Origin of the sequence: Klebsiella sp. B345, from assembly GCF_051131735.1 — a bacterium.
Classification (GTDB): Bacteria; Pseudomonadota; Gammaproteobacteria; order Enterobacterales; family Enterobacteriaceae; genus Klebsiella.
In genome coordinates this window covers 3,554,055-3,665,777 of sequence record NZ_CP180443.1, presented here as the reverse complement: position 1 = coordinate 3,665,777, position 111,723 = coordinate 3,554,055, and the positions used below count along the sequence as shown (strand labels likewise).

The 111,723-nt window shown below is 55.9% G+C and carries 108 protein-coding genes, 2 tRNA genes, 3 rRNA genes and 4 pseudogenes (1 of these 117 cut by a window edge); 63 read left to right on the top strand and 54 right to left on the bottom strand.

The window, feature by feature from the left end; genetic code table 11:
- The first annotated feature begins 90 nt into the window (after positions 1-90).
- Positions 91-2,382 (top strand): phosphatidylglycerol--membrane-oligosaccharide glycerophosphotransferase, encoded by a 2,292-nt coding sequence (gene opgB / locus ACMYSO_RS17235; protein ID WP_434666262.1) that lies wholly within the window; start codon positions 91-93, stop codon positions 2,380-2,382.
- 39 nt (positions 2,383-2,421) lie between these two features.
- Here the strand turns inward: opgB and ACMYSO_RS17230 are convergent, their stop codons facing one another.
- Positions 2,422-3,240, bottom strand: coding sequence for a GNAT family N-acetyltransferase (locus ACMYSO_RS17230; protein ID WP_434666260.1), 819 nt, complete (start codon positions 3,238-3,240; stop codon positions 2,422-2,424).
- 220 nt (positions 3,241-3,460) lie between these two features.
- On the opposite strand from ACMYSO_RS17230, the gene ACMYSO_RS17225 reads away from it, so the two are divergent.
- Complete coding sequence (locus ACMYSO_RS17225; RefSeq protein ID WP_123757630.1) at positions 3,461-4,324, top strand: MurR/RpiR family transcriptional regulator; 864 nt, start codon at positions 3,461-3,463, stop codon at positions 4,322-4,324.
- On the opposite strand, the gene ACMYSO_RS17220 is transcribed toward ACMYSO_RS17225, so the two are convergent.
- The 5 genes from ACMYSO_RS17220 to ACMYSO_RS17200 form a co-directional block, all read right to left on the bottom strand.
- The gene (locus ACMYSO_RS17220) at positions 4,321-4,920 is read right to left on the bottom strand and encodes a 2-dehydro-3-deoxy-6-phosphogalactonate aldolase (RefSeq protein WP_434666259.1); all 600 of its coding nucleotides are present in this window, start codon (positions 4,918-4,920) and stop codon (positions 4,321-4,323) included. The genes ACMYSO_RS17225 and ACMYSO_RS17220 overlap by 4 nt on opposite strands.
- On the bottom strand, positions 4,907-5,779 hold the full coding sequence (locus tag ACMYSO_RS17215; RefSeq protein WP_434666256.1) for a 2-dehydro-3-deoxygalactonokinase: 873 nt from the start codon (positions 5,777-5,779) through the stop codon (positions 4,907-4,909). Before ACMYSO_RS17215 ends, ACMYSO_RS17220 begins: the two co-directional genes overlap by 14 nt.
- Positions 5,780-5,789: 10 nt before the next feature.
- The gene (locus ACMYSO_RS17210; RefSeq protein ID WP_434666254.1) at positions 5,790-7,277 is read right to left on the bottom strand and encodes a sodium:solute symporter family protein; all 1,488 of its coding nucleotides are present in this window, start codon (positions 7,275-7,277) and stop codon (positions 5,790-5,792) included.
- Positions 7,278-7,451: 174 nt separating this feature from the next.
- Entirely contained in the window at positions 7,452-7,844 is a 393-nt protein-coding gene (locus tag ACMYSO_RS17205) for a RidA family protein (RefSeq protein WP_434586462.1), read from the bottom strand.
- The gene (locus ACMYSO_RS17200; RefSeq protein ID WP_434666251.1) at positions 7,834-9,294 is read right to left on the bottom strand and encodes an N-acyl-D-amino-acid deacylase family protein; all 1,461 of its coding nucleotides are present in this window, start codon (positions 9,292-9,294) and stop codon (positions 7,834-7,836) included. Before ACMYSO_RS17200 ends, ACMYSO_RS17205 begins: the two co-directional genes overlap by 11 nt.
- Between ACMYSO_RS17200 and ACMYSO_RS17195 the strand changes: the two are divergent.
- Positions 9,272-9,416, top strand: a pseudogene (locus tag ACMYSO_RS17195) (hypothetical protein). The gene ACMYSO_RS17200 and the pseudogene ACMYSO_RS17195 overlap by 23 nt on opposite strands.
- 79 nt (positions 9,417-9,495) lie before the next feature.
- Positions 9,496-10,716, top strand: coding sequence for an amino acid deaminase (locus ACMYSO_RS17190; RefSeq protein WP_434666248.1), 1,221 nt, complete (start codon positions 9,496-9,498; stop codon positions 10,714-10,716).
- 48 nt (positions 10,717-10,764) lie between these two features.
- Here ACMYSO_RS17190 and ACMYSO_RS17185 read toward each other — a convergent pair whose 3' ends face one another.
- The 5 genes from ACMYSO_RS17185 to ACMYSO_RS17165 form a co-directional block, all read right to left on the bottom strand.
- A complete protein-coding gene (locus ACMYSO_RS17185; protein WP_434666246.1) occupies positions 10,765-11,775 on the bottom strand; it encodes an Ldh family oxidoreductase in 1,011 nt (336 codons plus the stop codon).
- A gap of 11 nt (positions 11,776-11,786) precedes the next feature.
- Positions 11,787-13,388, bottom strand: a complete 1,602-nt coding sequence (locus ACMYSO_RS17180; RefSeq protein ID WP_434666244.1) for an APC family permease — start codon at positions 13,386-13,388, stop codon at positions 11,787-11,789.
- Positions 13,389-13,403: 15 nt separating this feature from the next.
- On the bottom strand, positions 13,404-15,008 hold the full coding sequence (locus tag ACMYSO_RS17175; RefSeq protein WP_434670828.1) for an aldehyde dehydrogenase (NADP(+)): 1,605 nt from the start codon (positions 15,006-15,008) through the stop codon (positions 13,404-13,406).
- Positions 15,009-15,022: 14 nt separating this feature from the next.
- Positions 15,023-15,943 carry a dihydrodipicolinate synthase family protein gene (locus tag ACMYSO_RS17170; RefSeq protein ID WP_434586467.1) on the bottom strand — a complete coding sequence of 307 codons (921 nt, stop codon included), beginning with the start codon at positions 15,941-15,943 and terminating at the stop codon, positions 15,023-15,025.
- Positions 15,944-16,094: 151 nt separating this feature from the next.
- Positions 16,095-16,922: a helix-turn-helix domain-containing protein gene (locus ACMYSO_RS17165; protein ID WP_434666242.1), complete on the bottom strand. Its 828-nt coding sequence runs from the start codon at positions 16,920-16,922 to the stop codon at positions 16,095-16,097.
- Between the two features lie 310 nt (positions 16,923-17,232).
- Here ACMYSO_RS17165 and ACMYSO_RS17160 point away from each other — a divergent pair, with 310 nt between their 5' ends.
- From ACMYSO_RS17160 to ACMYSO_RS17145, 4 genes are read left to right on the top strand one after another with little or no spacing between them, the layout of a single operon-like run.
- Positions 17,233-18,180 carry a 4-hydroxyproline epimerase gene (locus ACMYSO_RS17160; RefSeq protein ID WP_434666239.1) on the top strand — a complete coding sequence of 316 codons (948 nt, stop codon included), beginning with the start codon at positions 17,233-17,235 and terminating at the stop codon, positions 18,178-18,180.
- The gene (locus ACMYSO_RS17155; protein WP_434666236.1) at positions 18,177-19,286 is read left to right on the top strand and encodes an NAD(P)/FAD-dependent oxidoreductase; all 1,110 of its coding nucleotides are present in this window, start codon (positions 18,177-18,179) and stop codon (positions 19,284-19,286) included. Before ACMYSO_RS17160 ends, ACMYSO_RS17155 begins: the two co-directional genes overlap by 4 nt.
- Entirely contained in the window at positions 19,283-19,546 is a 264-nt protein-coding gene (locus ACMYSO_RS17150) for a 2Fe-2S iron-sulfur cluster-binding protein (RefSeq protein ID WP_434666233.1), read from the top strand. The genes ACMYSO_RS17155 and ACMYSO_RS17150 overlap by 4 nt, the downstream gene beginning before the upstream one ends.
- A complete protein-coding gene (locus ACMYSO_RS17145) occupies positions 19,527-20,789 on the top strand; it encodes an FAD-dependent oxidoreductase (RefSeq protein WP_434666231.1) in 1,263 nt (420 codons plus the stop codon). Before ACMYSO_RS17150 ends, ACMYSO_RS17145 begins: the two co-directional genes overlap by 20 nt.
- A 1-nt stretch (position 20,790) precedes the next feature.
- On the opposite strand, the gene hpaR is transcribed toward ACMYSO_RS17145, so the two are convergent.
- Positions 20,791-21,237 (bottom strand): homoprotocatechuate degradation operon regulator HpaR, encoded by a 447-nt coding sequence (gene hpaR, locus ACMYSO_RS17140; protein WP_123757646.1) that lies wholly within the window; start codon positions 21,235-21,237, stop codon positions 20,791-20,793.
- A gap of 289 nt (positions 21,238-21,526) precedes the next feature.
- Here hpaR and ACMYSO_RS17135 point away from each other — a divergent pair, with 289 nt between their 5' ends.
- From ACMYSO_RS17135 to yjiA, 14 genes are all read left to right on the top strand, one after another.
- A complete protein-coding gene (locus tag ACMYSO_RS17135) occupies positions 21,527-22,159 on the top strand; it encodes a fumarylacetoacetate hydrolase family protein (protein WP_434666229.1) in 633 nt (210 codons plus the stop codon).
- Positions 22,156-22,920 (top strand): fumarylacetoacetate hydrolase family protein, encoded by a 765-nt coding sequence (locus ACMYSO_RS17130; RefSeq protein WP_434666226.1) that lies wholly within the window; start codon positions 22,156-22,158, stop codon positions 22,918-22,920. Before ACMYSO_RS17135 ends, ACMYSO_RS17130 begins: the two co-directional genes overlap by 4 nt.
- The gene (hpaE, locus tag ACMYSO_RS17125) at positions 22,917-24,383 is read left to right on the top strand and encodes a 5-carboxymethyl-2-hydroxymuconate semialdehyde dehydrogenase (protein WP_434586478.1); all 1,467 of its coding nucleotides are present in this window, start codon (positions 22,917-22,919) and stop codon (positions 24,381-24,383) included. The genes ACMYSO_RS17130 and hpaE overlap by 4 nt, the downstream gene beginning before the upstream one ends.
- A 71-nt stretch (positions 24,384-24,454) precedes the next feature.
- Positions 24,455-25,312, top strand: coding sequence for a 3,4-dihydroxyphenylacetate 2,3-dioxygenase (gene hpaD, locus ACMYSO_RS17120; protein WP_123757650.1), 858 nt, complete (start codon positions 24,455-24,457; stop codon positions 25,310-25,312).
- A gap of 9 nt (positions 25,313-25,321) precedes the next feature.
- Positions 25,322-25,702, top strand: a complete 381-nt coding sequence (locus tag ACMYSO_RS17115; protein ID WP_123757651.1) for a 5-carboxymethyl-2-hydroxymuconate Delta-isomerase — start codon at positions 25,322-25,324, stop codon at positions 25,700-25,702.
- Positions 25,703-25,785: 83 nt separating this feature from the next.
- The gene (gene hpaH / locus ACMYSO_RS17110; protein WP_434666223.1) at positions 25,786-26,589 is read left to right on the top strand and encodes a 2-oxo-hept-4-ene-1,7-dioate hydratase; all 804 of its coding nucleotides are present in this window, start codon (positions 25,786-25,788) and stop codon (positions 26,587-26,589) included.
- A gap of 10 nt (positions 26,590-26,599) precedes the next feature.
- Complete coding sequence (hpaI, locus tag ACMYSO_RS17105) at positions 26,600-27,397, top strand: 4-hydroxy-2-oxoheptanedioate aldolase (protein WP_434666220.1); 798 nt, start codon at positions 26,600-26,602, stop codon at positions 27,395-27,397.
- 21 nt (positions 27,398-27,418) lie between these two features.
- A complete protein-coding gene (gene hpaX, locus ACMYSO_RS17100) occupies positions 27,419-28,768 on the top strand; it encodes a 4-hydroxyphenylacetate permease (protein ID WP_434666217.1) in 1,350 nt (449 codons plus the stop codon).
- Positions 28,769-28,777: 9 nt separating this feature from the next.
- Complete coding sequence (gene hpaA / locus ACMYSO_RS17095; RefSeq protein WP_434586482.1) at positions 28,778-29,668, top strand: 4-hydroxyphenylacetate catabolism regulatory protein HpaA; 891 nt, start codon at positions 28,778-28,780, stop codon at positions 29,666-29,668.
- A 324-nt stretch (positions 29,669-29,992) separates the two neighbouring features.
- Positions 29,993-31,555: a 4-hydroxyphenylacetate 3-monooxygenase, oxygenase component gene (hpaB, locus tag ACMYSO_RS17090; RefSeq protein ID WP_174509066.1), complete on the top strand. Its 1,563-nt coding sequence runs from the start codon at positions 29,993-29,995 to the stop codon at positions 31,553-31,555.
- Between the two features lie 19 nt (positions 31,556-31,574).
- Complete coding sequence (locus ACMYSO_RS17085; protein ID WP_434666214.1) at positions 31,575-32,087, top strand: 4-hydroxyphenylacetate 3-monooxygenase reductase subunit; 513 nt, start codon at positions 31,575-31,577, stop codon at positions 32,085-32,087.
- 297 nt (positions 32,088-32,384) lie between these two features.
- Positions 32,385-34,535 carry a carbon starvation CstA family protein gene (locus ACMYSO_RS17080; protein ID WP_434586486.1) on the top strand — a complete coding sequence of 717 codons (2,151 nt, stop codon included), beginning with the start codon at positions 32,385-32,387 and terminating at the stop codon, positions 34,533-34,535.
- A gap of 123 nt (positions 34,536-34,658) precedes the next feature.
- Positions 34,659-34,862, top strand: coding sequence for a YbdD/YjiX family protein (locus ACMYSO_RS17075; protein WP_434586487.1), 204 nt, complete (start codon positions 34,659-34,661; stop codon positions 34,860-34,862).
- Between the two features lie 11 nt (positions 34,863-34,873).
- Positions 34,874-35,827, top strand: a complete 954-nt coding sequence (gene yjiA, locus ACMYSO_RS17070; protein WP_434666211.1) for a GTPase — start codon at positions 34,874-34,876, stop codon at positions 35,825-35,827.
- 54 nt (positions 35,828-35,881) lie between these two features.
- Here yjiA and ACMYSO_RS17065 read toward each other — a convergent pair.
- Positions 35,882-36,334, bottom strand: a pseudogene (locus ACMYSO_RS17065) (Rpn family recombination-promoting nuclease/putative transposase); the annotation flags it as partial.
- 135 nt (positions 36,335-36,469) lie between these two features.
- On the opposite strand from ACMYSO_RS17065, the pseudogene ACMYSO_RS17060 reads away from it, so the two are divergent.
- From ACMYSO_RS17060 to ACMYSO_RS17050, 3 genes and pseudogenes are all read left to right on the top strand, one after another.
- Positions 36,470-37,298, top strand: a pseudogene (locus ACMYSO_RS17060) (AraC family transcriptional regulator).
- 34 nt (positions 37,299-37,332) lie between these two features.
- Positions 37,333-37,995, top strand: a complete 663-nt coding sequence (locus ACMYSO_RS17055; RefSeq protein ID WP_434666209.1) for a LysE family translocator — start codon at positions 37,333-37,335, stop codon at positions 37,993-37,995.
- A gap of 5 nt (positions 37,996-38,000) precedes the next feature.
- Positions 38,001-39,272 carry a DUF445 domain-containing protein gene (locus ACMYSO_RS17050; RefSeq protein WP_434666206.1) on the top strand — a complete coding sequence of 424 codons (1,272 nt, stop codon included), beginning with the start codon at positions 38,001-38,003 and terminating at the stop codon, positions 39,270-39,272.
- Between the two features lie 43 nt (positions 39,273-39,315).
- On the opposite strand, the gene metC is transcribed toward ACMYSO_RS17050, so the two are convergent.
- On the bottom strand, positions 39,316-40,506 hold the full coding sequence (gene metC, locus ACMYSO_RS17045; RefSeq protein ID WP_434666203.1) for a cystathionine beta-lyase: 1,191 nt from the start codon (positions 40,504-40,506) through the stop codon (positions 39,316-39,318).
- 37 nt (positions 40,507-40,543) lie between these two features.
- On the bottom strand, positions 40,544-41,776 hold the full coding sequence (locus tag ACMYSO_RS17040; protein WP_434666200.1) for a dicarboxylate/amino acid:cation symporter: 1,233 nt from the start codon (positions 41,774-41,776) through the stop codon (positions 40,544-40,546).
- Between the two features lie 222 nt (positions 41,777-41,998).
- Here ACMYSO_RS17040 and ACMYSO_RS17035 point away from each other — a divergent pair, with 222 nt between their 5' ends.
- Together ACMYSO_RS17035 and ACMYSO_RS17030 are read left to right on the top strand one after the other, a co-directional pair.
- Entirely contained in the window at positions 41,999-42,925 is a 927-nt protein-coding gene (locus ACMYSO_RS17035) for a LysR family transcriptional regulator (protein ID WP_434586494.1), read from the top strand.
- A 61-nt stretch (positions 42,926-42,986) separates the two neighbouring features.
- Positions 42,987-43,226, top strand: coding sequence for a DUF2164 domain-containing protein (locus tag ACMYSO_RS17030; RefSeq protein WP_434586495.1), 240 nt, complete (start codon positions 42,987-42,989; stop codon positions 43,224-43,226).
- A gap of 62 nt (positions 43,227-43,288) precedes the next feature.
- Here the strand turns inward: ACMYSO_RS17030 and ACMYSO_RS17025 are convergent, their stop codons facing one another.
- From ACMYSO_RS17025 to ACMYSO_RS17010, 4 genes are all read right to left on the bottom strand, one after another.
- The gene (locus ACMYSO_RS17025; protein WP_434586496.1) at positions 43,289-44,353 is read right to left on the bottom strand and encodes a DUF2955 domain-containing protein; all 1,065 of its coding nucleotides are present in this window, start codon (positions 44,351-44,353) and stop codon (positions 43,289-43,291) included.
- Positions 44,343-45,410: an HlyD family secretion protein gene (locus ACMYSO_RS17020; protein ID WP_434666197.1), complete on the bottom strand. Its 1,068-nt coding sequence runs from the start codon at positions 45,408-45,410 to the stop codon at positions 44,343-44,345. The genes ACMYSO_RS17025 and ACMYSO_RS17020 overlap by 11 nt, the downstream gene beginning before the upstream one ends.
- A 6-nt stretch (positions 45,411-45,416) precedes the next feature.
- Positions 45,417-45,881, bottom strand: a complete 465-nt coding sequence (locus tag ACMYSO_RS17015) for a MarR family winged helix-turn-helix transcriptional regulator (RefSeq protein ID WP_434666194.1) — start codon at positions 45,879-45,881, stop codon at positions 45,417-45,419.
- Positions 45,882-46,104: 223 nt separating this feature from the next.
- Complete coding sequence (locus ACMYSO_RS17010; RefSeq protein ID WP_123757674.1) at positions 46,105-46,269, bottom strand: DUF1127 domain-containing protein; 165 nt, start codon at positions 46,267-46,269, stop codon at positions 46,105-46,107.
- Between the two features lie 177 nt (positions 46,270-46,446).
- Between ACMYSO_RS17010 and ACMYSO_RS17005 the strand changes: the two genes are divergently transcribed.
- Positions 46,447-47,871, top strand: coding sequence for a PLP-dependent aminotransferase family protein (locus ACMYSO_RS17005; RefSeq protein WP_434666191.1), 1,425 nt, complete (start codon positions 46,447-46,449; stop codon positions 47,869-47,871).
- Positions 47,872-48,008: 137 nt separating this feature from the next.
- Here ACMYSO_RS17005 and ACMYSO_RS17000 read toward each other — a convergent pair whose 3' ends face one another.
- Complete coding sequence (locus ACMYSO_RS17000; RefSeq protein WP_434666188.1) at positions 48,009-48,428, bottom strand: FosA family fosfomycin resistance glutathione transferase; 420 nt, start codon at positions 48,426-48,428, stop codon at positions 48,009-48,011.
- 244 nt (positions 48,429-48,672) lie between these two features.
- On the opposite strand from ACMYSO_RS17000, the gene ACMYSO_RS16995 reads away from it, so the two are divergent.
- From ACMYSO_RS16995 to trpS, 16 genes are all read left to right on the top strand, one after another.
- Positions 48,673-49,257, top strand: coding sequence for a TetR/AcrR family transcriptional regulator (locus ACMYSO_RS16995; RefSeq protein ID WP_434666185.1), 585 nt, complete (start codon positions 48,673-48,675; stop codon positions 49,255-49,257).
- A gap of 63 nt (positions 49,258-49,320) precedes the next feature.
- Entirely contained in the window at positions 49,321-50,157 is an 837-nt protein-coding gene (locus tag ACMYSO_RS16990) for a winged helix-turn-helix domain-containing protein (protein ID WP_434666182.1), read from the top strand.
- Entirely contained in the window at positions 50,154-50,672 is a 519-nt protein-coding gene (locus ACMYSO_RS16985; RefSeq protein WP_434666179.1) for a FidL-like protein, read from the top strand. Before ACMYSO_RS16990 ends, ACMYSO_RS16985 begins: the two co-directional genes overlap by 4 nt.
- Positions 50,673-51,077: 405 nt before the next feature.
- Entirely contained in the window at positions 51,078-51,356 is a 279-nt protein-coding gene (locus ACMYSO_RS16980) for a BMC domain-containing protein (RefSeq protein WP_010634659.1), read from the top strand.
- Between the two features lie 16 nt (positions 51,357-51,372).
- On the top strand, positions 51,373-51,651 hold the full coding sequence (locus ACMYSO_RS16975) for a BMC domain-containing protein (RefSeq protein ID WP_316934615.1): 279 nt from the start codon (positions 51,373-51,375) through the stop codon (positions 51,649-51,651).
- Between the two features lie 53 nt (positions 51,652-51,704).
- Complete coding sequence (locus tag ACMYSO_RS16970) at positions 51,705-53,300, top strand: acetaldehyde dehydrogenase (acetylating) (RefSeq protein WP_434666175.1); 1,596 nt, start codon at positions 51,705-51,707, stop codon at positions 53,298-53,300.
- Positions 53,301-53,326: 26 nt separating this feature from the next.
- The gene (locus tag ACMYSO_RS16965; RefSeq protein ID WP_123757683.1) at positions 53,327-53,584 is read left to right on the top strand and encodes a EutN/CcmL family microcompartment protein; all 258 of its coding nucleotides are present in this window, start codon (positions 53,327-53,329) and stop codon (positions 53,582-53,584) included.
- Positions 53,585-53,599: 15 nt separating this feature from the next.
- Positions 53,600-54,766, top strand: coding sequence for a 1-propanol dehydrogenase PduQ (locus ACMYSO_RS16960; protein WP_434666172.1), 1,167 nt, complete (start codon positions 53,600-53,602; stop codon positions 54,764-54,766).
- Between the two features lie 25 nt (positions 54,767-54,791).
- Complete coding sequence (cutC, locus tag ACMYSO_RS16955; RefSeq protein ID WP_434666169.1) at positions 54,792-58,184, top strand: choline trimethylamine-lyase; 3,393 nt, start codon at positions 54,792-54,794, stop codon at positions 58,182-58,184.
- Between the two features lie 27 nt (positions 58,185-58,211).
- Positions 58,212-59,183, top strand: a complete 972-nt coding sequence (gene cutD / locus ACMYSO_RS16950) for a choline TMA-lyase-activating enzyme (protein WP_434666166.1) — start codon at positions 58,212-58,214, stop codon at positions 59,181-59,183.
- Positions 59,184-59,195: 12 nt separating this feature from the next.
- A complete protein-coding gene (locus tag ACMYSO_RS16945; protein ID WP_434666163.1) occupies positions 59,196-59,633 on the top strand; it encodes a BMC domain-containing protein in 438 nt (145 codons plus the stop codon).
- Positions 59,630-60,250, top strand: a complete 621-nt coding sequence (locus tag ACMYSO_RS16940; RefSeq protein ID WP_434666161.1) for a phosphate propanoyltransferase — start codon at positions 59,630-59,632, stop codon at positions 60,248-60,250. Before ACMYSO_RS16945 ends, ACMYSO_RS16940 begins: the two co-directional genes overlap by 4 nt.
- A 12-nt stretch (positions 60,251-60,262) precedes the next feature.
- Positions 60,263-60,955: a hypothetical protein gene (locus ACMYSO_RS16935; RefSeq protein WP_434666158.1), complete on the top strand. Its 693-nt coding sequence runs from the start codon at positions 60,263-60,265 to the stop codon at positions 60,953-60,955.
- A 14-nt stretch (positions 60,956-60,969) separates the two neighbouring features.
- A complete protein-coding gene (locus ACMYSO_RS16930; protein WP_123757690.1) occupies positions 60,970-61,380 on the top strand; it encodes a DMT family transporter in 411 nt (136 codons plus the stop codon).
- Between the two features lie 17 nt (positions 61,381-61,397).
- On the top strand, positions 61,398-61,727 hold the full coding sequence (locus tag ACMYSO_RS16925) for a DMT family transporter (RefSeq protein ID WP_041143869.1): 330 nt from the start codon (positions 61,398-61,400) through the stop codon (positions 61,725-61,727).
- Between the two features lie 217 nt (positions 61,728-61,944).
- Entirely contained in the window at positions 61,945-62,952 is a 1,008-nt protein-coding gene (trpS, locus tag ACMYSO_RS16920; protein WP_434666153.1) for a tryptophan--tRNA ligase, read from the top strand.
- Positions 62,953-62,971: 19 nt separating this feature from the next.
- On the opposite strand, the gene ACMYSO_RS16915 is transcribed toward trpS, so the two are convergent.
- The 7 genes from ACMYSO_RS16915 to ACMYSO_RS16885 form a co-directional block, all read right to left on the bottom strand.
- Entirely contained in the window at positions 62,972-64,381 is a 1,410-nt protein-coding gene (locus ACMYSO_RS16915; protein WP_434666150.1) for a GGDEF domain-containing protein, read from the bottom strand.
- Between the two features lie 114 nt (positions 64,382-64,495).
- The gene (locus ACMYSO_RS16910; protein WP_434666147.1) at positions 64,496-64,813 is read right to left on the bottom strand and encodes a hypothetical protein; all 318 of its coding nucleotides are present in this window, start codon (positions 64,811-64,813) and stop codon (positions 64,496-64,498) included.
- Between the two features lie 454 nt (positions 64,814-65,267).
- Positions 65,268-65,383 (bottom strand): 5S ribosomal RNA (rrf, locus tag ACMYSO_RS16905).
- A gap of 94 nt (positions 65,384-65,477) precedes the next feature.
- Positions 65,478-68,382, bottom strand: a 23S ribosomal RNA gene (locus ACMYSO_RS16900).
- 206 nt (positions 68,383-68,588) lie between these two features.
- A tRNA-Ala gene (locus ACMYSO_RS16895) sits at positions 68,589-68,664 on the bottom strand.
- 109 nt (positions 68,665-68,773) lie between these two features.
- Positions 68,774-68,850: transfer RNA gene (locus tag ACMYSO_RS16890), tRNA-Ile, on the bottom strand.
- A 71-nt stretch (positions 68,851-68,921) separates the two neighbouring features.
- Positions 68,922-70,463, bottom strand: a 16S ribosomal RNA gene (locus tag ACMYSO_RS16885).
- Together the 16S, 23S and 5S rRNA genes with 2 tRNA genes alongside form the textbook arrangement of a ribosomal RNA operon.
- A gap of 636 nt (positions 70,464-71,099) precedes the next feature.
- Between ACMYSO_RS16885 and ACMYSO_RS16880 the strand changes: the two genes are divergently transcribed.
- A complete protein-coding gene (locus tag ACMYSO_RS16880; protein ID WP_434666144.1) occupies positions 71,100-72,221 on the top strand; it encodes a JmjC domain-containing protein in 1,122 nt (373 codons plus the stop codon).
- Between the two features lie 55 nt (positions 72,222-72,276).
- On the opposite strand, the gene ACMYSO_RS16875 is transcribed toward ACMYSO_RS16880, so the two are convergent.
- Both ACMYSO_RS16875 and ACMYSO_RS16870 read right to left on the bottom strand, forming a co-directional pair.
- Positions 72,277-73,728 (bottom strand): Cu(+)/Ag(+) sensor histidine kinase, encoded by a 1,452-nt coding sequence (locus tag ACMYSO_RS16875; protein ID WP_434666141.1) that lies wholly within the window; start codon positions 73,726-73,728, stop codon positions 72,277-72,279.
- Positions 73,718-74,401 (bottom strand): copper/silver response regulator transcription factor, encoded by a 684-nt coding sequence (locus ACMYSO_RS16870; RefSeq protein ID WP_123757962.1) that lies wholly within the window; start codon positions 74,399-74,401, stop codon positions 73,718-73,720. Before ACMYSO_RS16870 ends, ACMYSO_RS16875 begins: the two co-directional genes overlap by 11 nt.
- A 173-nt stretch (positions 74,402-74,574) precedes the next feature.
- Between ACMYSO_RS16870 and ACMYSO_RS16865 the strand changes: the two genes are divergently transcribed.
- From ACMYSO_RS16865 to ACMYSO_RS16845, 5 genes are all read left to right on the top strand, one after another.
- The gene (locus ACMYSO_RS16865) at positions 74,575-75,960 is read left to right on the top strand and encodes an efflux transporter outer membrane subunit (RefSeq protein ID WP_434666138.1); all 1,386 of its coding nucleotides are present in this window, start codon (positions 74,575-74,577) and stop codon (positions 75,958-75,960) included.
- Between the two features lie 29 nt (positions 75,961-75,989).
- Entirely contained in the window at positions 75,990-76,337 is a 348-nt protein-coding gene (cusF, locus tag ACMYSO_RS16860) for a cation efflux system protein CusF (protein WP_434586532.1), read from the top strand.
- Positions 76,338-76,382: 45 nt separating this feature from the next.
- A complete protein-coding gene (locus ACMYSO_RS16855; protein ID WP_434666135.1) occupies positions 76,383-77,669 on the top strand; it encodes an efflux RND transporter periplasmic adaptor subunit in 1,287 nt (428 codons plus the stop codon).
- An 11-nt stretch (positions 77,670-77,680) separates the two neighbouring features.
- On the top strand, positions 77,681-80,836 hold the full coding sequence (locus tag ACMYSO_RS16850; RefSeq protein WP_434666133.1) for a CusA/CzcA family heavy metal efflux RND transporter: 3,156 nt from the start codon (positions 77,681-77,683) through the stop codon (positions 80,834-80,836).
- Positions 80,837-80,967: 131 nt separating this feature from the next.
- Positions 80,968-81,483, top strand: coding sequence for a DUF2867 domain-containing protein (locus ACMYSO_RS16845; RefSeq protein WP_434666130.1), 516 nt, complete (start codon positions 80,968-80,970; stop codon positions 81,481-81,483).
- Between the two features lie 36 nt (positions 81,484-81,519).
- Here the strand turns inward: ACMYSO_RS16845 and ACMYSO_RS16840 are convergent, their stop codons facing one another.
- Together ACMYSO_RS16840 and ACMYSO_RS16835 are read right to left on the bottom strand one after the other, a co-directional pair.
- Entirely contained in the window at positions 81,520-82,494 is a 975-nt protein-coding gene (locus ACMYSO_RS16840) for a DMT family transporter (protein WP_434666128.1), read from the bottom strand.
- A gap of 147 nt (positions 82,495-82,641) precedes the next feature.
- On the bottom strand, positions 82,642-82,824 hold the full coding sequence (locus tag ACMYSO_RS16835; protein WP_434586537.1) for a 4-oxalocrotonate tautomerase: 183 nt from the start codon (positions 82,822-82,824) through the stop codon (positions 82,642-82,644).
- Positions 82,825-82,941: 117 nt separating this feature from the next.
- On the opposite strand from ACMYSO_RS16835, the gene ACMYSO_RS16830 reads away from it, so the two are divergent.
- Positions 82,942-83,835, top strand: coding sequence for a LysR family transcriptional regulator (locus ACMYSO_RS16830; RefSeq protein ID WP_434586538.1), 894 nt, complete (start codon positions 82,942-82,944; stop codon positions 83,833-83,835).
- A gap of 52 nt (positions 83,836-83,887) precedes the next feature.
- On the opposite strand, the gene uxuA is transcribed toward ACMYSO_RS16830, so the two are convergent.
- Complete coding sequence (gene uxuA / locus ACMYSO_RS16825) at positions 83,888-84,958, bottom strand: mannonate dehydratase (RefSeq protein WP_434666125.1); 1,071 nt, start codon at positions 84,956-84,958, stop codon at positions 83,888-83,890.
- A gap of 459 nt (positions 84,959-85,417) precedes the next feature.
- Between uxuA and uxaC the strand changes: the two genes are divergently transcribed.
- Positions 85,418-86,824 (top strand): glucuronate isomerase, encoded by a 1,407-nt coding sequence (gene uxaC / locus ACMYSO_RS16820; protein ID WP_434666122.1) that lies wholly within the window; start codon positions 85,418-85,420, stop codon positions 86,822-86,824.
- A gap of 22 nt (positions 86,825-86,846) precedes the next feature.
- Positions 86,847-88,391, top strand: a complete 1,545-nt coding sequence (locus ACMYSO_RS16815) for an MFS transporter (protein WP_434666119.1) — start codon at positions 86,847-86,849, stop codon at positions 88,389-88,391.
- Positions 88,392-88,530: 139 nt separating this feature from the next.
- Here ACMYSO_RS16815 and pspE read toward each other — a convergent pair whose 3' ends face one another.
- Positions 88,531-88,869, bottom strand: a complete 339-nt coding sequence (pspE, locus tag ACMYSO_RS16810; protein ID WP_123757954.1) for a thiosulfate sulfurtransferase PspE — start codon at positions 88,867-88,869, stop codon at positions 88,531-88,533.
- A gap of 279 nt (positions 88,870-89,148) precedes the next feature.
- Here pspE and ACMYSO_RS16805 point away from each other — a divergent pair, with 279 nt between their 5' ends.
- On the top strand, positions 89,149-89,307 hold the full coding sequence (locus ACMYSO_RS16805) for a YqaE/Pmp3 family membrane protein (RefSeq protein WP_015585265.1): 159 nt from the start codon (positions 89,149-89,151) through the stop codon (positions 89,305-89,307).
- A gap of 286 nt (positions 89,308-89,593) precedes the next feature.
- The gene (symE, locus tag ACMYSO_RS16800; RefSeq protein WP_434666116.1) at positions 89,594-89,926 is read left to right on the top strand and encodes an endoribonuclease SymE; all 333 of its coding nucleotides are present in this window, start codon (positions 89,594-89,596) and stop codon (positions 89,924-89,926) included.
- Between the two features lie 20 nt (positions 89,927-89,946).
- Here symE and ACMYSO_RS16795 read toward each other — a convergent pair whose 3' ends face one another.
- Positions 89,947-90,597, bottom strand: a complete 651-nt coding sequence (locus ACMYSO_RS16795; RefSeq protein ID WP_434666113.1) for an HNH endonuclease — start codon at positions 90,595-90,597, stop codon at positions 89,947-89,949.
- A 179-nt stretch (positions 90,598-90,776) separates the two neighbouring features.
- Here ACMYSO_RS16795 and ACMYSO_RS16790 point away from each other — a divergent pair, with 179 nt between their 5' ends.
- Positions 90,777-91,646 carry a phosphorothioated DNA-binding restriction endonuclease gene (locus tag ACMYSO_RS16790; RefSeq protein WP_434666110.1) on the top strand — a complete coding sequence of 290 codons (870 nt, stop codon included), beginning with the start codon at positions 90,777-90,779 and terminating at the stop codon, positions 91,644-91,646.
- Positions 91,647-91,879: 233 nt separating this feature from the next.
- Here the strand turns inward: ACMYSO_RS16790 and ACMYSO_RS16785 are convergent, their stop codons facing one another.
- From ACMYSO_RS16785 to ACMYSO_RS16745, 9 genes and pseudogenes are all read right to left on the bottom strand, one after another.
- Entirely contained in the window at positions 91,880-92,575 is a 696-nt protein-coding gene (locus tag ACMYSO_RS16785) for a hypothetical protein (RefSeq protein WP_004177607.1), read from the bottom strand.
- Positions 92,576-92,964: 389 nt separating this feature from the next.
- On the bottom strand, positions 92,965-95,298 hold the full coding sequence (locus ACMYSO_RS16780; RefSeq protein WP_434666107.1) for a primase-helicase zinc-binding domain-containing protein: 2,334 nt from the start codon (positions 95,296-95,298) through the stop codon (positions 92,965-92,967).
- Positions 95,299-95,312: 14 nt separating this feature from the next.
- Positions 95,313-95,633: a DUF5375 domain-containing protein gene (locus tag ACMYSO_RS16775; protein ID WP_002889897.1), complete on the bottom strand. Its 321-nt coding sequence runs from the start codon at positions 95,631-95,633 to the stop codon at positions 95,313-95,315.
- Complete coding sequence (locus ACMYSO_RS16770) at positions 95,630-95,890, bottom strand: hypothetical protein (protein WP_434666099.1); 261 nt, start codon at positions 95,888-95,890, stop codon at positions 95,630-95,632. Before ACMYSO_RS16770 ends, ACMYSO_RS16775 begins: the two co-directional genes overlap by 4 nt.
- A gap of 71 nt (positions 95,891-95,961) precedes the next feature.
- The gene (locus ACMYSO_RS16765; protein WP_136087885.1) at positions 95,962-96,411 is read right to left on the bottom strand and encodes a hypothetical protein; all 450 of its coding nucleotides are present in this window, start codon (positions 96,409-96,411) and stop codon (positions 95,962-95,964) included.
- Positions 96,404-96,703 carry a Derepression protein gene (locus tag ACMYSO_RS16760; RefSeq protein ID WP_163613550.1) on the bottom strand — a complete coding sequence of 100 codons (300 nt, stop codon included), beginning with the start codon at positions 96,701-96,703 and terminating at the stop codon, positions 96,404-96,406. Before ACMYSO_RS16760 ends, ACMYSO_RS16765 begins: the two co-directional genes overlap by 8 nt.
- The gene (locus ACMYSO_RS16755) at positions 96,693-96,893 is read right to left on the bottom strand and encodes a host cell division inhibitor Icd-like protein (RefSeq protein ID WP_434670827.1); all 201 of its coding nucleotides are present in this window, start codon (positions 96,891-96,893) and stop codon (positions 96,693-96,695) included. Before ACMYSO_RS16755 ends, ACMYSO_RS16760 begins: the two co-directional genes overlap by 11 nt.
- A gap of 24 nt (positions 96,894-96,917) precedes the next feature.
- A pseudogene (locus tag ACMYSO_RS16750) lies at positions 96,918-97,250 on the bottom strand (ash family protein); the annotation flags it as partial.
- Positions 97,251-97,252: 2 nt separating this feature from the next.
- The gene (locus ACMYSO_RS16745) at positions 97,253-97,519 is read right to left on the bottom strand and encodes a helix-turn-helix transcriptional regulator (protein ID WP_023339334.1); all 267 of its coding nucleotides are present in this window, start codon (positions 97,517-97,519) and stop codon (positions 97,253-97,255) included.
- Positions 97,520-98,089: 570 nt separating this feature from the next.
- Here ACMYSO_RS16745 and ACMYSO_RS16740 point away from each other — a divergent pair.
- From ACMYSO_RS16740 to ACMYSO_RS16720, 5 genes are all read left to right on the top strand, one after another.
- Positions 98,090-98,827 (top strand): glycoprotein 3, encoded by a 738-nt coding sequence (locus ACMYSO_RS16740; RefSeq protein WP_434666094.1) that lies wholly within the window; start codon positions 98,090-98,092, stop codon positions 98,825-98,827.
- Complete coding sequence (locus ACMYSO_RS16735; protein ID WP_004185270.1) at positions 98,824-99,069, top strand: ogr/Delta-like zinc finger family protein; 246 nt, start codon at positions 98,824-98,826, stop codon at positions 99,067-99,069. The genes ACMYSO_RS16740 and ACMYSO_RS16735 overlap by 4 nt, the downstream gene beginning before the upstream one ends.
- Positions 99,070-99,086: 17 nt before the next feature.
- Positions 99,087-99,653 carry a phage polarity suppression protein gene (locus ACMYSO_RS16730; RefSeq protein ID WP_325902909.1) on the top strand — a complete coding sequence of 189 codons (567 nt, stop codon included), beginning with the start codon at positions 99,087-99,089 and terminating at the stop codon, positions 99,651-99,653.
- A gap of 701 nt (positions 99,654-100,354) precedes the next feature.
- Entirely contained in the window at positions 100,355-100,756 is a 402-nt protein-coding gene (locus ACMYSO_RS16725; protein ID WP_434666090.1) for a protein gop, read from the top strand.
- Positions 100,757-100,758: 2 nt separating this feature from the next.
- The gene (locus ACMYSO_RS16720) at positions 100,759-101,829 is read left to right on the top strand and encodes a beta family protein (RefSeq protein WP_434666087.1); all 1,071 of its coding nucleotides are present in this window, start codon (positions 100,759-100,761) and stop codon (positions 101,827-101,829) included.
- A 26-nt stretch (positions 101,830-101,855) separates the two neighbouring features.
- On the opposite strand, the gene ACMYSO_RS16715 is transcribed toward ACMYSO_RS16720, so the two are convergent.
- Both ACMYSO_RS16715 and ACMYSO_RS16710 read right to left on the bottom strand, forming a co-directional pair.
- Entirely contained in the window at positions 101,856-102,650 is a 795-nt protein-coding gene (locus tag ACMYSO_RS16715; RefSeq protein WP_434666084.1) for a sce7726 family protein, read from the bottom strand.
- Positions 102,651-102,739: 89 nt separating this feature from the next.
- Positions 102,740-104,008 carry a tyrosine-type recombinase/integrase gene (locus ACMYSO_RS16710; RefSeq protein ID WP_434666081.1) on the bottom strand — a complete coding sequence of 423 codons (1,269 nt, stop codon included), beginning with the start codon at positions 104,006-104,008 and terminating at the stop codon, positions 102,740-102,742.
- Positions 104,009-104,338: 330 nt separating this feature from the next.
- On the opposite strand from ACMYSO_RS16710, the gene ACMYSO_RS16705 reads away from it, so the two are divergent.
- Together ACMYSO_RS16705 and ACMYSO_RS16700 are read left to right on the top strand one after the other, a co-directional pair.
- Entirely contained in the window at positions 104,339-105,589 is a 1,251-nt protein-coding gene (locus ACMYSO_RS16705; protein WP_434666078.1) for a tyrosine-type recombinase/integrase, read from the top strand.
- 283 nt (positions 105,590-105,872) lie between these two features.
- Positions 105,873-106,124 (top strand): hypothetical protein, encoded by a 252-nt coding sequence (locus ACMYSO_RS16700; protein ID WP_071603011.1) that lies wholly within the window; start codon positions 105,873-105,875, stop codon positions 106,122-106,124.
- Positions 106,125-106,152: 28 nt separating this feature from the next.
- Here ACMYSO_RS16700 and ACMYSO_RS16695 read toward each other — a convergent pair whose 3' ends face one another.
- The 9 genes from ACMYSO_RS16695 to ACMYSO_RS16655 form a co-directional block, all read right to left on the bottom strand.
- A complete protein-coding gene (locus ACMYSO_RS16695) occupies positions 106,153-108,012 on the bottom strand; it encodes a hypothetical protein (RefSeq protein ID WP_434666075.1) in 1,860 nt (619 codons plus the stop codon).
- Positions 108,005-108,208, bottom strand: coding sequence for a hypothetical protein (locus tag ACMYSO_RS16690; RefSeq protein WP_434666073.1), 204 nt, complete (start codon positions 108,206-108,208; stop codon positions 108,005-108,007). Before ACMYSO_RS16690 ends, ACMYSO_RS16695 begins: the two co-directional genes overlap by 8 nt.
- Positions 108,209-108,284: 76 nt before the next feature.
- Entirely contained in the window at positions 108,285-109,325 is a 1,041-nt protein-coding gene (locus tag ACMYSO_RS16685) for a major capsid protein (protein ID WP_434666070.1), read from the bottom strand.
- 21 nt (positions 109,326-109,346) lie between these two features.
- On the bottom strand, positions 109,347-109,724 hold the full coding sequence (locus ACMYSO_RS16680) for a hypothetical protein (protein WP_434666067.1): 378 nt from the start codon (positions 109,722-109,724) through the stop codon (positions 109,347-109,349).
- A complete protein-coding gene (locus ACMYSO_RS16675; RefSeq protein WP_434666065.1) occupies positions 109,721-109,954 on the bottom strand; it encodes a hypothetical protein in 234 nt (77 codons plus the stop codon). Before ACMYSO_RS16675 ends, ACMYSO_RS16680 begins: the two co-directional genes overlap by 4 nt.
- 708 nt (positions 109,955-110,662) lie before the next feature.
- Positions 110,663-110,956 (bottom strand): hypothetical protein, encoded by a 294-nt coding sequence (locus ACMYSO_RS16670; RefSeq protein ID WP_434666063.1) that lies wholly within the window; start codon positions 110,954-110,956, stop codon positions 110,663-110,665.
- Entirely contained in the window at positions 110,946-111,155 is a 210-nt protein-coding gene (locus tag ACMYSO_RS16665) for a hypothetical protein (RefSeq protein WP_434666061.1), read from the bottom strand. The genes ACMYSO_RS16670 and ACMYSO_RS16665 overlap by 11 nt, the downstream gene beginning before the upstream one ends.
- A complete protein-coding gene (locus ACMYSO_RS16660; RefSeq protein WP_434666058.1) occupies positions 111,148-111,546 on the bottom strand; it encodes a hypothetical protein in 399 nt (132 codons plus the stop codon). The genes ACMYSO_RS16665 and ACMYSO_RS16660 overlap by 8 nt, the downstream gene beginning before the upstream one ends.
- A gap of 11 nt (positions 111,547-111,557) precedes the next feature.
- Positions 111,558-111,723 carry the 3' portion of a hypothetical protein gene (locus ACMYSO_RS16655; RefSeq protein ID WP_174561990.1) on the bottom strand. Its footprint extends 116 nt past the window's final position, so 166 of the gene's 282 nt are visible here — the last part of the coding sequence; its start codon lies off the right edge, out of view — the gene reads right to left on this strand; it ends in the stop codon at positions 111,558-111,560.

The window sequence follows — 111,723 nt, the reverse complement described above, 5'->3', positions numbered from 1 at the left end:
CAGCGATATGGCACTGCAATTACAGTGTACCGTGGAAAGTGATCTCTCCTGCCGGTTTTCAACAGGTACCATTTAGAGGGTGTACGTACTGTGTCAGAGTTGTTATCCATCGCCTTGTTTCTCACTTCGGTGGTGATCTATGCCTTAAAAGCGGGTCGCAATACCTGGTGGTTTGCCGCCACGTTGACGGTATTGGGTCTGTTTGTGGTGCTCAACATCACCCTCTACGCCAGCGACTATTTCACCGGCGATGGGATCAATGACGCGGTCCTCTATACCCTGACCAACAGCCTGACCGGCGCGGGCGTCAGCAAATATATTCTTCCCGGCGTCGGGCTTGTCGCGGCGCTGGTCGCCGTCTTTAGCACCTTAGGCTGGGTGCTGCGCCGTCGTCGTCATCACCCACACCACTTTGGCTACAGCCTGCTGGCACTGGTTCTGGCGCTGGCCTCCGTTGATGCCAGCCCGGCATTCCGCCAGATCAGCGAACTGGTTAAATCTCAATCCCGCGATGGCGATCCCGACTTTGCCGCCTATTACAAAGAGCCGGCGAAAAGCATTGCCGATCCGAAGCTGAACCTGGTCTACATCTACGGGGAAAGCCTCGAACGCACCTATTTCGATAACGACGCCTTCCCTGACCTGACGCCGGAGCTGGGCAAACTCAAAAACGAAGGCCTCGACTTCAGCAACACCACTCAGCTTCCGGGTACCGATTACACCATCGCCGGCATGGTGGCGTCGCAGTGCGGCATTCCACTGTTTGCGCCGTTTGAAGGCAACGCGTCGGCTTCGGTCTCCAGCTTCTTCCCGCAGAATATCTGCCTCGGCGATATTCTGAAAAACTCCGGCTATGAAAACTATTTCGTGCAGGGCGCTAACCTGCGCTTTGCCGGGAAAGACGTGTTTCTGAAATCGCACGGTTTTGACCATCTCTACGGCGCCGAAGAGCTGAAAACCACGGTGGCGGATCCGACTTACCGCAATGACTGGGGCTTCTACGATGACACCGTTCTCGATGAAACCTGGAAAAAATTCGAACAGCTTTCCCAGTCCGGCAAACGCTTCTCGCTCTTTGCGCTGACAGTCGATACGCATCACCCGGACGGCTTTATCTCCCGCACCTGCCAGCGTAAAAGCTATGAGATGGGCGGGAAAAAGAACCTCTCCTTTAGCGCCGTTACCTGCAGCCAGGAGCATATCGCCGCGCTGATCGACAAGATCAAAGCCTCACCCTATTTTAAAAACACGGTGATCGTGGTCTCTTCCGACCACCTGGCAATGAAAAACTCCGCCTGGGACTATCTCAACAAACAGGACCGCAGCAACCTGTTCTTTATTCTGCGTGGCGACCAGCCGCAGCAGGATACGCTGGCCGTTAAGCGCAACACCATGGACAACGGCGCCACGGTGCTGGACATCCTCGGCGGCGATAACTTTATCGGCCTGGGCCGCAGCAGCCTGTCCGGGCAGTCGCTGTCCGGCATCTTCATGAATATGAAAGAGAAAGTGCTAGCGTGGAAGCCGGATGTCATCCGTCTGTGGAATTTCCCGAAAGAGATGAAAAACTTTACCGTCGATGCCCAGAAGAACATGATCTCGTTCTCCGGTAGCCACTTCCGCCTGCCGTTGCTGCTGCGGGTGTCTGATAAACGTGTCGAGCCGCTGCCAGAGAGCGAATATTCCGCCCCGCTGCGCTTCCAGCTGGCAGATTTCGCTCCGCGCGATAATTTCGTCTGGGTCGACCGCTGCTACAAAATGGGCCAGCTGTGGTCGCCAGAGCTGGCGCTCTCAACCGACTGGTGCGTCTCACAGGGCCAGCTAGGCGGCGAGCAAACCGTGCAGCATGTCGATAAACCTCAGTGGCAGGGCAAAACGGCCTTCAAAGATACGGTAATCGATATGCAGCGCTATCAGGGCAACGTCGATACGCTGAAGATTGTCGATAACGATATTCGCTACAAAGCGGACAGCTTTGTCTTTAACGTTGCCGGCGCCCCGGAAGAGGTCAAACAGTTCAGCGGCATCTCTCGCCCGGAATCGTGGGGCCGCTGGTCCAACGCCCAGCTGGGCAGCGAAGTGAAAATTGAATTTAAGCAGCCGTTACCGGAAAAATTCGATCTGGTGATCACCGCCAAGGCCTACGGGCCGAACGCCAATAAACCGATCCCGGTGCGCGTCGGCAACAGCGAACAAACGCTGACCCTGGCCAACGATGTCTCCACCACCACGCTGCATTTCGACAACCCGTCGCGCAGCGATACGCTGATTATCGTGCCGCCGGACCCGCAATCCACTAACGAGGGCAATATCCTCGGCCATTCGCCGCGTCAGTTGGGAATTGGGATGGTGGATATCAAAGTGGTGAAAAGCGACGGTTAAGCTCAGCGCCGATAACCGCGCTCACGACGCTGCTGACGATCATGCTCGCAGCGTCACGCTCATTTCATATTGCTTCAGCGTCAAAGTCGCATATCCTGCGGCGTTGAACAGTGGCGTAAAAGATTCCGGGATGGTCACCGTGGTACTTATTCCAGGATATTGTCGCGCCAGCGTGGTGAGCATTTCCCGCCCAAGCCCGCGGCCTCGAGCAGCGGGCTCGACCCACAAGAACTGCAGCTGCGGTTTATGATTCAGGGTCGCCAGCACAACAAAGGCCTGTTGATGTAACGCCAGCGTCCGACACGGCAGCGTGGCGAAGGTCAGCGGATCCATCAGCCACGGTAGCCGACCGTTGACCTCGGCGCCGGCTTTACGGATCAGCGTCAGGCCATCACACACCGTCAGCCCCGCCGCACTCTCATTCTGCGGCTGGGTGCTGACAAAGCCGCATAGCCCGTGGCGCACCGTAAACCCCAGCGCCTGGTACAGCGCCACCGCCGCCAGGTTGTCGCGGATCACTTCCAGCCACATCCGCCGCACGTCCTGCTCCCGCAGCGAAGCCATCAGCGGCGTCATCAACTGGCGGCCCACTCCTTTTCCACGATACGCAGGCCGCACCGCAAATGCCGCTAATCTGGCCTCATCACCACGCCGGGAAATCACCGCCATTGCCGCCGGCACATCGCCGTCCAGCCAGACACAGGAATCCAGCAGGCTCATGCCTTCGGCGCTAAAACGCTGAACAAATATCTCCACCGACAGGGTGACGGGGACCAGATAATCCTCAAAACAATCGCTGAGAATGGCTGCCAGCCGGTCGATACTGAACCGGGTGGCAGGAACGGCGATGAGCTCCATACATTGCTCCTGAACGCGGTGATGTTGAACAGATGAAAGCCAATACTATAATCGCCACAACGACATTTCGCCTCGCTCAGGAGAGCGATATTGTGCGGCTGCCAGCCATTGAGCGTTCCGCTCCATGTGGCTCATCCTGCACGCCTTCCCCGCCAGTACTGCGTTTATTGGCTGAATATGGTACAAAGTATCATCCTGAATTTTCCGCCTGGTACCTGCGATGGCCTACTCGATAGATATCATCTCCTGCATCACCGATCGCTTTCTCGAGCTGACCGTCAGCGAAAAGCGTATTGCCCAGTTTATCCTCGATGATGTCGCCGCGGCGGCAGAATTGCCGATCGCCGAAATCGCCCGTTTAACCGGGACCAGCCAGGCATCCGTAACCCGCTTTGCCCGTGCGTTAGGGTGTAAGGATGTCCGCGAGCTTAAGATGAAGCTGGCGCAGTCCCTGGCGGTCGGCCAGCGTTTTATTCTCGATGTACCGGATCTGGAAGGCGTGCAGGGCATTTACGAGTCGATCATCGGCGTACTGGAAACCAACCGCCGGGCGCTGGATATTGAGGCGTTAAAGCGAGCCGTCTCCTGGCTCAGCGACGCGCGGCAAATTCTGGCTATCGGCATGGGAGGCGGTTCAACTATCTGCGCCCAGGAGATCCAGTATCGCCTGTTCCGCCTGGGTCTGCCGGTTGTCAGCCAGAACGACGGCCTGCTGGTACGGATGATGAGCTCTGCCGTGACGCCCAAAGATGTGGTGATTGTGCTGTCGCTCGGCGGGTATACCAAAGAGATGATTGAGAGCGCGGCTATCGCCCGGCAGTATGGCGCGAAGGTTATCGCGATTACCCCGGCAGAAACCCCGCTGGCGGAACAGGCCGACCTGGTACTGCCGCTGCTGGTGCGCGAAAACGACTATATTTTCAAACCCAGCACCTCGCGCTATGCCATGCTGGCGATGGTGGATGTGCTGGCCACCGAACTGGCGATGGCCAACAAACCGCAGGCGAAAGATCGGCTGCGCCGCATCAAGCTGGCGCTGGACAGCCACCGCGGTGGCGTCGACCGCCAGCCCTTAGGCGATTAACCGAGGCTGGCGGCGATAAAGCGTCCGGCCTGCTCGCGGGTACGATCCAGCGATTGCCCGGCGCGATACAGATCGCTGCCCAGCCCTGCTCCGGCGCACCCTGCCTGTACCCAGCAGTCCAGGTTCTCCGGCGTCACGCCACCGACCGCCAGCACCGGCACTTCCGGCGGCAACACCGCCTTCAGCGCGCGAATGTAATCCGGCCCGAAGCTGGATGAAGGGAAAATCTTCAGCCACTGCGCCCCGGCATCCAGGGCAGTAAACGCCTCTGTCGCGGTGGCGCATCCGGCGCAAACCAACATGCCCTGCGCCACCGCCCGACGGATCACCGCCGGCTGCGTATTCGGCGTTACAACCAGTTTCGCGCCGGCCTCAGCCAGCACATCCACCTGCCCGACATTCAGTACCGTGCCTGCGCCAATCATCGCCTGCGCTCCAAACTGCTGCACCATCTGTGGAATACTCTGCTGCCAGTCCGGTGAATTAAGCGGGATTTCAATATACCGAAAGCCAGCGTTAATCAGCGTATCCACATGTTCCGCGGCTTCTATGGGACGGATACCGCGCAAGATCGCGACCAGTTTAAGCCTGTTCATTCATTATCCTCGCTATACCGTGTAAAAATGCCTCATCGCCCAGACAGCCGTTAACCTTTACTCCCCGGGCTGCCAGTGCCTGTCGGTAGCGTCCGCTCAGCGCCGGTTCCCCCACCAGGGTGACCTGCGTCGCACGATAGCGCTCGCTGAACGTCGCCACCTCAGAGCCAATCAACAGCCCTGAAAGATAGTCACTGACCGATGTCGGCGGCAGAACGCCCAACACCCGCGCCGCACGGGCGCCGAACAGGTTAGCCACCAGAGACGGCATCGCCATGCCTTTTTCCAGCCCCAGCGTAAACGCCGACTCATCGGGCTGCTGGTCGGGTAGCTGTTTGCCAATCAGCGACTGGCTGAGCAGCAGATGGTGCAGCTCCCCGGTCATCGCGGTAGAAAAATGACGTACCACCCCACCTTCAACCTGCACCCATTTACAGTGCGTGCCGGGCATGACGTAGCACGCCGCCGGAGCCATCTGCGATGCGCCAAGCAGCTGTGTCTCTTCGCCGCGCATCACGTTGCAATCACCGGCCTGCTCAACCTTCAGACCGGGAACAATCCACACTCTGTCAGCCACGGCCGTCAGTTGGCGCCCCGGCGCATCAAGCGCCGCCGGGCAGGCCAGATAAGGCACCGACTGCCAGCCGGCATCGCTGCCCACCATGCCGGCCATCACGACCGGCAGCGCCGTGTCGCCACGCCACGGCGCCAGATACTGGTGAAACACCGCCTCCGGCGTTTGCCCGTTCAGACGCGCAATCCCGAGCGGGTGCTGCAGGGTCTCCACACATTTCCCATCACGAATCAACCAGCCGCGGAGCTGTGTCGAACCCCAGTCGACGGCAATATAACTGTGCATGATGCTCCCCTTAGCTCTGCGACGGATGACGTTTGCCAATCGGCATCGCCGGGGCCGCCGGGCGGCTTTCACGTTCGCGGGTGATCATCTCCAGCGCCTCTTCACGGCTCATGCTGCTGGCCGGTGTCACCAGGGTTACCACTACGGAGGCCACCAGGCTGGTCAGCACCGACGGGATACACGGATTGCCCCAGAAGGCCAGCCAGTTGCTGTCCATCAGCACCGCCACCGAGGCACCGGCACCACCGGCCAGGGCCGCAACCGCCCCCTGCCAGTTGAAGCGCGTCCAGAAGCGACCGAGGATGGTGCAGATAAACATCCCGGACATGATCATCGAGATCATTTTGGTGATGTAGCTGATGATGTCGTTAGAGGTCAGCGCGAAAAGCAGCGCCAGGGCGATAACCAGCACCAGGAACATCCGCGACAGGCGAATCGCTTTTTCCGGCGCGGGCATATGGCCCGTCACCAGGGTGTAGAGGTCGCGCAGCATAATCGACACTGCGGCAATGGCATCGGAGCTACCGGAAGACATATTGGCCGACATCCCGGCAATCAGGATCGCCATACCCAGCACCGGCGGCAGCACCTGGGTGGCAAACAGGAAAGCAAAACCGTTGTTTTCGAGGTTCGCATTCATGGTCCACACCGCCATGCCGATAATGGCCGGCAGGAAGGAGAAACCAAGGTACAGCAGGCCGGTGATGGTAAAGGACTGGCGAACAGAAGAGACGGTTTTCGCCGAGTAGATACGCTGACGATAGGATGGCGTTGCCAGTACACCGACGCCGATAACCACCGCCAGCGACAGCGCAGGAAGTACGCCGAGTTTATCGACGGCAAACAGGCTTTGCGCCGCCGGGTCGACCGCCTGCTGAATATGGCTCCAGCCTCCCACGTGCTGGACGGCAAAAATCGCCATCAAAATAAAACCGACGAACAGAATGATCGACTGAACGGTATCGATCCAGACCACCGCGGAGTAACCACCAATACCGACATACACCACAAACGCCAGCGCAATAATAACTTTAGCGACATTAATATCAATACCGCTGGCCCATGCCAGATATAAGCCGCCCCCTAATATATGGGCGCCAAGCCAGCCAATTGAGGCAATAAAAATCAGGATCGCTACCAGGTTTTTAATAATTTTACTGCCGCCGGTATAATAGGACATCTCTTCGCTCATGGTCATAAAGCGAAATTTACGCACCGGGGCAAATAACCACGCCACCAGCAGAATCCCCACCGCGCCGCCGAGGCCGTACAGCATCCCCGCCCAGCCGTTACTGTAGCCAAACCCCACGGCCCCGACGCTCGAACCGGTACCGACCATCGTACCCACCGTCGACCCGAGAGTCAGAAACATCGGCAGGGAGCGGCCACCCAGTAAGAAATCATCACCGTTCTTCTGTTTACGTGACACATACCAGCCGAGGGTAATCATCGCGCAGGCATAAACGGAAAACCAAATCAGGAATGACATATTATTCATTGCTCACATCCAGGCGTAATAAATAATATTCGTACCGCTGAATATTATGAGTTAATCGTAACGATGCCAGAAAAAAGGCAAAGTAACCCTGCTCGCGCCGATTGAGGTATTCAATCTGGCACAACTATCACATTTTTATGGTTGACGCCCCATCCGATGGTGGGGCGTTATTATTTATCCGCGCGCGGCGTTATAGCAGGTCACATCCACTTCGACTTTACAATCCACCACCAGATCGGCGACGCAGCAAATACGCGCGGGCGGATTCTCGCCAAAGAACTCGCGGAACACTTTATTGAATGACTGGAAATAGCGTGAATCCGTCAAAATCACTTTCACATGCACCACATCCGCCAGGGTGTAGCCGGCTTCTGTCATGATATCGACGCAATTCTGAATCGCCAGGCGCGACTGCTCAACAATGCCGCCCTCAACCACTTCGCCATTTTTCATCGGCGTCTGGCCGGAGACGTACAACCAGCCCCCGGCTTCTACCGCCCGTGCGAAAGGCAGATGCTGGCCGCCGGTTCCGGTTCCGCCTTCGACGCCATAACGTTTAATGCTCATACTTCACTCCTTCGTCCATCTGGCGACGCAGGAAACGCCCTGCGCGCCCGGTAATTTTTTTATCGCTGCCGTAGCTCATCACACCATTCACCATCACCGCCTCAATCCCTTCTGCGGGCTGTTTCGGGTCGGAGAAGCTGGCCACATCCCGCACCGTCAGCGGATCGAACAGCACCAGGTCGGCAAAATAGTCCACTTTAACCAGCCCACGCTGCGGCAGGCGGAAACGCGCTGCCGACAGCCCGGTCATTTTGTGAATCGCCGTGGTCAGCGGAAACAGTTGTTCATCACGGCTGTAATGGCCCAGTACGCGAGGGAAAGCGCCCCACAAACGCGGATGCGGCATCGGATCGTTGGGTAACCCATCGGAGCCGATCATCGTGACCGGATAGCGCATCACCCGACGAACATCCTGTTCGTCCATGTTGTAGTAGATAGCGCCGGCCGGCATCAGCTGTGCCGCCGCATCAAGCAGGCTCATCTGCCAGTCGCTGGCAATCTGCTTGAGCGTTTTACCCGCCTGTTCCGGTCGGGATTCCGACCAGGTAATCACGATATCGAACTCATCGGTCACCTGTTTCATGTCCAGCGTTGAGGAGCTGGCGGAATAAGGGTAGCAATCGCAGGCTATCTCCTGGTGCTGGCGCATCTCATCGAAAAAGGCCAGCGTCTCGCGGGTGCGTCCCCAGTTTTTTGCCCCAGCGCACTTATGATGCGACACCACCACCGGAACGTTGCCGTGGCGACCGATGCGAAACGCTTCGTCAAGGGCGTCCAGAATCGGCTCGAATTCAGAACGCAGATGGGTGGTATAGATGCCCTTCTCCGCCGCCAGCTCTTCCGCCAGCGCCATCACTTCTTCAGTGGTGGACTGAAACGCGCTGGCATAGGCCAGGCCGGTACTCAGACCCAGCGCCCCCTGGCGTAACGCATCACGTAGCTGGACGCGCATTCCGGCAATTTCGCGATCCGTGGCAGGACGGAACAGATCGTCCATATGGTTATTGCGCAGCGCAGTATGGCCAATCAACGTGCCGACGTTAAGCGACGGCCGGGCGGCTTCTACCGCATGGGCGTAAGCCTCAACGGTAGGGTAGATAAACTGATCCTGTTCACCCAGCAGGTTCATCGGGTCGGGAACAGCACCGCGCATGGTCGCCATGGCGGCGCTGATCCCGCAGTTCCCGACGATCACCGTGGTCACGCCCTGGCTCAGTTTTGGCAGATACTCCGGCATGCGAATGACGTTGATATCGTCATGGGTATGCACATCAATAAACCCCGGCGCCAGCACGCGGCCCTCGCCGTCAATCTCGTGCCCGGCGTCCACCTTCAGCACCGGCGCAATCGCCACAATGCGATCGCCCTTCACCGCCACATCACCGCGATACTGCGGCCCACCGCTCCCGTCAATCACCGTGACATTCTTGAACAGCCAGTCAACCTTCATAGCAATTACTCCCTTTCGACTCTGCCGACAAGTTAACCATTTACAAGGTGAAAAAACAGTGGAAAACTACGCAAAATCCAGATCGTTTTGTGATACTTTTATTCATAACGAATAACATTTAAGTATTAAATCAATAATAATCAACAAGATATAAATGATACCCTGATAAACATCGAGTATAAAACCTGAAAGGATAGTGTTATGAAATACCATTCCGCTACGCTTGTCCCGCACAAATCTGCCGTGATGGCCTCCCCGGCGAACCTGTTGGCAGAAGACGTCTGCCTGCCCGCCGCACTGGTGAAAAAAACGGCGCTGGAAAATAACATTAGTTGGATGCAGCGCTATGCCGATGCCCGCGGTGTCTCGCTGGCGCCGCATGGTAAAACGACGATGACGCCGTGGATTTTTCAGGCGCAGCAGCAGGCCGGGGCATGGGCTATCGGAGTGGGCAGCGCCTGGCAGGCCAGCGCGGCGATGGCCAGCGGTATTCAGCGCGTCCTGATGGTTAATCAACTGGTCGGCAAAGCCAACATGCAGGTGGTCTCGCAGCTGAAAGCGCATTACCGGGCGGTGGATTTTATCTGCTGTGTGGATAGTGCAGCCAACGCCCGCGCCCTGTCGGCGTTCTTCAGCGCCCGTCAGCAGACGCTGGACGTTCTGATCGAACTGGGCGTTCCCGGTGGGCGCTGCGGCTGTCGTAGCGTGGAAGATGCCCTGGCGCTGGCCCAGTTGGTGGCCGATCTGCCGGGCCTGACACTACGCGGGCTGGAGCTGTACGAAGGGGTACTGCACGGCGACGATCCGCAGCCACAAGTAGAGGCGCTGTTACAGCAGGCCGCCACCCTTGCCTGCCGGATGGCGTCGCTGGTTGACGGGGAATTTATTCTGACCGGCGCCGGAACCGTCTGGTATGACGTGGCCTGCAACGTGTGGCTGGCCGCGCAAAAACCACCGCGCTGCCGGATAGTGATCCGCCCGGGCTGCTACATCACCCATGACATGGGGATCTACGACATAGCCCAACGGGAACTGATCGCCCGCGATCCGATCGCCTGCGATCTGGCGGGGGATCTGACCTCCGCGCTGGAGCTGATGGCGATGGTGCAGTCGGTTCCTGAAGCGGATCGCGCGGTGGTCAATTTTGGCAAACGCGATTGCGCCTTCGATGCCGGGCTACCACAGCCTGTCGCCCACTATCGCAACGGCCACGCGCTACCGCTGCCTGCCAACGAGATCGTCAGCGTCGGGATTATGGATCAGCACTGCATGCTGCGCCTGGCTCCAGGTTGCGATGTGCAGGTCGGTGACATTATCGTCTTTGGTACATCGCACCCGTGCCTGACCTTCGACAAATGGAAAACCCTGCTGCTGGTCGATGACGAGTACACCGTGCTGGAAGAGCTGGACACCCTGTTCTGATCGGGTTCCACGGTGGCGGTGTGACACCGGGGAATCTGTGCCGCGCGACTACGCGCTCAATGCGGCAATCTCATCGAACAACGAACGGCTAATGGTCACCCCGGATCGTTCGCTCTCCTCACGACAGAGATAGCGGCGTTCGCCGGGTAACCTGGCGCCTTGTGCCTGCATGTTGGTAAACAGCGTCTGCGCACGGGCCAGGTGTACATCGGCCTCCGCACCAAGAAAACGCTGCGGATCCAGCGCCAGAATCAGCTCCCCACCGTAGGGCAGCCCGCCCGCACCGTTATCCCAGGCCAGCGATTCCGCGCTGGTCATATCGCCAATCAGCGGCCCGGCCAACAGTTCCACCATCGCCGCCAGCGCCGAGCCTTTATAGCCACCGAAGGTCAGCATCGCCCCGGACAGGACTTCCCCGGCATCGGTGGTTGGCTGGCCCTGGCTGTCGATTCCCCACCCTTCCGGCAGCGATTTTCCGGCACGCTGATGCAGTTGGATCTCACCGCGTGCCGCCACGCTGGTCGCCATATCAAAAATAAACGGCGGCGCCTCGCCCCGCGGCCAGCCAAAGGCGATGGGATTGGTGCCAAACAGCGGCAAAGTCCCGCCGGCTGGCGCCACCCAGGCATGGCCCGGCGTACAGGCCAGCCCGACCAGACCAGCCTCGGTTAAGGGTTCGATATCGGCAAACAGCGCCGAAAAATGCACGCAGCGGTTGATCGCCAGCGCGGCGATGCCGCTATGACGCGCCTTCTCCACCAGCAGCGGCAGCGCCCGCTCAAACGCCAGCAGCGAAAAGGCACCGCCGGCGTCGACCCGGACAATTCCCGGCGCCCGGTCGTCGATCTGCGGTTCGGCATCGGGAGACACCTTGCCTTTACGCAAGGTGGCAATAATCCCCAGCAGCCGCCACAGGCCGTGGGAAGCGCAGCCATCACGCTCCCCGCCGGTCACGTTGCGCGCCACTGCCGCCGCGTGTTCCTCACTGAATCCATTGCTGCTCAGCGCCCGCATCGCCAGCGCGTAAGCTTCGGGTAACGAAAGGGTTACCGTATCCATGACCTTCTCCTCTACTCTTCTTCGTCTCCGCTAAAGTTAGCCTGGGGAAGACAACTGCGCGCGCCCCAGTAATAAATGCCCAGCGACATCACTGCCACTATCACCGTATCCCAGGGATGGGGCAACGCATTAATCCCACCAAAACTGCCGGCCCAGGAAAAGAGCATAATCAGCGCGTAGAAGACAATCAGCCACAGCGAGGACTTCACCTGCTGCGCCAGGCTGACGGTATGTACCGGCACTTTGCTTTTGCACAGGATGTAGACCACAAACATGACGATCTGCAGCCCCAGCAGCCAGGAGAGCGTATTCCAGCCGGACCAGTAGACAATCAGCGCCGAGATCATAAACGACACCGGGCCAATAACAGCGAACGCCCGCACGCGGAACGGACGCGGCAGATCCGGCGCATTGCGGCGCAGCCCGGCGGCGGTGACCGGCGCAATCGCATAGCTCAGCACCAGCGCGGCCGACACCACGCTAATCAACTGCTCCCAGGAAGGGAACGGCAGCGTCCAGAAAATCGACAGGCCAAAGGTCAGCCACAGCGCCGGGCGCGGGATCCCGGACTCCTTATCAATGTAGGTAAAGGCTTTAAAAAAGGTCCCGGCTTTCGCCCAGCCGTAGATAACGCGCGGCGTGGCGTTCATATAGATATTGCCCGTGCCGCTCGGCGAGATAATCGCATCGCTGATGACCATAAAGGCCAGCCAACCCATCCCCAACGTAATCGCGATATCACGATACGGCAGCGAGAACTGTTTGCTCACCTCCGCCCAGCCACCGCTTAACATCTCGGTCGGAATACTGCCGAGAAACGCCAGCTGCAGCAGCACATAGATAATGGTCGACAGCACCACCGACAGAATCAGCGCCACCGGGATAGTACGCTGCGGGTTCTGCACCTCACTGGCGACGGAAATAATCGGCGTCAGCCCCAGATAGGCAAAAATGATCCCCCCGGCGCTGATCGCCGCTTCTACACCGGACATGCCGAACGGGGCAATCCCCTGAGCATGCAGGTTTTCCGGTTTAAAGAAGGTGAAGAGCGTGATGACCACCAGCAGCGGAACGAGGAACTTCAGCACGCTGATAAAGTTATTCGAACGGGCGAAGGTTTTGACGCTGTAGTAGTTCAGACTAAAGAAGAAGCACAGCAGCAGAAACTGTACCAGCCAGCCCAGCAGGGTTGGCGAGCTGGAACCCGGTTGCGTCAGCGCCGGGAACCAGGCTGCAGCATACTGACGGGCGGCGACGATCTCGATCGAAATCAGGCTTGAAAAGGCGATCAGCGTAATGAAACCCAGAAGATAGCCCATCAGCTCGCCGTGAGAAAAGACCGGATAACGGATAATCCCCCCGGCACGCGGCAGCGCCGCCCCCAGTTCGCAGTAGACAATCCCCAGCAGCAGCACCGCCACGCCGCCAATCACCCAGGAGGCGATCCCGGCCGGTCCGGCGATCGACGCCACGTGGCTGGCGGCAAATAACCATCCGGAACCAAAAATCGCCCCCAGGCCAATAAACGTCAGATCGGTTAACGTCAGCTGCTTTTTAAACTTACCCGACTCAGCCACGCGGGTTTGACTGTTATGCGTAGAGTGAATAGTCATCGTGATGCCCTTGCGTCAACATGAAGGGGAAATGGCTTCCCGGGTCCACTGGCCGTTCACCAGGCGCAGCAGGTTCAAAGGGTTCGCATCCTGCAAGGCCGGTGGCAGCAACCCAGCGGGGGCGTTCTGCAAGCAAACCGGTCGCAGAAAACGCTCTATCGCCCGGGTCCCTACCGAGGTGCCACGCGCATCGGTGGTCGCCGGCCAGGGGCCGCCGTGAACCATCGCGTCACACACTTCCACACCGGTGGGATAGCCGTTAAACAGCACCCGTCCGGCTTTTTCACTGAGCAACGGCAACAGGCGCCCCGCCAGCAGGCGATCGTCCGCCTCCGCATGCAGCGTGGCAGTCAGTTGCCCCTGCAGCGCGTTAACCACGGCCATCAGTTGGGCCTCGTCCGCCACTTCCACCAGCACGGAGAGCGGGCCAAACACTTCGCGATGCAGCAGACTATCCGGCGCCAGCAGCTGTTCCGCCGTCGCCAGATACAGCAGCGCCTGCGCCTGTTGAGCACCGGGCGCTATCCCACTAGCCAGCCGCTGTACGCCCGGACAAGCATCGAGGGCATCCACTCCCGCGTGATAGTGCTGTAGCGTAGGCGCGTTAAGTAACACCTGAGCGGGAGCCGCCTGTACCTGCTCGCACAGCGCCGCTTTCAGCGCCGTCAGCCCCTCTCCTTTGAGCGCCAGAATCAGCCCGGGCCGGGTACAAAACTGCCCGCCGCCGAGGGTAAACGAGCCCACCAGCGCTTGTGCCAGCGATGTCGCCCGTGCGGCCAACGCCTGCGGCAAAATAATCAGCGGGTTAATCGCCGACATTTCGGCAAACAATGGGATCGGCTGAGGACGCTGCTGCGCCAGCTGGTACAGCGCTTTGCCCCCCGCCAGCGAGCCGGTGAACCCCACCGCCTGGATCGCAGGATGACGCACCAGATCGGCGCCAATATCGTGACCAAAAATCATATTGAAGACGCCGCCGGGGAGGCCGCATTTCGCCACCGCCCGGACGATAGCCTGCGCCGTCTGTTCTGCGGTAGCCATATGTCCCGGATGGGCTTTCACCACCACCGGGCAGCCGGCCGCCAGCGCCGAAGCGGTATCGCCACCGGCGGTGGAAAACGCCAACGGGAAGTTGCTGGCGCCGAACACAGCCACCGGGCCTAATGCGCTCTGGAATTGCCGCAGATCCGGGCGCGGCAGGGGCTGACGTTCTGGCAATGCAGTATCAATGCGTACCCCGAGAAAATCGCCGCGCCGCAGCACGTCGGCAAACAGCCGCAGCTGGCCGCTGGTTCGCGCCCGCTCACCCTGCAGGCGCGCCAATGGCAGCGCCGTTTCGGCGTGGGCCAGGGCAAAAAACGCCTCCCCCAGCCCGTCCAGCTCATCGGCTATGGTGTCGAGAAAATGCGCCCGCTGATCTGGGGAAGTCGCGGAATAGACGCTAAACGCCTGCGCCGCCGCTTCAGCCGCCAGTGCGGCCTCCTCCCGGGAGGCCGGATAAAAACGCTGGCCAGTGGTCTCACCATCCGCCGCCCGTAGGCTCAGTAGCGTGGCTTCACCGCTGGCTATACGACGGCCGGCAATAAACTGCCGCCCCGCCGTCATCGCTGTGTCGCTCATCATTGCCCCCTGACTCACAGGCCCACGTCCGGCAGCACAGGACGCGTTGCCAGCGCCTGTTCCACAATCTTCACGACCTGCTGACGGGTCTCCCCTTCCAGCGCCAGACGTGGCGGACGGGTCACCTCGCTACCGCGGCCCAGCAACGCTTCGCACAGCTTGATGCACTGCACCAGGTCCGGGCGCGCATCGAGGTGCAGCAGCGGCATAAACCAGCGATACAGCGCCATCGCTTCGTCATAGCGTTTCTGCACGGCAAGACGGAACAGCGTCTCGCCTTCGCGTGGGAAGGCATTCGACATGCCGGAAATCCACCCTTCAGCCCCCACGGCAATGCTCTCCACCACCACGTCGTCGAGACCGGCAAACAGCACGAAGCGGTCGCCCACGGTATTGCGCAGGTCGATGAAACGGCGGGTATCGCCGGAGGAGTCTTTGAAGCAGACGATGTTGTCGCAGTCGGCCAGGGTGGCGAGGATGTCCGGCGTCACGTCGTTTTTGTAAATCGGCGGGTTGTTATAAACCATAATCGGCAGGTCGGTGGCGGAGGCCACGCTACGGAAATGGGCGGCGGTTTCATGCGGTTTTGATGAGTAGACCAGCGCCGGCATCACCATAATCCCGTCGACGCCCACCCGCTCAGCCTCTTTCGCCATCTTCTGGGCAAAGGCGGTGGTGAACTCCGCAACGCCGGCGATCACCGGGATTTTGCCGCCCGCGGCATCCTTCGCCACTTCGATAATCTGCAATTTTTCTGCGGTGGTCAGCGAGGTGTTTTCGCCGACGCTGCCGCACACCACCAGCCCGGACACGCCGTCTCTGACCAGGTTTTTCATCACCGCATGGGTGGCGTCTAAATCGAGGGAATAATCTTGACGAAACTGCGTGCTGACTGCCGGAAATACGCCGCTCCAGTGAATCGCTTTATTGCTCATGCTCGGTTCCTTGTCGTCATTTTGTTAAGTCGAAGTGAATGAATGGTGAATTTTCACTGACAGATTGACGTTTCATGGACCCGGCGGCTTGTCGGTTTTCTTCCAATACGATGACGAAATTAGCACAATCACCAAAAGTGTGAGCCGGCGATTACCCCGCCAGCGTCAGGCGGAAATCCCGCGGCGTGGAGCCGGTCATCGCCTTAAACTGACGGCTGAACGCGCTGTGATCGGTATAGCCACACTGCAGCGCAATGTCGGTAATCGGCGTCTCTCCCGCCAGCAGTTCGGTGGCTTTTTCGAGACGAACTTTGTGGATCATCTGCCGGGGCGTGAGGTGAAAGATCCGTTTGCAGTAGCGTTCGATCTGCGCCACCGACATGCCGCTTAATACCGTCAGCTCCTCCATTGAGATCGGCCGATGATAGTGGCGGCGAATATGATCGTCGACGATCGCCAGCCGCTGCCACGCCGGATGCCGGGCATGCGCTTCCTGCAGATCGTGGGAGATCCCCGCCATGCCGATCACCTGGCCGTGAATATCACGCAGCGCCAGTTTTTGCGTCAGGCACCAGCCGCGTTCGCGCCCGTTATAGAGGTGCATTTCCAGCTGGTCGCGCAGGGTCACGCCCTCTCTGAGCACCCGCAGATCCTGTTCGGTATAGCCCTGCCCCAGCGCCGATGGAAAGACGTCGGCCGAGGTTTTCCCCAGCAGCGAGGTGACGCTTTTAAAGCCGCAGCGGCGGGCCAGCGTCAGGTTTGCCAGCAGATAGCGCGCCTGGGCATCTTTGATAAAAAAAACCACGTTGGGGATCGCATTCAACAACGGCGCGATTAACGCCAGCGCATTGAGCAATGCCGGCATATTTTCCGGACGTTGACGCGCCAGCCCTTCACAAATCTGACTCAGCTCATCGACGGCCAGATCCGTCGTATCAGCCGGAGCAAGCTCCGGAGCAGCAGCAGTAACGCAGAACATAAGGCTTCCTCATGGCGGGTAACGGGAGGATATTTATTCACATACCAGTAACACATCAAGCAGCAACACCGCGTTTTGCGATCCTGACTGCGGTTTCTGCTTTCCCCTTAATACGTCGCTGGCGTTCTGACGACTTTCGGTTTACCACAGCATTAAACGAATGATTAATAATAAATAATTATGGTTTCTTCGAGTAAGAGAACACGGCGATTGTGCTAATTTCGTCATTTTCTTTGATGAAAGCGCTCAAGCAGGAGACGGAATGTTGCGCCAGCATGATGAAACATACTGTTAACTTTCGGAGCGCATCATGACTGTGCCACGCCACGCTATTGAACTCAGGGCCATCGATTCTCATACCGGCGGCGAGCCGACCCGGCTGATTATCGACGGCTTTCCGGACCTCGGCGACGGCAGCATGGCCCAGCGCCGTGAACGCTTTGCCCGCGACTTCGACCACTGGCGTCAGGCCGTTATCCTTGAGCCGCGCGGCAACGATGTGCTGGTTGGCGCGCTGCTGTGTAAACCCGTTTCGCCCGAGGCGACGGCGGGGGTTATTTTCTTCAATAACGCCGGTTTCCTGAACATGTGTGGGCATGGCACCATCGGGCTTATCGCCTCTCTCGCGTGGCTTGGGCGGATCCAGCCCGGCACGCATCTGATTGAAACGCCGGTGGGCAACGTCAGCGCCACGCTGCATGAAGACGGCAGCGTATCGGTGGAAAACGTCCCGGCCCGGCGCTGGAAAAAACGGATCAGCGTCAGCACCGCGGTGGGAACCGTCACCGGCGATATCGCCTGGGGCGGCAACTGGTTTTTCCTCATCAACGATCACCCTTATACCCTCGAACCAGAGCAGATCCCGGCCCTCACCGACTATGCGTGGGCGGTACGTGAAGGGCTGGAAGCCGCCGGGATCCGCGGCGATGACGGCGGCGAGATCGACCATATCGAACTGTTTGCCGACGACGCCGAGGCCGATAGCCGCAGCTTTGTGCTCTGTCCGGGGAAAGCCTGGGATCGCTCGCCCTGCGGCACCGGGACCAGCGCCAAGCTGGCCTGTCTGGCGGAAGACGGCAAGCTTCAGCCCGGCGAACGCTGGCACCAGGCCAGTATTATCGGCAGCCAGTTTAGCGCCCACTATGCTCTTCGCGACGGCGACATTATTCCCACGATCCGCGGTGCAGCCTGGGTGTGTGGCGATACGCGTTTGATCCTCAACCCGGACGATCCCTTCTGCTGGGGGATCGTGCCGTGAACCACTGCGATGTCATCGTGATCGGCGCCGGGATCGTCGGTGCCGCCTGCGCCTGGCAGCTGGCAAAACGCGGTCAGAGCGTGATCCTGCTCGACGATCGCCAGCCGGGAGCCACCGCGGCCGGCATGGGACATCTGGTGTGCATGGACGACGATCCCGCCGAACTGGCGCTCTCCGCCTGGTCACTGGCGCGCTGGCGCGCCCTCACTCCCCGGATGCCCGAGCGCTGCGCCTGGCGCGGCTGCGGTACCTTATGGCTGGCGGAAACGGCGCAGGAGCTGGAGATTGCCCGGGAAAAACAGCGGCGCATGGCGGAATACCAAGCCGCCAGCGAGATGCAGACACCCGCACAGCTGATGCAGCGCGAACCGCAGCTGCGAGCAGGGCTGCACGGCGGGCTGTGGGTTCCCGGCGACGGCATCGTGTATGCCCCCGAAGTCGCGCGCTGGTTTATTGCTGATGCCGGAGACAATATGACCTGTCTGACAGAAGGTGCCACCGACCTCGACGAACCCACGGTGGTACTGAGCAGCGGAAAACGGCTGCGTGCCGCGGCGATCGTGGTCGCCTGCGGGCTTTCCGCCAACACGCTGCTGGCGGAAAACTGGCTACGGCCCAAGAAAGGCCAGCTGGCGATCACCGACCGCTATGGCCCGTTGCTCCATCATCAGTTGGTCGAGCTGGGCTACGGCGCCAGCGCCCACGGCGGCGGCACCTCGGTAGCGTTCAACGTTCAGCCGCGGCCCACCGGCCAGTTGCTGATCGGCTCGTCGCGACAGTTTGATACCACAGAACGCCAGCTCGATTTACCGCTGCTGGCGCAGATGCTTGACCGCGCCCGGTACTTCCTGCCGGCGCTGGGCGAGCTGAATATTATCCGCTGCTGGAGCGGCTTTCGCGCCGCCTCGCAGGATGGCAATCCCCTGATAGGCCCGCACCCGACGCGCCAGGGAGTGTGGCTGGCGCTAGGCCATGAAGGGCTTGGCGTGACCACCGCGCCTGCCAGCGCAGAGCTTCTCGCCGCCCAGCTGTTGGGCGAACGCTGCCCGCTCGCCCCGGACGCCTGGCTGCCGGAGCGCCTGCTGAAGAAAGAGGCTATCGCATGAGTGAAACTATCCCGGTGGTGATTGAAGGCGAGCGCTGCGAAGTGCCGCCAGGCATCAGCGTCGCGGCGGCGCTGGCATTAACCGCGGACCCCACCACCCGGGTGGCCGTCGGCGGTCAGTCCCGCGCCCCTTTTTGCGGCATGGGCATTTGTCAGGAGTGCCGGGTGACCGTCAACGGACGGCGGATGCTGGCCTGCCAGACGCTGTGCCAGCCGGAAATGACCATTGAAAGGAGCCGCCATGCACAGTCTGCGCTGTGACGTATTCATTCTCGGAGCCGGCCCCGCGGGCCTGGCCGCCGCGCTGGCAGCCGCCTCCTGCGATAAACAGGTGGTGATCCTCGACGATAACCCGCTCCCCGGCGGGCAAATCTGGCGCGATGGCCCGCAGGTCGCCCTTCCCGCCCTGGCGCGCCGCTACCGTGCGGCCGTTGCCGCCGCGCCCAACATCACCGTGTTAAACGGTGCCCGGCTCATCGCCCGCCCGTCAGCCTGCAGCGTGCTGTTTGAAACCGCAGAGACCAGCGGGATTGTTGAGTGGCAAAAACTGATCCTCTGCTGCGGGGCGCGGGAGCTCTCGCTGCCGTTCCCCGGCTGGACCTTACCGGGCGTCACCGGCGCCGGCGGACTGCAGGCGCAAATCAAACATGGCCTGACCTTACAGGGCCAGAAGGTGGTGATCGCCGGCAGCGGCCCGCTGCTGCTAGCGGTGGCCAACACGGTGACCAAAAGCGGCGGCGAGGTACAGCAGATCGTCGAGCAGGCTGAGCTCAGCGCGTTGGTGCGTTTTGGCGCGGGCCTGTGGCGCTGGCCGGCAAAACTGCGTCAGCTGGCGACGCTCGCCCCGCGGCGCTATCTCAGCGGAGGCCAGGTGATCCGCGCTCACGGAGAGACGCAGCTGGAAGCGGTGACGCTGCGCCACCGGGGAATTGAGCGGACGATCCCCTGCCAACGGCTGGCGATCGGCTATGGCCTGGTGCCTAATATTGAAACCGCACTGCTCTTCGGCTGCGCGATTGCCGACGAAGCTATTGAGGTCAATCGCTGGCAGCAGACCAGCATCGCGGATATTTACGCCGCCGGCGAATGCACCGGCTTTGGCGGCAGCGAGCTGGCGTTGATCGAAGGTGAAATTGCCGGCTATGCCTGCGCCGATGCCGGTGAGCTGGCCCAGGCAGGCTTTGCCCGCCGCGCACGCTGGCAACGCTTTGCCGACGCGGTAAACCGCACTTTTGCCCTGCCGGACAGCCTGAAAAGCGCCGCCACCGCGGATAGCCTGCTGTGCCGTTGCGAAGATGTGCGCTGCGGCGAAGTGGCCGATGCCGAAAGCTGGCAGCAGGCCAAGCTGAGCCGCCGCTGCGGCATGGGCGCCTGTCAGGGCAGAACCTGCGCGGCCTCCGCCCGCTGGCTGTACGGCTGGCCGTTACCGCAGCCGCGAGAGCCGCTCTCTCCCGCCCGAGCCGACACGCTGATTGCGCTAGCCGGGCACCGCACCGAACGCTGACCTACTCCTCTTCGTCACCGCGCCCGGCCTGCTGACCGCCGCCGAGCGCAATAAACTCCTCCAGTAACCCGGTCAGCTGCTGCATCTTTTCCCGGGTGAACTGGGCTTCAATCTGGCGGTAAGCCTCTTCTACCTGCGCCTGCGCGCTTTCGTACAGCTTGTTGCCCGCCGGCGTCAGCGACACGTACAACTTGCGCTGATCGTTAACCGGCTTGAGGCGCAGCACCAGGCCGTCACGCTCCATGCGGGTCAAAATACCGGTCAGGCTCGGGCGCAATATACAGGCGCGAAACGCCAGATCGTGAAAATCCATCGACGGATTTTCCGCGAGGATACGCACAATACGCCACTGTTGTTCGGTGAGATTATGGCGTTTGACGATCGGCCGGAAATGGCCCATCGCGGCTTCCCGCGCCTGCAACAGCGCAATGGTTAACGAATCATGCATTACATATCCCCACGGTCACACACTCAATTCTATTAATAAGTTAATAATTAGCGCCTATCTTGCCATGACGCAACCGGTTTCTGCACCTGAAAAGTACCAGTCTTCGGCGTTAAATTTTATAACAACATGATTATAAACAAATAAAATTTTAAGGTGTAAATTTATTGTTAAACCGATCACAAAACATTCACTTCTGTTTGCCAAACCTTCCCACAAGGAATAAAAGATGATCATTAACATATTAATGAATGACACTTAGCATCCGACATCCGTACCAGAGGAGTGGTGAATGAAAGGTACTATCTTCGCCGTTGCGCTCAACCATCGTAGCCAGCTCGACGCCTGGCGCGATGCGTTCCAACAGGCCCCTTACAAAACGCCGCCGAAGACCGCGGTCTGGTTTATCAAACCGCGTAATACCGTGATTGGTAGCGGCGAGGCGATTCCACATCCACAGGGCGAAACCGTGCAGAGCGGCGCCACCGTGGCGCTGATTATCGGCAAAACCGCGCGCCAGGTTCCCGTTTCTGAAGCCGCGGCGTTTATCGCCGGCTATGCTCTGGCCAATGACGTCAGCCTGCCGGAAGAGAGCTTCTACCGCCCGGCGATCAAAGCGAAATGTCGCGATGGCTTCTGCCCGCTCGGCGACCTGGCCCCGGTACACAATTTGGACAATCTGACCATCGTTACCGAAATCAACGGCCGCGAAGCGGACAGCTGGAACACCGGAGATCTGCAGCGTAACGCCGCCGAACTGTTAAGCGCGTTGAGCGAGTTCGCCACTCTGAACCCCGGCGACGCCATTCTGATCGGCACCCCACATACCCGCGTGACGCTGCAGCCAGGCGACCGCGTCCGGATCCTCGCCGCAGGATTCCCCACGCTGGAAAACCCGGTGGTTGCAGAAGGAGAGCTGGCATGAAACAGGCACGTATTGAATGGCAAGGCCAGCGCCACGACGTCCAGGTTGACGAACGTGAGCAGGTGCGCCTCAGCGATGGCACCCTGCTGCAGGCGGGTGAATTCCGCTGGCTGCCTCCCGCTGACGGCACCCTGTTCGCGCTGGGTCTGAACTATGCCGATCACGCCAGCGAGCTGGAGTTTACCCCGCCGGAAGAGCCGCTGGTCTTTATCAAAGCGCCGAACACCTTTATCGGCCATCAGCAAGAATCGGTGCGCCCGGACAACGTCGAGTACATGCATTACGAAGCCGAACTGGTGGTGGTGATTGGCAAAACTGCGCGCCACGTCAGCGAGGCTGACGCCATGGACTACGTCGCCGGCTATACCGTCTGCAACGACTACGCCATCCGCGATTACCTGGAAAACTACTACCGTCCGAACCTGCGGGTGAAAAGCCGCGACACCTTAACCCCTATCGGGCCGTGGATCGTGGCGAAAGAGACGATCCCGGATCCGCATAATCTGACCCTGCGCACCTGGGTCAACGGCGAACTGCGCCAGCAGGGCACCACGGCGGATCTGATCTTCAGCGTCCCGTTCCTGATCGCGTACCTGAGCGAATTTATGACCCTGCAACCCGGCGACATGATCGCCACCGGCACGCCGAAAGGGCTGTCCGATGTGGTACCGGGTGACGAAGTGATCGTCGAAGTCGAAGGCGTCGGCCGTCTGGTCAACCGCATCATCAGCCAGCAGACGTATGAGGAGAAGCTGTCATGAAAAAAATAAACCATTGGATTAACGGCAAAAATGTCGCGGGTAGCGAGTATTTCCATACCACCAACCCGGCAACCGGCGAAGTACTGGCGGAAGTCGCCTCCGGCGGTGAAGCCGAAGTAAATCAGGCAGTGGCCGCCGCCAAAGAGGCGTTCCCGAAATGGGCTAATCTGCCGATGAAAGAGCGCGCGCGTCTGATGCGTCGCCTGGGGGATCTGATCGATCGTGACGTCCCGGAGATCGCGGCAATGGAAACCGCCGATACCGGCCTGCCGATCCATCAAACCAAAAACGTGTTGATCCCGCGCGCGTCGCACAACTTCGAGTTTTTCGCCGAAGTGTGCCAGCAGATGAACGGCAAGACCTACCCGGTTGACGACAAGATGCTCAATTACACCCTCGTGCAACCGGTCGGCGTGTGTGCGCTGGTGTCGCCGTGGAACGTGCCGTTTATGACCGCCACCTGGAAGGTCGCCCCGTGCCTGGCGCTGGGCAATACCGCCGTGCTGAAGATGTCCGAACTGTCGCCGTTGACCGCCGATCGCCTGGGCGAGCTGGCGCTGGAAGCGGGTATTCCGGCCGGCGTGCTTAACGTGGTGCAGGGCTACGGCGCCAGCGCTGGCGATGCGCTGGTCCGTCACCATGACATCCGCGCTGTGTCGTTTACCGGCGGCACCGCCACCGGGCGCAACATCATGAAAAACGCCGGGCTGAAAAAGTATTCGATGGAGCTGGGCGGCAAATCACCGGTGCTGATTTTTGAAGACGCCGATATCGAGCGCGCACTGGATGCCGCGCTGTTCACCATCTTCTCGATCAACGGCGAGCGCTGCACCGCCGGCTCGCGCATTTTCATTCAGCAGAGCATCTACCCGGAGTTCGTTAAACGCTTTGCGGAACGCGCTAACCGACTGCGGGTCGGCGATCCGACCGATCCGACCACCCAGGTCGGGGCGCTGATCAGTCAGCAACACTGGGAGAAAGTCTCCGGCTACATCCGTCTGGGGATCGAAGAAGGCGCCACCCTGCTGGCCGGTGGCCCGGACAAACCATCCGACTTGCCTGCCCATCTGAAAAACGGCAACTTCCTGCGCCCGACGGTGCTGGCGGACGTCGATAACCGGATGCGCGTCGCGCAGGAAGAGATTTTTGGCCCGGTGGCCTGCCTGCTGCCGTTCAAAGACGAAGCGGAAGGGCTGCGCCTGGCAAACGACATTGAATACGGCCTGGCGTCCTATATCTGGACCCAGGACATCAGCAAGGTTCTGCGCCTGGCGCGGGGTATTGAAGCCGGCATGGTGTTCGTCAACACCCAGAACGTCCGCGATCTGCGCCAGCCGTTTGGCGGCGTGAAAGCCTCCGGTACCGGCCGTGAAGGCGGCGAGTACAGCTTCGAGGTGTTCGCCGAAATGAAGAACGTCTGTATTTCCATGGGTGACCATCCGATCCCGAAATGGGGCGTGTAACCGTCATCCGTCGAGCCGCATCAACGTTGACTGCGGCTCAAACTATTCAGGTTATGTAAGGAGAACACCGCATGGGAACATTAGCCTTAGCCGCCAAAATTACTCACGTGCCGTCGATGTACCTCTCAGAACTGCCGGGGAAAAACCATGGTTGCCGTCAGGCGGCCATCGACGGTCATAAAGAAATTGGCAAGCGCTGCCGCGAAATGGGCGTCGATACGATTATCGTGTTCGATACCCACTGGCTGGTTAACAGCGCCTACCACATTAACTGCGCCGACCATTTTAAAGGCGTCTACACCAGTAACGAACTGCCGCACTTTATTCGCGACATGACCTATGACTACGACGGCAACCCGGAGCTGGGTCAGCTGATTGCCGACGAAGCGGTCAAGCTGGGCGTGCGTGCCAAAGCGCACAACATCCCCAGCCTGAAGCTGGAGTACGGCACCCTGGTGCCGATGCGCTACATGAACAGCGATAAACATTTCAAAGTGGTGTCGATCTCCGCGTTCTGCACCGTTCACGATTTTGCCGACAGCCGCAAGCTGGGCGAAGCCATCGTTAAAGCCATCGAACAATACGACGGGACCGTTGCGGTGTTCGCCAGCGGTTCGCTGTCGCACCGCTTTATCGACGACCAGCGTGCCGAAGAAGGGATGAACAGCTATACCCGCGAATTTGACCATCAGATGGATGAGCGGGTGGTGAAGCTATGGCGTGAAGGCAAGTTCAAAGAGTTCTGCACCATGCTGCCGGAGTACGCCGACTACTGCTACGGCGAAGGCAATATGCACGACACGGTGATGCTGCTTGGGGTGCTCGGCTGGGACAAATACGACGGCAAGGTGGAGTTTATTACCGACCTGTTCGCCAGCTCCGGTACCGGCCAGGTCAACGCCGTGTTCCCGCTTCCGGCCCAGGCGTAAGGAGCCTCTATGCCGCACTTTATCGCCGAATGTAGCGACAACATCCGCGAACAAGCCGATTTACCCGGCCTGTTCGCCCAGGTGAACCAGGCGCTGGCCGCCACCGGCATCTTCCCGATTGGCGGGATCCGCAGCCGCGCCCACTGGCTGGATACCTGGCAGATGGCCGACGGAAAGCACGATTACGCCTTTGTGCACATGACCTTGAAAATCGGCAGCGGGCGCAGCCTGGAAAGCCGGCAGGAAGTGGGCGAAATGCTGTTTGGGCTGATCAAAGCCCACTTCGCCGCCCTGATGGAAAGCCGCTATCTGGCGCTCTCCTTTGAGATTGAAGAGCTGCACCCGACGCTGAACTACAAACAGAACAACGTGCACGCGCTCTTTAAATAGCGCCCGAAGCCGACCCCGGCGGCGCTTCGCTCGCCGGGCTACCCGATGATGCCCATTTTCCGGTATTGCTACAGGAAGCCACTATGCTCGATAAACAGACCCGCACGCTGATCGCCCAACGGCTGAATCAGGCTGAAATGCAGCGTGAACAGATCCGCGCGATCTCCCTGGATTACCCGTCGATCACTATTGAGGATGCTTACGCCGTCCAGCGCGAATGGGTCGAGATGAAGATCGCCGAAGGCCGGGTGCTCAAAGGCCATAAGATCGGCCTGACCTCCAAAGCAATGCAGGCCAGTTCACAAATCAGCGAACCGGACTACGGCGCGCTGCTCGACGATATGTTCTTCCACGACGGCAGCGACATTCCTACCGACCGCTTTATCGTGCCGCGCATTGAAGTCGAACTGGCTTTCGTGCTGGCAAAACCGCTACGCGGGCCGAACTGCACGCTGTTCGATGTCTACAACGCCACCGATTACGTGATCCCGGCGCTGGAGCTGATCGACGCCCGCTGCCACAACATCGATCCGGAAACCCAGCGCCCGCGCAAAGTGTTCGACACCATCTCCGATAACGCCGCCAACGCTGGGGTGATCCTCGGCGGTCGGCCGATTAAACCCGATGAGCTGGATCTGCGCTGGATCTCCGCGCTGATGTATCGCAACGGGGTGATCGAAGAGACCGGCGTTGCCGCAGGCGTGCTGAATCACCCGGCCAATGGCGTCGCCTGGCTGGCGAATAAGCTGGCAGCCCACGACGTTCAGTTGGAAGCCGGGCAGATTATCCTCGGCGGCTCGTTTACCCGTCCGGTACCGGCGCGCAAGGGCGACACCTTCCACGTCGATTACGGCAACATGGGCGCGATTAGCTGCCGTTTTGTGTAAGGGGAAAGAGATGAATAACACCTTTAAAGAGGCGCTGCAGGCCGGTCGTCCGCAAATTGGTTTATGGCTGGGGCTGTGCAGCAGCTACAGCGCCGAGCTGCTGGCCGGGGCCGGATTCGACTGGCTGCTGATCGACGGTGAGCACGCGCCAAACAGCGTCCAGACCGTGCTGACCCAGCTACAGGCCATCGCGCCTTACCCCAGCCAGCCGGTGGTGCGCCCGTCGTGGAACGACCCGGTGCAAATCAAACAGCTGCTGGATGTTGGCGCACAAACCCTGCTGGTGCCAATGGTACAAAACGCCGATGAAGCGCGGCTGGCCGTGAAAGCCACCCGCTATCCACCGGCCGGTATTCGTGGCGTGGGCAGCGCCCTGGCGCGCGCTTCCCGCTGGAATCGTGTTCCGGACTATCTCCATCAGGCCAACGACGCCATGTGCGTGCTGGTGCAGATTGAAACCCGCGAGGCGTTGAAAAATCTGCCGCAGATCCTCGACGTGGAAGGGGTTGACGGGGTGTTTATCGGCCCGGCGGATCTCAGTGCCGATATGGGCTTCGGCGGCAACCCGCAGCACCCGGAAGTGCAGGCGGCCATTGAAAGCGCCATCGTCCAGATTCGCCAGGCAGGCAAAGCTCCGGGCATTCTGATGGCAAACGAGCAGCTGGCAAAACGCTATCTCGAACTCGGCGCGCTGTTTGTCGCCGTTGGCGTAGATACCACCCTGCTGGCCCGCGGTGCAGAAGCGCTGGCGGCACGCTTTACCGACGCAGCAACCACCACAACCGATAACAATAAATCCGTCTATTAAACGGATAATGTGGAGCGCATTATGACAACCTCAACCCTACAAAATAGTGAGAATAACGCCCCCGAACAACGGGTGATCAAGAAACTGTTCCGTCGCCTTATCACGTTCCTGTTTGTGCTCTTTGTCTTCTCGTTTCTCGACCGTATCAACATTGGCTTCGCCGGCCTGACGATGGGCAAAGACCTCGGTCTGACCTCTACCATGTTTGGCCTCGCCGCTACACTGTTTTACGTCACCTACGTGATGTGTGGGATCCCCAGCAATATGATGCTGGCGAAGGTCGGCGCTCGCCGCTGGATCGCTGGGATCATGGTGGTGTGGGGGATCGCCTCAACCTGCACAATGTTCGCCACCAACCCGCATACGCTTTATCTTCTGCGGATGCTGGTGGGCATTGCCGAGGCCGGTTTCCTGCCGGGGATCCTCGTCTATCTGACCTGGTGGTTCCCGGCCTATCATCGCGCCCGCGCTAACGCCCTGTTTATGATAGCGATGCCGGTAACCATGATGCTCGGCTCAATCCTCTCAGGTTATATTCTGGCGCTCGACGGCCTGTGGAACCTGAAGGGCTGGCAGTGGTTGTTCCTGCTGGAAGGGTTGCCGTCAGTGGTGCTTGGCGTCGTCACCTGGTTCTACCTGAACGATACCCCGGATCAGGCCAGCTGGCTGGATCAGGAGGAGAAGCAGGCGCTGAAAACCATGATTGAGCGCGAGCGGGAAAGCGCCACCGTGCTGCCGACCTCGGGCCGCTCGACGCTGCGCGAGGTGCTGACGCCAGCGGTGCTGATGTACACCCTCGCCTACTTCTGCCTGACCAATACTCTGAGCGCAATTAATATCTGGACCCCGCAGATCCTGCAAAGCTTCAATACCGGCAGCAGCAATATTGTGATCGGCCTGCTGGCGGCGATCCCCCAGTTCTGTACCATCTTCGGGATGCTGTGGTGGAGCCGGCGATCCGACCGGCGTAAAGAACGCAAGATGCACACCATCCTGCCCTATCTGTTCGCCGCCGCCGGCTGGCTGCTGGCCTCTGCCACCAACCACAGCATGGTTCAGCTTATCGGCATCATCATGGCGTCCGTCGGCTCCTTTACCGCGATGGCGATTTTCTGGACCACGCCGGATCGGGTGATTAGCCTGCAATCCCGGGCGGTGGCGCTGGCGGTGATCAACGCCATCGGCAACATTGGATCCGCCGTCAGCCCGCTGTTGATCGGCATACTGCGCGACACCACCGGCAGCTTTAGCTCCGGGCTGTGGTTTGTCGCCGGACTGCTGATCGTCGGTGCGCTGGTGCTGACCAGGATCCCGATGAGCCAGCGGGATGATGCCGCGGCGGCCGGACTCGCTGCACAAAAAAGCCACTAAGGAGTGCTCATGTGCCAGCCCTCAATCGCCAATATCGATATCAACAAAGATTACGATGAGAGTCTGGGGACCGAAGACGTGCACTACCAGTCGTTTGCCCGTATGGCGGCCTTTTTTGGCCGCGATATGCAGGCACATCGGCACGATCGGTACTTTCAGATGCATTTTCTCGATACCGGGCAGATTGAGCTGCAGCTCGACGATCACCGCTACTCGGTGCAGGCGCCGCTGTTTGTCCTGACGCCGCCGTCGGTGCCGCACGCGTTTATCACCGAGTCCGACAGCGACGGGCATGTGTTGACGGTGCATGAGGATCTGATCTGGCCGCTGCTGGAAGTGCTCTACCCCGGTACACGGGAAGCCTTCGGCCTGCCGGGAATGTGCCTGTCGCTGGCCGATAAACCGGATGAGCTGACGGCGCTGGCGCACTACTGGCAGCTGATTAAACGTGAGTCGACGGCGCAGCTGGCAGGGCGTGAACATACTCTGGCGCTGCTGGCGCAGGCGGTGTTCACGCTGCTGCTACGCAACGCCAGGCTCGACGATCATGCCGCCAGCGGGATGCGCGGCGAACTGAAGCTGTTTCAGCGTTTTAACCAGATGATCGACAGCCACTACCACCAGCACTGGACGGTGCCGGACTATGCCAGTGAGCTGCATGTCACCGAATCAAGGCTGACCGATATCTGCCGCCGCTTTGCCAACCGACCGCCAAAGCGGCTGATCTTCGACCGTCAGCTGCGTGAAGCCAAACGGCTACTGCTGTTTTCCGACAGTGCGGTCAACGAGATCGCCTGGCAGCTTGGCTTTAAAGACCCCGCCTATTTCGCCCGCTTTTTTAACCGCCTGGTGGGCTGCTCGCCGAGCGCATACAGAACACAGAAAGTCCCAGTGTCTTAAGAACGCCCCGGAGACGGTGCTGCGTACCTCTCCGGACGCCAACCCATACCAACACCGCCCGTAGCCCGGTCAGCGCAGTGCCACCGGGAAAAAGACTGGCCCCAAGGATGAAAACATCGCCTGGATCACAGAACCAAACCCAGCCTGAAAAGTACCTGCCGTTGACCTAAAAGTCTCTTCACGAAACCACGTTTAACCGCTTCAATTGAACAACAAAAACAATACATAAATTTAACATTTATCCCCTGAAAGCCTTCAGATACCGCCACACTACGGCGTCCTGAAGCAGAACGGGAGATTCCGATAAATACTGAAGAGGCCCCTATGAAACCTGAAGATTTCCGCGCAGACGCTAAACGCCCGTTAACCGGTGAAGAGTACCTGAAAAGCCTGCAGGACGGCCGCGAAATTTATATCTACGGCGAGCGCGTCAAGGATGTCACCACGCATCCGGCATTCCGCAACGCCGCCGCCTCCGTCGGACAGCTGTATGACGCCCTGCACAAACCGGAGCTGCAGGATTCGCTGTGCTGGAACACCGATACCGGCAGCGGCGGCTATACCCACAAATTCTTCCGCGTGGCAAAAAGCGCCAACGACCTGCGCCAGCAGCGCGACGCCATCGCCGAATGGTCCCGCCTGAGCTACGGCTGGATGGGCCGCACCCCGGATTACAAAGCCGCCTTCGGCTGTGCTCTGGGCGCTAACCCAGCGTTTTACGGCCAGTTCGAGCAGAACGCCCGCAACTGGTACACCCGCATTCAGGAAACCGGCCTGTACTTTAACCACGCGATCGTCAACCCGCCGATCGACCGCCATAAACCCGCCGACGAAGTGAAAGACGTCTACATCAAGCTGGAAAAAGAGACCGACGCCGGGATCATCGTCAGCGGCGCAAAAGTGGTGGCCACCAACTCGGCGCTGACCCACTACAACATGATCGGGTTTGGCTCTGCTCAGGTGATGGGTGAAAACCCGGACTTCGCCCTGATGTTTGTCGCCCCGATGGATGCCGAAGGCGTGAAGCTCATCTCCCGCGCCTCTTACGAGATGGTCGCCGGCGCCACCGGATCGCCATACGACTATCCGCTCTCCAGCCGTTTTGACGAAAACGACGCGATCCTGGTGATGGATAAAGTGCTGATCCCTTGGGAAAACGTGCTGATCTATCGCGACTTCGATCGCTGCCGTCGCTGGACAATGGAAGGCGGCTTTGCCCGCATGTATCCGCTGCAGGCCTGCGTGCGCCTGGCGGTCAAACTCGACTTTATCACCGCCCTGCTCAAGCGCTCTCTGGAATGTACCGGCACCATGGAATTCCGCGGTGTGCAGGCTGACCTCGGCGAAGTCGTCGCGTGGCGCAATATGTTCTGGGCGCTGAGCGACTCGATGTGTTCAGAAGCCACCCCGTGGGTGAATGGGGCCTGGCTGCCGGATCATGCGGCGCTGCAAACCTACCGCGTGATGGCGCCGATGGCCTACGCCAAGATCAAAAATATCATTGAACGTAACGTCACCAGCGGCCTGATCTACCTGCCTTCCAGCGCCCGCGATCTGAATAACCCGCAGATCGACCAGTACCTGGCAAAATATGTCCGCGGCTCTAACGGCATGGATCACGTCGAACGTATCAAGATCCTCAAACTGATGTGGGACGCCATCGGCAGCGAATTCGGTGGCCGCCATGAACTGTATGAAATCAACTATTCCGGGAGCCAAGACGAGATCCGCCTGCAGTGCCTGCGTCAGGCACAAAGCTCCGGCAATATGGACAAAATGATGGCCATGGTCGACCGTTGTCTGTCCGAGTACGACCAGCACGGCTGGACGGTGCCGCACCTGCACAACAACTCTGATATCAATATGTTGGATAAGCTGCTGAAGTAATTCGCAGCAGGAGGTCACAATGCAATTAGATGAACAACGCCTGCGTTTTCGCGATGCTATGTCCAGCCTGTCGGCTGCGGTCAACGTTATTACCACCGAAGGCGAGGCCGGCCGCTGCGGTATCACCGCCACGGCGGTGTGCTCGGTGACCGATACGCCGCCGTCGGTCATGGTCTGCATCAATGCCAACAGCGCCATGAACCCGGTGTTCCAGGGGAACGGCAAACTGTGCATTAACGTACTGAACCATGAGCAGGAAGTGATGGCCCGCCACTTCGCCGGCATGACCGGCATGGCGATGGAAGAGCGCTTCAGCCTCTCCTGCTGGCAAAAAGGGGCGCTGGGACAACCGCTGCTGAAAGGATCGCTGGCCAGCCTTGAAGGTGAGATAAACCAGGTGCAGACCATCGGCAGCCACCTGGTCTATCTGGTTGAGATCAAAAACATCATCCTGAGTCAGGAAGGCCACGGACTGATTTACTTCAAGCGCCGTTTCCATCCGGTGATGATGGAGATGGAAGTCACGGTCTGATTCACTCGCCGACCGCCTGCCACCGGAGTCACTATTCCCTCCCCTCTGTGGGGAGGGAATACTCGCAAGAAGACATGTGATCTCAATCACATATTACCGTTCTGCTCATTTCCTGCCCAACCGCTTATTCCGCCAAGTGACCGCTCAGCCCCCCATATAACCACTCACAAACTTACCCAACTTTACGCAGCCACTGTTCTGGCAGAATGCCGTCTGACAGAGCAATTAATACCTCCTCAAACCTTACTCAACCTTAAACGGTTTCGGCCAGTTATTAATCAAAAAACCGGGTCTACTATGGACACAAAAAAACTCTTTAAACACATACCCTGGGTGATTCTTGGAATCATCGGGGCATTTTGCCTCTCGGTCGTCGCCCTGCGCCGCGGTGAGCACGTCAGTGCCCTGTGGATTGTCGTGGCGTCGGTTTCCGTTTATCTGGTGGCCTATCGCTACTACAGCCTGTACATCGCCCAGAAGGTGATGAAGCTTGACCCCACGCGCGCGACGCCGGCGGTCATCAACAACGATGGGCTGAACTATGTTCCCACCAACCGCTACGTGCTGTTCGGCCACCACTTTGCCGCCATTGCCGGGGCGGGTCCGCTGGTCGGCCCGGTGCTGGCAGCGCAAATGGGTTACCTGCCAGGCACCCTGTGGCTGCTGGCGGGCGTGGTGCTGGCGGGGGCGGTGCAGGACTTTATGGTGCTGTTTATCTCCTCGCGCCGTAACGGGTCTTCCCTTGGGGAAATGATCAAAGAAGAGATGGGGCCGATTCCGGGTTCTATCGCTCTGTTTGGTTGCTTCCTGATTATGATCATCATCCTCGCGGTACTGGCGCTGATCGTAGTAAAAGCGCTGGCAGAGAGCCCATGGGGCGTCTTTACCGTTTGCTCGACCGTGCCGATCGCGCTGTTTATGGGGATCTATATGCGCTTCCTGCGCCCCGGTCGCGTGGGCGAAGTGTCGGTGATTGGTATCGTGCTGCTGGTGGCCTCTATCTATTTCGGCGGCGTGATTGCCCACGACCCGTACTGGGGCCCGGCGCTGACCTTTAAAGACACCACCATTACCTTCACCCTGATTGGCTATGCGTTTATCTCCGCGCTGCTGCCGGTATGGCTGATTCTGGCACCGCGTGACTACCTCGCAACCTTCCTGAAAATCGGCGTTATCGTCGGCCTGGCGCTGGGCATCGTGATCCTCAACCCGGACCTGAAAATGCCGGCAGTGACCCAGTACATCGATGGTACCGGTCCGCTGTGGAAAGGCGCCCTGTTCCCGTTCCTGTTTATCACTATCGCCTGTGGGGCAGTATCTGGCTTCCACGCGCTGATCGCATCCGGCACCACGCCGAAGCTGCTGGCGAATGAAACCGACGCCCGCTTTATCGGCTACGGTGCAATGCTGATGGAGTCCTTCGTGGCGGTGATGGCGCTGGTCGCAGCTTCTATCATTGAACCAGGCCTCTACTTTGCGATGAATACCCCGCCGGCCGGTCTGGGCATTGTGATGCCAAACCTGCACGAAATGGGTGGCGAAAATGCGGCAATGATCGCTGCACAACTGAAAGAAGTCACCGTTCACGCGGCGGCAACCGTCAGCTCCTGGGGCTTCGTCATTACCCCTGAGCAGATCCTGCAAACGGCGAAAGATATTGGCGAACCGTCGGTACTGAACCGCGCAGGTGGCGCACCAACGCTGGCCGTCGGTATCGCTCACGTGTTCCATAAAATCATCCCGATGGCGGATATGGGCTTCTGGTACCACTTCGGTATTCTGTTTGAAGCGCTGTTTATCCTCACCGCGCTGGATGCCGGTACCCGTGCCGGTCGCTTTATGCTCCAGGATCTGCTGGGTAACTTCGTGCCGTTCCTCAAGAAAACCGACTCGCTGGTGGCCGGGATTGTCGGCACCGCTGGCTGCGTTGGCCTGTGGGGCTATCTGCTGTATCAGGGCGTTGTCGACCCGCTGGGCGGCGTCAAGAGCCTGTGGCCGCTGTTTGGTATCTCGAACCAGATGCTGGCTGCCGTGGCGCTGGTGCTGGGTACCGTGGTGCTGGTCAAAATGCAGCGTACTAAATACATCTGGGTCACCGTGATCCCGGCCGCATGGCTGCTGCTGTGCACCACCTGGGCGCTGGGCCTGAAACTGTTCAGCACCAACCCGCAGATGGAAGGCTTCTTCTTTATGGCTCAGCAGTACAAAGAGAAGATTGCCGCCGGCGGTGAACTGAGCGCGCAGCAGATTGCCAACATGAACCATATCGTAGTGAACAACTACACCAACGCCGGGTTGAGCATTCTGTTCCTGGTGGTGGTTTACAGCATCATCTTCTACGGCATCAAAACCTGGCTCAACGTGCGTAACAATAAAGTGCGCACCGATAAAGAGACGCCGTACGTACCGGTTCCGGAAGGTGGCGTGAAGACCTCTTCGCATCACTAACCCCTCATGCCCGGTGCAGCTGAATGCACCGGGTTTTATCTTTATATCCAATGGATTTCGGGCAGCATCGAGACGGCAACGCAGAGGCAGTCCGAAAGACAAAGGGTATATCTGGATGGCACTATGTTTGGTAACTTGGGTCAGGCAAAAAAATACCTCGGTCAGGCGGCGAAGATGCTGATTGGCATTCCGGACTACGATAATTATGTCGAACACATGAAAGCCAACCATCCCGATAAACCGTACATGACCTATGATGAATTCTTTCGCGAGCGCCAGCAGGCCCGCTACGGCGGTGACGGCAAAGGTGGCGTGCGCTGCTGTTAAATGGAGGCAAAATGGCACCGATTGCAGTGACCCTGTTGACCGGTTTTCTTGGCGCGGGAAAAACCACCCTGCTGCGCCATATTCTCAATGCACAGCACGGGTTTAAGATTGCCGTCATTGAAAACGAATTTGGTGAAGTCGCGGTAGATGACCAGCTAATTGGCGACCGCGCCACCCAGATCAAAACCCTGACTAACGGCTGCATCTGCTGCACCCGCTCGAACGAGCTGGAAGATGCGCTGCTCGACCTACTCGACAGCCGCGATCGCGGCGAGATTGATTTTGACCGGCTGGTGATTGAGTGTACCGGCATGGCCGATCCCGGTCCGATTATTCAGACCTTTTTCTCCCATGAGATACTGTGCGAGCGCTATCTGCTGGACGGCGTGATTGCGCTGGTGGATGCGGTCCATGCGGACCAGCAGATGAGCCAGTTCACCATTGCCCAGTCGCAGGTGGGCTACGCCGACCGTATTCTGCTGACCAAAACCGACGTCGCAGGCAACAGCGATGCCTTACGGGAACGGCTGACGCGCATCAACGCCCGGGCGCCGATATATACCGTGACCCATGGCGATATCGACCTGAGCCTGCTGTTTAATACCAGCGGCTTTATGCTGGAAGAGAACGTGGTCAACAATAAACCGCGCTTCCACTTTATGGCTGATAAACAGAACGACGTCGCCTCTATCGTGGTCGAGCTGGATTACCCGGTCGATATCAGCGCAGTCTCCAGGGTAATGGAAAATCTGCTGCTCTCTTTCGCCGAACAACTGATGCGCTATAAAGGGATGCTGTGGATTGACGGCGAGCCGAACCGCCTGCTGTTCCAGGGCGTCCAGCGCCTGTACAGCGCCGACTGGGACCGCCCCTGGGGCGAGGAAACGCCACACAGTACGCTGGTGTTTATCGGCATTAATCTGCCGGAAGAAGAGATCCGCGCGGCGTTTGCCGGCTTGCGTTGATAACCGCTCACAACCTGCGGCAGTTATCGCGGCTTCCGGGCGAGTATCGCCCGGTCATCGCGATCCGGTAATCTCCTCTTCGGGCAGGCCGGTAATTCGCAGAACCCTCTCCAGCGCGAGCCCTTCCGCCAGCAGGGTGCGGGCAATACGCACGCCTTCGGCACGCTGGCCTTCGAGCCGCCCTTCAAGGTGCCCCTCAAGCCGCCCTTCCTGCTTTCCTTTTCGGCGTCCTGCTTCACGAAGTCTTTCCGCAATCGTCATCAGCTCCTCCTTGTGTTGCGGTACCCGTCGGGCAAGTTCCTGAATAAACTGGCCAAAACGGCGAGTATCGCCGGAATGAACCAGGTAATTAAACAGCGTTTTCAACTGGCTGTCATTAGTATATTCCTTAACCAAAATGAAAATAAGCTGCTCGGTTAACCCCGAAAGATCGCGCCGGCGGATATGCTTTTGCATGAACTCCAGCAGCGCGACGCGGCGGTGCCGGGCTATCTCGTCATCCGGGACGGAAACGCCTTTTCTCCGACGGTAATAACGACATATTTTCTGCAGCCTGCTCGCAGAAATTCACGAGACCAGACCGAAGACAGCCCCGGGCAGGCGTGCTATAAACGAGCCATCCCCTCAGCAAAGGAGCATGCCGTGAGCCTTACCCGTGACATTGTGCAGACCTTCTGGCGCGATGAAACGCTGCCCTGGCTGGAACTGCGCAGCACCCGGCACAGTTGTCAGGCGTATAAACGCCATCGCCATCCGCAACTGTCGCTGGGGGCCATTATCGCCGGGGAAACCTGCTGTCAGTGCGACGGGCAAACGTATCTGCTGGAGCCGGGCGATCTGATCGTTATCCCGGCTAACGCGCCACACAGCTGTAACCCGTGCGAAGGTCGGCCACGCAGCTACCATATGCTGTACCTCGACGTGACGTGGTGCCTGCAGCAGCTGCCGCCTCTCCCGCCCCAGACGCAACTGCATGCTCCACAACCGGTGATCCGGAACCGCCAGCTTTTCGACCGCTATCAGCAGATTGTGGCCCTGATGACGCAGCAGCAAACAACAGACCTGCCCGCGCTGGTGGCGCAGTTGCTCCGCTCGCTGCCACTGCACGCCGCCGAGGTGCCGCCGCTGCGCGACACCAGCTCGCAGCTTTTTCATCGCCTGGCGACTGACCCGCAGGCTCCACCTTCGCTCGACGTCCTGGCCCACGAGTTCGCTTTGCGTAAAGAGACGCTGATCCGCACCTTCAAGCAGGATACCGGCCTGACGCCTGTCAGTTATATGAACATGACGCGCATCGAATTTGCCAAAGCGCGGCTGCGCGCCGGGGATGAGATAGCCGACGTCGGCTATCAGGCCGGTTTTGCCGACCAGAGCCACTTCCATAAAACTTTTGTCAGCTACACCGCCGCCACACCGGGTCAGTACGCTGCAAGACCGATCAATATCAAACAATAAGTCATGTTTTCTCTGACGTAGGCTGACCGCTGATTTATTCAGAGGTCACTATGGATATATTTACGTCGCTTTTCCCGCCCGCCTTTCCAGCGCTGGCGCTCTCCCACTTCGTTGCCCTGCTCAGCCCAGGACCCGATTTCTTTTTACTGATGGGTTACGCCCTGCGCTATCGCCTGCGCGGCAGCGTCGGCCTGTGCCTTGGCATCGCCGTCGGCAACGGGCTGTACATTGTGCTGGCGATTATCGGCTGGGGCGTACTGCGTCAGGCGCCGCTGCTGTTTACGGTGGTTGAACTGCTGGGCGCGGCGTATCTACTGTGGATTGGCCGCCAGTTGCTGAAAAGCGCCCCGGCCCCCCGGGCGTGGCAGGCCGCGCGCGCCACCCGTCCCTCGGCGGGTAAACAACTACTGCTGGGACTGGGTTCGTCGCTGCTCAATCCCAAGAACGCCCTGTTTTATCTGGCATTAATGACTTCGCTGCTCGGTCCCGATGTCACCTTGCTCCAGCAGACAAGCTGCGGCATCTGGATGGTCAGCGTGGTGCTGATATGGGATCTGTTGCTGGTGTCGCTGATGGCACTGGGGCCAGTCCAGCATCGCTTATCCGGTATAATCTGGCGCGTCGAACGAGCGGCGGGCGCGGTACTGATGGGCTTTGGCCTGTGGATTATGTGGCAGTTTTTGCATGAGTCCGCCGTCAGGTTATATGCTTAAAGCCTATGGAAAAACTCGCTGAACTGAAACGCGCCAAACTGCTGGCGCTGTCGCTACTGCTGATTGCGGTCGCTATTTTTATCACCACGCTGCTGCTGCCGCCGACGCCGTGGGTCAGTGCGCTGAAGGCTGTCTCCGAAGCGGCGATGGTCGGAGCGCTGGCCGACTGGTTTGCGGTGGTGGCGCTGTTTCGCCCAATTCCGCTGCCGTTTATCTCCCGGCATACGGCAATTATTCCGCGCAATAAAGACCGGATCGCCGATAACCTCGGCTATTTCGTGCAGGAGAAGTTTCTCGATACCCCATCTCTGGTGGCGCTGATTCGCCGCTATGAGCCAGCCCTGATGCTCGGTAACTGGTTCAGCCAGCCGGCAAACGCCCGGCGGGTGGGCCACCACCTGCTACAGGTGATGAGCGGTTTTCTGGAATTGACCGACGACGCGCGCATTCAGCGCCTGCTGCGCCGGGCGGTACATAAGGCCATCGATAAGGTTGACCTGACGCAAACCAGCGCCATGATGCTGGAGGGATTAACCCGCAATAACCGCCATCAGAAGCTGCTGGACTCGCTGATTTCCCAACTTATCGCATTGTTGCAGCGCGACAGTTCGCGCGCCTTTGTGGCCCGCGGGATCGTCCGCTGGTTGGAGACCGAGCACCCGCTAAAGGCCAAAATCCTGCCTACCGAATGGCTGGGCGAGCACAGTGCTGAAATGGTCACCGATGCGGTGAATTCGCTACTCGACGAGGTCACCCAGGATCGCAGCCATCAGATCCGCCAGGCCTTCGATCGGGCGACGTTGAAACTGATCGACAACCTGAAAACCGATCCGCTAATGGCGGAAAAAGCGGAGAACATGAAGGCCTGGCTGAAAAACGATGAGACTTTTAACCGCTATCTCGGTGAGGTGTGGGCCGACCTACGGGCGTGGATTAAAAACGATGTCAGCAGTGACGACTCGCGGATCCAGCAGCGGATTGCCGATGCCGGGCAGTGGTTCGGCGAGACGTTACTCCATGATGAGGCGCTACGCGAGTCGTTGAACGAACACCTTGAGCAGGCGGCACATCGGGTTGCCCCGGAGTTCGCCACCTTCCTGACCCGCCATATCAGCGATACGGTGAAGAGCTGGGATGCACGGGATATGTCACGGCAGATTGAACTCAATATTGGTAAAGATCTGCAGTATATCCGCATCAACGGTACCCTGGTCGGCGGCAGCATTGGCCTGGTCCTGTGGCTACTTTCGCAGATCCCGGCGCTGTTTCTGCATTAAGCGGAGAAAACAGTGGCCCCGCCGCGCTGGCAGGGCCCTGTCATTAGCCGATACGGGTAAAGCCAGCATCCAGATCGGCAATCAGGTCATCAACATCTTCCAGCCCGATATGTACCCTGATCAGCGTCCCGCTGAAATCAACATCCCCGGCCGGGCGAATGCTGTTCAGCTCCTCCGGCTGGTTCGCCAGAATCAGTGACTCAAACCCGCCCCAGGAGTAGGCCATGTGGAACAGGGTAAAGTTATCGAGAAACGCCGCCAGCTGCTCGTCGGTCAGCCGTTTTTTCAGGATGAAGGAGAACAGGCCTGAGCTGCCCGTGAAGTCACGTTGAAAACAGGCATGTCCGGGGCATTCGGCCAGCGCCGGGTGATTCACCCGCGCCACCTCTGGCCGCGCCGACAGCCAGCGCGCAATCTGGATACTGCTTACTTCATGTTGTTTAAGGCGCACCGCCAGCGTGCGTAACCCACGGCTACCGTTATAGGCGGTATCGGCATCCAGCGTCTGGCCCATCAGGTAGGAGTTTTCACGTAAACGATCCCAGCAGCGGGCGTTGGACACCGCCGTCCCCAGCATCGCATCCGAATGACCAATGATGTACTTGGTACCTGCCTGAATAGAAATATCCACGCCGAGATCCAACGCCCTGAACAGCACGCCTGCCGCCCAGGTGTTATCGATCATGATGACGATCTCCGGATTCACCTCGCGGATCGCTTGAACCATGCCCGGCACATCCTGCACCTCCATGGTGATCGAGCTGGGGGACTCCAGAAAGACCACTTTCGTTTCAGGACGCAGCAGACGGGCAATGTCAGCGCCGATCAACGGATCGTAATAGGTGGTTTCTACATTGAATTTACTGAGGATCTTATTGCAAAAATCCTGCGTCGGTTCATAGGCCGCGCCGGTCATCAGGATATGGTCGCCGCTTTGTACAAATGCCAGAATGGCATTGGTCACCGCCGCCGCCCCACACGGATACAGCGCACAGCCCGCACCGCCTTCCAGCTCGCTCATTGCCTGCTGAAAAGCAAAATGGGTGTAGGTCCCGCGGCGGCCGTAAAACAGCTCGCCATTGGCACGATTGGCGGTGGCAAATTTTTTGTCTTTCACCGTCTCAAAGACCAGCGAAGAGGCACGCTGGATCACCGGATTCACCGCTCCCTGGGTGTAGCGCTTGTCGCGCCCGGCGATAACTAACTGCGTGTCGAGTTTGAGTTTCGTGTTCATAACGTCTCCTGTGACATCCTTTTATCCGTGGGCAAATTTATGCGGCAGCCGCCGTGGAATTCAGCTCAGTGTGTGCCTGCTTTTTTCCGGCGAAGCGCTCCACAATTTGCGCGGCGTTCAAATCATGAATCACGTTGATCAGGGTAGCCGGGGCATCGGTGATGGTGCCGAGCACCACCAGCATCGGGATCGCTTCCATCGGCAGCCCCAGCGTGGTGACAATAAAAATTTCCCCGAGGAAGGCCCCGCCCGGCACGCCGCCGACGATAATGGCGGAGAGCACGGCGATCAGCATGGTCAGGAAGAAGGTTTCGGTGGTGAATTCCATCCCCAGCACCGAATAGATAAAGACGATCTTCAGCGCGGCAATCATTGCCACCCCGCCCTTATTGAGATTCACCAGTAGCGGAATAGAGACATCGACGATTTCCGGGTTAATGCCCATCGCTTTACCAGCGCGCAGCGTCACAGGCAGCGTCCCTAATGAGGAGCAGGTCCCGAGCGCGGTTGCTGAGGGTTCCACCGCATTGCGCCAGAACGCCTTCACCGCTGGTATGCCACCCCCGATCCAGGAATACAAAATGGACCCGAAGATAAAATAGACCAGCGTGGCCACCATAAACAGGCCAATCGCCCGCGCAAAGGTCAGCAGCAGCGCGGAATCCTGGCTGGCCATCGTCGCGGCAAAATAGCAGCCGAGGCCGATTGGCGCGACTTTCATAATGATTGAGACAATCTTCATAATGACGGTATTGGCATCTTCCAGCAGCGAGGCGATACGTTTACCCGCCTGCTCCGATTGTCCAATGGCGACGCCGGCAATAATCGCCATCACGATCAGCGCCAGAATATTGGACTTTGAAAACAGCCCGATAAAATCGCTGGTGGTAATCATGCTGACAAAATCCATCTGCCCGCTGCCCGCCTGTACCGACTGCGAGAGATCGATAGTGACGCCCTGCGCCGGGTTGTACCATAACGCCAGCGCAACGATGCCTGCTGCCGGAATAAATGCCATCGCGATCGAAACAATAAAGATAATCGCCATAATACGCCCCAGCCTTTTCAGGTCGGTCATACTGGCAATGGACGACATGACGCTGATACCCACCAGCGGAACAATAATCATAAATAACAGGTTGAGGAATATCTGACCTATCGGTTGCAGCTTACCAGCCAGCCCCGGGGCGTAAATACCAGTCAGGCCGCCAATCACCAGAGCAATTAATAAAATAATAGAGGATTTGTAGGGTTCGAGTCGTGACCACATAACCGGTACCTTTAATTAAAATTATATTGATGAGATGAAATTCACAAAGTAATAACTTTTCGTGCCGCCTCCTTGTATTTTGTGATGCAACTCACTTAACTTGTTATTTTTTCATTTTGCCAGCAAGTTGTTTCCTGTGATTCAATAGTCACATGTTTTACGCACGAATGTAACGGCTCATTCGTACCGTTTTTGCAAATCACTTGTGAATTAAAGGAAAGAATGAGCAACCCCATCTCGTTAAAGCATCTGGAGTTTTTTATCAAGATTGTCGACTGCGGAGGATTATCAGAGGCCGCCGCGCAGCTTAACGTCTCCCCCTCGGCGGTCAGCAAAAGCCTCTCCGCGATGGAAGATACCCTGGGAACCACTTTAATTAAGCGCACTACCCGTAGTATTACCCTGACCGATGCCGGGCAATATTTGTTTAATCGCGCCAATAAGTTACTAAAAGAGTTTGATGACACCTTAAATACCACCTCCGGCTATTATCATAATCCTCAGGGTGAATTACGTATTACCTGCTCTATTGCCTTTGGTTACTCCCGGTTGGTCAACCTGGTAGATAAATATCGTCAGCAATATCCGGATGTAAATCTGTATATTGATTTGAACGATAATTTCGTCAATCTTAATGACACCGATTTTGATATCGCCTTACGTATTTCCACCGCCCCACCGCAAAACTACGCCATGCGTAAACTGGTCCCTATCCGCTGGGCCTATTGCGCATCGCCTGGCTACCTTGCGAAGAAAGGCATGCCCGTACGACGCAGCGATCTGGTGAATCATGATTGCCTGGTTTACCCCGGCCTGACGCCGGTTCTGAAGGTGGCAGATGAGCAGGATCGTCTGCATCAGCTAAAGCTGCACATGCCGATCCAGGCCAACAGCAGCCTGGTACTGTTAAAATCGGTACTGGAAGATCAAGGCGTAGCCTATCTTCCTACCTATTTGATCGGCGATCATATTCAGAAAGAAGAAATCACGCCGCTGATCCTCGATGGCACTATTACCTGCGAAACGCATACACTGTATGCGCTCTATTTCCCCAGCAAATACAGCAATCCTAAGGTACGATCGTTTATCGATTTTCTGGTGGCAGAATTAGGTCCGGTACCGGCATGGGACAACTGGATCCCGCACTAGCACCGGCGTCCCGCGATCCGTATTTTGTGGTGACTTCTGACCCCTTTTTAAGGAGCTAAAAATGGCTGATATCAACCTGACCTCCGCCGAGCGCGACCTGTTACGCGAAAAGCTATGCACCTACTGTGAGAATAATTTTGACCTCGAACTGGAGCAGTTTGACGCCGAATTCTTTGTCGATTTTATCGCGAAAGAGCTGGGCCCCATGTTCTATAACGCCGGGATTGAGGAGGCGATCCGCACCCACGTCGCCTACAGCGAGCGTATTCAGGAAGAGATGGATTTGAAAAAGGTCTATTAGCACCAGACAAAATGCGCCACAGGGGCTTCCCGGTCAGACAGCGTGGCCTGGCCGGGTTGATGCTAATCGGTAATCACAAACCGCGTCGGTGCAAAGCAGTTCAGAATACGGTGTACGAGGAAGACCAGCGTCAGGGTCACGATCAGCGACGTGGTCACCGAAGTGATGCGGTAGAGATCGCTGAAGATCAGATCCTGGTCCGGGTGCAGGTTCTGGCCAAACATAATCCCGATAGTGGTGATACTGGCGAAGCCCACCCCGGCGCCAACCTTTTCCATCACATGCAGGCGGGCGCTAAATGCCAGGCCCAGGCCAATCAGCGGCATCATCAATACCATATGATTGCTGAAATCATAGATAACCAGCTGCACCACCAGGATATAGAGACAAGAGAGCACCACGCCCACCACGCGCCATACCGAACTGATCACCGCGCCGCGATAGTGCATCGGGAATAAAATCAGGATCCCCGCCATCAGTGCCGAGAGAGAATCGCTAAGATCGCACATCTGGAAAACCACAAAAATCAGCGTCGCGACGGTACCAGAGAGGAGCGATTCATGGCGCACGCGGGCGGCGTCTTTCTCGATTCGCGGCGGTGGCTTACGTGGTTCGACGTCAGGGATCAGGTAATGCATCAAGGCGCTGAGCGCCACCGCCATCACGCAGGCTTCCATATTCGAAAACAGTAGCGTGTGCCAGTTGCTGCTGGTGTAGCTCATAAAGTTGAGCATGGTGCTCTGACAGACCACGCCCATCGACCCCAGCAGGAACAGCGGCCCCTGGCTCATAAAACGAAAGCGCATCACGTAAAGGCCAAAAACCACCAGCGTCATGACGATCGGCCATTGCGACAGATAACCGACGATCAATACCATTTCAACGCAGTTCACCGCCGCACTGAAGATAAACTGTCTGGCAACGTGTCGGTTGAATACCGGCACCAGCGACAGCAGCATCAGCGGATAGACCACGAAGAAAACGCCATACTGCACGTCGTAAAAGGTCGATATGCTCAGCGATATCATCCCGGCAAAGGCGATACGCAACGTCTGGCGAAAATCATTTGCCGTGTAAACGATATTGCCGTGCGGGGTGAAGACGCGCGCCAGCGTATTAATAGACATAGTGCAGCAGGCTCACCAGATGGATCTGTACGCCGGCAAAGGTGCGGGCGAACGGGCCATCGCTGTTGTAGAGCTGTACCGTGGCTCGCGCACCGGTCGGCAGCGCTTTCTCCAGCGGCGCATTGAGAGCCACATGAATACGCATACGTTGGGCATCACGCACCCATCGCGTGGATTGTTCCGGCTGCGATAGCTGGCCATTGACCTCTTCCTGTCCGGCTAAAATCCCGGCGTCGCTGCTGGTGACGTGTGCCGGAAACACCTTGCCAGGCAGGGCATCAAAGACTACCGCAGCATCGGTATCCACGGCGGTATGGCGCAGGCTCTTCTCGCGGAAATCGGCGACGATGTCGGTATGGTTGCTGACCAGTGCCAGCAGCGGCGTGGCTGCCGTAGCATACAGGCCCGGATTGAGCTGCAGGTTGCTTACCATCCCGTCCGTTTCCGCATGGACTTTACTCCAGCCGAGGTTGAGCTGCGCCTCTTCCAGGGCGTTGCGGTATTTTTGCAGCGTCACGTTACGGCTATCGTCGCGCTCTCCGCGCTGGATGAGCAGGTTCTGAATGCTGGCATTCAGCGCGCTGACTGATTGCTCGCTGGTCTGCCAGGTGGTACGCACCTTATCCAGATCCGATTGCGAGACATTTTGCATGGTGCTCAGGCGCTGATAGCGGTCAAGAGTCACTTTGTCGTTGCGGGCGGTGTATTGCGCCGTGCGCAGGTTGGCACGCGCGGCGGCAATCTGCGCATCCAGTTGCTGGTTGCTCAGCTTCGCCTGTTCAAAGGCGATCTGCGCGGCCTGGACTTTGTTGATAAACGGTGTGGGATCCAGCTCATAGAGCAGATCGCCTTTTTTCACCTGGCTATTGTTGTGGACATAGACCTGGGATACGTAGCCGGAGACCCGGGGCGATACCGGCGTCACCACCCGCATCACGGTTGAATCCGGCGTCAGCGGGATCCAGATATCGGCAACAATAAACCAGGCGAATATGACAAGGAAAGCGGCAATACTCACCCTTACCCAGCGGGCAAACTTTTGTTCTGGCGTCATCATAGTGTGTTAGATCTTGTTATCTTCTTCGCGGATTGTCCGCAAATTGCAGGCGATTTGATTTAATGTGGCACTGAAAGTCTCGAGGTCGGCCTCGAGAATGGTGCGGGTGACGCGGGCTTGATAAACCTCAATCACGCGGTTCAGCGTTTCCAGCGTCGAGCGACCTTCCGCCGTGAGCGTCAGCAGACGTATGCGTTTGTCATAGGGAGAGGTTGAACGCACCAGGTAGCCCTGGTTTTCAAGCTGCGTGAGGGTGCGCATCAGCGGCGGCAGTTCAATGCCCTGCACTTCCGCCAGTTCGCTGACCGAGACGTTGCACCCCAGTTGATGCAGCTGCATCAGCACCGTCCAGCTTGACTGAGTCAGGCCGGTATCGGTGATGGCAGCGTCGATAGTTGCGCGCCACTGGCGCACCACCATCGCCATTCGCATCCCCATCGGGCGGCGGGCAAACAGTTCGTCTTCGGTCATGTATCTTTCCTCAGTAAGCTGAGAAGAAAATAATACTTATCATGGTAAGTATCAAGAAACAGCCGATATAGCAGCATCAATTGATAAATATTGTGAATGCATTGTCGCGAGGTTGCCGGATAACGGTAGCCCGAATAAGGCATCCGCGCCGCCATCCGGGGATCCCCCGGTGCGCTACGCTTACCGGAGCGACAAACCGGGGGGACAAGCCAGGTAGCATTTTTTAATTGACCTGATCCCGTCGCAACCCTACATCTTTTAGCTGTTCGTCACTCATTCGCTGCAGAACCCGCCGCGTTCTCTGCCTGATCCACCATTTTCTTATCATCCGCCCCATCAAAATGAAGCCGATAAACGGCTGTCTTGCCCGGTTCTCATGAAATTCCATACTCCACCTCCTCACCTTGCCAGAGGCTTTATCTTCGCGGATCCGAGGTCTGACAATACAGATGCACAAAACACTTTTCTTTAACATACAGATTGGCTAAAACGGTATCTGCGTGGCGTTTTTTCCATCCATCTGTACTGGTTTATTTATCTGTATGGCGACAACAAGGGATACAGCATGACGCGTTACCAACATCTGGCCAATCTGCTGGCGGAACGTATTGAACAAGGTCTGTATCGCGACGGCGAAAAGCTGCCTTCGGTGCGCAACCTGAGTCAGGAGCACGGCGTCAGCATCAGTACCGTCCAGCAGGCCTACCAGACCCTGGAACAGCAGCGGCTGATCACCCCGCAGCCTCGCTCCGGCTATTTTGTCGCCCCGCGTAAGGCCCAGCCGCCGGTGCCGCCAATGTCGCGTCCGGTGCAGCGGCCGGTCGAGATCACCCAGTGGGATCAGGTGCTGACCATGCTCGACGCGCGTAATGACAAATCGATAATTCCGTTCGGCGGCGGCTCACCGGATGTCACCCAGCCCAGCCTGAAACCCCTCTGGCGCGAACTCAGCCGGGTGATACAACATAATCTCAGCGAAGTGCTCAACTATGATGAACTGGCGGGGCGTCGTGAACTGCGTGAACAGATTGCCCGCCTGATGCTCGACGGCGGTTCCGTAGTCACCGCCAACGATCTGGTGATGACCAGCGGCTGCCACAACGCTCTGTCTCTGGCCCTGCTGTCGGTGTGCCAGCCCGGTGATATCGTCGCCGTCGAATCGCCGACCTATTACGGCACGATGCAGTTGCTACGCGGGCTGGGGATCAAAGCCATTGAGATCCCAACCGATCCGGACAGCGGGATCAGTATCGAAGCGCTGGAACTGGCGCTGGAGCAGTGGCCGATCAAAGGGGTGATCCTGGTGCCTAACTGCAATAACCCGCAGGGGTTTATCATGCCGGACGCCCGTAAGCGCGCGATCCTGACCCTCGCCCAGCGCCACGATATCGTGATATTTGAGGATGATATTTATGGCGAACTGGCCACCGATTATCCCCGTCCGCGCACGATCCATTCCTGGGATATCGACGGCCGGGTGATTCTCTGTAGCTCTTTTACCAAGACTATCGCACCGGGTCTGCGCATCGGCTGGATCGCGCCGGGGCGCTATTACGATCGCCTGCTGCAGATGAAATACGCCGCCAGTGGTACCAACGTTCCCTCCACGCAGCTGGCGGCCTCCACCTTTATTCGTGAAGGACACTACCATCGCCACGTGCGGCGGATGCGTCAGATCTACCAGCGCAGCATGGAGATTTACACCTGCTGGCTGCGGGAATATTTCCCCTGCGGGATCTGCGTTACCCGCCCGAAAGGCGGCTATATGCTGTGGGTGGAGCTGCCTGAACATGTCGACATGGTCTGCGTCGCCCAGCAGCTGTGCCGTATGAAAATTCAGGTCGCGCCGGGATCGCTGTTTTCAGCCTCGGGGAAATACCGCAACTGTCTGAGAATCAACTGCGCGCTGCCGCCGGTTGAAAAGCACCGCGAGGTGATGGTCCAGTTGGGAATGGCGGTAAAAGTCGCGATGGAGCAGGCGCCAGAATAAGGCTATCGCATATTGAACCCCGGTTGCACAGCACTGACCGGGGCTACAGATGCCCCGCCGTTGGTAGCCCGGACAAGGCGCGAAGCGCCGCCTCCGGGGAGTGGCGCTCACCGGTTCTGCCCGCGACGCGCTTCCCTTCACTCATCAAAAAACACCATGCCTTTATAGGGCTGCTCACGACATGCCGCCAGGCGCTGGGCAAGGCTGCCGACGTGTAGTTCCAGTTTGTGGCCATCGGGGTCGAGGAAGTAATGCGATGCTCCTTCGCTGCGGTTCACCTTCCACACCGCCACTCCTGCCACCTCCAGCCGCGCGGCAAACCCGGCGAAATCGGCCTCGGTAACACTAAACGCGTAGTGGGTGTAGTCGCTCTTTTCCGGTGGGGTCACACGCCGCTGCGGGTCCAGCGACAGGCACAGCCACAGATCGCCGCAGGAAAGATAGGCGCCGTTGTCCCAGCGGGCGTGCAGTTTCATCCCTAACAGCTGCTGATAAAATACGACACTCGACGCCAGCTCGCTGACCGCCAGGGTCAGATGATTTAATCCGTTTAACATGACTTATCCTCTAATGAACTCACAATCTGCTGGCGCAGCTAGCGCATCAGCCTGTCCAATCCATTCCTCTCCACCAGCATAAAGCGGAAATATGGCAGCAAAATAAACAGATATTGATAACGCCGCGGATATCACCGTGATTTATATGACGATTTGTGAGCCTCCACGCAATAACGACAATCCACCCCATGACGCTGGCCCTCATCTTGATCGCTATCAAGAATAATCATACCGTCTGGTCGGTATGATCTCGTCCATGAAAACGGAAGCTCAGCATCGCAAAAAAGATCCCGTCCGCCTGCATCGCCAACTGCTTGAGTCCGCGGCGATGATTGCCGGCAGAGATGGCATTGCCGCACTCTCATTAAACGCCGTCGCGCGTGAAGCCGGGGTCAGCAAAGGCGGTCTTTTACACCATTTTCCCAATAAGCAGGCCCTGATATTCGCCCTGTTTGCCCGGCTGCTGGCCATTATGGAAAAGGCCATCGCGGAGCTCATGGCTGCCGATAACATTGCTTACGGTCGCTTTACCCGAGCGTATTTGCATTATCTGTCTGCCCCTGAACTGACCGGCACCCACGAAAGCCGTCAGTTGATGGTGCTGTCGCTGGCGATGCCAGATGAACCGGTACTGCGAAACTGTTGGCGCGACTGGATGCTGGCCCATCTGGCACAGGGTGATGCGCTGGATAACAGCCACACCGGTACCCTGGTGCGCTATGCCGCAGACGGCATCTGGCTGTCAGAGCTGACGGAGGGACCGACCATGAACGCCGATCATCGCCAGTCGCTGGTGAGCGATCTGACGAGGATGACGCTGCCGGCGTGAGGCTGTCGCGCCAGACTGATAACAACATAGCCTGATGAGACAGGCGCTGAGATCGAGGCCGCGATGCGCTACAACATCAATGCCAGTCTGATTTATGATGCAACGGACGGCACCCTCACCCTCCCGGGGAGCAATGAACCAGACAGCCAGTTGTCCATCACCGCCAGCGCGCTGCTGTACTATTTCCTGTGCCACACCGGCGTTATCAGCCGCAATGAGGTCTTGAAAAAAGTATGGGATGACAATGGGTTAACCTCATCCAACAGCAACCTCAACCAGTATCTGAGCATGCTGCGTAAAACCTTCCGCCACTACGATATCGATAACATCATCGTCACCGTGTCGCGCGGTATGTTGCAACTGAATCCCGAGCTCACCATCGACCTCATGGACGCCGCGCCGGCGATACCACCAGCAACGACTATCGCCGCTGCTGAGGTGAATCACGTGCCAGATGCACAACCGCCCCTACAGCCCGGCGCACCGCTGGCAGGAACACAAAAAATGCCCCCGCCGGGCCATCGCCGGGGCACCTGCTGGTACCTTGCCGGCGTCTGCCTGCTGGTCATCGCCCTGTTGCTGGTGATAAGCGCTTTCGTCGGCCATGCGCCGCCCCGGCCGATTACTTTGACCCAGATGCGCCATAGCCAGTGCGAGCTGCTGGCCAGTGACGAGATGCTGCGCTCCGTATCGGGCACCGCCTATGGCGCCAATTTTGATGAGGTGCGCCAACGGCTGAAGCTGGAGTGCAAGCCCGGCGAACGCTTTGTCTTTTTCTACGGCGACAGGCTGGAAACCAACGGCCTCGGCCGGGTGTTCCTCGCCCACTGCGCCATGCATGAAGACAACCCGTTCAGCTATTGCGATAACTATTTCTACTACTCCTGGAAGCCGCAATGAAACTCGCGCCACGCTCCTTCTTCGCCTTCTCCGTCCTGGTGTTTATCGCCGCCGCCGGCGTCAGCACCTGGAAACTGCTGCCCGTGGAAAAAGAGGGCGTGATGAGCTGCTCGACCAAAGCCATCATGCGTTTCGAGAACATGGATAAAGAGAACGTTAACGGCAATATTCATTTCAATTTTGCCGCCGGCGGGAAAGGCTCAATGGTCGTGGAGGGTTATACCGACTCCGCCGCCGGCTGGCTCTATCTGCAACGCTACGTCAAATTTAACTACAGCAGCCAACGCATCTCCCCCACCGAGCGCCACTACCGCATCAGCAAGTGGGAATCCAGCGCCTCATCCATCGACGAGTCCCCGGACGTTATCTTTGCCTACTTTATGCGTGAGATGTCAGACAGCCATGACGGCCTGTTTCTCAATGCCCAGAAGCTCAACGAGAAAGCGATCCTGCTCAGCTCCATCAATTCGCCACTGTTTGTCTGCACGCTGAAATCTGGCAGCCAGCTCGATTAATCCCGCCACGCAATATTGCTCGCCGCCCCGCGTCCGAAAATCGCACTTTTTGCTTTTAGCCTCCGCGAAAAAATACGATCATAGCCACACTTTCACGAGGGTTAAATTACCCCTTCTCCGCAATAAATTAGCATCCCGTTAACATTCCCCATCGCCCGGTTCTGCGAAGCAAAAACCGCCATATCCAGCGCCAAATCACTCCCAGTGAATCAGCACAAACAGATAAATACAGTATCAATAAACGCTAAATTGCAGAACAAAAAACTAAAAACAGCCACATGGTGAATTTAAATTTCACTTATCTCCCCACGCCCTATAGTGACTTTCGAACGCCGCTACCGCGTGTTGTCGCCGTGACGCGGACGGTTTTCCCGAATCACAAAACCTGTTCTGGAGGAGATCACCATGGGTGATGCATTGGGGCTTATTGAAACCAAAGGCCTGGTGGCCTGCATTGAAGCGGCGGATGCGATGTGCAAGTCCGCCAACGTCGAGTTGATTAGCTATGAAAACATCGGCTCCGGGTTGGTCACCGTCATGGTGAAGGGCGACGTCGGCGCCGTCAAAGCCGCGGTCGATTCCGGCGTGGAATCGGCACAGCGCATCGGCGAAGTGGTGACCTCGCTGGTTATCGCCCGTCCGCATAACGACATCAACAAAATCGTCATTAAACACAAGGCTTAAGGCCGGGAGAACGCAAATGGGTGATGCATTAGGTCTGATTGAAACCAAAGGTCTGGTGGCCTGCATTGAAGCGGCTGATGCGATGTGTAAAGCCGCCAACGTCGAGCTGATTGGCTATGAAAACGTCGGCTCCGGGCTGGTCACCGCGATGGTAAAAGGCGATGTCGGCGCCGTTAACGCCGCCGTTGACTCCGGCGTGGAAGCGGCCAAACGCATCGGCGAAGTGGTCACCTCTCGCGTCATTGCCCGCCCGCATAACGATATCGAAAAAATCGCGTCGCAGCACAAGGCATGACCTGACAGGGCACGCCCCGTCCCCACTCTTTTCGTCTGATGAAGGATAGACTCATGATTGAACTGGATAACGATTTGCAGTCCCGCCAGAACGCGCGGGAACTGGTGCGCAGCGCCAAAAAGGCTCAGGCGATTCTGGCCACCTTTTCGCAGCAACAAATCGACGCCATCGTGAAAAACGTGGCCCAGGAAGCAGCGCACCACGCCGAAACGCTGGCGAAAATGGCCGCGGAAGAAACCGGGTTCGGCAACTGGCAGGACAAGGTGCTGAAGAACCGTTTCGCTTCGCTGCGCGTCTACGACGCCATCAAAGATATGAAGACCGTCGGCATCATTCATGACGATCCGCTTAAAAAAGTGATGGACGTGGGCGTGCCGCTGGGGGTGATTTGTGCGCTGGTCCCTTCGACCAACCCAACCTCTACCGTTATCTATAAAACGCTGATCGCCCTGAAGGCCGGCAACGCGATTATCTTCTCTCCGCATCCAGGTGCACGCCAGTGCAGCTGGAAAGCGATTGAGATAGTTGCCCGCGCTGCCGAAGCGGCAGGCGCACCGGCAGGCTGCGTCAGCGGCATTACCGAACTGACGCTGGATGCCACCTCTGAACTGATGCACAGCAAAGAGGTCTCGCTGATCCTCGCCACTGGCGGTGAAGGCATGGTACGGGCGGCTTACGCCTCCGGCACGCCAACCATCAGCGGCGGCCCGGGGAACGGCCCGGCCTTTATCGAACGTAGCGCCGATATTCACCATGCGGTGAAAGATATTATCACCAGTAAAACCTTCGATAATGGGGTGATCTGCGCCTCCGAGCAGTCGATCATCGTCGAACGCTGCATTTATGATGAAGTGCACCGTGAACTGGAAGCCCAGGGCACGTACTTCATGAATGAAGCTGAAGCGGCCAAAATGGCGGCGCTGCTGCTGCGCCCGAACGGCACCATTAACCCGAAGGTGGTCGGCAAAACCGCCCTCTATCTCAGCCAGCTTGCCGGCTTCAGCGTACCTGCCAGCACCAAAGTGCTGATCGCCGAGCAGACCACCGTCTGCCACAAGAATCCCTACTCCCGTGAAAAGCTGTGCCCGGTACTCGGCCTGTATGTCGAAGAGGACTGGAAAGCAGCCTGCCATCGCGTGATGGAGCTGCTGACCAACGAAGGGCTCGGCCACACGCTGGTTATCCATACCCGCAACCAGGATGTGATCCGCCAGTTCTGCCTCGAAAAACCGGTGAACCGCATTTTGATCAACACCCCGGCGGCGCTGGGCGGCATTGGAGCGACCACCAATATCACCCCGGCACTGACCCTCGGCTGCGGCGCGGTCGGCGGCGGTTCCAGCTCCGATAACGTCGGGCCGATGAACCTGCTTAACATCCGTAAAGTGGGCTACGGCGTGCGATCCATCGATGAACTGCGCGCCCCAGGCAGCCGCCCGGAACCGCAGCCGGCCATCGTCACCCCGAGCAGTAACCCGCACCACAGCATCGTCGACGACCAACGTTTCCGCGCACCGGCAGCGGTGGCCCACGATGCCCAGGCCGATGACCGCTTTGCCGTTCCCGCAACCGCCGGGGAACAAAGCGAGATTAACGAGCAAAACGTAGAGCGCGTCATCCGCCAGGTGCTGGAACGCCTTGGTAAGTAACACTTTGATATAAGGCGATAAAAACGATGATTCTCGCAAAGGTAGTCGGCCATGTCGTCGCCACGCAGAAATGCGCTGAGCTACGCGGTAGCAACCTGCTACTGATCGTCAAATTAGACGATAACCAGCAGCCAATGAAGGACCAGACCTGGGTCGCCGTCGATAGCGTTGGCGCCGGCATGCACGACATTGTCCTGGCAGAAGCGTATTTCGCGCTCAACCAGGCGCACTACAAAGCCATGTCGGTGGTTGCCATTGTCGAGAACGTGTTTCGGGACGCTTAAGGAGTGAATAACCCAATGAGTGAATTTTTGCTGAAACCCCGGATCTGCTTTGGCCAGGACGCCCTGTCGGTCCTGAACGAGCTGCCCGCCCGCCACGTTCTGCTGGTCACCGACCAGGCGATGATCACGTTTGGCCTCGCCGATCGCGTCACGCGGATCCTGCGCCAGCGCGGTATCGCCTTCCAGGTCTGGGACGACGTGGTTGCCGACCCGGATATTGCCACCATCGTGCGCGGTATGAAGCTGATGGATGCTTGCTATCCGGACCTGGTAGTGGCGCTGGGCGGCGGATCGGTAATTGATGCGGCCAAAGCAGTTATTTTCGCCCTGGCGCAGACCCGCCCGCAGGCCGAACGCCAGCGCCCTTGCTTTGTGGCGATCCCGACCACCAGCGGCACCGGTTCTGAAGTCACGGCGTTTTCGGTGGTGAAAGCCCACAACGAAAAACTGGTGCTGGTGGACCCGACGCTGCTGCCGGATATCGCCCTGCTCGACCCGGCGCTGGTTGCCTCCGTACCGCCCGCCATCACCGCCGATACCGGAATGGACGTGCTGTGCCACGCGCTGGAGGCCTATGTCTCCCGTGCCGCCAGCGATTTTTCCGATGCGCTGGCTGAGAAAGTGGTGCAGCAGGTGTTTCGCTACCTGCCCACCTGCTGGCGGAGCGGCGACAACCTGCTGGCCCGTGAAAAGATGCACAACGCCTCCTGCATGGCGGGGATGGCGTTTACCAACGCGTCGCTGGGCATCACCCACAGCCTGGCCCATGCGCTTGGCGGCATCTTCCATGTTCCGCACGGTCGCGCTAACGCCCTGTTAATGGCCGAAGTGGTGGCATGGAACGCAGATTACCAAGGGCTGTGCGACACCGACGCCGCCCACAAATATGCCCGACTGGCCCACCTGCTGGACCTGCCTGCGGCCACCACGCGCCAGGGCGTCGCCAGCCTGCTGGTGGCGATTCAGGCGCTCAAAGATGAAATGACCATGCCGACCGGCATCGGGGAGACCCGCGTTGATGCAACAGAATTCGAACAACGACTGGCAGAGATGGTTGGCCAGGCGCTGCGCGACAGCTGTACGCCGACCAACCCACGTACGCCGGACGCCTTCGCGTTAACCGGGATTTATCGCCGGGCCTGGACCGGGCACCAGAGCGGCGTCGCCGTTCAGGGCGACTGATAACAAGATTTGGAGAACCTTACCCATGGCACACTACAGCTTAACGCCGCGCGTCACCGTGCTGGCTGAACGTTTACTCTCACAAAAAAGTACCCTGTGCACCGAGCATGCCGCCACGCTGAACGCCCTGGATGGTGATATCGCGGGTATTCCCGCCGTCGTCAAACCGGCGCGCCGCTTCTATGAACTGATGCGCCAGCTGCCGGTTGGCATCAGCCCCGATGAGCTGATTGTCGGCGACCAGACCCGCAAACCGCGCGGCGCCATTTTCCACGATGAAAGCGCCGCCCAGCGCCCGTCGGCGTTCCGCTTCCTCAATCTCAACAGTGAACTGGACTCGCCGGACTACCGGCTGATTGTCGAGCAGGGCGTGCTGGCGATTAAACATCAGCTGGAAGAGAAAACCCGCAGCCTCGGCAGCGCCGTCAGCCGTAGCGGCATGGACGAAGTGAACGGCTGCCGCGCCGCCCTGTATGCCTGCGACGCGCTGCTCACCCTGGCACAAAAGCTGGCCACCAGCGCCGAAACGCTGGCCGCGGCGGAAAATAACCCCTACCGCCAGGCCGAACTGCGCGAGAGCGCGGCGATCCTGCATCAGGTGCCAGCCCACCCGGCACGCAACTTTAAAGAAGCCTGCCAGGCCTTTTACCTGTTCCAGCTGGCGCTGCAGCTGGATAACGGCAGCTACGCGGTCAACCCGGAAGGCGCCGATAAAGTTCTGCTGCCGTGGTATCAACGCGACATCGCCAGCGGTCTCCTGACGCCGCAGCAGGCCTATGAAATCGTCGAGTGCCTGTGGTTCAAACTGGCACAGTTGAGCGACGTCCGCGCCCCCTGCGCGATCGACGGCTACCCGATGTTCGATGCCCTGCTGCACGGCGCGCGCCTCGATGACGTCAACGTTATCATCAACGAACTCTCCGGACTGTTCTTCTGCGCCCAGCGCAACCTGAGCGCGCTGAACCTGCCGGTTCGCCTGTTCAGCGGCGCCCGGAGCGTCTCATCCGTACCGTTTGCCGCCGATTGCGACACCCCGACAGCGGAAGGGCTGACGCCGCGTATGCAGCGCCTGCGCAACCATTACCTGACGGTACGCCCGAGCGTGTCCATCTACCGCGCGCTGGCCTTTACCGAGGTGGTGAAAGCCAACCCCGGCATGCCAACGATTCTGCTGCGTTCCAAAGCCTTCCGTCACGCCTGCGAAACCGCGCCGATTCTGATTCAGGACGACGAGTTGATCGTCGGCCATCCGTGCGGCAAACCGCGTGCTGGCGCATTCTCGCCGGATATCGCCTGGCGCTGGGTGCGCGACGAGCTCGATACCATGAGCACCCGCCCGCAGGATCCGTTTGAGATCAGCGAAGCAGATAAAAAAACCATTCGCGAAGAGATCGTGCCGTTCTGGGAAGGCCGTTCGCTGGATGAGATCTGCGAAGCGCAGTACCGCGAAGCAGGCGTGTGGGCGTTTAGCGGTGAGACCTTCGTCAGCGACCTCTCCTACCACCAGATCAACGGCGGCGGCGACACCTGCCCGGGCTATGACGTGCTGCTGTTCACCAAAGGGATGAACGGTATTAAAGCCGATGCCGAGGCGCATCTCGCGCAACTGAGCATGGAGAACCCGGAAGATATCGACCGCATTTACTACTACAAAGCGGCGATTGAAACCTGTGAAGGGGTGATTAACTACTCTCACCGTATTGCCGCCCGCGCCCGTGAGCTGGCCGCCCTTGAGCAGAATGCTCAGCGTCGCGCCGAATTACTGACCATTGCCGAGGTGAACCAGAACGTTCCGGCGAACCCGCCGAAAACCCTGCAGGAAGCGCTGCAAAGCATCTGGACCGTGGAGTCGCTGTTCGAAATTGAAGAGAACCAGACCGGCCTGTCGCTGGGCCGCGTCGACCAGTACTGCTACCCGATGTTTGAAGCCGATATCCGCGAAGGTCGCCTGACACACGAAACCGCGCTGGAGATGATGCAGGCGTTTATTATCAAGTGCGCCGAGCTGATGTGGATGTCCAGCGAACTGGGGGCGAAATACTTTGCCGGCTACCAGCCGTTTATCAACCTGACCGTCGGCGGCCAGAAGCGCAGCGGCGGCGATGCCTGTAACGACCTGACCTACCTGATTATGGATGCCGTGCGCTTCGTGAAGGTTTACCAGCCGTCGCTGGCCTGCCGCATTCACAACCAGTCGCCGCAAAAATATATGGAAAAAATCGTCGACGTGGTGAAAGCGGGCATGGGCTTCCCGGCCTGCCACTTTGATGATTCGCATATCAAGATGATGCTGCGCAAGGGCTTCGATTTTGAAGACGCCCGCGATTACTGCCTGATGGGTTGCGTCGAGCCGCAGAAATCCGGCCGTATCTACCAGTGGACCTCCACCGGTTATACCCAGTGGCCTATTGCCATCGAGTTTGTGCTCAACCGCGGCCGGATGGTGCTGTTTGATAGCTATCAGGGGCTGGATACCGGCGACCTGCGCGACCTGCACACCTTCGAAGAGTTTGATGCGGCAGTGAAAAAACAGATTGCCCATATCGTGCGTCTGTCGGCGATTGGCACGGTGATCAGCCAGCGCGTACACCGCGACGTGGCGCCGAAACCGCTGATGTCGCTGCTGGTGGAAGGCTGTATGGAAAGTGGCAAAGACGTCGCCGCCGGTGGTGCGATGGTCAACCACGGACCTGGGCTTATCTTCTCCGGCCTGGCGACCTACGTCGACTCCCTCGCCGCCATCCGCAAGCTGGTGTTTGAGGATAAAAAATACACCCTCGAGCAGATGCGCGACGCGATGCTGGCGAACTTCGAAGGCTTTGAAGCGCTGCGCCGCGACTGCCTGAACGCACCGAAATACGGTAACGACGACAACTACGTTGACCAGTACGCGCTGGATATCACCGAGTGGACCGAGCGCGAGTGCCGTCAGTACCAGATGCTCTACTCCACCCTCAGCCACGGCACGCTGTCCATCTCCAACAACACGCCGATTGGCGAACTGACCAACGCCACGCCGAACGGGCGCCTGGCCTGGATGCCGCTTTCCGACGGCATCAGCCCGACGCAGGGCGCGGACAAGCAAGGTCCGACCGCCATCATCAAGTCCGTGAGCAAGATGAACGTCGAGACCATGAACATCGGCATGGTGCATAACTTCAAATTCCTCAAAGGGTTGCTCGATACCCCGGAAGGACGCCATGGCCTGATCACCCTGCTGCGCACGGCATCGATTCTCGGCAACGGCCAGATGCAGTTCAGCTATGTCGATAACGAAGTACTGAAAAAAGCCCAGCAGGAGCCGGAAAAATATCGCGACCTGATCGTCCGCGTCGCTGGCTACAGCGCCTACTTCGTGGAGCTGTGCAAAGAGGTTCAGGACGAGATTATCAGCCGTACGGTCATCGAGAAGTTCTGATAAAGACACGGACGTTTTTGGACAAGGATGTCCTGGCAATTTTTTCTGGAGGCAAGCGTGAATAAAGAATTAACCGGGCGAATCTTCAACATTCAGAAATATTCGATCTACGACGGCGATGGGATTCGCACGCTGGTTTTTTTCAAAGGCTGCAATATCCGCTGCCCGTGGTGTGCCAACCCGGAAGGGCTGACCAGCCAGTTTCAGGTGATGTTCTCACACGACAAATGCATTAACTGCGGCGACTGCGTCAACGTCTGCCCGGCCGGGATCCATTATCGGGCGGAAGAAAACGGCGAGATGAAGCATTTCGTCGACCGCAATAAAGACTGTATTGGCTGTCGCAAGTGCGAAGAAATCTGTACCCAGAACGCGCTGGATATTATGGGCAAAGACGTCACCGTCAGTGAGCTGATGGAGGTCATCATGCAGGATTATGACTTCTATATCGCCTCCGGCGGCGGTGTGACCATCGGTGGCGGAGAGATGAGCCTGCAGACTGATTTTGCCGTGGCCCTGTTCAGCGAATGCAAAAAGATGATGCTTAATACCGCCGTCGAAACCCAGGGCACCACTTCGCTGGCCAATTACCAAAAGCTGGCGCCGGTCACCGACACGTTCTTATTCGACATTAAGCAAATTAACAGCGAGCACCATAAAGCGTTATTTGGCATCGGCAATGAAGGTATTCGCCGCAATCTGGAATGGCTGGTGGATTCCGGCGCCAACGTGATTGTGCGCATGCCGCTGGTGCGGGGATATAACGACTCATTCGATGCGATTACCGGGGCCATTGATTATGTGCAGAAGCTGGCGAAGCGCGGGAATATCCGCCGCATCGATATGCTGCCGTACCACCAACTGGGGCGCAAAAAATATGAGCGTCTGGATATGCCCTATCCCATTACCCAGGACCCGTCTTATTCACCCGAAGAGCTGAGCCAACTGGAGACGTTCTTCACGCAGTTCGATTTTGATATTCGCTTAGTCCGCCATTAACAGGAGCCGACAATGAAAAGTTTAGGCGTAATTGAAACGCGAGGGCTGGTCGCCGCCATTCAGGCTGTCGATGCCGCCTGTAAAGCTGCAGGCGTGACCTGCATTGGTTATCGCAAAGTCGGGTCGGGGCTGGTCAGCGTCTGCTTCGAGGGCGAAATCAGCGCTATCCACACCGCCATTGAGCGCGGTATTGCCGTGGTTGCCGCAGACCAGGTTGTGGGTTCACTGGTCATCGCCCGCCCGGAACGCAGCGTGGTTGATGCGCTGGGTAAATTAAAAGGCCGTCCGCCGCGCCCTGCGACACCAGCGGCAGTAAAGCCCGCCATCGCAGAACCTGCCGTCGTCACGACGTCGGCGGAAAAAAGCGGACCGGAGATGCCGCCGTCCCAACCGGCAGCTGGCGAGGCGGAAGATAAAAGCGCCGCGATGAAAAAAGGGAAGAAGGCATGATCGACACCCTGCTACAGGAAAAAATCAGCGCCCGACTGACCCGCATCGCGCCAGACATTCCGGTCGGCATTTCTAACCGTCACGTGCACCTGTCGCAGCAGGATCTCGAGGCCTTGTTTGGCAAAGGTTACGCGCTGACGCCGTTCAAACCACTACGCCAGCCGGGACAGTTTGCCGCCGAGGAGTGCGTGACCGTGGTCGGGCCAAAAGGCTCGCTAACCCGCGTGCGCGTGCTTGGCCCCACTCGTCCGGTGACCCAGTTGGAAATCTCTCGTGCCGACGCCTTCACGCTGGGGATCCAGGCGCCGGTACGCGAATCCGGACAACTGGAGCAAGCCGGTAATGCCCTGTTGATTGGCCCGGCGGGCCACGTTGAACTGCTGTCTCAGGTGATCTGTGCCTGGCGGCATATTCATATGTCGCCGCAGGATGCGCAGCGCCTGAACGTCAGCCATGGCCAGAAGGTCAAGGTCGCCAGCCGGGGCCAACGCCAGCTCACGTTCGATGAAGTGGTGGTACGGGTGCGGGACGATTTTGTCCTCGAGCTGCATATCGATACCGAAGAAGCCAACGCCGCCGGATTGAAAAACGGCGCGCAGGTCACGCTTATTGCATAACGGGGGCCAGCCATGACCGATGAAGAGATCGACCACCTGGTGACGCGGGTTATCCAGCGGCTACAACCGCCGGTGCTGGTGATGGTCGGCGCGGCGGAGGGCTATCGCCCGCTCATCCGCCGTCGTCTGGCGGGATGCGGGCAGCGTCTGCACCTCGCGCTGGAAGACGGATTAGTAGATACGGCGCAGTGGCAGGCAATCGGCGAGATTATCCCGTCCGGGACCTGGCAGGCGGCGCTACCGTCGATGGTCTGGCGGGCCGTGGTAGTGCCGTTTCTCGATTATCCGCTGGCGGCCGATCTGGCAAACGGCACGCTGCACAGCCCGGTTGCCCGGCGCCTGCACGACGCGCTACTGGCCGGCCTGCCGGTGCTGGCGTTGCGCTACCACTGCGACCCGGACAGCGAGCTGAACCAGCTGTGCGGCGCGGCGAGCCAGACGCCATATGCCAGCCAGATGCACGCGACCCTGGCCCGGTTGATGGCATGCGGCGTCACGTTGTGCTCGATGAATGAACTGTTGGCGACGCTGGTCGCCGGGCCGGGAGCGTCCGTTCCGACGCCGGTCGGCGGGGCGCGTCGTTATCTCACTGTCACAGACATCGTCAATAATCCGGCGCTGGCCGCCGCCAGCAATGCCGTTTTAACCGATGCCGCGAGCGATTTTCTTAAAAACAGAAATAAAGAACCCTACCTTAATAAATAGATCCGGAGTTTATTATGTCTTCAAAAACAAAATGTTGGCTATGGATGCTGTTGGTTATCCTCTCGGAAACCTCGGCGACGTCCACCCTCAAGATGTTCGGTAGCAGCGAAGGCTCCACCAAAATGTTGCTGCTCGGGCTGCTGATTGTTCTGTACTGCACCTGCTACTACTCGCTGTCCCGCGCGGTCAAAGATATTCCCGTCGGCCTGGCCTACGCCACCTGGTCCGGAACCGGCATTCTGGTGGTATCGACCTTGGGGATGGCCTTTTACGGCCAGCATCCAGATACCGCAGCCATTATCGGCATGGCGATTATTGCCAGCGGTATCGTGATCATGAATCTGTTTTCAAAAATGGGCAGCGAAGAGAGTACCGACGCGCCTGCCGAACCGGTAACGCCACTGGATAGCAAGATCGCCAACTAACAGAAAAGGAATAGCATATGTTTAATCTCGGGTTCTTATGGCTGGCACTGTCCATCGGCTCAGAAATTACCGGTACGTCGATGATCAAAAAAACCAACGGCTTTAGCAAACTGGCGCCTTCCGTGCTGGTCGTCTGCGCTTACGGGTTGTGTTATTTCGCCCTCACTCGCGCAATGAGCACCATCCCGGTGGGTGTAGCGTACTCGCTGTGGTGCGGCTTCGGTATCGTCGGCGTCACCATCTGCTCGATGATCCTGTACAAGCAGAAACCGGATCTGCCGGCGATCTTCGCCATGGTGCTGATCATCTCTGGCGGCATCATCATGAACGTCTTCTCCACCATGTAATCCGCTAAACATGGCCACGCGTGGGTTTACCCCACGCCTTTTTCGTGTCAGGATAATCGTCATGAACAGAATCGTTGTCATCTCCCGCTCATGTCGTTGGTGGCTGCCTGCATAACAGGCGGCACGATTTATGTTTTCCAATTTTTAAGCCGCCGGAAGGCGGCTTAATTGTTTCTTAGCGACGTCTTTCGGCTTACAGCAGCCTAAGGAGTCTCTGATGAACACATTACCCACCATTCTTACCGGCGATCGCCCCACCGGTCAGCTCCATCTCGGCCACTACGTGGGCTCACTGCGCCAGCGGGTCGAGCTGCAACATGACCATCAGCAGTTTATTCTGGTCGCCGACCTGCAGGGGTTAACGGATAACGGCAGCGATCCGCAGAAAATCAGCCGCAATATCTGCGAGGTGCTGGCGGATTATCTGGCGGTGGGAATCGACCCGCGCAAAACCACGATTTGTCTGCAATCAGCGCTTCCGGCGCTGGCTGAACTGAGCGCGCTGTATATGAATATCGTCACCGTCGCCCGCGTCGAGCGTAATCCGACGGTCAAAAATGAGATCGCGCAGAAGGGATTTTCCCGTGCACTGCCGGTCGGCTTTCTCGCCTACCCCATCAGCCAGGCGGCGGACATTACCGCCTTTAAAGCCGGGCTGGTGCCGGTGGGCGACGATCAGCTACCGATGATTGAGCAGACCAATGAGATCGTCCACAAAATGAATAGCCTGACGACGGTGCCGGTATTGCAGCACTGCAAAGCGCTGCTCAGCGATGTCAGCCGCCTGCCGGGCATTGATGGCAGTGCCAAAATGTCAAAATCGCTGGGGAATACGCTGACGCTCTCCGCCAGTGAAGAGGAGATCCATCGTGCGGTCAGCGCGATGTATACCGACCCACACCATCTGCGCGTCAGCGACCCAGGCCAACTCGACGGCAATGTCGTTTTTACTTACCTGGACGCCTTCCATCCTGACCACGCCTTGATTGCCGAGATGAAAGCCCACTACCAGCGTGGCGGACTGGGCGATCGGCAGTGTAAGAATGTGCTGGAAGAGTGCCTGCAGACGCTGCTGGCACCGATTCGCGAACGCCGGGCAACGTTTATCGCTGATAAAGGGATGCTGCTGGAGCTGCTGCGCCAGGGCAGTGAGCGAGCGCAGCACCTCACGCAGCAGACGCTGCATGAGGTCATGCGTGGATTAGGGTTGCCGGTACTGTTCTGAAAAACCGGGGCATGGCGACTCAGTGTGATTCGCCGTGCCCGCCCTGATGCAGCTTCACGCAGTCACGCCCGCTACGCTTGGCGGTGTACAGTGCGCTGTCGGCATCGCGCAACAGTCGATTGTAATCCGGGTGGCCACTATGCACGGCATAGCCGATGCTGACGGTGATGGCAATGTGGGTCTCTGCACCAACGTCAAACTGCAGTTGGCTGATGCTTTTTCGCAAGCGTTCCAGTAGCGTATAGGCTTCAGCGGCGTTGGTTTCCACCAGAACCAGTAAAAACTCTTCGCCTCCATAGCGGAAGATATAGTCGCTGGAACGAATATTATCGCTGAGCAGGTCGGCCACGTGCTTGATCGCCCGGTCGCCCACTACGTGACCCCAGTTATCGTTAATCTCTTTGAAATGGTCGATATCCACCATCGCCACCGTCATCGGCAGCCCATGCTCCATGGCGAGGGTGACCTCATGCTTGAGGACCACCGGCAGGTAACGACGGTTTAGCAGGCTGGTCAGCGAATCCTTGCCGTTCTGCATCTGCGACAGGCTGCTAAAGATCACTTCCAGCTGGTGACCTATCTGCTGGCAATGGATATGGATGCTCTGGAGCAGGCTTTGGGTATTTTTATACCCGGTACTATCCGGTGATGATTTCCAGTCGATAATTAAGCGATCGACCTGCTCAATGACGTCGGTGATCTCTGCCATCTGAGCATTTTTATTAAAATAGCGCACGCATTTATGACGGAACCACAGGCCAAATTCGGATTCCGATAATAATGTGCCGTTAATGGCGGCTTTATTTTCGCTGACGATATTAAAAATCGTACTGTTTTCCCAGCCGGAGAGCGAGGCCTGCTGTTTGCCGTATTCCATCGGGATATTATCCATCAGGCTATACAGGCGGTAGGCCTCTTCATTTTTCGTCGCCCGGTAGTGCGATAGGGTGTAGGCATGGCACATCATCTCGATGGCCATGTGAATGGCCATGACCGAATAATGGAGGGTTGCCAGCGCGGTCTGGTGGTCAATGTCGTGGCGATCGCGGATGTACTCTATCAGCCCGGCCTTGAGCTGGCGGGCTCCGCGCAGTACGGCCTCGGCCGGAATGCCAATGCGGGCGTGAATACTGCCGATAAAATATTGCCGCTCTGCCAGCGCCTGCAGCCCATCCCGCTCACAGGTCAAAATCTCATTGACCCATGCGCTCAGCGAACGACTGAGACGCTCCTGCACCAGGTCATAGGTCAGGTGGCGGGCAATATCAGGATCCTGAAAAATAAAGTCATAAAATCGGGCCGCCAGCGCTTCTGACTGCTCAGAGGCAATATTTTTAAGAACAGCCTTCACATCGGGAGTCAAACCGTCATACAGCGGCAGCCATTCCTTGAAAATAACGGAGATATATTTCTTGCTTTCATCACTCATTGAATAAAGCACTCACCGATTAGGATCTATTTTAAGGCTGAAGATCATACAACAGTTCGCTCTGGTCAACCAGATTGAAAATTCAGCAGGTGAGGACGATCCAGGCAGCGATAACTATGGTTTGCGGTTCATCACCCGGCGTAGCAACCAGGTGAATCCCATCGCCATGCTAAACAGGATAAACAGTAGAGCCACCCAACTGAGAGAAATGCGCACTAAGGCGCTGAAGGTCATCAGTGGCTGAAGGTGTACGGTAAACGACTCGCTGAGCGGCTTTCCTATCAGCAGCAGTACGCTTTCGATGGCCCAGACGCATCCCCGGCAAACGACCCAAATAATCGCCGGCCAGCATAGCAGAACTAAAAAAGTGAAGCGTTCTTGCAGGTAACTTATGAGCGGGCGCAGGGGCGACCATGTTAGCAGGTTCTTCATTGGTATTCTCATCGTGCCGCTCGATACTCTTCTTTCGGCCACGACACACGCTGTTTTTATCGAAAATGGGGGAACTAAAAAACGGCCAAGTTAACAAAGTGTTAATGACACTAAAACATTTCACCTAAAAAGTCCAGTGACAACCGCACAGGTCGTTAAATATGAGAATAAATTTCTGTTGATATACCGAAATAATTATTAAGCGTTCGAAAAACATCTTCAATATATTTAAATGTTTTTATTTTTTAATGCATATATTATTGGCACATAGTTAATATTCATAATCCGTATATTTAGACAAGATAAAGGGAGCACTAAAATATCGAAGATATATAAAATGGCGGGGTGAAAATATAAAATGCGAAAGGAATCGGGTAAGTAGCACTCACCGACAAACAGCAGATAAACAAAAAAACCCCATGCTTTCGCATGAGGTTTCTTTGTTTTATTTGATGCCTGGCAGTTCCCTACTCTCACATGGGGAGACCCCACACTACCATCGGCGCTACGGCGTTTCACTTCTGAGTTCGGCATGGGGTCAGGTGGGACCACCGCGCTATCGCCGCCAGGCAAATTCTGTTATCAACACGTCTTAAAGACGCATCAACTAATCTGTATCAGGCTGAAAATCTTCTCTCGTCCACCAAAACAGCTTTGGCGTTGTAAGGTTAAGCCTCACGGTTCATTAGTATCGGTTAGCTCAACGTATCGCTACGCTTACACACCCGACCTATCAACGTCGTCGTCTTCAACGTTCCTTCAGGACTCTCAAGGAGTCAGGGAGAACTCATCTCGGGGCAAGTTTCGTGCTTAGATGCTTTCAGCACTTATCTTTTCCGCATTTAGCTACCGGGCAATGCCATTGGCATGACAACCCGAACACCAGTGATGCGTCCACTCCGGTCCTCTCGTACTAGGAGCAGCCCCCCTCAATTCTCCAGCGCCCACGGCAGATAGGGACCGAACTGTCTCACGACGTTCTAAACCCAGCTCGCGTACCACTTTAAACGGCGAACAGCCGTACCCTTGGGACCTACTTCAGCCCCAGGATGTGATGAGCCGACATCGAGGTGCCAAACACCGCCGTCGATATGAACTCTTGGGCGGTATCAGCCTGTTATCCCCGGAGTACCTTTTATCCGTTGAGCGATGGCCCTTCCATTCAGAACCACCGGATCACTATGACCTGCTTTCGCACCTGCTCGCGCCGTCACGCTCGCAGTCAAGCTAGCTTATGCCATTGCACTAACCTCCTGATGTCCGACCAGGATTAGCTAACCTTCGTGCTCCTCCGTTACTCTTTGGGAGGAGACCGCCCCAGTCAAACTACCCACCAGACACTGTCCGCAACCCGGATCACGGGTCTACGTTAGAACATCAAACATTAAAGGGTGGTATTTCAAGGTTGGCTCCACGCAGACTGGCGTCCACGCTTCAAAGCCTCCCACCTATCCTACACATCAAGGCTCAATGTTCAGTGTCAAGCTATAGTAAAGGTTCACGGGGTCTTTCCGTCTTGCCGCGGGTACACTGCATCTTCACAGCGAGTTCAATTTCACTGAGTCTCGGGTGGAGACAGCCTGGCCATCATTACGCCATTCGTGCAGGTCGGAACTTACCCGACAAGGAATTTCGCTACCTTAGGACCGTTATAGTTACGGCCGCCGTTTACCGGGGCTTCGATCAAGAGCTTCTCCTTACGGATAACCCCATCAATTAACCTTCCGGCACCGGGCAGGCGTCACACCGTATACGTCCACTTTCGTGTTTGCACAGTGCTGTGTTTTTAATAAACAGTTGCAGCCAGCTGGTATCTTCGACTGATTTCAGCTCCACGAGCAAGTCGCTTCACCTACCATCAGCGTGCCTTCTCCCGAAGTTACGGCACCATTTTGCCTAGTTCCTTCACCCGAGTTCTCTCAAGCGCCTTGGTATTCTCTACCTGACCACCTGTGTCGGTTTGGGGTACGATTTGATGTTACCTGATGCTTAGAGGCTTTTCCTGGAAGCAGGGCATTTGTTACTTCAGCACCGTAGTGCCTCGTCATCACACCTCAGCGTTAACAAGCGTCCGGATTTACCTAAACGCTCCGCCTACATGCTTAAACCGGGACAACCGTCGCCCGGCTAACATAGCCTTCTCCGTCCCCCCTTCGCAGTAACACCGAGTACAGGAATATTAACCTGTTTCCCATCGACTACGCCTTTCGGCCTCGCCTTAGGGGTCGACTCACCCTGCCCCGATTAACGTTGGACAGGAACCCTTGGTCTTCCGGCGAGCGGGCTTTTCACCCGCTTTATCGTTACTTATGTCAGCATTCGCACTTCTGATACCTCCAGCAACCCTCACAGGCCACCTTCAACGGCTTACAGAACGCTCCCCTACCCAACAACACATAGTGTCGCTGCCGCAGCTTCGGTGCATGGTTTAGCCCCGTTACATCTTCCGCGCAGGCCGACTCGACCAGTGAGCTATTACGCTTTCTTTAAATGATGGCTGCTTCTAAGCCAACATCCTGGCTGTCTGTGCCTTCCCACATCGTTTCCCACTTAACCATGACTTTGGGACCTTAGCTGGCGGTCTGGGTTGTTTCCCTCTTCACGACGGACGTTAGCACCCGCCGTGTGTCTCCCGTGATAACATTCTTCGGTATTCGTAGTTTGCATCGGGTTGGTAAGTCGGGATGACCCCCTAGCCGAAACAGTGCTCTACCCCCGAAGATGAGTTCACGAGGCGCTACCTAAATAGCTTTCGGGGAGAACCAGCTATCTCCCGGTTTGATTGGCCTTTCACCCCCAGCCACAAGTCATCCGCTAATTTTTCAACATTAGTCGGTTCGGTCCTCCAGTTAGTGTTACCCAACCTTCAACCTGCCCATGGCTAGATCACCGGGTTTCGGGTCTATACCCTGCAACTTAACGCCCAGTTAAGACTCGGTTTCCCTGCGGCTCCCCTATACGGTTAACCTTGCTACAGAATATAAGTCGCTGACCCATTATACAAAAGGTACGCAGTCACCTAACAAGTAGGCTCCCACTGCTTGTACGTACACGGTTTCAGGTTCTTTTTCACTCCCCTCGCCGGGGTTCTTTTCGCCTTTCCCTCACGGTACTGGTTCACTATCGGTCAGTCAGGAGTATTTAGCCTTGGAGGATGGTCCCCCATATTCAGACAGGATACCACGTGTCCCGCCCTACTCTTCGAGTTCACAACGTGTGCATTTTAGTGTACGGGGCTATCACCCTGTACCGCCGGACTTTCCAGACCGTTCCACTAACACACACGCTGATTCAGACTCTGGGCTCCTCCCCGTTCGCTCGCCGCTACTGGGGGAATCTCGGTTGATTTCTTTTCCTCGGGGTACTTAGATGTTTCAGTTCCCCCGGTTCGCTTCGTTAAGCTATGTATTCACTTAACGATAGTGTGTCGAAACACACTGGGTTTCCCCATTCGGAAATCGCCGGTTATAACGGTTCATATCACCTTACCGACGCTTATCGCAGATTAGCACGTCCTTCATCGCCTCTGACTGCCAGGGCATCCACCGTGTACGCTTAGTCGCTTAACCTCACAACCCGAAGCTGTTTCGTAAAACAGTTCGCGTTGCGAAAATTTGAGAGACTCGAACACACCGCTTTTCCTTTCTTATTACGGAGAAAGGAAACAGTGTGTCGTTTCAATTTTCAGCTTGATCCAGATTTTTAAAGAGCAAAACTTCGCAGCATACCTTTTCAGGTACACTCTGAAGTTTTCTTGTTATTCAGCAGTAAAGGATGGTGGAGCTATGCGGGATCGAACCGCAGACCTCCTGCGTGCAAGGCAGGCGCTCTCCCAGCTGAGCTATAACCCCATCGTAATACTCATCTCTCGTACCGGTCATTCATTTTCGGGCGCGGCGTGGTGAAGCGAAGCATACTGAAGTATGCGAGCTTTTCCACAACAAAGCACGAGCGTGAATTTGGTAGGCCTGAGTGGACTTGAACCACCGACCTCACCCTTATCAGGGGTGCGCTCTAACCACCTGAGCTACAAGCCTGCAGAGATGTTTTACTGCTTATTTTTCATCAGACAATCTGTGTGGACACTACAAAGGCAGGTTCTTTCAGGTAAGGAGGTGATCCAACCGCAGGTTCCCCTACGGTTACCTTGTTACGACTTCACCCCAGTCATGAATCACAAAGTGGTAAGCGCCCTCCCGAAGGTTAAGCTACCTACTTCTTTTGCAACCCACTCCCATGGTGTGACGGGCGGTGTGTACAAGGCCCGGGAACGTATTCACCGTAGCATTCTGATCTACGATTACTAGCGATTCCGACTTCATGGAGTCGAGTTGCAGACTCCAATCCGGACTACGACATACTTTATGAGGTCCGCTTGCTCTCGCGAGGTCGCTTCTCTTTGTATATGCCATTGTAGCACGTGTGTAGCCCTACTCGTAAGGGCCATGATGACTTGACGTCATCCCCACCTTCCTCCAGTTTATCACTGGCAGTCTCCTTTGAGTTCCCGGCCGAACCGCTGGCAACAAAGGATAAGGGTTGCGCTCGTTGCGGGACTTAACCCAACATTTCACAACACGAGCTGACGACAGCCATGCAGCACCTGTCTCAGAGTTCCCGAAGGCACCAAAGCATCTCTGCTAAGTTCTCTGGATGTCAAGAGTAGGTAAGGTTCTTCGCGTTGCATCGAATTAAACCACATGCTCCACCGCTTGTGCGGGCCCCCGTCAATTCATTTGAGTTTTAACCTTGCGGCCGTACTCCCCAGGCGGTCGACTTAACGCGTTAGCTCCGGAAGCCACTCCTCAAGGGAACAACCTCCAAGTCGACATCGTTTACAGCGTGGACTACCAGGGTATCTAATCCTGTTTGCTCCCCACGCTTTCGCACCTGAGCGTCAGTCTTTGTCCAGGGGGCCGCCTTCGCCACCGGTATTCCTCCAGATCTCTACGCATTTCACCGCTACACCTGGAATTCTACCCCCCTCTACAAGACTCAAGCTTGCCAGTTTCAAATGCAGTTCCCAGGTTGAGCCCGGGGATTTCACATCTGACTTAACAAACCGCCTGCGTGCGCTTTACGCCCAGTAATTCCGATTAACGCTTGCACCCTCCGTATTACCGCGGCTGCTGGCACGGAGTTAGCCGGTGCTTCTTCTGCGAGTAACGTCAATCACTAAGGTTATTAACCTTAATGCCTTCCTCCTCGCTGAAAGTACTTTACAACCCGAAGGCCTTCTTCATACACGCGGCATGGCTGCATCAGGCTTGCGCCCATTGTGCAATATTCCCCACTGCTGCCTCCCGTAGGAGTCTGGACCGTGTCTCAGTTCCAGTGTGGCTGGTCATCCTCTCAGACCAGCTAGGGATCGTCGCCTAGGTGAGCCATTACCCCACCTACTAGCTAATCCCATCTGGGCACATCTGATGGCATGAGGCCCGAAGGTCCCCCACTTTGGTCTTGCGACGTTATGCGGTATTAGCTACCGTTTCCAGTAGTTATCCCCCTCCATCAGGCAGTTTCCCAGACATTACTCACCCGTCCGCCGCTCGTCACCCGGAGAGCAAGCTCTCCTGTGCTACCGCTCGACTTGCATGTGTTAGGCCTGCCGCCAGCGTTCAATCTGAGCCATGATCAAACTCTTCAATTTAAGTTTGATGCTCGTGAATTAAACTTCGTAATGAATTACGTATGTTCACTCAGAGACTTGGTATTCATTTTTCGTCCGAGGACGTTAAGAATCCATGTCACTTTGAGTGCCCACACAGATTGTCTGATAAATTGTTAAAGAGCAGTGCGACGGCGCTTAGCGCTCTGTCGCGAGGTGGCGTATATTACGCTTTCCTCTTTCAGAGTCAACCTCATTTTTCAGAAGTTTTCTCTTTCCGACCCGGCTTACTCTGTGAAGTTGTTCACATTTGCCGTGTCAGTGGGAGCGCATTATAGGGAGTTCTCTTTGGATGGCAAGCGCTAAAATACAAAAAACTTATCAAGCGCTCATTATTTAAACTAAACGGTTATTCCCGCTCTGGCATATCAACAAAGAAACCCAGTCACCACGCGGCCTGCAGACGTATTCACGCCATTTCCCCTCGCAGATAAAAGAACGCCTTATCCTCGTCGCTTCCGGTTCGTCTCTCATTGTCATCCATCCCCATACCTATATAGCAACGGAAAACGCCATTCCGCGATGGCGAATTAAGCAGCGGCTTTGACGCATGACAAAGCGCCCGTCACCGACACCTTTCTATAATCAGGCCCGTTTCTTCATGACTGGTGTGAATCTATGGCTTATCAACTGAACATTAACTGGCCCGAGTTTTTAGAGAAGTACTGGCAAAAGCAGCCGGTAGTGTTAAAGCAGGCTTTCCCGAACTTCGTCGATCCGATCACCCCGGACGAGCTGGCCGGCCTGGCCATGGAGCCAGAAGTCGACAGTCGCCTGGTGAGCCTGGTCAACGGTCAGTGGCAGGCCAGCAACGGGCCGTTTGAACATTTCGACGGTCTGGGCGAGACCGGCTGGTCCCTGCTGGCCCAGGCGGTGAACCACTGGCATATGCCTGCCGCGGAACTGGTACGCCCGTTCCGCGTTCTGCCGGACTGGCGCCTGGACGATCTGATGATCTCCTTCTCGGTCCCCGGCGGCGGCGTGGGTCCGCATATCGACCAGTATGATGTCTTTATTATTCAGGGAATGGGCAGCCGTCGCTGGCGCGTGGGGGACAAGCTGCCGATGCGCCAGTTTTGCCCGCATCCGGCACTGCTGCATGTTGATCCTTTCCCACCGATCATCGATGAAGATCTGGAACCTGGCGATATTCTCTATATTCCACCGGGATTCCCGCACGATGGCATCACCCACGAAACCGCGCTGAACTACTCAGTGGGCTTCCGTGGCCCTAATGGCCGCGACCTGATCAGCAGCTTTGCGGACTATGTGCTGGAAAACGACCTCGGCGGCGAACACTACAGCGATCCGGACCTCACCTGTCGCGAGCATCCTGGCCGGGTAGAAGAGTACGAACTCGAACGCCTACGCACGATGATGATCGACATGATTAACCAGCCGGCAGACTTTACCCAGTGGTTCGGCCGCTTCGCGACCACGCCACGTCATGAGCTGGACGTCGCTCCGGCGGAACCGCCATATGCTGAAGATGAAATAGTCGATGCGCTGGCCGGCGGGGAAAACCTGTGCCGCCTGAGCGGACTACGGGTGCTGCATATCGGTGACAGCTTCTTTGTGAACAGCGAGCGCCTGGAAACGACCGATGCTCAAGCGCTGGACGCCCTGTGCCGCTACACCACCCTGAGCCAGCAAGAGCTGGGCGATGCGCTGCATAACCCTGCCTTTGTGGCGGAACTGACGCGCCTGATCAACCAGGGCTACTGGTACTTCGAAGAGTAATCCCGCCGCACCACCGCCGGGTAGCCGGGAGCCTGAAAGTCCCGGCTTCCGGCAGTTACAGTTGCTGCGTTGGCAACGTCAGGATAAACCGCGTTGAGCGGCTGTCGGACTCCACCGCCACGCTGCCGTGATGGGCAATCACAATAGACTTCACGATCGCCAGGCCAATCCCACTCCCCTCACCGCTGCGCTGACGGGACGGATCGACGCGATAGAAGCGATCAAACAGCCGGGGCAAGTGCTCAGCGGCAATCGGCTTGCCGGGGTTTTCCACCACCAGCATCACCTGCCCTGCGCGTTCATGGATGTGGATTGTCACCGTCTGCTGTGCCGGAGTATAACGAATGGCGTTCGACAGCAGATTACCGATCGCCCGGCGCAGCATCAGCGGATCGCCGGTCACCCAGCCGGCGCTCCCGCTCAGACGCAGCGTCACCGCCTGCTCTTCGGCCCAGGCCTCGAAGAAGTCGAACACTTTATTGACCTCATCCACCAGATTCATGGTTTTCTGCTCAGGCGTCAGCTGGTTATTGTCTGCCTGCGCCAGAAACAGCATATCGCTGACCATCCGCGACATCCGCGAAAACTCTTCCAGATTGGAATACAGCACCTCTTCCAGCTCTTTCTGATTACGAGTCTGGCTGAGGGCGATTTCGGTTTGCGTCACCAGATTGGTAATCGGCGTGCGGATCTCGTGGGCAATATCGGCGGAGAAGTTCGACTGGCGCGTAAAGACATCTTCAATACGCTCCAGCATATGGTTAAAAGAGAGCACCAGCCGTTCCAGTTCAACCGGGACACGACCGGGATCTAAACGCACGTCGAGATCTTTCGAGGTGATGTTCTGAATCTGTCGGCTGACCTGGCGAATGGGTTTATGCCCCTGATAGACCACGAACAGCACAATCAAGATGATAAGGAGGCTGATCACCGACGCCGCCGACACCAGCTTCGCCTTCAGCTCATTAATATAGTGCAGATGGAAATCGATCGATAAGGCCATCAGCAGGTGATACGCCGGTTTGCCATCTGCCTGTTTACCGAGCGGCAGCATAATCAGCCGCCAGGCGCGGGTCTGCAACTGATGATTATCATGGGTCATGACCTGCGGGTGCGGGTCGGTCCACGAAATCACGCTGCCGTCCTGCAGCTGCGCCGCCAGCCCAGGAGTGCGCAGAATATGGCTCAGGTCCGGGCCATTCGGCGACTGGAACAGGATCGTGCCGTTGGCATCATCCAGACAAATAAAGACGTTGGCATAGCCATCGATGACATTTTTCAGGATTTCCAGCCGTCGCGCCTGCGAGTCGTCGCCGTGATTAAGCACCGTTTCCAGGGTGGTCGCCAGCTGCTTTAAGTCATGAACGTCGCGCTCTTCAAAGTGCGCTTTAACCGAGTTGATCATTATCCAGGTGAACGCAAAGAACGCCACCACCGTCGCCAGGCTGATAAAAAAGGTCAGCCGGGTCGCCAGCGAAAACGGCCGCTGCAGCCACTTACTCGCCATCCGGCACCTCAAGCATATAGCCAACGCCGCGCACGGTCTGAATAAGCTTCGGCTCAAAATCATTATCTATTTTGGCCCGCAGCCGCTTCACCGCCACGTCGATAGCGTTGGTGTCGCTGTCAAAATTCATATCCCAGACCTGGGAGGCAATCAGCGACCGGGGCAGCACTTCCCCCTGATGACGCAGGAAGAACTCCAGCAGCGTAAACTCTTTGCTGGTCAGGGTGATACGTGCACCGCTGCGGGTCACTTTGCGGCTGGGCAGGTCGACGAATAAATCCGCCGCCTGAAACTGGTTTTCGACGATGGCCGACGCCCCGCGCCGCAGCAGGGTTCTTACCCGCGCCAGCAGTTCAGCAAACGCGAACGGTTTCACCAGATAATCATCCGCCCCCAGCTCCAGCCCCTTAACCCGATGTTCGACGGTGCCCAGTGCGGTCAGCAGCAGGACCGGCATGCTTTTCCCGGCGGCGCGCAGCATTCTGACGATATCCCAGCCGTTCACATCAGGCAGCATAATGTCGAGGATCAGCAGGTCATAATCGCCGGTCATCGCCAGGTGATAGCCGTTCAGGCCGTTATCGGCCAGGTCAACGACAAAACCGGACTCCGTCAGCCCTTTGGTCAGGTACTCACCGGTTTTCTTCTCATCTTCGACGATCAAAATCTTCATGACATGCTCCTTCACGCGCCGTTTGTGCGGGTTTCCAATTTTAGTGGAGAGCGACCGGATAGCAATGAATTCTCTGGAAAATGACAGCTTTGTCATTTTCCTGTCACGCGTCGAACAGAGGCGGTTTTGTAAAGTACCAGCCATTCAATCATCGCCAAAAAACGTCCTGCCCTATGCGCACATTAAAGCTCATCACGCTCAGCGTAGCCTTTGCTCTGACCGGCTGCCTCTCGCTGGCACCAGAGTACCAGCAGCCGGCCTCGCCGGTGCCGCAGCAGTTCTCGCTCAGCCAGAACAAGCTGGTCGCCGCCACTGCCCACTATCAGGATACCGGCTGGCGGACGTTTTTCGTCGACCCGCAGGTCAAATCGCTGATTGGCGAAGCGCTGCTGAACAACCGCGATTTGCGCATGGCGACGCTCAAGGTTCAGGAGGCGAGAGCGCAATATGGCGTTACCGACGCCGACCGCTACCCGCAGCTGAATGGCGCCACCAGCACCACCTACAGCGGCAAGTTCAAAGGCGATACCACCACCAACAGTGACTATCAGGCCGGGCTTAATCTCAGCTTCGATCTCGATTTCTTTGGCCGGCTGAAGAACTTAAGCGAAGCGGACCGGCAAAACTATTTCGCCAGCGAAGAGGCCCGCCGGGCGGTCCATATCCTGCTGATCTCCAATGTGTCGCAAAGCTATTTCAACCAGCGCCTGGCCTGGGCTCAGCTACAGGTGGCCCGGGAAACCTTGCAGAACTATCAGCAGTCATACGCCTTTGTGGAGAAACAACTGCTGACCGGCAGCACCAATGTGCTGGCGCTGGAGCAGGCTCGCGGGGTGATCGAAAGTACCCGCGCCGATATCGCCAAACGTGAAGGTGAACTGGCGCAGGCCAACAATGCGTTACAGCTGCTACTCGGCAGCTATCAGCATCTGCCCGATGACGCGGCCAGCAGCCTGCTTGATATCAACGGCGTGGTCTTACCGCCCGGGCTGTCGTCGCAGATCCTGTTGCAGCGCCCGGATATCTTAGAAGCCGAGCACGGTTTACGCGCCGCCAACGCCAATATCGGCGCCGCACGGGCGGCATTTTTCCCGTCGATAACCTTAACCAGTTCGTTATCCAGCAGCAGCACCGACTTATCGCGCTTATTTAACCCCGCCAGCGGGTTGTGGAATTTCGTCCCCAACATCGAACTGCCGATTTTTAACGCCGGGCGCAACCAGTCCAACCTCGATCTTGCCGAAATCCGCCAGCAGCAGTCGGTGGTGAATTACGAACAAAAAATTCAGACCGCGTTTAAAGAGGTCGCCGACGCGCTGGCCCTGCGCCAGAGCCTGGCCGACCAAATCAGCGCCCAGCAGCGCTACCTCGCCTCTTTGCAAATCACCCAGCAGCGGGCAAGAACGCTCTATCAGCACGGGGCGGTGAGCTACATCGAAGTGCTGGACGCCGAGCGTTCGCTGTTCACCACGCGGCAAACCTTGCTGGACCTCAACTACGCCCGTCAGGTCAACGAAATCACGCTGTTCACCGCTCTTGGCGGCGGATGGGTGGAATAACTTTTTATTTATTCTCAGGAGCATGAATCATGAATCAGGTCACGAAAACGATCGTTTTTGGCTTTCTTTCCGCAGTGATGTTTGGCGCCCAGGCCGCAGAGCATCAGCATGGCGACATGATGAATAGCCAGCCCGTCGCGCAGCAGGCGCAGGCCATCAGCGCCACCGGCGAGGTCAAATCCATTGATATGGACAGCAAAAAAGTCACCATCGCCCACGATGCCATCCCGGCCGTGAACTGGCCGCCGATGACCATGCGCTTCACTATTACCCCGCAAACCCAGCTCAACGACATTAAAACCGGCAGCAAAGTCGCCTTCACCTTTGTACAGCAGGGCAACCTCTCCTTATTACAGGACATCCATCTCGCGCAATAACGGCCCACGGAGATAACCACCAATAACGTTGATATGGATAAAGATATGGCATCGCTCACCCTCAAAAACAGTGCGCTAATCATCGGCAGTATGCTGATTGGCGGTCTTATCTCCGCAGGCCTGTATCGCTATTTTTCGCCCCCCGACGTGGCAGACAGCGCGGCGGCGAGCGGCGAACATGCCGCCCGTAAAGTCTTGTTCTGGTATGACCCGATGTACCCCAACACCCGTTTTGATAAGCCAGGAAAGTCGCCGTTTATGGACATGGACCTGGTGGCAAAATATGCCGATGAAGACGCGGCATCGTCCAGCACGCCCGGCGTGCGCATCGACCCGACGCAAACCCAAAATCTGGGCGTAAAAACCGAACCCGTGCGCCGGAAGCCGCTGCATTTCTCGCAGCGGCTTCCGGCGAGCGTCAGCTTTAACGAATATCAGTTTGTCATTGTCCAGGCACGCTCGGCGGGGTTTATCGACAAGGTTTACCCTCTGACCGTCGGCGATAAAATCCGCCAGGGCACGCCGCTGGTCGACCTGACGATCCCCGACTGGGTCGAAGCCCAGAGTGAATATTTACTGCTGCGGGACACCGGCGGCACCGCCACCCAGGTGGAGGGGATCCTCGAGCGCCTGCGCCTCGCCGGGATGCCGGAAGAGGATATCCGCCGCCTCAAAGCGACGCGCAACATTCAGACCCGCTTCACCCTCAAAGCACCCATCGACGGCGTAATTACCGCGTTTGATTTACGCAGCGGCATGAACATCACCAAAGATAACGTGGTGGCGAAGATTCAGGGGATGGACCCGGTGTGGATCAGCGCCGCGGTGCCGGAATCTATCGCCTGGCTGCTCAAAGACAGCTCGCAGTTTACGATCTCGGTTCCGGCGTGGCCCGGTAAGACCTTCACCATCAGCAAATGGACCATTTTGCCCAGCGCCGATGCCGAGACCCGCACCCTCCAGCTGCGCCTGCAGGTGGATAACCCGGATGAAGCGCTGAAGCCGGGGATGAACGCCTGGCTCCAGCTGAGCACGCAAAGTCAGCCAATGCTGCTGATCCCCTCCAAAGCGCTGATCGATACCGGCTCAGAACAACGGGTGATCACCGTCGATAGCGACGGGCGCTTCGTGCCAAAACGCATCGATGTCTTCCAGCAATCCGACGGCATGACCGCGGTGCGCAGCGGCCTTAGCGAAGGCGAAAAGGTGGTCTCCAGCGGCCTGTTCCTGATTGATTCAGAGGCCAATATTTCCGGCGCGCTGGATCGCATGCGCGCGCAGACGCCCGCCGCAACGCCGGCAAGTACGGTACCGGCGACACACGCCCACTGAGGAAATGACAAATGATTGAATGGATAATCCGTCGCTCGGTGGCCAACCGCTTTCTGGTGATGATGGGCGCGCTGTTTCTCAGTATCTGGGGCACCTGGACCATCGTGCATACGCCGGTCGACGCCCTGCCGGATCTCTCCGATGTACAGGTGATCGTCAAGACCAGCTACCCAGGGCAGGCGCCGCAGATCGTTGAAAACCAGGTCACCTGGCCGCTGACCACCACCATGCTGTCGGTGCCGGGCGCCAAAACGGTACGCGGCTTCTCGCAGTTTGGCGACTCCTATGTGTACGTGATTTTTGAAGACGGCACCGACCCGTACTGGGCGCGTTCCCGCGTGCTGGAATATCTCAATCAGGTGCAGAGCAAACTGCCGTCTGGCGTCAGCGCCGAGATGGGGCCCGATGCCACCGGTGTCGGCTGGATCTTTGAATACGCGCTGGTCGACCGCAGCGGCAAGCACGACCTTGCCGAACTGCGCTCGCTGCAGGACTGGTTTTTGAAGTATGAGCTGAAAACCATCCCCAACGTCTCCGAAGTGGCGTCGGTGGGAGGCGTGGTCAAAGAGTATCAGATTGTCGTCGACCCGCAGAAGCTGACCCAGTACGGCATCAGCCTGGCGACGGTGAAATCGGCGCTGGATGCCTCGAACCAGGAGGCGGGCGGCTCGTCGGTTGAACTGTCGGAAGCAGAGTATATGGTGCGCGCCAGCGGCTATCTGCAGACGCTGGATGACTTCAACAATATCGTGCTGAAAACCGGTGCAAACGGCGTGCCGGTCTACCTACGCGATGTTGCCCGCGTGCAAATTGGCCCGGAAATGCGCCGCGGTATTGCCGAGCTGAACGGCGAAGGCGAAGTGGCCGGCGGCGTGGTGATCCTGCGCTCCGGCAAGAATGCCCGCGAGGTGATCGCCGCGGTGAAAGACAAGTTAGAGACGTTAAAAGGCAGCCTGCCGCCCGGGGTGGAGATCGTCACCACCTACGATCGAAGCCAACTGATCGACCGGGCGATCGACAACCTCAGCCACAAACTGCTGGAGGAGTTTATCGTGGTGGCGCTGGTCTGCGCCCTGTTCCTGTGGCACATCCGCTCCGCCCTGGTGGCGATTATCTCTCTGCCACTCGGCCTGTGTATCGCCTTTATCGTGATGCACTTCCAGGGACTGAACGCCAATATTATGTCGCTCGGCGGGATTGCTATTGCCGTCGGGGCGATGGTCGACGCCGCCATCGTGATGATTGAAAACGCCCATAAACGGCTGGAAGAGTGGCAGCATCATCATCCACAGCAAAAGCTGAGTAACGACACGCGCTGGAAAATCATCACCGACGCCTCGGTGGAGGTTGGCCCGGCGCTGTTTATCAGCCTGCTGATTATCACCCTGTCGTTTATCCCGATTTTCACCCTCGAAGGCCAGGAGGGGAAACTGTTTGGCCCCCTCGCCTTTACCAAAACCTGGTCCATGGCGGGCGCGGCGCTGCTGGCGATCGTGGTGATCCCGATCCTGATGGGATTCTGGATCCGCGGCAAGATCCCGGCGGAAACCAGCAACCCGCTCAACCGCTTCCTGATCCGCATCTACCATCCGCTGCTGTTGAAAGTCCTGCACTGGCCGAAAACCACGCTGCTGATTGCCCTGCTGTCGATCCTCACCATTATCTGGCCGCTTAACCGCGTCGGCGGCGAGTTCCTGCCGCAGATTAATGAAGGCGACCTGCTGTATATGCCCTCGACGCTGCCGGGGATCTCAGCGGCGCAGGCGGCAGATATGCTGCAGAAAACCGACAAGCTGATCATGACCGTGCCGGAAGTGGCCCGGGTATTCGGTAAAACCGGTAAAGCGGAGACCGCCACCGACTCCGCGCCGCTGGAGATGGTCGAAACCACCATTCAGCTCAAGCCGCAGGATCAGTGGCGGCCGGGAATGACCATGGAGAAGATTATCGAGGAGCTGGATAAAACCGTGCGCCTGCCGGGGCTGGCGAATCTGTGGGTACCGCCGATCCGCAACCGTATCGATATGCTCTCCACCGGGATCAAAAGCCCGATCGGCATTAAGGTCTCCGGGACGGTGCTGTCCGATATCGACGAGGTCGCCGAACGGATCGAAGTTGTCGCCCGTACCGTGCCGGGTGTCACCTCAGCGCTGGCGGAACGCCTGGTGGGTGGGCGCTATCTCAATATCGATATTCAGCGCGAAAAAGCGGCCCGCTACGGCATGACCGTCGGTGACGTCCAGCTGTTCGTCTCCTCCGCCATCGGCGGCGCCATGGTGGGCGAAACGGTCGAAGGCGTTGAGCGCTACCCGATCAACATTCGCTACCCGCAGAGCTATCGCGACAGTCCGGAAGCCCTGCGCCAGCTGCCGATCCTGACGCCGCTGAAGCAGCAGATCACCCTCGGCGACGTGGCCGATGTGAAGGTGGTGACCGGCCCTTCGATGCTGAAAACCGAGAACGCCCGCCCGGCAAGTTGGATCTACATCGACGCCCGCGATCGCGACATGGTTTCAGTGGTGCACGATCTACAACAGGTCATCGCCCAGCAGGTGAAGCTGAAGCCGGGCATCAGCGTCTCCTACTCCGGGCAGTTTGAGCTGCTCGAGCGTGCCAACCAGAAGCTGAAGCTGATGGTGCCGATGACGCTGATGATCATTTTCGTGCTGCTCTATCTGGCCTTCCGCCGCTTTGGCGAAGCCTTGTTGATCATCACCAGCGTGCCGTTCGCTCTCGTTGGCGGGATCTGGTTCCTCTATGCGATGGGGTTCCACCTGTCCGTGGCGACCGGCACCGGGTTTATCGCGCTGGCCGGGGTAGCGGCGGAGTTTGGTGTGGTGATGCTGATGTATCTGCGCCACGCCATTGAGGCCGATCCGACGCTGGAAAATCCGCAGACTTTCAGCGCCGAGCGGCTCGACGACGCGCTGTATCAGGGCGCGGTGCTGCGCGTGCGGCCGAAGGCGATGACCGTGGCGGTGATTATCGCCGGTCTGCTGCCGATTTTATGGGGAACCGGCGCGGGATCGGAGGTGATGAGCCGTATCGCCGCGCCGATGATCGGCGGGATGATCACCGCCCCGCTGCTGTCGCTGTTTATCATTCCGGCGGCCTATAAGCTGATGTGGCTGTACCGCCACCGGCAAAAAGCACCGGCGTCATTGTAAGCGTTTGATATCAGAAGGGCGTCAACACGGCGCCCTTTTTGATAACCGCGGGATAGCACGCTCGGCACTCGCAAAAACGGGGCATAGCACTACACTGGTCATCGGATGCCACCACCAGCAGAGGGATCGCCTTGCAAACCGTTCGTACCGTGCCGTTACCCGGAGATAGCCGGATCGTAAATCTCTTTACAGCTCCCGAGCTTGCTGATGCTTTCGCCATCACGCTGCCACCGGATGCGCCTTCTGATATCAATATCCTGGCTCATCAGGTCCTGGAGAGGCCACCACGCTGGTTCAGATGGCTGCTGGCTTGTCGGGATATCATGGTCAAACCCTTTGGCATCCTCTCCTCCACGCAAATGCGTACCGCGTTAGTTGCAGACGGCACGCCGCACATCGATTTCTTTCCTGTCATCGCCGTAGAGAACAACGAGCTGATCATCGGCGCCAATGACCGGCATCTGGATTTCAGGATCTCGGTGCTGCAGCGTCACGGCGGTGAAGTCGATGAAAGAGAGGTTGTGCTGGCTTCCGTGGTGCACTGCCATAACCGGATCGGGAAGCTGTATATCACGCTGATTGCGCCCTTCCATCGCCTGGTGGTACGCGCCATGCTCAAGCGGGCGGCGGCACGGGGCTGGCACTAACAGCAGCAGCATGTCCGCCGCATGGCGACAGACGTGTCACGAACAGCCACAGCGTGAAGTCGGCGCTGGCCGGCTGGGTCTCGCCGTTTTGCTATGACGGTAGCGCAGGTAGAGATTATTGAGGATCAGCGCCGCACCGGTAATGCAGGCGCCGATGATTTCCGGGGCCGTGGGTTCCACACCCGACAGGGCCGAAATAGAAAACGCCGTTATCGGCACCACATCCATAAACAGCACGCCATTCAGCGGCGTCAGGATTTTATTGCCGATATTCCAGCACAGGATCCCGATAAAGCCGGCGATAATCGCCGTATAAAAGACATGAGGGATCACAAAGATAACATCGGCGAGCGCCGGCACGGACACCGCGCCGGTGAGATACAACAGCGCGTTCAGCACCAGGATGCTCGTCATGCCGAGACAGGTTGTGACGGCCGTATATTTGAGCGGCGACCAGTGGGGAAAATAGCCCGCGCCCACCGTATAAATCACCCAGCACAACGCCCCCAGAATGATCAGCGCATTGGCAATATAGCCGGAGGGGCTACTGAACACGCTGCCATATTGCCCTTTGGTCATCACGGTGAGAACGCCAAAAAACGACAACATAATCAGGCCAATGGAAAGCACCGGCGGCACAATACGGCGGAGGATACCGTTAACCACAATGCCCAGCATCGGCATGGTGGCCATCATGATCGACGCCGTCAGCGCCCCGGTTTTTCCAGCCATCTGCTGGCCTGAAAAAACCAAAAAGCCAAACCCGACAAACCCTGCAGAGCCCAGTAGCCAGGCCAGCCACACTCGCTGTCCGCGCAGGCTCAAGCCCGCTCGCCCTTCACGTAAACAGAGCGCGATCGCTAGCGCCAGCCCGGCAAAACCGTAGCGCAGCGTGGTAAAGGTATAAGGATCAAACCGCGTCAGGGCGCTGGTCATGACGGGAAACGTCGCTCCCCAGGAGAGCGTGGCGATCAGGCAGCAGATCACGCCGGTTGAATAGCTATTTTTCATCGTGAGATATCCGGTAAACGCCCACTGCAACGCGAGTGAGGTGGCGCGCAGAAATACAGGCGTACGGCAGAGATAAACCGGGATTGCAGCAACGCGTAGCCGGCACAGCGACTGCCGTGCCGGTTGCGGATCAACCCGGAGAAAAGACTACTCCGTCGGCAATACGCCCCCTTTCGCCCAGTGGGTCCGGGGGATTTCGAGGATCACCACATCCACGCTCTCGGGTTTGCACTTCAGGGTTTCCACGGCCACCCGGGTCGCTTCCCGGGCAAAATCGCGTTTTTGTTCCGGCGTACGGCCAGGTTGCAGTTCTAAACGGATAACAGGCATTTTTATTCCCTCGTAGTAACGCGCCTTGTTGGCGTCGACGGATTTATCTTTGCCGATACGGGAAGCGGGATAAATGTGTGTTAGGTTAAGTGATTCAGAACCTACAGGTTGTTAATCATGGATAAACTGGCCGGCATGGAGATGTTTGTCAGAGTGGTCGAATGCGGCAGCTTTGCCGCCGCGGCCGATATCAGCGACGTATCGGCCACCATGGTCGCCAAGCAGATCAGGGCCATTGAACAACGGCTCGGCGCCCGTTTGCTGCACCGCACCACCCGTCGCCAGCAGCTTACCGAAGTCGGCCAGCTCTATTACGAGCGTTGTCGCCGGGTGCTGGCGGAGTTTTCGCTCGCCGAACACAGCGCCATGGAGCTGCAGTCGACCCCCAAAGGGCTGGTGCAGATGGTCGCCCCGGTCAGCTTCGGCAGCCAGGTGCTGGTGCCGGCGTTGAGCGTCTACATGGCTCAAAACCCGGAAGTGAACGTGATGCTGACGCTGGATAACCAGACGCCCAATTTGCACCGGGGGAATGTGGAATTAGGCATTCATATCGGCAAGATTAACCAGCCAGATATCGTTGCCCGGCCGCTGCGTGCCTATCAGCGGATCCTCGCCGCCTCCCCCGACTACCTTCGCCAGCACGGAACGCCGGAGCACCCTGACCAGTTGGGCAATTTTAGCTGTCTGGGGATCTCCTATTGGGTACATCAGGATCGCTGGGAACTGATTGGCCCTGACGGGGAAATGTTTAAGGCGCTGGTGACAGGGCGATTTACATCGAATCAAGGGGATGCGTTGAGGATAGCCGCCCTTAATGGCTGCGGGATTGTGCTGCAGCCGGAGTCGATTCTGGCGGCGGATATCGCCGAGGGACGGCTGGTGCAGGTGCTGCCGCAGTGGGCCTACAAACCGACGCCGATGTACCTTATTTATCACCAGGATACCCGGCCATCAGCCAAGCTGCGCAGCGTGATTGATTTCCTGATGCAGCGCTTTGGCGCCGGGCACTAAGCCACCTGCCGCACAACGCCAACCGGGGGCCTGCTACCCCCGGTGACGAGCATCAGGCGCGCTTTTTCTCCAGCGCTTCCCACAGCCCCATCAGGTAGGTTACCCCTAAGGCGCGATCGAACAACCCGTATCCCGGACGCCCGGTTTCTCCCCAGATAAAGCGGCCATGGTCAGGACGAATATACCCGTCAAAACCGTTATCGTGCAGCGCCTGCATCACGCGGTACATATCCAACGAGCCGTACTGCGAAGGGTGAGCCGATTCGTAGAAGTCTTTGTCTTTAATCAGCTTGATATTGCGCACGTGGGCAAAGTGGATCCGCTTGCGGCGCGTAAATTCAGCAAGAATTTCATAGACGTTGTTATTCGGGTCTTCGGCAATCGAGCCGGTGCACAGCGTAATGCCGTTGGCCGGTGAATCGACGGCGTCGCAAATCTTCGTCAGATCCGCATGGTTTTTAACGACACGCGGCAGACCGAAAATAGAATACGGCGGATCGTCCGGGTGAATCGCCATTTTCACGCCAACTTCTTCACAAACCGGAATAATCTCCCGCAGGAAATAGAACAGGTTTTCACGCAGTTTATCGTCATCCACCCCGTTATAGCGGGCGAAGAGTTCCTGTACTTTTGCCAGACGCTCAGGTTCCCAGCCAGGTAACGCAAAGCCGTTGGAGTTATCGAGCACCTCTTTGACCACCTCTTCGAGGCTTTTATCAATGCCGTGCTTTTCGAAGGCCATGGTGAGGGAACCGTCCGGCAGGACGTAATTCATATCGGTTTTCATCCAGTCAAACACCGGCATGAAGTTATAGCAGATGACCTTGATCCCAAAGCCCGCCAGGTTGCGGATGGTTTGCTTGTAGTTCTCGATATAGCGGTCGCGTTCGGGGGTGCCAATTTTGATATCGTCATGAATATTAACGCTTTCAATCACTTCCATCGTCAGGCCCGCGTCATGAGCCTGTTTCACCAGCGCGCGAATTTTGTCGACAGGCCACACTTCACCGGGAGCCACATCATACAGCGCCCCCACAACCCCCTCGACACCCGGCACCTGCCGGATATATTCCAGCGGGATTTTATCTTCCTGTGGCCCAAACCAGCGCATTGTCATCTGCATTTCGTATCCACCTTATCGTTGCATCAGTGCATGTTGATGTGTATGTACCATACTAGTATTTAAATCATATGCACTAATGCTCTTACGATCAACCACCCGATAAAAAAAGAGTGCGTCGACGCAAGAAATCTATTTCCCATCAGAAATACATGAAGGCTCATCGGGATGATGACATTGTTTTTTGTTTGTAAAACAAAATAACTATTTTAATTTTTAGACTCACATAATCGCTATTATTTTTTAACACAAAAATAAATATAAAAACATTCACCCCAGCCTCAGCATGCTTGCCGAGAAATAATATGCGACATGTCACATTTCTATTATCATGACTTGTATGGTAGTAGACATAAAGTAAAAATAGGGTTTACTCTCATCCTCCTTGAATCCCCGTAATGCACCGAACCCCGCTTAACCGCGGGAACTTTTAGCGCAAAAAAACACCTTTACGGAGTAGGTATGTCGCTGATAAATAATAACTTCATGATAAACAACGAGCCAGGACGGCGGTTATATTCTGATGTAGCAAAAACATTGCCGATTATTGATTACCACTGCCATCTTGATGCTAAAGCGATTTGGGAAAATAAACCGTTTCGCGATATCACCCAGCTGTGGCTGGAAGGCGACCATTATAAATGGCGGGCGATGCGGGCCAACGGCATTGCCGAACGGTACATTACGGGACAAGCCAGCGCGGAGGAAAAATTTGCCGCTTGGGCGCAGACGGTCGAATCCAGTTTTGGTAATCCGCTGTATCACTGGACGCACCTCGAGCTGAAACACTATTTTGGCATCGACGACACGCTCAACAGTAAAAACTGGCGCGATATTATGGCGCGCTGTAATGCGCAGTTACGTCAGGACGATTTTTTACCGCAGGCGCTGATCTGCCGCTCCAACGTCGAAGCGCTGTGCACCACCGACGGCCCGCTCGACGATCTGACATGGCACCAGCTGCTGGCGACAAAGGCCGATTTCGCTCCCCGGGTTCTGCCCACCTTCCGCCCGGATGAGCTGTTCGACGCCCATCCCGAGCGCTTTCTGACGTTTGTCTCGAAGCTGGCGCAGAAAACGCAGCAGACCATCACCTCGCTGGAAACTTTCCTGGCCGCCCTCGAGGCGCGGGTAAGCTTTTTCCACGACACCGGCTGTCGCGTGTCGGATCACGGGCCGCTGGAGATCCGCTTCCGCCCGCTCGACGCAGTCGCGCAGGCCGCGCTGTTTCAGCGTCGGCTGGCAGGCGATACGCTGACGGAAGACGAATGCCAGGCCTGGGACAGCATGATCTTTGTCGCGCTGGCCAAAATGTACAAGCAACGCGACTGGGCCATGCAGATCCACTTTGGCGCCATTCGTAACAACAACCTGCCGATGTTCAATCAGGTCGGCATCAACTGCGGTTTTGACTCCATCGGCGATCAGACTCATCTGGCGCAGAGCCTCAACGCGTTGCTCAACGCCATGGTGGAAAATAACGGTCTGCCTAAAACCATTGTTTATAACCTCAACGCCCGCGACAACGACGTGGTGGCCTCCACCATCGCCAACTTCCAGAGCGGTGAAGACGGCATGAAATCGCCGCTACAGTTCGGCTCCGGGTGGTGGTTTAACGATACGCGACGCGGCATGGTCAACCAGCTAAACACGCTGGCCGATCAGGGCTTGCTGGCCAACTTTATCGGCATGCTCACCGACTCCCGCAGCTTTGTCTCCTATACCCGCCATGACTATTTCCGCCGGATCCTCTGCGACCTGGTGGGCGGCTGGGTCGAGCGCGGCGAAGTGCCGGACGATCGCGACATCCTCGACACCATGATCCGCGGAATTTGCGTGGACAACGCCCGCCGTTATTTTCGTTTTTGATCGCCAGAGACAGGGATAAAACATGACTCGTCAAAACAGAAAGGTAACCATCCCCGTCAGTATCGGCTACGGTCTGACGGACATCATGGGCGGCGGCGCATTTACCGTTATCGGCGCCTGGCTGCTGTTCTTCTACACCACGTTTGTCGGCCTGTCGCCGATTGAAGCGGCATCGATTGTGGCGATCGCGCGCATCGTCGATGCCGTCGTGAGCCTGTTTATGGGCAGCTTCACGGACCACTTTTATAAAAACTATCTCGGTAAGAAATTCGGCCGTCGCCGGTTCTTCCTGCTGATCGGCGCGCCGCTGATGCTGGTTTATACCCTGCTGTGGCTGGACGGCATGAACTACTGGTTCTATCTCGCGGTGTATCTGGCCTTTGAGATCATCGCCGCCATGGTGCTGATCCCGTGGGAGACGCTGCCTTCAGAGATGACCAAAGATTTTAATGGCCGGACCAAGCTGTCCACCTGCCGCATGTTCCTGTCGGCCTCCGGGACCTTTCTGGCGACCTTTATTCCAGGCCTGCTGATTGCCGCGCTGGGGGAAAACAACGCCGATGCGTATCTGATCAACGGCGTGGTGTTTGCCGTGATGTTTATGATCTGCGTGTTTATTTCGTGGAAAGTGACCTGGGAACGCGAGCTGACGCCGGAAATGCTGGCGGAACTGGAGAAAGAGCAGAAACCGACAAGCGGCGCCGAAAAACTGGCGGCTTTTGGCAACCTGTTCAAGGAGTATGCCTCGACCCTGAAAGTCCGTGCGTTCCGTAAGCACCTGGCGATCTATCTGTTCTCCTTTACGGCAAAAGATGTCTACAACACCGTGTTCGTGTTCTTCTGCGTTTACTGCCTGCAGGTCTCCTCTTCGCTGGCGGGATCGCTGCTGTCGATGAGTATTGTCGGGCTGCCGGTAACCCTGGCGGCGGGCGTGGCAATCATTAAGTATGGCCCTTCCCGGCTGTATGTTTTCGCCTACTGCCTGATGCTGCTGTGCCTCGGCGGCTTCTTCCTGGTGTATCAGTTCCCGACCGACAATAAAGTCATGCTGCTGGTGATCCTCGCTGGCGTATATCAGGTTGGCCGCTGCGTGCTGGAATTTACGCCGTGGAATGTCTTCCCGTTTATTCCCGATATTGACGAGATGATCACCCGCCAGCGTCGTGAAGGGCTGTTTGCCGCCGTGATGACCTTCTCGCGGAAAACGACGGTCGCCATCGCCACCTTTGCCGTAGGCCTGCTGCTGCAAAGCGGCGGCTTCGTGAAAGGCAGCCTGACGCAGCCGCAGGAAGCCATCAACACCATCGCCACGCTGCTGTTTGCCGGCACCGCCGTGCTGCTGCTGATTGCGTTGTGGCAGGCGCTGACCTTCCATCTGAACAAGCGCACGCACAAGATTTTTGTCGATGAGATTGAGCGCCTGAAGGCCAACGGTCTTAAGCAGGAAGTGACGCCTGAAGCACGCCATGTGGTTGAAGACCTGACGGGTTACCGCTATGACACGCTGTGGTGCGACACGCCGCCGGAGCGGGCAAAGGCAGGAGAGCCCACCACCGTTCTGAACTGACAAGCTATGTGGCAGCAGCATCACGCCTGCTGCCACATAGCTCAGTAGCACACGCAAAAAGCCGGTGTACCGCCCTCTCGCGAGCATCGGCTTTTTACTGCTCCCCCCCGGGGCGTGAGCCCACCGAGAGGAACCCGAGCTACTGCACCATCTTCTGCGTTTTTTCGACGTCTTTCAGACCGCCTTCATTGATGGCGTGCTTATACCCCAGCTCCTGCAGCATCTTTTCCGCTTTACCGGACTGGTTGCCGGTATTGCAGTACAGATGCAGCGTGTCGTCTTTATCTTTGGTGACTTCGCCAATGCGTGCTTCCAGCTGCTTCAGGGGAATGTTTGTCGCCCCTTCCACATGCGTTTCCTGATACTGGTCGGGAGTGCGGACATCAATCCAGTGTTCAGCGGCCCACAATGACGTGGAGGCCATGAGCAGAGCGCCCGTTACGATCGTTTTTTTGACTGTCTGACCCAGAGTAAACATCACGGTAGTTCTCCTTTTTTGTTTTTCCTGACATCGGCAGCCATAGTAGGTGAAATTATTCCTGCAGTTCTTTGACCTCATCTGGAAAATGACGAGAAACTGTTCAGGAACCTCGCACGGGTTGCTTTTCAGACCAAATAGCCATAATCCATTCATGGATTATATGCATGTGTAAAAGCGAGTAAAAACAGCGGGAACAGTGGAGGACTGAGATAAAATGGCTATGCTTAAAGATAACGTCACGTTGTAATTCATTGATTTTATTTCCAGGGAGTAGATATGGGGTTCTGGAGAATTGTATTGACGATTATTCTGCCGCCGCTCGGTGTGCTGTTAGGTAAAGGCTTCGGCTGGGCATTTATTCTGAATATTGTGCTGACCCTGCTGGGCTACATCCCCGGCCTGATTCATGCTTTCTGGGTACAAACGCGCGATTGATCCACGTTCCTGTACGGCGCAGCAGCGCCGTTTTTATTTGTTCGCTGATACCGGGCCTGCCCGCAGTTTATATTCACTTCATTTATTCTTCAAAATATATCCAGCCGCATTATCATTTTTATTTAACTCTGAAAACAAGGCAGAAGGTTCTTATTATGTTTTGTTTTCAGCTGGACTTTATTTTTATTACTGGGTAAATTTACAGGTGTTATTTAGTCGCGATATGAACGTGTGACTGCACGCCTACATCGCTCATCACAATCACTATTTATAGAGAATAGCCATTATGACTGATGTGGATTGTATTTCAGATTCGGGTGAACCAGAAGTATTGCCAAAAAATAAGCGCCAGTTAACCGTGGGTTATGTGCGTCGTTTTGCCGACCACAGCCGTCTTGCTGCATTGACCATGAGCGGCAAGTGGCTGGAGGCAGCCGGGTTTACGACAGGCACCAAGGTGGATGTGCGGGTGATGGACGGCTGCATTGTGCTAACGGCAATTGACCCCGAGCCGAAACTGGAAGCGGCGATGCGCCGGGTTGAGAAGCTGTCGGCAAGAAAGCAAAAGCAGGTTCAGGAGTTTATTGGGGTGATAGAAGGGAAAGGTGCGCGGGCGTAATCAGCATTGCTCCTGATGGGTCAGGAGCGTTTATTTTCTTGCAGCAGATGTTGTAATGCTTGCGGTGTTAACGGCGGATGAGTTCGATGCAGCATCGCATGGCAATTAGGGCATACCGGAATAAGATCGGTGTTGGGGTTCAGCTGGTAATCCTGTTTAATCGCCGACAGCGGTACCAGATGGTGAACGTGAATAAAGCCTTTGCCAATATTTCCGTATTGTTTTTCCATATCGAGGCCGCACACTTTGCACGCACAACCATGATAGCGAATTGCGGCCTCCCGGGCGCGACGATCCCTTTCGTAGCGGTTAACCATGACCTGAGTAGCCGCCCCTTCGACAAAATCAGCCGTCGAGCGCCATTCCTCCGGGAAGACATATTCCTCAGTCGAGTCATTTTCTTCAGGACCATGAATGATCCGAAACCCTTGTTCGGTCAGCAGTCTGACGCACTTCGATTTAACCCCACCGCTAAAGTCCGCCGGCGTAAATTCCACGCCCGTCATCAGGGTCGCGGCGATGCCCACGATGGCTTTTGAGGGATAGCGACGCCCTTCAAATTCCACTTCATACAACCGCGCCGGCTTGAATTGATGCACGACACCGGCATCGTAAGCGTGGATGGCTTCGATGATATATTTGCGTGGTAGATGGTCAGGCAGCGTTTTCATAGAGTGAATTATTGTTGTCGAAAGAGGCTTTATTATACGTAAAGCGGCAAGTTACTTTCTAATACATGCATTCAAATTATGAATCAAACGAGACCGGAGTTAAGTCTCAGGGCTTAGAAGCTTGAACAGGCGGTGTTTTGCGAGCATCATCGCAATTATTTAGCTCACGATCTGACGCGATGGCTTCCAGTAAAACCCTACAACACGCAATTGCCAATATCACAATCTGGCGTAAAGGCGAACAGCGTGCACCGCATAAGCCGCTGTTGTTACTCCACGTGCTGTCTCAATATCAGCGTGGACACCCGCGGATGTTTGATTACACGTCTGAGATTCGCGATCAGCTACGTAGTCTGCTGGAACGTTTTGGCCCGCAGCGTGCGCAATACCGCCCGGATATGCCTTTCTGGCGTTTAAAAGGCGACGGATTCTGGGAACTTCACAACGCCGAGCTTTGCTCGACAATAGGAAGTGACCAGCCCCCACCTAAAGAGCTGGAATCCTGCCACGTGGCGGGAGGTTTTGACGAAGCGCATTACTCGCTACTCGCCGCCAACCACAAGCTGATTAACACCCTGGCACATCAGATCCTCGACGCCCATTTTCCGGAGAGTATCCAGGAAGAGATCGCCGACGAGATGGGTTTTAGTCTCCAGCAAATCCGTAGGGAACGCGATCCGCAGTTCCGCCAGCAGGTCCTTAGGGCCTATAACTACGAGTGCGCCATCTGCGGCTTCAATATGCGCCACGATAATACTTCCGTTGCGCTGGAAGCGGCCCATATCAAATGGAAGCAGCATGGCGGACCCTGTGAAATCCCCAACGGTCTGGCGCTGTGCGCCATTCACCATAAGGCGTTTGATAAAGGATCGATTGGCCTGGATGAGCATATGCGGGTCCAGATTTCTCCAGCCGTTAACGGTAGCGGCATCGTCGGGAGGCTGTTCTGGGACTTTGACGGAAAACCGATCGGCTTACCGCAAGGGCGAGATAATTACCCGAAAGAGGGTTTTGTGGAATGGCACAGGAAAGAGGTGTTTAGGGGCTAGTTTAGGTAGGGAAAAGCCAGAGAAGTGGTGTTGGTGCGAAGGCCGGACTCAAAACACAATATAACTAATTGATACAAAAGAATTTAATATTGCTAACTCAAAAACATGCCCCTTTTTGTGCCCCCAGCCGTTTTGTTGCCATTGTATGGATAACGAGTTGAAGCATATACCTTTTATGGATAGTTATTCTTACCGGTTAGGTTCCGTCATGCGGATCCTTACCAGAACAAAACTTAACAACCCATTAATTTGACAGCCGCCCTGATATAACTCTCTTCAGGTTTGAATCGTGACATGTGTCGCACGCAGATAACCGGAATATTTCTACTGTTAAGATTGGCCATAAATGCGAAAGTAGTGTGGTAGCCTTTCGGCTGAGAAAATTTGAGAGTAGTTGCATCGCCAAAGTGCTTTAGCAACAAACTCGCGGCTGAGAGTGACTGGAGACTGTTGCTATATGCAACGATCAAATCTGGTTCGCTCAAATGGGCTGTTACATGCTCAAAAAATGCCATTGAGTTTGCTTCGATTTCATTCATTGTCATCTCGTGACGAGCTGCTTCTTTTTTCAGGGTTGCAGCATTCTGAGAACACATCATTAATGCGTTGGTATAAATAACATCTTCCCAGCTATAACCGAGACAAGAAGGTATTTGCTGGAGTCTTTTAGCAAGATGAGTGATCCCCCATTTTCCTTGTATCCCTTCTTGAATACCTGAAATAAAAGGATGTTCATAATCTTGCAGAATAGACTGGCGGTTAGTCATGCATGAATCAGCTAACGAGCCATTAAAGCCCATCATAATCAGCCTTTTTCTCGATGGCGTTGCAGCCAAGAGGTCAAAAGCGCAGTCATAAGGTCGACCAGGCAAATCAGCCAAGTCAAAGCGGGAGAGTCCTTCTAGAATGAAATCTCTGGTCTTGTCCACTGCTTAAATCTTCTCATGAAGTTGCATAGCAACATCATACGCAAAAAAAGTTTTTTTGCATTTAACTGTTCACACTGTTCACCTCCTTGTTTTTCTTTTTAATATCATAGTGATAGATGGTGAACGGTTGGTGAAGAGTGAACAGTCAACTCTTCACCTCAGCGCGTTTCTGGCCAGTTTCCGGCGACCATCACCGCAATACGATGGTGATGAGGGGGGGGGTAAAAAGTTTTTTTGGGTTTAACTGTTCACACTGTTCACCTTTGGTTTTTTATTAATACTTTCATAGTGATACAGGGTGAACATACGGTGAAGGGTGAACAGTGGATTGTTCACCCTTGAGGGAGGGGCAGATACAAAAAGACCGGCGGTTGCCGGTCTGAGACAGGTTAAGTCGCGGTGGGTTCATCGCACTTCGGCAGCCAGTCGCCGTAGCTTTCTTCTTTCAGCGACAGGTTGGTCTGCATACCTTGCTTTGTGTGCCGCTTCTCATAATTCATCCCGTACTCTTTCAGCATCATGGGCAGCCCCAGCCCGAACATTTTCAGGCTGAGCACATTCCTGTACCCGTTGGCCTCCATATAGGCCAGATACGCGTGATAGAGATATTTACGGTAATTACGCGGGATGATACTGGCATTGCCCATAAACATCCCGCTGGTCTGCGGCAGCGCCTCCAGATAGCCGCAAAAATCAAACGTCGGGTCAGCGTCGCGCTTGATGCTCAGCGCCTCGTCGGAGTTCTGCTGCGACTGGAGCAGCGCGCGGGCACTCATCGGGTCGCTGAACTGCTGCATCAACTGGCGCACAATCACGGCCAGCTCGCGGGCGATTTTATCCCTGAGCTGCGGGTCGCGCTCCTCCGGGGCTATCTGCTCCGGGAAGTGGATGATTACCCGGCGGCGTGACACGCCGCCGCTGCGGTCGGTGAAGCGCATCGGGTTATTGTTGACCGCCAGAATCACCGCCGGAATATGCGTCGAGTACGGGTTCTGGTATTTCGGGTCGACGGAGACCGCATCGCCGCCGGTAATGGCCTTGAGTCCGGCACCGTCACCGCTCCATTTCTCCTGGTCAGGCAGACGAATAAGCGAGAAGCCAATCAGGGAGGCACGCTTGCGCGGGTCTTCCAGCGTGTCGATATCGGCTGACGTGGCGTTATCCTCTCCGGCCAGCATCGTGGCGATTTCGGCGAGGATACTTTTCCCGCTGCCGCCCGGCCCGGTCACTTCGAGAAAGAGCTGCCAGTCGTAGCGGTTCGCCAGCACCATAAACAGTGCGGCCAGAATCACATTACGTTTTGTCGGGTTGCCACTGGCCGCCCGGTCGAGCCAGCGCCAGAAGTTCGGCGCGTGGGTCTCCAGCGTTTCGCCCTCCACCGGCGGGGTAAAATCCACGTCACACAGGGTGCGCAGCCAGTGCGATTTGCTGTGCGGGCTGAACAGGCCGCTTTGGGTATCGAGCACCCCGTTGCGAAAACCAATCAGACGGCGTGCCGGTGCATCCTGCTGCGGAATAATCAGTTTCAGGGTCTCCACCACCGACGCAATTCTCCCCGACGAGAACGGGGCGCGCAGGCGCTGGAACAGCCCGGCCACATCGCGGGCAAAATCAGACGGCGGAATCACCTTCCAGATGCCACTTTCATAGCGGGACAGGAGCTGGCCGTTGGCGTCCACGGCCAGCGCTTCACCGTAATGCTCATGGACCCGCATCGCCTTATCACTGGCGCTCATGGCGGTAAATTCCGCCTCGCTCATGGTGTCGAAGGGGCTTTGTGCCGCTGGCCGGATGGCGGCATAAATGGCTTTCCGCGTGGCATCCTCCCCCTTCAGCATCATCGCATCATTCCAGTCACCGAACACCGGTGGCAGGGCGACAATGCCCTCACAGGCCTGAGCGGCCGCAGCGGCTTTGTTCTGGCCGGTGCCGTTCAGGTCACGGTCAGCGGCGAGGATAATCTGACAGGCCGGGTGTTTCTGACGGGCCAGGCTCGCCAGAGAAAGAAGGTTCACGGACGACAGCGCCACCATGACGGTTTCTCCGGTCAGGTGATGCACGGTAAGGGCCGTCACATAGCCCTCTGCTATCCACAGGCGTTTCCCGGCCTGTTTCTGCCCGTCAATGAGATGGCATGCCCCTTTCACCTGTCCGGCTTTCAGGGTGCGCTTGAGACCCTCAGCGTTAATGAACTGGAGGTTAACCAGCGCGCCGGTCCCGTCATACAGCGGCACCACCACATCACCGGCGCGGTAAGCCACACCGCCGGTTTTGTGAGACGCGGTCAGCGTCAGACACTTACGACCGGCAAAGCCCTTGCGGGTCAGGTAGGCGTTGCCGGTGGCCGGGCGCGTTTTCTCCAGCAGCCCGACGGCCAGCGCGGCCGCCGCCTTGCGGTCGGCCTCCGTTCCGGCCTCTGCGGCTGCCACCACCTCCGGGGACACCGGCGGCAGATGGCCGGTGACGGCGTTCACCTTCCCGGCGGCCTCGGATGCCGATATGCCGAACACCTTCTCAACCAGTTTCAGGCCGTCACCGGCGCCGCACTGGTTACAGAACCATGTGCCGCGCCCCTCTTTATCGTCAAAGCGGAACCGGTCAGCGCCGCCGCACACCGGACAGGCCTGATGGCGGTTTTTTATCACTTTCATTCCCAGCGCCGGGAGAATGCGCGGCCAGTGGCCGCACGCCTGTTTTACGGTGTCCGTTACGTTCATTTTCATGGTGATTGTCTCCCTCAGTGCAGTACAGGCGATGTCAGATGGCGGGCGCAGAGCTCATCCATCACGGCGAGCCCGAGGAAGGACAGCGACGGGGCAGCTTTCAGCGGCCCGGCCTGCATCAAATCTTCCAGCAGCGCACAGGCAATCAGACGGCCTTTTTCCTCGCCGTGCTGGCGCAGATAGAAGCCCTCCAGCTCGGCGGCGATGGCGCTTTCCAGCGCGTCAAGGGTGAGGTGGGGATAGCGGTGCTGACGTTCGCACAGGGTCAGCCAGGCACAGGCCACGGCCCGGCGATACAGCGCGGCACGCAATACAGGCGGCAGAGGCGTTTTCATACGTTGCCCTCCCCGGTCAGCCAGCGCTGGTTGCAGCGTTCGACCACGCCGTCGAGCTGGGCGGTCATGAGGTAAATCACGGAGGTAAGCTGTAACTGCTGAGTCGGGTCACGACGCAGGGAGGTGCAGTCCTGCACCTGCATCAGCTCGCTAACAAGGTGGCCGACGTTGCGAAGATGCTCCAGGCATTCAAGGTCATTCTGGCTGAATGCAGTCAGGCGCTGATTTTGTAGTATGGCTGAGGTGTTAACAGGCATGATTCCGTCTCCTGAGGATGTGCGTATCCCTGCGCAAGTACGCACATTTTATTTTTGGGTGTCGTTTTTAATTACAGATAATGGCGGTAGCTGTTATCCGGTTTTATTTTCGTGTCCGTGTCGACATTATTCCGCCATTTCCGCACCGCCGGTGCCGGACGTCTCTCCGGGGAAATATCACCCGGATACTTATCGATATTCCGCACGCGGTATTGCTGTAATTCCGGGTCAGCAGCGATTTCACGTAAAACGGCATGGCGGTTTTCAGGGTTGCGCTTTATTAAATCGGGGCGCTCACAGGTAAAGTCCCGCAAAAAGCGACCGAGCGGAATTTCTGCCATGCTGCCACCGGCAATAATACGAATAAGGATGGTGTAGGTGTGCCGGTACGGATTCCAGACCAGCCCCGGACAGCGGTACGGCATGTCCCACGGAATACCATCGGCCAGCATGCCCGACACCATTACGTCAGGAAAACCGGAGCTCCGGTATATTTCACCCGGCTGAGGGAAATCAAACATGCTGTTCACCTCCGCTCACCGACGGTGGGGCCACGAAATCCCGGCACAGGCCTTTGGCTTTGAGCTCCTCCAGCACGTAGCTGATGTCCTCATGCAGATAACTCAGAATATGGGGCACCGAAAGCTGATGCAGGCCGGAGAGTTCACGTTGTTTCAAATCAAGCCCGACAAAGTGTGTCATGGCGCTGGCGCGATTGAGTTTGTGGTAAGCCTCAATGCTGAGGTGCTCGCGGAAGGTGCCAGTGTCATCGCAACGCACAGAGACGCACTGAATGCTGGTTTCAGTAGGCATGTGATGCCTCCGCAAGCGGCAGACGGGCGGCAAGAGAAAGAACGTATTCGCGGACAAGGGAGCGACGTGCGGTACGCTCGTCACCGGCAATGGTGCGGAGCATGCAAATGCGTGGCTTACGATCAGTGCGACGAACAGCCGCAAATACAAAGACAAACTCAGGGTGAGACGGGGTGAGGATAGTAGCCATGATGGCAGCCTCCAATAAGTAGCGGTTACTGCTACCACCGGAAACGCCAATTTCACTGGTGGTAGCCCGAACGGGGTTGGCGTAACCGGCCTTATTGGAAACCGGCCAGCCCGAAGGCTGCCCCGCGCGGGCCACCATTATTTTGCTGAAGCTACGGTGTATACATAAACACCACAGCCCGGAAAATGAGTGTGCCTGAGCTACGACGTAAAAAAAGACGCAAGGCGCGTCTGAGGTCGCCAATAAGTAATTCGGAACGCCAATTCCGGCTGCCGATTTTGCGGCAACAGCAAAACTGTACCAGGAAACACACAACAGATGCAAGCCAGAAAAAGGGGCTCCTTGCTGAACGATCATCATCATGCGTCATAGCCCCGATTGCGTTCGGCGATACGGTCGGCCATCCATCCGGTGATTTCCGACTGCGCCCACGCCACGTTTTTCCCGCCGAGGGAGATTTGTTTCGGGAAAGCCTCCCGGCTGATGAGGTCGTAAATCGTGGAGCGGGACAGCCCGCACAAATGCATCACTTCGGGCAGGCGGATAAAGCGCTCCTGAACGGCGTCAGAAACCGGCATCAGCGGTGCGACAGGGGCAGAAGACGGGGAAGAAAAAGCGGTGTGCATCGGGCTACCTCATAAAGTCCATACAGTGCCGGTCGTGTCCGTCCGGCTTCGGGTAGCTTTTTATTTTGTGAATATTTTCCCTCAGAGCAACAAGTCATTTTGTAGTGGTCCACCACACAACAGACTCATTTTTTTAACAAAATCAAGAGCTGACTATTAAAGAGCACTAATGGCCATTAATGGACACTACAGTGGTTGATGAAAAAAAGCGCAATAGCCAGATTGAATTAAAATATTCATTTTTATTCAAAATAAATCTAAAGGCTGAAAAAGCAGTCAACGGTTAATAAACAGGCAGGGTGAACAGTGGTGAACAGTGGGTGAACAGTCAACCCCTCAACTGTTCACCCTTTATCTTACTGTATTACTTATATTTTTTCTTATGGTGAACAGTGGTGAATAGTTAACAGTAAAAAAACAAACGGTGAGTATGCTTTTCCTGAGACCTTTCTCTGGCAAGCCGGGTTTTGACGTCCTGTTTGTGCCAGAACTGCCACAACCGCAACAGGTCGTGTTGTTGTGTGTGCCCCGGCAGAATCACCTCAAGTTGAAACCACGAGGAAATCTGCCATGACCGACACCCCCTTTATCCCTGATTACCTGAAACCGGCGCTGGAGCGACTGGCCGCAGCCCGAGAGGCCCATCTTGAACAGGCCCGCCGGATGGAGGACACCCTGACGGCCATTACCCGCGCGGAGGAGCAGAAAGCGGCGCTGGAGCAGGACAACGGCAGCGATACCCGCACATGGCGTGCCGCTTTCCGTGCCGGGGGTGCCATGCTGACCGATGAGCTGAAAAGCGGCCATATCGAGCGAGTGGCCCGCCGGGAGCTGGCGCAGGAATGCCACAACCTGACCGAAGTGCTGGCCTTTGAACGTGACCAGCTGAAAGCCACCTGCAACAGCACCGCGCGGGCATTCCGCCAGGCGCATCATGCTGTGCTGAGTAAATACGCGGAGGAAGAGCTTAACCGCGCGCTGAATGACACCCTCGGGCCACTGGTCCGGGCGATGGTGCTGAAAGCAGAGGTGATGGAAAATCCGCTGGCCAACACCACCGGCCATCAGGGGTATATCGAGCCGGAGAAAGAGGTCATGCATCAGGTGGTGACCTTCCTGACCGGGAAAGTGAGCGCCTTCTCCGTCACGCCAGCCGATGAGCCGGTGCTCTCCCTGACCGGCTTCCCGGCCGTCGCGCTTGCGCATATGGACCACGACGCCGCCAGCACGCCCGGCGAGCGTAAGGTCTGGCAGGAGAAAATCCGTCAGCGCGAGGCTGACCTGAAAGCGCGGGGGCTGCTGCCATGATGCACTGTCCGTTCTGCAAAAAGTCGGCGCATGCCCGCACCTCCCGCTATCTGTCGGAGAACGTCAAACAGCGCTATCACCAGTGCACCAACATTGAGTGCTCGGCGACGTTTCGCACCACTGAAGCCATCGACGAGGTTATCCGGCCCCCGGCGGAGAAAGCACCGCCTGTCGCGGAGCCGGTCACACCCCCGGCACCCCGTAAAGTGCAGGGCTGCTACAGCTCGCCATACCGTCATTAATCAGGGGAGAACTGACCATGACCACCCTTACGCTACAGCAGGCTTTTGAAGCCTGTCAGAAGAACGAAACCGCCTGGCTGAACCGTAAAGCCGAACTGGCGGCCGCAGAGCAGGAATATCAGGAACAGGTGCTGGCCGGGGATGACCGTATACCGGGCAGAATGCAGACACTGCGCGACATTATCGATGTCAAAAAATGGGAGATAAATCAGGCCGCCGGGCGCTATATCCGCGCCCATGAAGCGGTACAGCGCATCAGTATCCGCAACCGGCTGAATGACTTTATGCAGGCACACGGGACAGAGCTGGCCGCCACGCTTGCCCCGGAGCTGATGGGACTCAGCCAGCAGCCCGCACTCCTGACCGGCCATGCGCTCGACCGTTCGGCGCATTACCTGCGCGAAGCGCTGTCCGTGTGGCTGAGTACCGGTGAAGAAATTAATTATTCGGCAGAAGACAGCGATATTTTAACGGCCATCGGATTCAGGCCTGACGCGGCTTCGCGGGTGGATAATCAGGAAAAATACACCCCCGCACAGAGCCTGATTTATGCCCGCCGGCGCACGGAGCTGGCCAGTAAATAGCCCCCGCAAAAAATCCCCGAAAATACCGCTATTTTTCCCGAATTAAGCCATGCATCCACAGGGTGCATGGTTTTGCATGCGCTTTCCCGTCCCGTCACTCCCTTCGCAGCCCTGTCCCGGCGCGGCCTGAGCCTGTCCATGCACCTGCATGAAAACCGACCCACGAAGCGGGCAGGCGAGGCGGGGAAAGCACTGCGCGCCAGCGGTAAAGTGTTTATTTAATGATATTTAATTTCGCGGCCTGAGCGCGTCGCTGCGCTGCGCGGGTTTGAGTGAGAGCCTGTGACAGGTGCGATGCTGTTTGAGGATGTAGCGAGCTTCTGAGGCGGCTAGGCTGAGGGAAAGAAAACGCCGCCCGGATGAAGAGATAATTCCGTCAGTTCAGTGTTGAGAGGGGAGCTTTTGATGGGATCGTATCTTGCTTTGAATCCTGTATCAGACAGAGCCGTTGATTCATCTGCATGAAGACATCCCACGAAGCGGGGGAGCATTACGCGCAAAGTTTCAAATTAATTCATAATATCCCCAAATCATTCCAGTCAATCCATTGGAGCTAATGGAGAAAATTTATGACTTCAACCCAAAACTTGCTTTTTTTATTGGCACTATTGCGAGAAATATGCAAGAAATAGCTTGATGTAAGGTGGTTCTTGTCAGTGTCGCAAGATCCTTAAAAATTCGTGGCATGAGAGAGTTAAAGGATGTTGAATCATGTGTATGGATTGATTGGTGTTGTCGGAACCATAATCACTATTGCAACTAGCTTCATTCGTAATCAAGATGTTTCACAATGGTTACTCGTTTGCTCTGGATGGTTAGCAGCACTTCTTATTGGATGGTTTACACACAGAACAATCAAAGCAATAAGCAATAATCACACGGAGGTAATAAAAAGCAGCATGGAGACAATCAAGAATCATAATGAATCAAATCAAAACTTGATGGCAGAAAATAAAGGATTAATTAAAGAGTTGGCAAGAACGTCAGAGCTGAAAGAGAAGATGGAAGATATAGCAGCCTATCTCGCCACCCAGAACCCACAAATGAACGCTATGCGAAGAGCAGCAAGCCGACAAGAAAACAGTGACTCGGAGGCTAATTAAAAATGAAAGTATACTTTGAAAATTACTCATACTATCCAGCGTTGAGAACACGCTTGGCGGAAATGACGGGGCTGAGTAATTTATCACATGAAAATAAGCAGAAAATATTACCTTTAATTTCGTTGGGTAAGTGGCCTCGCTCTGAAGAAATTCAAGTATCTTTAGATAAAACTTTAGAAGTTATGAATAATCTTCCTTTCATTTTGGATGTAACAAAGGAGAACTCTCATCATTGTGCTTCAAGCTTCGAACTACTCTCCCATGAAAATGGCTTTAAAAACTGGATAGATTTTTGCTCGATAAATGACAATATCATCCCAGTAGTTCAAATGCCTGACTCTGCAAAACTTAGAGATATCTCTCTTCAAACAAGAACCTTAGAGGAAATCAAAGGTTCCATTGCTTTCAGAATTAGAAACCTAAATACTGACATCAATAAAACGCTGACATCACTAGTTTCGATGGACTCACCTGAAAATGCTATTGTCTTCATTGATTTAGGATATATAAGAGGTAACGTATCGGCTATCACAGCAGCAGCAATAAATGCAATAAACCAAATTAGAACTGAGATTCCTGAAGCAATAATAAGTGTCTTAGCGACAAGCTTTCCTAGTTCAGTTTCAAATTTCTGTCGGGAAAATGGGCAATCTGGATATATTGATGTAATTGAGAGAGAGTTACATCAGAATATTGGGGGAAGTGATGTCGCAATTTATGGCGATCATGGTTCAATTCATTCTGTTGTTTATGACAATGTCATTGGACGATACATACCTAGGATTGATATAGCGCTAGATGATTCATGGTATTTCGAACGCAGACCTGGTTTGAATAAAGAAGGGTTCATTGAAGCAGCAAAATCAATTCTTGCTGAGTATCCACATTATAAAAAGGAAGACTCTTGGGGCGCAACGATGATAAGAAATGCTGCTATAGGAAATATAGTTGGTATGGGAAGCCCAGCAAAGTGGATTGCAGTTCGAGTGAATCTTCACTTAAACAAGCAAATCGAGCTATCTGAAGCTTTAAAATTTGGTTTTGATCATGATGATGAGGATGACCTTATCTAAGAAAATCTAGGGAAGGTTGACCTTCCCTAACTCACGAGCCTTTTAAGTACTTTTTCCGGAATGTAGCAATTATCATTGCCATACTTTCTAGCTATAGAATCAACGTCAACTTTATGATATTCATTTGATGATTCACTTGGATAAACGTTAGACTCAAATTTAACCAAAGAATTATTCTTTCTTTTAGTTTTACTCAATAAAGAAAGGTCGTTTTTAGATAGCGATTCATTAGCCTGAAGTCTGGACAAAAGCTCATTAGAAGTCGCATGATATCTATTTTTAATAGATGCAATAACAAAACCCCTAATATCACCTAACGATAATTTAGACGCCAAACATTCGAGACTATCTCTGTTTTGTTTATAAGAAAAGGGAACACCATAATGATTAAGTAAACTTTTCAATTCAGATTTAAGAAGAAAGTTCAAGTAAATCAACTTATTTAACCGAGAGCAAATCCGCCCTTTTTGAATTATCTTAAAACGCACACCATGGCTATCAGCCTGATATTCTACAACTCCAATATTCGATGAAACTCTTTTAGATACCTCACAAGTAAATTTTGGAGCACAAACAATTGTAACTTTTTCAAATCTAGAGTTGAATATTTCAACCTGACCATCCAAACGTTTGAGCGAGTCAAAATCACTTTTTATTTCAAAAGCTTGCAAGTGTCCATTTGCGATAGCTAAATCAGCCCTCCGGCTCCAGTTAGCAACTACCATTTCATTAATAATAGTAGCATCACTAAGCATTCCTTTTTTAAATAGCCAATCAATTAAAGCTATTTTTACATCTTGCTCTCGTAACAATTCAACCATTCTCATCGCATCCAATTAAAACTGCTTTTAATTATAGCAAAAAACACTAAAAAACTCTACGCCATGTTAATTAAGCCAATTGTGGAAAATTAACTAAATCCATCTTTGCATTTCGAATATTCGTATGGCGTAATATGCTTTTCACGGTTTATATACAAATAATCAGCCCACCACTGTACCATCAAACGACGCTCGTCCAAATGCTCAGATGTGTGAATATAAGCAGCACGCACATTGTTACGCTCAGAGTGGCTTAACTGACGCTCAATTGCATCATCACTCCAGAGCCCTGACTCACCGAGCGCGCCACGCGCCATCGTCCTAAATCCATGCCCGCAAACCTCAGTTTTCGTGTCATATCCCATGGCACGCAACGCACTATTTACCGTGTTTTCACTCATGACCTTAGTTGCATCGTGATCCCCCGGAAAAAGCAGCTCTTTATCACCACTAATCTGCTTTAACTGGTTTAGCAAAATCATCGCCTGCCGACTAAGCGGAACGATATGCTCCTCTTTCATCTTCATGCCACGGTATGAGTAACGCACGCCTTTAATTTCTTCTCGCTTTGCAGGTACACGCCAAAGAGATTTATCGAAATCAAACTCTTCCCAACGAGCAAAGCGTAACTCGCTGGAACGTACAAAAGTTAGCAGAGAAAGTTCAACCGCGATCCGTGTCATTACACGGCCACGATAAGCAGCAATACGAGCAAGAAACTCAGGGAACCGGCTTGAGGGTAAAGCAGGATAGTGTCTTGCTTTGGTTGTTGATAAAGCACCAGCCATATCACTGGCCGGGTTAGAGTCGATGTAATCGTTCTGGACGGCATAACGCATAATGGCCGTGACACGCTGCTGAAGACGCTGTGCGACGTCATGTTTGCCACTGGCATCAACTTTTTTAATCGGGGCTAACAGGTGGCTGGTTTTGAGCTGGCGAATGTCGGACGAACCGATATGAGGGAAGATATAAAGCTCAAGATAGCGAAGAACGCGCGATCGATGGTCTTCACTCCAGCGCTTGTTACTGGCATGCCATTCGCGAGCAATGGTTTCGAAAGTATATGCCCCCGAATTCTCGGCCTGAGCTTCTTTCTGTTCGGCTTTTGGGTCAATGCCCTGTACTAACAGCTTTTTAGCTTCGTCGCGCTTGGCTCTTGCCTGAGCAAGCGTCACAGTAGGCCAAACACCAAAAGCAAGACGATCCTCTTTTTTGTCAGAGGGGCGTCTGTATTTCATGCGCCAGTATTTAGACCCCTTCGCCGAAACTTCGAGATACAAACCGCCGCCATCGGCCATTTTGTAGGTTTTGTCTTTGGGCTTTGCAGTCTCTACCTGCCTGGCGTTGAGCTTCATTTTGGGGGCACATTTCTAATCGAAGTTAAGATGCCCCCAATTATGCCCCCAATGACATCCGGATTTCAACGGACAACCTCGGACGGCTCAGGACGTAAAAATCGCTGCAAGCATTGATTTTTAAGGGATAATTGGACTTTCTCGGATGATCTTGGAAGTACTAATGGTGCCGAAGGCCGGACTCGAACCGGCACGTATTTCTACGGTCGTTCGCTTGTCTGGCAAGCTCCTGTAATGCTTTGAATCAACTGCTAAAACAGGAAAAGACTTCGACGTTTCACACTATACAATCTCAAGTGCAAAAGCCCTGACAAAATAGCTGGGGTTTGCATGATTTACAAGAGAGATCGTTACTTAGTTTTAGATCCTTGCGGAAACTATCTGGTGAGGATCGCCATACCAAAATACATGCGCCATCTATTCGGAGGGCGGCACAGCTATGTGAAGAGCACAGGCACACGCGATGTGCGCGAAGCCCGGCTCTTTCGCGATGCAGTGGCCCTGGAGTGGATCAAGATACGTAGCCAGCTAAAGCCACAGCGTGATCGAGGCTCGAAGGTGGAGCAAATCCTCAATGAGCTACGCCGGATCGGGACGTATGCACACGAAGCACCAGAACCATTAAGTGCCCCTGTAATGAGTTGCCCTTCTCTCTTGAGAATGCGGGATCAATACATTCTTCAGTTCAGCGAGAAGCGCAAACTCACCACGCTATCGAAGACGAACAAGGCTGTAGAAGTGCTCTTAGAACATCTGAAAAAGCGTGATGTTCAGCTTCGTGACGTTAACCGAACCACCGTTACAGGTTGGCTCGATAAGCTCAAGACGGAAAAAGCACCACAGACGATACAAAACTACGTTAGTGCATTGGCTCAGATCTGGGATCTGGCTCGTAACAGATATCACGACGCACCACAGGAAAACATCTGGCGAGGTCATGCACTGGAGGCCAAAAGTAGCAAGGTGAGCTATGCAGTGTTTGAGCCTGGAGAATTGGCGAAGGTGTTCGCTGTGATGGCAGATGATGAAGAGATGCAGAATGTAGCGCTGATCGGCATGTATAGCGGTATGCGCCTGAATGAAATTTGTTCGCTACGAACAACCAACATCCGAGAAATTGAGGGAGTGCTATGTTTCGAAGTGACTGAGGGAAAGACCAAATCAGCAGCCCGTATTATTCCAGTGCATAGCCTGATCACTCCGTTGGTGTTGTCGCTGCGTGAGAAGCCCCACAACGGCTTTCTATTCTACCGAGCATCAATCACTGATCGTGCAGATGGAAAGCGTTCTACATGGCATGTAAACCGTTTTACAAGGGCAAAGCGTAAGGCTCTTGGGGTTACAGAATCAGAGCGGAAAGTTTTCCACTCGTTACGTCATGGTGTAGCTCAGATTTTGGATCGTGGGGGCGTTGGTCGAGTTAAGTTAAAGCCAGTACCAGAAGACCGTATTGCTTTGCTACTTGGTCATGAGCGTGGATCTACAGAGAGTTTTAAGACTTATAGCAAGAATGCGGCTTCCCCAGTCGAGCTACAACAATACATCGAGTTACTACGCTATCCAGATGTAGAGAATCGATAAAAGGGGCACATCATAGAGAAAGTGAACAGGTAAGTTGAGGTGGTGAGTTGTGAACAAATAACAAACAATCAACCCAGTGTTATCACCTGCTAACAATGTAAATACAATCGCTATAACAGGATAAAATCCCGCACGTTTCGACAACTGTGAATTTATCCAGTTAAATGCTGATTCATCGTTGCACAGCGAAACGGTGAGGTTTATTATAAATACTACATGTTGTGTTAATTCACCAATCAGATACAACATGTGCAACAATTCACTTTCTGAATAGGTGTTGAGAATGGCTAACAACTCAAAGCAGACCTCAAGCAAAGTAGCATCTGTCGCAGCACAAACATTAAACAACCCTAACGCATCTGGAATCCAAAAGAGTCTTGCTGGTTCAGCACTGTCTCAAAAGGGTTCTTCAAACCAAACAAGCGGTGCAATGGAACATAAAGCATCTGCTGCCCTCAACAACCCACGCTCAAGTGAATTAACCAAAGAACTTGCCGCCTCTGTTCTCGCTCAATCGAACAAAGGGCGTAAATGAAAAAAGGGGCGTAAGCCCCTTTTTCTTATCAGCCGCCTGTACTGCTTTGACCGCTGCTTACAGCTAACGTTAACGACTGTTCGAAACTTGCTGCTGATGCTTTAGCGTTGAAATCGATGTAATCAGACAAGCGACTAACATCACTTTGCAGGGTAAGCCCCACTTCTGGATTCACTTGCAGATTGAATGTCGGATTCAGATTGTACGCTGGCGCATTGCCACCAAGTGACATAGCACTATCACGCAGGGATTGCCCTGAAAGGTCGTATTGGTTCGCGGCTGTGCCAGCATTCCCGCCACCAATGCCCAACCAATCCATGATAGCTGGCCCCACTGAACGGCTGTCCCACCCTGTTTTCTCTTGAATCCAATCGGCGCTTGCATTGGCTGAACCATTCACGGCTTTATCGTAGATCGCGTCTGGCGCTGTCTTATTCGGATCAGAGTACAGCGAAGGGAATGTTTCTTTCATCCAGCCGTTAAACTTGCTGAGATCATCAGAGATTTCCTTAGTGAATCCCGTCACTTGTGCTAACAGGTTTCCAAGCTCCGATCCTAATGATTTTGCTGTCTCGTTCAGAGTGGCGGTGTTCTCCGCTAAATCCTTACCTGCGTTACCAAACCCTTCGAGGAAGCCGGAAGTAAGATTCTGGTTAAAGCCATTGTTGACCGCTTGCAACGTGGTGCTGAGGTCGCCGTATGCGTATGTTTGGCGGATCTGTTCATCGTTCAGGGTTTGACCGGAATCGACCATTTTTTGCAGCACGGTAGTAAACTCTGCACCGTTATTCTTGAGCACTGGCACCAGGTAGGACATATCGTTACCGAGGTCTTCTAACAGGTGGCCTATGGACGCATCACTCATCCCTCTACGTTGCCCTTCATTGGTAACGGCTTGCACGAAGTCTAACGGGTTATCCTGGTATTGTGCGATCTGCTGCTTATTCCATCCGAACTGATTCAGGATGTTATCTATCGCCCCATTACCGCCTTTGAATTTTCCAGACTTCTGATCGAAAGTGGTGTTAGTGACTGACTCGCCCAAGCGCTCGCGCACATCTTTGAAATTGTCGGTTATGGTGTCGTAGTTTGAATCAATACCACGTTGACGGTTTGCCTGTACCAGCGCTTTAACAGCGTTTGGGTTCACCTTCACACTGTCGCTTTTTTTCACCAAGTCGAGGTTATCATTGGCTGTCTCACGGACACGAGCCAATACACCAGCCCCAGCAGCCACCGCCGCTGTGCCAGCAAGGAAGCCTGCGCCACCGCCGATCAGATTCAGTCCCTTCTCCTTAATACCCTTTGCCGCCCCTGCATAGTCCGTGCGTTTGGCATGTTTGAGTGCTGCCGCCTGTGACTGAGTGGATGCAGTGATACGGTTTTGCAATGCAGCCTCACGACGCATAAGCGCTATACGCTCACGAAGTTCATAATTCATCTTCTGGCTGCTGATCTGTCCGTTACGGAAAAGCTCTGTCTGCTCGTGAGCAAACTTTGCAAATTGGTGTTGTGTGGCGGCATCCACACCGTATTTTCCAGCTATGCCTTTCATCTGGAGGATGGATGAGCGGCGTTTCAGGTCTGCCGTTTCATTACGTTTTGCAATCTTCGCTGCCTCTCGCACCTGAGTTTTAGCCGCTTTCTCTGCAATACGTTGCTGTTTTAAATCATTGGACGTTTTAGGCATAGCCGCTTTAGCATCTGCCACTTTTTCACGCGCTGATTGTCGGCGTTGCTTCTGAGCCTTGAAACGGATCTTAGGGTTGGCGAGTTTCTCAAAGTGTTTCTGTAGGTCTGTAGCCGCCTTTTTCGCTTCGGCAATACTGCTTCTATCTACGGTGAAAGTAACGGTGTTGACGATTTTAGACGTGTTGATCTCAAGCATCAGCGCCGCCTTGTTTCTGTACGAAGTAATCTATAGCCGTGTTTGGCGTTTCAGAATATCGGTGCATACGTTGTCTTACACCATCGTAAGACACACCGTAAATGATGCAGATCTGACGGAGGGTTAAAAGCTCCGTAGCATCATCGATCTTGATTGCACCGTGTGCGGCGCTCTTTAAAATAAGCTGTAAACTCATTGGTTTATCTCCTTAAACGAAAAAGGGGAAAGCGTATTTCTACGCCCTCCCCTTGCTCATGATTTTCTATTTAGATTCAGCTTGCTGAAACGCTGCCGAAAACAATAGCCGTAGGGATATTGTTGATTGGTAGGAAACTGGATTCCGTCGCAATAGATGGGAACTGCCATTTGCTATCGGATACGATGTATTGATTATGCAAGGTGGCACTCTTACCAAGGGTCAGATGACGAACACCCACACCAGTATGGAGAACAAGAGCGTTAGCACCGTCAGACATTCGAGGAATAACCGCGAAGCCATCCACACCGATTTTGTCAGTGATCAGGCTGTAGCCTGTCACATCCATCACGGTGATCCCGTTCAGAGTCCACACCTCGTAAGCAGGGTTATCCGCTACCGCTCGTGTATAGAAGTTGTCGCTGGCGTTAACGTTCAGCGTATACACCATGAAATCTTTGATAGAAGGATGGTAGCGAAGTGCTTTAGCAGCAGCGCCAGCAGCCAGGATCACAGCACCTTGTTTCTGTTGTGCCAGACCTTCACCAAGAGCCACGTTTTGAATACGGGCAATCTCGCTTAGTTGTTCGAAGATGTTTGCCGTGTCGCTTGTGTCAAGGGTGTACTCTGTACGCGCTCCACCTGCTAAGAAATCAAGATCACCCTGTCCGGCGAAATCGGAATCAACACGCAGACCAAGCAGCGCATTAACAAGGTCAATCTCTACGGCATTGTTAGCCATTGAATACTGACTGTCTGAGAAGTCATTCAGTGCAATGCTCACCTGATCGCCAGTGTCGGCAATTCCACGCGCGGCGTACTGTTGCAGATCCAGAGAAGTGACGCTGTTCAGAGTCGCAAAATATTTCATCTGATACAGGGCATTGGTGAACGTAGGACGCTGGGCGCTGTTCCAATCGCTTTGGGCGTATGGGCTGTTTTCCTTAGCCACCAGATTTTTAACATCTGTAACCTGCTCAAGCGCAATAGTGTTTACCGTGTGGTTCTCCTGACGGAAAAGCCCAAGGTTAGAAATGATGGTGTTTAGCTGATTACTGAAAGTAAACGGACTGGTGAATGAGTCATAAACCACACCAGAAAAGAGGTCTTTAGCCATTGTTATTATTATCCTTGAAAATTAAGTGGTACGCAGGGCGACGTTGCTGAAATCAGCGAAAGTGAAGCCAAGAGTTGCAAGTTGCGCTTGGGCCAGGGATTGATCCAGGCTTCCAAATTCAACACCAGACAGTGCTAAAATCGTATGTTCTGGAGAAGCTACAATGAACGCCTTAGCGCCAGCTTGTGCAGGTTCTACGACAACATACGCAATATCACCAGGGGCGGCAGCTTTCGCGCCTGTAGCGCCCACAAGGTCGCCAACAATCAGGGATTCTGGGATACCAGAAGCCACACGGATCAGGCGGTCTTGCATAATCATATCGGAGGCGTAAGCCACCACTTTGTATCGAGCGTGGGAGTTATCCCCGTTCAGAGTTTGAAATGTTCCAAAATTCAATTGGTTTTTCCTTTTGCTAATAGTTTTAATCGTGCCTCAAGCCCGGTTAAAGGGTGAGAATCTTCTTTGGATTTAGTGATCGTGGCGGTAGGCCAGAATTTCTCTGTAGCCTGTCGTATATCTTCAACACTCACGCCGAAAGCGTCAGCGGCTTGTTTCATCATCTTTTCAGTGAGGACAAGTGAAGAGGATTTATGAGTGATCACACGGTCATAGCTCATAAGAAACATAGTGTTTCCTCGTGGTCGTTATCACAGGGGTTCTGGTTTTCAGGGGTTCTGGTTTTCAGGGGTTCTGTTTTACAGAGTTTGTGACATTGATGTTAAAAATAAGCCCCAATGAAGGGGCTTATTAGGGGTAGCTGGAAATCTTATAAACCAGCCTGGGGATCATTCCGTGCCGTTGCAAAACACGATTAGGATGAATGATCGCCCTGTTGGAATCTCATTAACTACTCAGCTTTTCGGGAAGCTCAATATTTAATCAGAAGACAATACAACTCGAACAAGAGTTTATCGTCTGACAACTCAACCCTAACGGGGTTTGAGAAGTAAAGAGCATGATTGCTCTTCTATAAAATCACTCGTTGTGAACGTTCATAAGGAAAGGAAGAGAACACCCCGACACTCCCCATATCATCCAAGAATGGGGAAGGTGTTCTCACCTTGTTAGAAACGTAGCAATAAAGAACACAACCAAAAATCAAAGAAGGAATGATTTTAGAGAAGAGGGCTACCCTACAAGGGGAGGAGTAGCCGTTCTCATTTTCCAAGGAGGAAAAATAAGTTCTTGCTATGGGAGGAAGCAAAACAAGAGAAGTGAAGTGAAGTGAAGTGAAGTGAAGTGAAGTGAATGTTTATTCAGCTTATATCTAAGTATAACATGATATGTGACATCATGTCAAGCGATTTATGCAATAAATTGCATACTTATTCAATTCAGAGTTCTGAAAGCTGTACAGTGCAATCCTGGATGGACAACGCCAGCCCGTTAAGCGCCTCAAGCAATGTCTGATCATCCCGTAAACTCTCCACAAGCTCACAGAAGAAGCAAATATCATGCAGGGATGCAGCGGCAAGGCTTATCTGATTAAACGCCTCTGCGATGATTTCAGGGAGATTATCAGGCCTTGCCTGATAGACGGCATTCACTGCCGCCAGCATGGGCATATGGTGCTGGTCGTGGAAAGCATCAAGCGTATCTTGCGCCCAAATTGCATATTCATCCTGCATTCTGCATACGCTCCCTGATACCCTTGATAGCCTGAATCCCTGCCAGGAATGGCGCGGCCTCTGTAGCCAGCACATCGACTAAGCGATCAATTTCTTCAACGTTGTGCTCTTGTTCGAGAGATAGCGCTTGTTCAAAAAGGTATTCCACGTATTCAATACGTTCTTTGAAATGTCGTTGTTGTGTGATTTCTTCAATCATTGTTGTCATTCTCCATAAAAAATAATCCGTCCAGCTCCCTAACTCCGGCTACGGTGTTATTCATGGCTGAATACGTTACATAGTGGTTTAGGCTGTCGAAGCCCAGGCATTGCCAGCGGTGAAGCTGGCTATCATCGTAGGTGTAAACTTTGCGCTTGCGGGGGCGGTAATAAACTCCGCTTGAACATTCGAGGAGATCATTTAACGCGGCCCACTCTTCCACAGAGGGCGGTGTTGAATGAACTTCTGTCACTGTTTCGATAAGCTCCCCAGGGATTTCCTCAAGGGATTTTACGTAGAGGCGTTTTGTTCGTACTTGCGAGGCTTTGCCGATCCTGTTGACATTTTCCCGTTCTATACGGGTGAGGGTGTTCCGTTCTTTCTTAGACATTGCACCTCGGCTTAGTGGTTCGAGGTGATGAAAGCAACGTTGTGATTCACGTCGAAGTCGTAATAGCCACCTCTTCGAGTGATGGTGATCACTTTGGCATCTCGCATCAGGAACAACCAGTAACGGATTCCGCTTTCCGAGTAGCCCAAGGCAGACGCCAGGGTTTTAACGCTGGAA

What these genes read in the sequence shown, in the direction of transcription:
- ACMYSO_RS17230 (WP_434666260.1), bottom strand. Translation starts at nt 3,240, where the DNA reads ATGGAGCTCATCGCCGTTCCTGCCACCCGGTTCAGTATCGACCGGCTG.
- ACMYSO_RS17225 (WP_123757630.1), top strand. Translation starts at nt 3,461, where the DNA reads ATGGCCTACTCGATAGATATCATCTCCTGCATCACCGATCGCTTTCTC.
- ACMYSO_RS17220 (WP_434666259.1), bottom strand. Translation starts at nt 4,920, where the DNA reads ATGAACAGGCTTAAACTGGTCGCGATCTTGCGCGGTATCCGTCCCATA.
- ACMYSO_RS17215 (WP_434666256.1), bottom strand. Translation starts at nt 5,779, where the DNA reads ATGCACAGTTATATTGCCGTCGACTGGGGTTCGACACAGCTCCGCGGC.
- ACMYSO_RS17210 (WP_434666254.1), bottom strand. Translation starts at nt 7,277, where the DNA reads ATGAATAATATGTCATTCCTGATTTGGTTTTCCGTTTATGCCTGCGCG.
- ACMYSO_RS17205 (WP_434586462.1), bottom strand. Translation starts at nt 7,844, where the DNA reads ATGAGCATTAAACGTTATGGCGTCGAAGGCGGAACCGGAACCGGCGGC.
- ACMYSO_RS17200 (WP_434666251.1), bottom strand. Translation starts at nt 9,294, where the DNA reads ATGAAGGTTGACTGGCTGTTCAAGAATGTCACGGTGATTGACGGGAGC.
- ACMYSO_RS17190 (WP_434666248.1), top strand. Translation starts at nt 9,496, where the DNA reads ATGAAATACCATTCCGCTACGCTTGTCCCGCACAAATCTGCCGTGATG.
- ACMYSO_RS17185 (WP_434666246.1), bottom strand. Translation starts at nt 11,775, where the DNA reads ATGGATACGGTAACCCTTTCGTTACCCGAAGCTTACGCGCTGGCGATG.
- ACMYSO_RS17180 (WP_434666244.1), bottom strand. Translation starts at nt 13,388, where the DNA reads ATGACTATTCACTCTACGCATAACAGTCAAACCCGCGTGGCTGAGTCG.
- ACMYSO_RS17175 (WP_434670828.1), bottom strand. Translation starts at nt 15,008, where the DNA reads ATGAGCGACACAGCGATGACGGCGGGGCGGCAGTTTATTGCCGGCCGT.
- ACMYSO_RS17170 (WP_434586467.1), bottom strand. Translation starts at nt 15,943, where the DNA reads ATGAGCAATAAAGCGATTCACTGGAGCGGCGTATTTCCGGCAGTCAGC.
- ACMYSO_RS17165 (WP_434666242.1), bottom strand. Translation starts at nt 16,922, where the DNA reads ATGTTCTGCGTTACTGCTGCTGCTCCGGAGCTTGCTCCGGCTGATACG.
- ACMYSO_RS17160 (WP_434666239.1), top strand. Translation starts at nt 17,233, where the DNA reads ATGACTGTGCCACGCCACGCTATTGAACTCAGGGCCATCGATTCTCAT.
- ACMYSO_RS17150 (WP_434666233.1), top strand. Translation starts at nt 19,283, where the DNA reads ATGAGTGAAACTATCCCGGTGGTGATTGAAGGCGAGCGCTGCGAAGTG.
- ACMYSO_RS17145 (WP_434666231.1), top strand. Translation starts at nt 19,527, where the DNA reads ATGCACAGTCTGCGCTGTGACGTATTCATTCTCGGAGCCGGCCCCGCG.
- hpaR (WP_123757646.1), bottom strand. Translation starts at nt 21,237, where the DNA reads ATGCATGATTCGTTAACCATTGCGCTGTTGCAGGCGCGGGAAGCCGCG.
- ACMYSO_RS17135 (WP_434666229.1), top strand. Translation starts at nt 21,527, where the DNA reads ATGAAAGGTACTATCTTCGCCGTTGCGCTCAACCATCGTAGCCAGCTC.
- ACMYSO_RS17130 (WP_434666226.1), top strand. Translation starts at nt 22,156, where the DNA reads ATGAAACAGGCACGTATTGAATGGCAAGGCCAGCGCCACGACGTCCAG.
- hpaE (WP_434586478.1), top strand. Translation starts at nt 22,917, where the DNA reads ATGAAAAAAATAAACCATTGGATTAACGGCAAAAATGTCGCGGGTAGC.
- hpaD (WP_123757650.1), top strand. Translation starts at nt 24,455, where the DNA reads ATGGGAACATTAGCCTTAGCCGCCAAAATTACTCACGTGCCGTCGATG.
- ACMYSO_RS17115 (WP_123757651.1), top strand. Translation starts at nt 25,322, where the DNA reads ATGCCGCACTTTATCGCCGAATGTAGCGACAACATCCGCGAACAAGCC.
- hpaH (WP_434666223.1), top strand. Translation starts at nt 25,786, where the DNA reads ATGCTCGATAAACAGACCCGCACGCTGATCGCCCAACGGCTGAATCAG.
- hpaI (WP_434666220.1), top strand. Translation starts at nt 26,600, where the DNA reads ATGAATAACACCTTTAAAGAGGCGCTGCAGGCCGGTCGTCCGCAAATT.
- hpaX (WP_434666217.1), top strand. Translation starts at nt 27,419, where the DNA reads ATGACAACCTCAACCCTACAAAATAGTGAGAATAACGCCCCCGAACAA.
- hpaA (WP_434586482.1), top strand. Translation starts at nt 28,778, where the DNA reads ATGTGCCAGCCCTCAATCGCCAATATCGATATCAACAAAGATTACGAT.
- hpaB (WP_174509066.1), top strand. Translation starts at nt 29,993, where the DNA reads ATGAAACCTGAAGATTTCCGCGCAGACGCTAAACGCCCGTTAACCGGT.
- ACMYSO_RS17085 (WP_434666214.1), top strand. Translation starts at nt 31,575, where the DNA reads ATGCAATTAGATGAACAACGCCTGCGTTTTCGCGATGCTATGTCCAGC.
- ACMYSO_RS17080 (WP_434586486.1), top strand. Translation starts at nt 32,385, where the DNA reads ATGGACACAAAAAAACTCTTTAAACACATACCCTGGGTGATTCTTGGA.
- ACMYSO_RS17075 (WP_434586487.1), top strand. Translation starts at nt 34,659, where the DNA reads ATGTTTGGTAACTTGGGTCAGGCAAAAAAATACCTCGGTCAGGCGGCG.
- yjiA (WP_434666211.1), top strand. Translation starts at nt 34,874, where the DNA reads ATGGCACCGATTGCAGTGACCCTGTTGACCGGTTTTCTTGGCGCGGGA.
- ACMYSO_RS17055 (WP_434666209.1), top strand. Translation starts at nt 37,333, where the DNA reads ATGGATATATTTACGTCGCTTTTCCCGCCCGCCTTTCCAGCGCTGGCG.
- ACMYSO_RS17050 (WP_434666206.1), top strand. Translation starts at nt 38,001, where the DNA reads ATGGAAAAACTCGCTGAACTGAAACGCGCCAAACTGCTGGCGCTGTCG.
- metC (WP_434666203.1), bottom strand. Translation starts at nt 40,506, where the DNA reads ATGAACACGAAACTCAAACTCGACACGCAGTTAGTTATCGCCGGGCGC.
- ACMYSO_RS17040 (WP_434666200.1), bottom strand. Translation starts at nt 41,776, where the DNA reads ATGTGGTCACGACTCGAACCCTACAAATCCTCTATTATTTTATTAATT.
- ACMYSO_RS17035 (WP_434586494.1), top strand. Translation starts at nt 41,999, where the DNA reads ATGAGCAACCCCATCTCGTTAAAGCATCTGGAGTTTTTTATCAAGATT.
- ACMYSO_RS17030 (WP_434586495.1), top strand. Translation starts at nt 42,987, where the DNA reads ATGGCTGATATCAACCTGACCTCCGCCGAGCGCGACCTGTTACGCGAA.
- ACMYSO_RS17025 (WP_434586496.1), bottom strand. Translation starts at nt 44,353, where the DNA reads ATGTCTATTAATACGCTGGCGCGCGTCTTCACCCCGCACGGCAATATC.
- ACMYSO_RS17020 (WP_434666197.1), bottom strand. Translation starts at nt 45,410, where the DNA reads ATGATGACGCCAGAACAAAAGTTTGCCCGCTGGGTAAGGGTGAGTATT.
- ACMYSO_RS17015 (WP_434666194.1), bottom strand. Translation starts at nt 45,881, where the DNA reads ATGACCGAAGACGAACTGTTTGCCCGCCGCCCGATGGGGATGCGAATG.
- ACMYSO_RS17010 (WP_123757674.1), bottom strand. Translation starts at nt 46,269, where the DNA reads ATGGAATTTCATGAGAACCGGGCAAGACAGCCGTTTATCGGCTTCATT.
- ACMYSO_RS17005 (WP_434666191.1), top strand. Translation starts at nt 46,447, where the DNA reads ATGACGCGTTACCAACATCTGGCCAATCTGCTGGCGGAACGTATTGAA.
- ACMYSO_RS17000 (WP_434666188.1), bottom strand. Translation starts at nt 48,428, where the DNA reads ATGTTAAACGGATTAAATCATCTGACCCTGGCGGTCAGCGAGCTGGCG.
- ACMYSO_RS16995 (WP_434666185.1), top strand. Translation starts at nt 48,673, where the DNA reads ATGATCTCGTCCATGAAAACGGAAGCTCAGCATCGCAAAAAAGATCCC.
- ACMYSO_RS16990 (WP_434666182.1), top strand. Translation starts at nt 49,321, where the DNA reads ATGCGCTACAACATCAATGCCAGTCTGATTTATGATGCAACGGACGGC.
- ACMYSO_RS16985 (WP_434666179.1), top strand. Translation starts at nt 50,154, where the DNA reads ATGAAACTCGCGCCACGCTCCTTCTTCGCCTTCTCCGTCCTGGTGTTT.
- ACMYSO_RS16980 (WP_010634659.1), top strand. Translation starts at nt 51,078, where the DNA reads ATGGGTGATGCATTGGGGCTTATTGAAACCAAAGGCCTGGTGGCCTGC.
- ACMYSO_RS16975 (WP_316934615.1), top strand. Translation starts at nt 51,373, where the DNA reads ATGGGTGATGCATTAGGTCTGATTGAAACCAAAGGTCTGGTGGCCTGC.
- ACMYSO_RS16970 (WP_434666175.1), top strand. Translation starts at nt 51,705, where the DNA reads ATGATTGAACTGGATAACGATTTGCAGTCCCGCCAGAACGCGCGGGAA.
- ACMYSO_RS16965 (WP_123757683.1), top strand. Translation starts at nt 53,327, where the DNA reads ATGATTCTCGCAAAGGTAGTCGGCCATGTCGTCGCCACGCAGAAATGC.
- ACMYSO_RS16960 (WP_434666172.1), top strand. Translation starts at nt 53,600, where the DNA reads ATGAGTGAATTTTTGCTGAAACCCCGGATCTGCTTTGGCCAGGACGCC.
- cutC (WP_434666169.1), top strand. Translation starts at nt 54,792, where the DNA reads ATGGCACACTACAGCTTAACGCCGCGCGTCACCGTGCTGGCTGAACGT.
- cutD (WP_434666166.1), top strand. Translation starts at nt 58,212, where the DNA reads ATGTCCTGGCAATTTTTTCTGGAGGCAAGCGTGAATAAAGAATTAACC.
- ACMYSO_RS16945 (WP_434666163.1), top strand. Translation starts at nt 59,196, where the DNA reads ATGAAAAGTTTAGGCGTAATTGAAACGCGAGGGCTGGTCGCCGCCATT.
- ACMYSO_RS16940 (WP_434666161.1), top strand. Translation starts at nt 59,630, where the DNA reads ATGATCGACACCCTGCTACAGGAAAAAATCAGCGCCCGACTGACCCGC.
- ACMYSO_RS16935 (WP_434666158.1), top strand. Translation starts at nt 60,263, where the DNA reads ATGACCGATGAAGAGATCGACCACCTGGTGACGCGGGTTATCCAGCGG.
- ACMYSO_RS16930 (WP_123757690.1), top strand. Translation starts at nt 60,970, where the DNA reads ATGTCTTCAAAAACAAAATGTTGGCTATGGATGCTGTTGGTTATCCTC.
- ACMYSO_RS16925 (WP_041143869.1), top strand. Translation starts at nt 61,398, where the DNA reads ATGTTTAATCTCGGGTTCTTATGGCTGGCACTGTCCATCGGCTCAGAA.
- trpS (WP_434666153.1), top strand. Translation starts at nt 61,945, where the DNA reads ATGAACACATTACCCACCATTCTTACCGGCGATCGCCCCACCGGTCAG.
- ACMYSO_RS16915 (WP_434666150.1), bottom strand. Translation starts at nt 64,381, where the DNA reads ATGAGTGATGAAAGCAAGAAATATATCTCCGTTATTTTCAAGGAATGG.
- ACMYSO_RS16910 (WP_434666147.1), bottom strand. Translation starts at nt 64,813, where the DNA reads ATGAAGAACCTGCTAACATGGTCGCCCCTGCGCCCGCTCATAAGTTAC.
- ACMYSO_RS16880 (WP_434666144.1), top strand. Translation starts at nt 71,100, where the DNA reads ATGGCTTATCAACTGAACATTAACTGGCCCGAGTTTTTAGAGAAGTAC.
- ACMYSO_RS16875 (WP_434666141.1), bottom strand. Translation starts at nt 73,728, where the DNA reads ATGGCGAGTAAGTGGCTGCAGCGGCCGTTTTCGCTGGCGACCCGGCTG.
- ACMYSO_RS16870 (WP_123757962.1), bottom strand. Translation starts at nt 74,401, where the DNA reads ATGAAGATTTTGATCGTCGAAGATGAGAAGAAAACCGGTGAGTACCTG.
- ACMYSO_RS16865 (WP_434666138.1), top strand. Translation starts at nt 74,575, where the DNA reads ATGCGCACATTAAAGCTCATCACGCTCAGCGTAGCCTTTGCTCTGACC.
- cusF (WP_434586532.1), top strand. Translation starts at nt 75,990, where the DNA reads ATGAATCAGGTCACGAAAACGATCGTTTTTGGCTTTCTTTCCGCAGTG.
- ACMYSO_RS16855 (WP_434666135.1), top strand. Translation starts at nt 76,383, where the DNA reads ATGGCATCGCTCACCCTCAAAAACAGTGCGCTAATCATCGGCAGTATG.
- ACMYSO_RS16850 (WP_434666133.1), top strand. Translation starts at nt 77,681, where the DNA reads ATGATTGAATGGATAATCCGTCGCTCGGTGGCCAACCGCTTTCTGGTG.
- ACMYSO_RS16840 (WP_434666128.1), bottom strand. Translation starts at nt 82,494, where the DNA reads ATGAAAAATAGCTATTCAACCGGCGTGATCTGCTGCCTGATCGCCACG.
- ACMYSO_RS16835 (WP_434586537.1), bottom strand. Translation starts at nt 82,824, where the DNA reads ATGCCTGTTATCCGTTTAGAACTGCAACCTGGCCGTACGCCGGAACAA.
- ACMYSO_RS16830 (WP_434586538.1), top strand. Translation starts at nt 82,942, where the DNA reads ATGGATAAACTGGCCGGCATGGAGATGTTTGTCAGAGTGGTCGAATGC.
- uxuA (WP_434666125.1), bottom strand. Translation starts at nt 84,958, where the DNA reads ATGCAGATGACAATGCGCTGGTTTGGGCCACAGGAAGATAAAATCCCG.
- uxaC (WP_434666122.1), top strand. Translation starts at nt 85,418, where the DNA reads ATGTCGCTGATAAATAATAACTTCATGATAAACAACGAGCCAGGACGG.
- ACMYSO_RS16815 (WP_434666119.1), top strand. Translation starts at nt 86,847, where the DNA reads ATGACTCGTCAAAACAGAAAGGTAACCATCCCCGTCAGTATCGGCTAC.
- pspE (WP_123757954.1), bottom strand. Translation starts at nt 88,869, where the DNA reads ATGTTTACTCTGGGTCAGACAGTCAAAAAAACGATCGTAACGGGCGCT.
- ACMYSO_RS16805 (WP_015585265.1), top strand. Translation starts at nt 89,149, where the DNA reads ATGGGGTTCTGGAGAATTGTATTGACGATTATTCTGCCGCCGCTCGGT.
- symE (WP_434666116.1), top strand. Translation starts at nt 89,594, where the DNA reads ATGACTGATGTGGATTGTATTTCAGATTCGGGTGAACCAGAAGTATTG.
- ACMYSO_RS16795 (WP_434666113.1), bottom strand. Translation starts at nt 90,597, where the DNA reads ATGAAAACGCTGCCTGACCATCTACCACGCAAATATATCATCGAAGCC.
- ACMYSO_RS16790 (WP_434666110.1), top strand. Translation starts at nt 90,777, where the DNA reads ATGGCTTCCAGTAAAACCCTACAACACGCAATTGCCAATATCACAATC.
- ACMYSO_RS16780 (WP_434666107.1), bottom strand. Translation starts at nt 95,298, where the DNA reads ATGAAAATGAACGTAACGGACACCGTAAAACAGGCGTGCGGCCACTGG.
- ACMYSO_RS16775 (WP_002889897.1), bottom strand. Translation starts at nt 95,633, where the DNA reads ATGAAAACGCCTCTGCCGCCTGTATTGCGTGCCGCGCTGTATCGCCGG.
- ACMYSO_RS16770 (WP_434666099.1), bottom strand. Translation starts at nt 95,890, where the DNA reads ATGCCTGTTAACACCTCAGCCATACTACAAAATCAGCGCCTGACTGCA.
- ACMYSO_RS16765 (WP_136087885.1), bottom strand. Translation starts at nt 96,411, where the DNA reads ATGTTTGATTTCCCTCAGCCGGGTGAAATATACCGGAGCTCCGGTTTT.
- ACMYSO_RS16760 (WP_163613550.1), bottom strand. Translation starts at nt 96,703, where the DNA reads ATGCCTACTGAAACCAGCATTCAGTGCGTCTCTGTGCGTTGCGATGAC.
- ACMYSO_RS16755 (WP_434670827.1), bottom strand. Translation starts at nt 96,893, where the DNA reads ATGGCTACTATCCTCACCCCGTCTCACCCTGAGTTTGTCTTTGTATTT.
- ACMYSO_RS16745 (WP_023339334.1), bottom strand. Translation starts at nt 97,519, where the DNA reads ATGCACACCGCTTTTTCTTCCCCGTCTTCTGCCCCTGTCGCACCGCTG.
- ACMYSO_RS16740 (WP_434666094.1), top strand. Translation starts at nt 98,090, where the DNA reads ATGACCGACACCCCCTTTATCCCTGATTACCTGAAACCGGCGCTGGAG.
- ACMYSO_RS16735 (WP_004185270.1), top strand. Translation starts at nt 98,824, where the DNA reads ATGATGCACTGTCCGTTCTGCAAAAAGTCGGCGCATGCCCGCACCTCC.
- ACMYSO_RS16730 (WP_325902909.1), top strand. Translation starts at nt 99,087, where the DNA reads ATGACCACCCTTACGCTACAGCAGGCTTTTGAAGCCTGTCAGAAGAAC.
- ACMYSO_RS16725 (WP_434666090.1), top strand. Translation starts at nt 100,355, where the DNA reads ATGTTGAATCATGTGTATGGATTGATTGGTGTTGTCGGAACCATAATC.
- ACMYSO_RS16720 (WP_434666087.1), top strand. Translation starts at nt 100,759, where the DNA reads ATGAAAGTATACTTTGAAAATTACTCATACTATCCAGCGTTGAGAACA.
- ACMYSO_RS16715 (WP_434666084.1), bottom strand. Translation starts at nt 102,650, where the DNA reads ATGGTTGAATTGTTACGAGAGCAAGATGTAAAAATAGCTTTAATTGAT.
- ACMYSO_RS16710 (WP_434666081.1), bottom strand. Translation starts at nt 104,008, where the DNA reads ATGAAGCTCAACGCCAGGCAGGTAGAGACTGCAAAGCCCAAAGACAAA.
- ACMYSO_RS16705 (WP_434666078.1), top strand. Translation starts at nt 104,339, where the DNA reads ATGATTTACAAGAGAGATCGTTACTTAGTTTTAGATCCTTGCGGAAAC.
- ACMYSO_RS16700 (WP_071603011.1), top strand. Translation starts at nt 105,873, where the DNA reads ATGGCTAACAACTCAAAGCAGACCTCAAGCAAAGTAGCATCTGTCGCA.
- ACMYSO_RS16695 (WP_434666075.1), bottom strand. Translation starts at nt 108,012, where the DNA reads ATGCTTGAGATCAACACGTCTAAAATCGTCAACACCGTTACTTTCACC.
- ACMYSO_RS16690 (WP_434666073.1), bottom strand. Translation starts at nt 108,208, where the DNA reads ATGAGTTTACAGCTTATTTTAAAGAGCGCCGCACACGGTGCAATCAAG.
- ACMYSO_RS16685 (WP_434666070.1), bottom strand. Translation starts at nt 109,325, where the DNA reads ATGGCTAAAGACCTCTTTTCTGGTGTGGTTTATGACTCATTCACCAGT.
- ACMYSO_RS16675 (WP_434666065.1), bottom strand. Translation starts at nt 109,954, where the DNA reads ATGTTTCTTATGAGCTATGACCGTGTGATCACTCATAAATCCTCTTCA.
- ACMYSO_RS16670 (WP_434666063.1), bottom strand. Translation starts at nt 110,956, where the DNA reads ATGCAGGATGAATATGCAATTTGGGCGCAAGATACGCTTGATGCTTTC.
- ACMYSO_RS16665 (WP_434666061.1), bottom strand. Translation starts at nt 111,155, where the DNA reads ATGATTGAAGAAATCACACAACAACGACATTTCAAAGAACGTATTGAA.
- ACMYSO_RS16660 (WP_434666058.1), bottom strand. Translation starts at nt 111,546, where the DNA reads ATGTCTAAGAAAGAACGGAACACCCTCACCCGTATAGAACGGGAAAAT.